Annotated in this window: 103 protein-coding genes and 3 tRNA genes (2 of these 106 only partly in view); 45 read left to right on the top strand and 61 right to left on the bottom strand. The window is 70.0% G+C overall.

Annotated features, from left to right (window positions below):
* From BLP38_RS13530 to BLP38_RS13515, 4 genes are all read left to right on the top strand, one after another.
* A protein-coding gene (locus BLP38_RS13530) for a circularly permuted type 2 ATP-grasp protein (RefSeq protein ID WP_091358859.1) crosses the window boundary here: on the top strand, positions 1–1,942 show its 3' portion. Its footprint begins 569 nt before the window's first position; 1,942 of the gene's 2,511 nt are visible here — the last part of the coding sequence; the start codon falls outside the window, past its left edge; the stop codon is at positions 1,940–1,942.
* Positions 1,939–2,820, top strand: a complete 882-nt coding sequence (locus BLP38_RS13525; RefSeq protein ID WP_091358852.1) for a transglutaminase family protein — start codon at positions 1,939–1,941, stop codon at positions 2,818–2,820. The genes BLP38_RS13530 and BLP38_RS13525 overlap by 4 nt, the downstream gene beginning before the upstream one ends.
* Before the next feature lie 9 nt (positions 2,821–2,829).
* Positions 2,830–3,129 (top strand): hypothetical protein, encoded by a 300-nt coding sequence (locus BLP38_RS13520; protein ID WP_091358848.1) that lies wholly within the window; start codon positions 2,830–2,832, stop codon positions 3,127–3,129.
* A gap of 101 nt (positions 3,130–3,230) precedes the next feature.
* Positions 3,231–3,497: a hypothetical protein gene (locus tag BLP38_RS13515; protein WP_157681116.1), complete on the top strand. Its 267-nt coding sequence runs from the start codon at positions 3,231–3,233 to the stop codon at positions 3,495–3,497.
* A gap of 77 nt (positions 3,498–3,574) precedes the next feature.
* On the opposite strand, the gene BLP38_RS13510 is transcribed toward BLP38_RS13515, so the two are convergent.
* The 6 genes from BLP38_RS13510 to BLP38_RS13485 form a co-directional block, all read right to left on the bottom strand.
* Positions 3,575–5,083, bottom strand: coding sequence for a hypothetical protein (locus BLP38_RS13510; RefSeq protein ID WP_231916519.1), 1,509 nt, complete (start codon positions 5,081–5,083; stop codon positions 3,575–3,577).
* Positions 5,084–5,223: 140 nt separating this feature from the next.
* On the bottom strand, positions 5,224–5,937 hold the full coding sequence (locus tag BLP38_RS13505; protein ID WP_091358842.1) for a FadR/GntR family transcriptional regulator: 714 nt from the start codon (positions 5,935–5,937) through the stop codon (positions 5,224–5,226).
* Positions 5,934–6,707, bottom strand: a complete 774-nt coding sequence (locus BLP38_RS13500) for a 3-oxoacyl-ACP reductase (RefSeq protein WP_091358838.1) — start codon at positions 6,705–6,707, stop codon at positions 5,934–5,936. The genes BLP38_RS13505 and BLP38_RS13500 overlap by 4 nt, the downstream gene beginning before the upstream one ends.
* 19 nt (positions 6,708–6,726) lie before the next feature.
* The gene (locus tag BLP38_RS13495; RefSeq protein ID WP_091358835.1) at positions 6,727–8,082 is read right to left on the bottom strand and encodes an aldehyde dehydrogenase family protein; all 1,356 of its coding nucleotides are present in this window, start codon (positions 8,080–8,082) and stop codon (positions 6,727–6,729) included.
* A complete protein-coding gene (locus BLP38_RS13490; protein ID WP_091358833.1) occupies positions 8,079–8,849 on the bottom strand; it encodes a gamma-glutamyl-gamma-aminobutyrate hydrolase family protein in 771 nt (256 codons plus the stop codon). The genes BLP38_RS13495 and BLP38_RS13490 overlap by 4 nt, the downstream gene beginning before the upstream one ends.
* Positions 8,830–10,185, bottom strand: coding sequence for a glutamine synthetase family protein (locus BLP38_RS13485; RefSeq protein WP_091358829.1), 1,356 nt, complete (start codon positions 10,183–10,185; stop codon positions 8,830–8,832). Before BLP38_RS13485 ends, BLP38_RS13490 begins: the two co-directional genes overlap by 20 nt.
* 161 nt (positions 10,186–10,346) lie before the next feature.
* Here BLP38_RS13485 and BLP38_RS13480 point away from each other — a divergent pair, with 161 nt between their 5' ends.
* Positions 10,347–11,891: an amino acid permease gene (locus BLP38_RS13480; RefSeq protein ID WP_091358825.1), complete on the top strand. Its 1,545-nt coding sequence runs from the start codon at positions 10,347–10,349 to the stop codon at positions 11,889–11,891.
* A gap of 172 nt (positions 11,892–12,063) precedes the next feature.
* Here the strand turns inward: BLP38_RS13480 and BLP38_RS13475 are convergent, their stop codons facing one another.
* Entirely contained in the window at positions 12,064–12,549 is a 486-nt protein-coding gene (locus BLP38_RS13475; RefSeq protein ID WP_091358822.1) for a GNAT family N-acetyltransferase, read from the bottom strand.
* Positions 12,550–12,677: 128 nt separating this feature from the next.
* Between BLP38_RS13475 and BLP38_RS13470 the strand changes: the two genes are divergently transcribed.
* Positions 12,678–13,106, top strand: coding sequence for a GNAT family N-acetyltransferase (locus BLP38_RS13470; RefSeq protein ID WP_091358819.1), 429 nt, complete (start codon positions 12,678–12,680; stop codon positions 13,104–13,106).
* A gap of 53 nt (positions 13,107–13,159) precedes the next feature.
* Here BLP38_RS13470 and BLP38_RS13465 read toward each other — a convergent pair whose 3' ends face one another.
* Complete coding sequence (locus BLP38_RS13465) at positions 13,160–15,685, bottom strand: ATP-dependent Clp protease ATP-binding subunit (protein WP_091359890.1); 2,526 nt, start codon at positions 15,683–15,685, stop codon at positions 13,160–13,162.
* Between the two features lie 171 nt (positions 15,686–15,856).
* On the opposite strand from BLP38_RS13465, the gene BLP38_RS13460 reads away from it, so the two are divergent.
* From BLP38_RS13460 to BLP38_RS13445, 4 genes are read left to right on the top strand one after another with little or no spacing between them, the layout of a single operon-like run.
* Positions 15,857–16,597: a hypothetical protein gene (locus BLP38_RS13460; RefSeq protein ID WP_231916518.1), complete on the top strand. Its 741-nt coding sequence runs from the start codon at positions 15,857–15,859 to the stop codon at positions 16,595–16,597.
* A 1-nt stretch (position 16,598) separates the two neighbouring features.
* The gene (locus BLP38_RS13455; RefSeq protein ID WP_091358812.1) at positions 16,599–17,363 is read left to right on the top strand and encodes a hypothetical protein; all 765 of its coding nucleotides are present in this window, start codon (positions 16,599–16,601) and stop codon (positions 17,361–17,363) included.
* Complete coding sequence (locus BLP38_RS13450) at positions 17,363–17,947, top strand: hypothetical protein (RefSeq protein ID WP_091358809.1); 585 nt, start codon at positions 17,363–17,365, stop codon at positions 17,945–17,947. The genes BLP38_RS13455 and BLP38_RS13450 overlap by 1 nt, the downstream gene beginning before the upstream one ends.
* Positions 17,944–18,174: a helix-turn-helix domain-containing protein gene (locus BLP38_RS13445; protein ID WP_091358806.1), complete on the top strand. Its 231-nt coding sequence runs from the start codon at positions 17,944–17,946 to the stop codon at positions 18,172–18,174. The genes BLP38_RS13450 and BLP38_RS13445 overlap by 4 nt, the downstream gene beginning before the upstream one ends.
* 147 nt (positions 18,175–18,321) lie before the next feature.
* On the opposite strand, the gene BLP38_RS13440 is transcribed toward BLP38_RS13445, so the two are convergent.
* The 4 genes from BLP38_RS13440 to BLP38_RS13425 are packed head-to-tail and all read right to left on the bottom strand — an operon-like array spanning position 18,322 to position 21,105.
* Entirely contained in the window at positions 18,322–18,600 is a 279-nt protein-coding gene (locus BLP38_RS13440; protein ID WP_091358802.1) for an endonuclease domain-containing protein, read from the bottom strand.
* 57 nt (positions 18,601–18,657) lie between these two features.
* Positions 18,658–19,377, bottom strand: a complete 720-nt coding sequence (locus BLP38_RS13435) for a hypothetical protein (RefSeq protein WP_157681115.1) — start codon at positions 19,375–19,377, stop codon at positions 18,658–18,660.
* Positions 19,378–19,407: 30 nt separating this feature from the next.
* The gene (cls, locus tag BLP38_RS13430; RefSeq protein ID WP_091358796.1) at positions 19,408–20,877 is read right to left on the bottom strand and encodes a cardiolipin synthase; all 1,470 of its coding nucleotides are present in this window, start codon (positions 20,875–20,877) and stop codon (positions 19,408–19,410) included.
* 27 nt (positions 20,878–20,904) lie between these two features.
* Positions 20,905–21,105, bottom strand: a complete 201-nt coding sequence (locus BLP38_RS13425) for a hypothetical protein (RefSeq protein WP_091358793.1) — start codon at positions 21,103–21,105, stop codon at positions 20,905–20,907.
* A gap of 145 nt (positions 21,106–21,250) precedes the next feature.
* Here BLP38_RS13425 and BLP38_RS13420 point away from each other — a divergent pair, with 145 nt between their 5' ends.
* Positions 21,251–22,345, top strand: coding sequence for a DUF4192 family protein (locus BLP38_RS13420; RefSeq protein WP_091358790.1), 1,095 nt, complete (start codon positions 21,251–21,253; stop codon positions 22,343–22,345).
* A gap of 36 nt (positions 22,346–22,381) precedes the next feature.
* On the opposite strand, the gene BLP38_RS13415 is transcribed toward BLP38_RS13420, so the two are convergent.
* The 7 genes from BLP38_RS13415 to BLP38_RS13385 all read right to left on the bottom strand — a co-directional run bounded on the left by BLP38_RS13415 (position 22,382) and on the right by BLP38_RS13385 (position 31,083).
* Positions 22,382–24,388 carry a hypothetical protein gene (locus BLP38_RS13415; RefSeq protein ID WP_091358787.1) on the bottom strand — a complete coding sequence of 669 codons (2,007 nt, stop codon included), beginning with the start codon at positions 24,386–24,388 and terminating at the stop codon, positions 22,382–22,384.
* A gap of 101 nt (positions 24,389–24,489) precedes the next feature.
* Positions 24,490–25,557: a glycoside hydrolase family 130 protein gene (locus tag BLP38_RS13410; RefSeq protein ID WP_091358784.1), complete on the bottom strand. Its 1,068-nt coding sequence runs from the start codon at positions 25,555–25,557 to the stop codon at positions 24,490–24,492.
* A 2-nt stretch (positions 25,558–25,559) separates the two neighbouring features.
* Positions 25,560–26,399, bottom strand: coding sequence for a carbohydrate ABC transporter permease (locus tag BLP38_RS13405; protein ID WP_091358780.1), 840 nt, complete (start codon positions 26,397–26,399; stop codon positions 25,560–25,562).
* Positions 26,396–27,379, bottom strand: a complete 984-nt coding sequence (locus tag BLP38_RS13400) for a carbohydrate ABC transporter permease (protein WP_091358776.1) — start codon at positions 27,377–27,379, stop codon at positions 26,396–26,398. The genes BLP38_RS13405 and BLP38_RS13400 overlap by 4 nt, the downstream gene beginning before the upstream one ends.
* Before the next feature lies 1 nt (position 27,380).
* Positions 27,381–28,667: an extracellular solute-binding protein gene (locus BLP38_RS13395; protein WP_091358773.1), complete on the bottom strand. Its 1,287-nt coding sequence runs from the start codon at positions 28,665–28,667 to the stop codon at positions 27,381–27,383.
* Positions 28,668–28,686: 19 nt separating this feature from the next.
* A complete protein-coding gene (locus BLP38_RS13390) occupies positions 28,687–29,745 on the bottom strand; it encodes a LacI family DNA-binding transcriptional regulator (protein WP_091358770.1) in 1,059 nt (352 codons plus the stop codon).
* Positions 29,746–29,841: 96 nt separating this feature from the next.
* A complete protein-coding gene (locus BLP38_RS13385) occupies positions 29,842–31,083 on the bottom strand; it encodes a sensor histidine kinase (protein ID WP_231916517.1) in 1,242 nt (413 codons plus the stop codon).
* A 155-nt stretch (positions 31,084–31,238) separates the two neighbouring features.
* On the opposite strand from BLP38_RS13385, the gene BLP38_RS13380 reads away from it, so the two are divergent.
* Positions 31,239–31,901, top strand: coding sequence for a response regulator (locus tag BLP38_RS13380; RefSeq protein ID WP_091358766.1), 663 nt, complete (start codon positions 31,239–31,241; stop codon positions 31,899–31,901).
* Positions 31,902–31,915: 14 nt separating this feature from the next.
* On the opposite strand, the gene BLP38_RS13375 is transcribed toward BLP38_RS13380, so the two are convergent.
* The gene (locus BLP38_RS13375) at positions 31,916–32,116 is read right to left on the bottom strand and encodes a hypothetical protein (protein ID WP_091358764.1); all 201 of its coding nucleotides are present in this window, start codon (positions 32,114–32,116) and stop codon (positions 31,916–31,918) included.
* 312 nt (positions 32,117–32,428) lie between these two features.
* On the opposite strand from BLP38_RS13375, the gene BLP38_RS13370 reads away from it, so the two are divergent.
* The 5 genes from BLP38_RS13370 to BLP38_RS13350 all read left to right on the top strand — a co-directional run bounded on the left by BLP38_RS13370 (position 32,429) and on the right by BLP38_RS13350 (position 36,561).
* Complete coding sequence (locus tag BLP38_RS13370; RefSeq protein WP_018185747.1) at positions 32,429–32,623, top strand: aureocin A53 family class IId bacteriocin; 195 nt, start codon at positions 32,429–32,431, stop codon at positions 32,621–32,623.
* 82 nt (positions 32,624–32,705) lie between these two features.
* Positions 32,706–33,638 (top strand): ATP-binding cassette domain-containing protein, encoded by a 933-nt coding sequence (locus BLP38_RS13365; protein ID WP_091358760.1) that lies wholly within the window; start codon positions 32,706–32,708, stop codon positions 33,636–33,638.
* Positions 33,616–34,380, top strand: a complete 765-nt coding sequence (locus tag BLP38_RS13360; protein WP_231916516.1) for an ABC transporter permease — start codon at positions 33,616–33,618, stop codon at positions 34,378–34,380. Before BLP38_RS13365 ends, BLP38_RS13360 begins: the two co-directional genes overlap by 23 nt.
* Positions 34,381–34,558: 178 nt before the next feature.
* The gene (locus BLP38_RS13355) at positions 34,559–35,077 is read left to right on the top strand and encodes a PH domain-containing protein (RefSeq protein WP_091358754.1); all 519 of its coding nucleotides are present in this window, start codon (positions 34,559–34,561) and stop codon (positions 35,075–35,077) included.
* Entirely contained in the window at positions 35,074–36,561 is a 1,488-nt protein-coding gene (locus BLP38_RS13350) for a PH domain-containing protein (protein WP_091358751.1), read from the top strand. Before BLP38_RS13355 ends, BLP38_RS13350 begins: the two co-directional genes overlap by 4 nt.
* Here the strand turns inward: BLP38_RS13350 and lysS are convergent.
* From lysS to tilS, 13 genes are all read right to left on the bottom strand, one after another.
* Positions 36,554–38,077 carry a lysine--tRNA ligase gene (lysS, locus tag BLP38_RS13345; protein ID WP_091358748.1) on the bottom strand — a complete coding sequence of 508 codons (1,524 nt, stop codon included), beginning with the start codon at positions 38,075–38,077 and terminating at the stop codon, positions 36,554–36,556. The genes BLP38_RS13350 and lysS overlap by 8 nt on opposite strands.
* Positions 38,078–38,254: 177 nt before the next feature.
* Positions 38,255–38,998 carry a formylglycine-generating enzyme family protein gene (locus BLP38_RS13340; RefSeq protein ID WP_091358744.1) on the bottom strand — a complete coding sequence of 248 codons (744 nt, stop codon included), beginning with the start codon at positions 38,996–38,998 and terminating at the stop codon, positions 38,255–38,257.
* Positions 38,995–39,699, bottom strand: a complete 705-nt coding sequence (locus tag BLP38_RS13335; protein WP_091358741.1) for a DUF2520 domain-containing protein — start codon at positions 39,697–39,699, stop codon at positions 38,995–38,997. Before BLP38_RS13335 ends, BLP38_RS13340 begins: the two co-directional genes overlap by 4 nt.
* On the bottom strand, positions 39,696–41,405 hold the full coding sequence (locus tag BLP38_RS13330) for a PH domain-containing protein (protein ID WP_231916515.1): 1,710 nt from the start codon (positions 41,403–41,405) through the stop codon (positions 39,696–39,698). The genes BLP38_RS13335 and BLP38_RS13330 overlap by 4 nt, the downstream gene beginning before the upstream one ends.
* Positions 41,402–41,974, bottom strand: a complete 573-nt coding sequence (locus BLP38_RS13325; protein WP_091358738.1) for a PH domain-containing protein — start codon at positions 41,972–41,974, stop codon at positions 41,402–41,404. The genes BLP38_RS13330 and BLP38_RS13325 overlap by 4 nt, the downstream gene beginning before the upstream one ends.
* Positions 41,919–42,410, bottom strand: a complete 492-nt coding sequence (locus BLP38_RS13320; protein WP_091358734.1) for a DUF3180 domain-containing protein — start codon at positions 42,408–42,410, stop codon at positions 41,919–41,921. Before BLP38_RS13320 ends, BLP38_RS13325 begins: the two co-directional genes overlap by 56 nt.
* Positions 42,407–42,943 carry a 2-amino-4-hydroxy-6-hydroxymethyldihydropteridine diphosphokinase gene (folK, locus tag BLP38_RS13315; protein ID WP_091358731.1) on the bottom strand — a complete coding sequence of 179 codons (537 nt, stop codon included), beginning with the start codon at positions 42,941–42,943 and terminating at the stop codon, positions 42,407–42,409. The genes BLP38_RS13320 and folK overlap by 4 nt, the downstream gene beginning before the upstream one ends.
* Complete coding sequence (gene folB, locus BLP38_RS13310) at positions 42,940–43,308, bottom strand: dihydroneopterin aldolase (RefSeq protein WP_172824707.1); 369 nt, start codon at positions 43,306–43,308, stop codon at positions 42,940–42,942. The genes folK and folB overlap by 4 nt, the downstream gene beginning before the upstream one ends.
* Positions 43,305–44,114: a dihydropteroate synthase gene (gene folP, locus BLP38_RS13305; RefSeq protein WP_091358726.1), complete on the bottom strand. Its 810-nt coding sequence runs from the start codon at positions 44,112–44,114 to the stop codon at positions 43,305–43,307. Before folP ends, folB begins: the two co-directional genes overlap by 4 nt.
* Positions 44,111–44,701 (bottom strand): GTP cyclohydrolase I, encoded by a 591-nt coding sequence (gene folE / locus BLP38_RS13300; RefSeq protein WP_091358723.1) that lies wholly within the window; start codon positions 44,699–44,701, stop codon positions 44,111–44,113. Before folE ends, folP begins: the two co-directional genes overlap by 4 nt.
* A gap of 10 nt (positions 44,702–44,711) precedes the next feature.
* Positions 44,712–46,715 (bottom strand): ATP-dependent zinc metalloprotease FtsH, encoded by a 2,004-nt coding sequence (ftsH, locus tag BLP38_RS13295; RefSeq protein ID WP_091358720.1) that lies wholly within the window; start codon positions 46,713–46,715, stop codon positions 44,712–44,714.
* Between the two features lie 69 nt (positions 46,716–46,784).
* Positions 46,785–47,336: a hypoxanthine phosphoribosyltransferase gene (hpt, locus tag BLP38_RS13290; protein WP_018185762.1), complete on the bottom strand. Its 552-nt coding sequence runs from the start codon at positions 47,334–47,336 to the stop codon at positions 46,785–46,787.
* Positions 47,337–47,345: 9 nt separating this feature from the next.
* Positions 47,346–48,341 (bottom strand): tRNA lysidine(34) synthetase TilS, encoded by a 996-nt coding sequence (gene tilS, locus BLP38_RS13285; RefSeq protein WP_091359880.1) that lies wholly within the window; start codon positions 48,339–48,341, stop codon positions 47,346–47,348.
* Positions 48,342–48,524: 183 nt separating this feature from the next.
* On the opposite strand from tilS, the gene BLP38_RS13280 reads away from it, so the two are divergent.
* Positions 48,525–49,058 (top strand): inorganic diphosphatase, encoded by a 534-nt coding sequence (locus BLP38_RS13280; RefSeq protein WP_018185764.1) that lies wholly within the window; start codon positions 48,525–48,527, stop codon positions 49,056–49,058.
* Positions 49,059–49,123: 65 nt separating this feature from the next.
* Here BLP38_RS13280 and BLP38_RS13275 read toward each other — a convergent pair whose 3' ends face one another.
* The gene (locus BLP38_RS13275) at positions 49,124–50,566 is read right to left on the bottom strand and encodes a peptidoglycan DD-metalloendopeptidase family protein (RefSeq protein WP_091358715.1); all 1,443 of its coding nucleotides are present in this window, start codon (positions 50,564–50,566) and stop codon (positions 49,124–49,126) included.
* Positions 50,567–50,777: 211 nt separating this feature from the next.
* Between BLP38_RS13275 and BLP38_RS13270 the strand changes: the two genes are divergently transcribed.
* The 3 genes from BLP38_RS13270 to BLP38_RS13260 all read left to right on the top strand — a co-directional run bounded on the left by BLP38_RS13270 (position 50,778) and on the right by BLP38_RS13260 (position 51,100).
* Positions 50,778–50,850 (top strand) — tRNA-Glu (locus BLP38_RS13270).
* A 21-nt stretch (positions 50,851–50,871) separates the two neighbouring features.
* A tRNA-Asp gene (locus BLP38_RS13265) sits at positions 50,872–50,945 on the top strand.
* An 82-nt stretch (positions 50,946–51,027) separates the two neighbouring features.
* A tRNA-Phe gene (locus BLP38_RS13260) sits at positions 51,028–51,100 on the top strand.
* A 90-nt stretch (positions 51,101–51,190) separates the two neighbouring features.
* On the opposite strand, the gene BLP38_RS14360 is transcribed toward BLP38_RS13260, so the two are convergent.
* The 4 genes from BLP38_RS14360 to BLP38_RS13245 all read right to left on the bottom strand — a co-directional run bounded on the left by BLP38_RS14360 (position 51,191) and on the right by BLP38_RS13245 (position 53,891).
* Entirely contained in the window at positions 51,191–51,337 is a 147-nt protein-coding gene (locus tag BLP38_RS14360) for a hypothetical protein (protein ID WP_172824706.1), read from the bottom strand.
* Positions 51,338–51,378: 41 nt separating this feature from the next.
* On the bottom strand, positions 51,379–52,632 hold the full coding sequence (locus tag BLP38_RS13255; RefSeq protein WP_091358712.1) for a GmrSD restriction endonuclease domain-containing protein: 1,254 nt from the start codon (positions 52,630–52,632) through the stop codon (positions 51,379–51,381).
* 227 nt (positions 52,633–52,859) lie between these two features.
* Positions 52,860–53,615: an MBL fold metallo-hydrolase gene (locus BLP38_RS13250; RefSeq protein ID WP_091358708.1), complete on the bottom strand. Its 756-nt coding sequence runs from the start codon at positions 53,613–53,615 to the stop codon at positions 52,860–52,862.
* Positions 53,616–53,627: 12 nt separating this feature from the next.
* On the bottom strand, positions 53,628–53,891 hold the full coding sequence (locus BLP38_RS13245) for a hypothetical protein (protein WP_091358704.1): 264 nt from the start codon (positions 53,889–53,891) through the stop codon (positions 53,628–53,630).
* A 47-nt stretch (positions 53,892–53,938) separates the two neighbouring features.
* On the opposite strand from BLP38_RS13245, the gene BLP38_RS13240 reads away from it, so the two are divergent.
* Positions 53,939–54,535 carry a class I SAM-dependent methyltransferase gene (locus tag BLP38_RS13240; protein WP_091358701.1) on the top strand — a complete coding sequence of 199 codons (597 nt, stop codon included), beginning with the start codon at positions 53,939–53,941 and terminating at the stop codon, positions 54,533–54,535.
* Here the strand turns inward: BLP38_RS13240 and BLP38_RS14455 are convergent, their stop codons facing one another.
* Complete coding sequence (locus tag BLP38_RS14455) at positions 54,536–54,670, bottom strand: hypothetical protein (protein ID WP_262981985.1); 135 nt, start codon at positions 54,668–54,670, stop codon at positions 54,536–54,538.
* A gap of 44 nt (positions 54,671–54,714) precedes the next feature.
* Here BLP38_RS14455 and BLP38_RS13235 point away from each other — a divergent pair, with 44 nt between their 5' ends.
* The 6 genes from BLP38_RS13235 to BLP38_RS13210 all read left to right on the top strand — a co-directional run bounded on the left by BLP38_RS13235 (position 54,715) and on the right by BLP38_RS13210 (position 60,503).
* Complete coding sequence (locus tag BLP38_RS13235; RefSeq protein WP_091358694.1) at positions 54,715–55,467, top strand: DeoR/GlpR family DNA-binding transcription regulator; 753 nt, start codon at positions 54,715–54,717, stop codon at positions 55,465–55,467.
* 61 nt (positions 55,468–55,528) lie between these two features.
* Positions 55,529–57,571: a bifunctional aldolase/short-chain dehydrogenase gene (locus BLP38_RS13230; RefSeq protein ID WP_091358690.1), complete on the top strand. Its 2,043-nt coding sequence runs from the start codon at positions 55,529–55,531 to the stop codon at positions 57,569–57,571.
* A gap of 41 nt (positions 57,572–57,612) precedes the next feature.
* Positions 57,613–58,857: an alpha-hydroxy acid oxidase gene (locus BLP38_RS13225; RefSeq protein ID WP_091358688.1), complete on the top strand. Its 1,245-nt coding sequence runs from the start codon at positions 57,613–57,615 to the stop codon at positions 58,855–58,857.
* A 22-nt stretch (positions 58,858–58,879) separates the two neighbouring features.
* Positions 58,880–59,287, top strand: coding sequence for an NAD(+)--rifampin ADP-ribosyltransferase (gene arr, locus BLP38_RS13220; RefSeq protein WP_091358684.1), 408 nt, complete (start codon positions 58,880–58,882; stop codon positions 59,285–59,287).
* Positions 59,287–59,616 (top strand): hypothetical protein, encoded by a 330-nt coding sequence (locus BLP38_RS13215; protein WP_091358681.1) that lies wholly within the window; start codon positions 59,287–59,289, stop codon positions 59,614–59,616. The genes arr and BLP38_RS13215 overlap by 1 nt, the downstream gene beginning before the upstream one ends.
* Before the next feature lie 38 nt (positions 59,617–59,654).
* The gene (locus tag BLP38_RS13210; protein WP_091358677.1) at positions 59,655–60,503 is read left to right on the top strand and encodes an NAD-dependent epimerase/dehydratase family protein; all 849 of its coding nucleotides are present in this window, start codon (positions 59,655–59,657) and stop codon (positions 60,501–60,503) included.
* Between the two features lie 16 nt (positions 60,504–60,519).
* On the opposite strand, the gene BLP38_RS13205 is transcribed toward BLP38_RS13210, so the two are convergent.
* Positions 60,520–61,071 carry an HdeD family acid-resistance protein gene (locus tag BLP38_RS13205; RefSeq protein WP_091358672.1) on the bottom strand — a complete coding sequence of 184 codons (552 nt, stop codon included), beginning with the start codon at positions 61,069–61,071 and terminating at the stop codon, positions 60,520–60,522.
* A gap of 184 nt (positions 61,072–61,255) precedes the next feature.
* On the opposite strand from BLP38_RS13205, the gene BLP38_RS13200 reads away from it, so the two are divergent.
* The 8 genes from BLP38_RS13200 (at position 61,256) to BLP38_RS13165 (ending at position 71,162) form a co-directional block, all read left to right on the top strand.
* Complete coding sequence (locus tag BLP38_RS13200; RefSeq protein WP_091358670.1) at positions 61,256–62,389, top strand: glycosyltransferase; 1,134 nt, start codon at positions 61,256–61,258, stop codon at positions 62,387–62,389.
* Positions 62,389–62,649 (top strand): glutaredoxin family protein, encoded by a 261-nt coding sequence (locus tag BLP38_RS13195; protein WP_091358667.1) that lies wholly within the window; start codon positions 62,389–62,391, stop codon positions 62,647–62,649. The genes BLP38_RS13200 and BLP38_RS13195 overlap by 1 nt, the downstream gene beginning before the upstream one ends.
* An 18-nt stretch (positions 62,650–62,667) precedes the next feature.
* Positions 62,668–64,356 (top strand): aldehyde dehydrogenase family protein, encoded by a 1,689-nt coding sequence (locus BLP38_RS13190; RefSeq protein WP_091358665.1) that lies wholly within the window; start codon positions 62,668–62,670, stop codon positions 64,354–64,356.
* A 280-nt stretch (positions 64,357–64,636) separates the two neighbouring features.
* The gene (locus tag BLP38_RS13185) at positions 64,637–66,160 is read left to right on the top strand and encodes a sugar transferase (RefSeq protein ID WP_091358662.1); all 1,524 of its coding nucleotides are present in this window, start codon (positions 64,637–64,639) and stop codon (positions 66,158–66,160) included.
* Positions 66,160–67,398 carry a DUF1972 domain-containing protein gene (locus BLP38_RS13180; RefSeq protein WP_091358659.1) on the top strand — a complete coding sequence of 413 codons (1,239 nt, stop codon included), beginning with the start codon at positions 66,160–66,162 and terminating at the stop codon, positions 67,396–67,398. Before BLP38_RS13185 ends, BLP38_RS13180 begins: the two co-directional genes overlap by 1 nt.
* Positions 67,395–68,828, top strand: coding sequence for a lipopolysaccharide biosynthesis protein (locus tag BLP38_RS13175; RefSeq protein ID WP_091358655.1), 1,434 nt, complete (start codon positions 67,395–67,397; stop codon positions 68,826–68,828). The genes BLP38_RS13180 and BLP38_RS13175 overlap by 4 nt, the downstream gene beginning before the upstream one ends.
* A gap of 1 nt (position 68,829) precedes the next feature.
* Positions 68,830–69,975, top strand: coding sequence for a polysaccharide pyruvyl transferase family protein (locus BLP38_RS13170; protein ID WP_157681113.1), 1,146 nt, complete (start codon positions 68,830–68,832; stop codon positions 69,973–69,975).
* A gap of 59 nt (positions 69,976–70,034) precedes the next feature.
* Entirely contained in the window at positions 70,035–71,162 is a 1,128-nt protein-coding gene (locus BLP38_RS13165) for a glycosyltransferase family 4 protein (RefSeq protein ID WP_231916514.1), read from the top strand.
* Here BLP38_RS13165 and BLP38_RS13160 read toward each other — a convergent pair.
* Positions 71,090–71,941, bottom strand: coding sequence for a hypothetical protein (locus BLP38_RS13160; RefSeq protein ID WP_091358647.1), 852 nt, complete (start codon positions 71,939–71,941; stop codon positions 71,090–71,092). The genes BLP38_RS13165 and BLP38_RS13160 overlap by 73 nt on opposite strands.
* A gap of 223 nt (positions 71,942–72,164) precedes the next feature.
* Between BLP38_RS13160 and BLP38_RS13155 the strand changes: the two genes are divergently transcribed.
* Positions 72,165–73,571 (top strand): polysaccharide biosynthesis tyrosine autokinase, encoded by a 1,407-nt coding sequence (locus tag BLP38_RS13155; protein WP_091358644.1) that lies wholly within the window; start codon positions 72,165–72,167, stop codon positions 73,569–73,571.
* A complete protein-coding gene (locus BLP38_RS13150) occupies positions 73,568–74,860 on the top strand; it encodes a hypothetical protein (RefSeq protein WP_091358640.1) in 1,293 nt (430 codons plus the stop codon). Before BLP38_RS13155 ends, BLP38_RS13150 begins: the two co-directional genes overlap by 4 nt.
* Here BLP38_RS13150 and BLP38_RS13145 read toward each other — a convergent pair.
* Positions 74,787–75,854, bottom strand: a complete 1,068-nt coding sequence (locus BLP38_RS13145; RefSeq protein WP_157681112.1) for an acyltransferase family protein — start codon at positions 75,852–75,854, stop codon at positions 74,787–74,789. The genes BLP38_RS13150 and BLP38_RS13145 overlap by 74 nt on opposite strands.
* Positions 75,855–76,012: 158 nt before the next feature.
* Here BLP38_RS13145 and BLP38_RS13140 point away from each other — a divergent pair, with 158 nt between their 5' ends.
* Entirely contained in the window at positions 76,013–78,442 is a 2,430-nt protein-coding gene (locus tag BLP38_RS13140; RefSeq protein ID WP_091358636.1) for a right-handed parallel beta-helix repeat-containing protein, read from the top strand.
* Between the two features lie 436 nt (positions 78,443–78,878).
* Entirely contained in the window at positions 78,879–79,523 is a 645-nt protein-coding gene (locus tag BLP38_RS14415) for a glycosyltransferase family 4 protein (RefSeq protein ID WP_231916513.1), read from the top strand.
* On the opposite strand, the gene BLP38_RS13130 is transcribed toward BLP38_RS14415, so the two are convergent.
* The 5 genes from BLP38_RS13130 to BLP38_RS13110 form a co-directional block, all read right to left on the bottom strand.
* The gene (locus BLP38_RS13130; RefSeq protein ID WP_157681111.1) at positions 79,507–80,619 is read right to left on the bottom strand and encodes a glycosyltransferase family 4 protein; all 1,113 of its coding nucleotides are present in this window, start codon (positions 80,617–80,619) and stop codon (positions 79,507–79,509) included. The two genes, BLP38_RS14415 and BLP38_RS13130, sit on opposite strands and share 17 nt — an antisense overlap.
* Positions 80,620–80,641: 22 nt before the next feature.
* Positions 80,642–86,209, bottom strand: a complete 5,568-nt coding sequence (locus tag BLP38_RS13125; protein ID WP_231916512.1) for a PKD domain-containing protein — start codon at positions 86,207–86,209, stop codon at positions 80,642–80,644.
* A 186-nt stretch (positions 86,210–86,395) separates the two neighbouring features.
* Positions 86,396–87,136, bottom strand: a complete 741-nt coding sequence (locus BLP38_RS13120; RefSeq protein WP_157681110.1) for a DUF4352 domain-containing protein — start codon at positions 87,134–87,136, stop codon at positions 86,396–86,398.
* 69 nt (positions 87,137–87,205) lie between these two features.
* Complete coding sequence (locus BLP38_RS13115) at positions 87,206–88,159, bottom strand: glycosyltransferase family 2 protein (RefSeq protein WP_091358624.1); 954 nt, start codon at positions 88,157–88,159, stop codon at positions 87,206–87,208.
* Entirely contained in the window at positions 88,149–88,886 is a 738-nt protein-coding gene (locus BLP38_RS13110) for a CDP-alcohol phosphatidyltransferase family protein (RefSeq protein ID WP_091358621.1), read from the bottom strand. Before BLP38_RS13110 ends, BLP38_RS13115 begins: the two co-directional genes overlap by 11 nt.
* A gap of 364 nt (positions 88,887–89,250) precedes the next feature.
* Here BLP38_RS13110 and BLP38_RS13105 point away from each other — a divergent pair, with 364 nt between their 5' ends.
* From BLP38_RS13105 to BLP38_RS13090, 4 genes are all read left to right on the top strand, one after another.
* Positions 89,251–90,276, top strand: a complete 1,026-nt coding sequence (locus tag BLP38_RS13105; protein ID WP_091358617.1) for a glycosyltransferase — start codon at positions 89,251–89,253, stop codon at positions 90,274–90,276.
* Positions 90,273–91,208: a glycosyltransferase family 2 protein gene (locus BLP38_RS13100; RefSeq protein WP_157681109.1), complete on the top strand. Its 936-nt coding sequence runs from the start codon at positions 90,273–90,275 to the stop codon at positions 91,206–91,208. Before BLP38_RS13105 ends, BLP38_RS13100 begins: the two co-directional genes overlap by 4 nt.
* A 92-nt stretch (positions 91,209–91,300) precedes the next feature.
* Positions 91,301–91,762 carry an adenylyltransferase/cytidyltransferase family protein gene (locus BLP38_RS13095; RefSeq protein WP_091358611.1) on the top strand — a complete coding sequence of 154 codons (462 nt, stop codon included), beginning with the start codon at positions 91,301–91,303 and terminating at the stop codon, positions 91,760–91,762.
* A complete protein-coding gene (locus BLP38_RS13090) occupies positions 91,759–92,169 on the top strand; it encodes a hypothetical protein (protein ID WP_091358609.1) in 411 nt (136 codons plus the stop codon). Before BLP38_RS13095 ends, BLP38_RS13090 begins: the two co-directional genes overlap by 4 nt.
* Before the next feature lie 106 nt (positions 92,170–92,275).
* Here BLP38_RS13090 and BLP38_RS13085 read toward each other — a convergent pair whose 3' ends face one another.
* Together BLP38_RS13085 and ypfJ are read right to left on the bottom strand one after the other, a co-directional pair.
* Positions 92,276–93,823: a DEAD/DEAH box helicase gene (locus BLP38_RS13085; RefSeq protein WP_091358606.1), complete on the bottom strand. Its 1,548-nt coding sequence runs from the start codon at positions 93,821–93,823 to the stop codon at positions 92,276–92,278.
* A gap of 192 nt (positions 93,824–94,015) precedes the next feature.
* Positions 94,016–94,891, bottom strand: coding sequence for a KPN_02809 family neutral zinc metallopeptidase (gene ypfJ / locus BLP38_RS13080; protein ID WP_091358603.1), 876 nt, complete (start codon positions 94,889–94,891; stop codon positions 94,016–94,018).
* A 166-nt stretch (positions 94,892–95,057) separates the two neighbouring features.
* Here ypfJ and BLP38_RS13075 point away from each other — a divergent pair, with 166 nt between their 5' ends.
* A complete protein-coding gene (locus tag BLP38_RS13075; protein ID WP_091358600.1) occupies positions 95,058–95,492 on the top strand; it encodes a dehydrogenase in 435 nt (144 codons plus the stop codon).
* Between the two features lie 9 nt (positions 95,493–95,501).
* Here the strand turns inward: BLP38_RS13075 and BLP38_RS13070 are convergent, their stop codons facing one another.
* From BLP38_RS13070 to BLP38_RS13015, 12 genes are all read right to left on the bottom strand, one after another.
* The gene (locus BLP38_RS13070) at positions 95,502–97,226 is read right to left on the bottom strand and encodes a serine/threonine protein kinase (RefSeq protein WP_091358595.1); all 1,725 of its coding nucleotides are present in this window, start codon (positions 97,224–97,226) and stop codon (positions 95,502–95,504) included.
* Complete coding sequence (locus tag BLP38_RS13065; protein ID WP_091358591.1) at positions 97,223–98,686, bottom strand: FHA domain-containing protein; 1,464 nt, start codon at positions 98,684–98,686, stop codon at positions 97,223–97,225. Before BLP38_RS13065 ends, BLP38_RS13070 begins: the two co-directional genes overlap by 4 nt.
* On the bottom strand, positions 98,686–99,507 hold the full coding sequence (locus BLP38_RS13060) for a PP2C family protein-serine/threonine phosphatase (RefSeq protein WP_091358588.1): 822 nt from the start codon (positions 99,505–99,507) through the stop codon (positions 98,686–98,688). Before BLP38_RS13060 ends, BLP38_RS13065 begins: the two co-directional genes overlap by 1 nt.
* Positions 99,504–100,565, bottom strand: coding sequence for an RDD family protein (locus BLP38_RS13055; RefSeq protein ID WP_157681108.1), 1,062 nt, complete (start codon positions 100,563–100,565; stop codon positions 99,504–99,506). The genes BLP38_RS13060 and BLP38_RS13055 overlap by 4 nt, the downstream gene beginning before the upstream one ends.
* Positions 100,562–102,898 carry a transglutaminase domain-containing protein gene (locus BLP38_RS13050; protein WP_091358581.1) on the bottom strand — a complete coding sequence of 779 codons (2,337 nt, stop codon included), beginning with the start codon at positions 102,896–102,898 and terminating at the stop codon, positions 100,562–100,564. The genes BLP38_RS13055 and BLP38_RS13050 overlap by 4 nt, the downstream gene beginning before the upstream one ends.
* Complete coding sequence (locus BLP38_RS13045; protein ID WP_091358579.1) at positions 102,895–104,223, bottom strand: DUF58 domain-containing protein; 1,329 nt, start codon at positions 104,221–104,223, stop codon at positions 102,895–102,897. The genes BLP38_RS13050 and BLP38_RS13045 overlap by 4 nt, the downstream gene beginning before the upstream one ends.
* Positions 104,223–105,194 carry an AAA family ATPase gene (locus BLP38_RS13040; RefSeq protein WP_091358576.1) on the bottom strand — a complete coding sequence of 324 codons (972 nt, stop codon included), beginning with the start codon at positions 105,192–105,194 and terminating at the stop codon, positions 104,223–104,225. The genes BLP38_RS13045 and BLP38_RS13040 overlap by 1 nt, the downstream gene beginning before the upstream one ends.
* Before the next feature lie 27 nt (positions 105,195–105,221).
* Positions 105,222–111,326, bottom strand: a complete 6,105-nt coding sequence (locus BLP38_RS13035) for an Ig-like domain-containing protein (RefSeq protein ID WP_091358572.1) — start codon at positions 111,324–111,326, stop codon at positions 105,222–105,224.
* A 179-nt stretch (positions 111,327–111,505) separates the two neighbouring features.
* A complete protein-coding gene (locus BLP38_RS13030) occupies positions 111,506–113,803 on the bottom strand; it encodes an ATP-binding cassette domain-containing protein (RefSeq protein ID WP_091358569.1) in 2,298 nt (765 codons plus the stop codon).
* Between the two features lie 3 nt (positions 113,804–113,806).
* The gene (locus BLP38_RS13025; RefSeq protein ID WP_091358565.1) at positions 113,807–114,247 is read right to left on the bottom strand and encodes a cupin domain-containing protein; all 441 of its coding nucleotides are present in this window, start codon (positions 114,245–114,247) and stop codon (positions 113,807–113,809) included.
* A gap of 2 nt (positions 114,248–114,249) precedes the next feature.
* Positions 114,250–114,867 carry a DNA-3-methyladenine glycosylase I gene (locus BLP38_RS13020; protein ID WP_091358561.1) on the bottom strand — a complete coding sequence of 206 codons (618 nt, stop codon included), beginning with the start codon at positions 114,865–114,867 and terminating at the stop codon, positions 114,250–114,252.
* A 35-nt stretch (positions 114,868–114,902) separates the two neighbouring features.
* On the bottom strand, positions 114,903–115,343 hold the end of the coding sequence (locus tag BLP38_RS13015) for an acyl-CoA dehydrogenase family protein (protein ID WP_091358557.1). The gene runs 1,665 nt beyond the window's last position; the window shows 441 of its 2,106 coding nt (coding positions 1,666–2,106); its start codon lies beyond the right edge, outside the window; it ends in the stop codon at positions 114,903–114,905.

The raw sequence follows: 115,343 nt of genomic DNA, 5'->3' as shown, positions 1-115,343 counted from the left end.
CCGACGCGTCATCTCGCAGGTGCTGCCCGACCTCCTCGACGAGGGCGCCCTGCACCGCATGGACCCCTACTTCGCGGCCCTCCGCGCGGCGCTCATCGCCGCCGCTCCCGACGAGACGACCAGCCCGCGGATCGTCGTCCTCTCCCCCGGGCCGCTGTCCGAGACGGCGTTCGATCAGGCGTTCATCGCCAACGCGCTCGGCTTCCCCCTCGTGCAGGGCAGCGACCTCGTCGTGCGCGACGGCGCGGTGTGGATGAAACCCGCCGGCTGGCCGCAGCGCGCGCCTCGGGATCGCGTCGACGTGATCCTCCGCCGAGTGGATGCCGAGTGGTGCGACCCCCTTGAACTCCGCTCCGGGTCGCGCCTCGGCATCGCGGGCCTCGCCGAAGCCGTCCGTCGCGGACGTGTGCGGGTCGTCAACGGACTCGGCGCGGGTGTGCTCGAGAATCCTGCCCTGCTCCCCTACCTCCCGGCCGTCTGCGAGCGCCTCCTCGGCGAGCAGCTGCGCCTCCCCTCGGTGCCCGCCTGGTGGCTGGGTGACGCCGACGCGCGCGCCGAGGTCCTTCCGCGGCTCACCGCCGGCGATCCGACGCTCGCCGTCGGTCTCGTCGACGATCCGCGCCGCCGCCTCGCTCCCGCAGACCCGGCGGTCCTCGCGCGCCTCGACCGCGAGCCGCACCGCTACGCCGCCGTCGAGCAGCTGCCCCTCTCGCAGGTTCCGGTGTGGGATGCCGGGGGCGCGGCATCCGCTCTACCGGTCACCCTGCGGGGGTTCGCGATCCGCTTCGGGTCGACCTATCGGCCGCTCGTCGGCGGTCTCGCCACCGTCCGCACCGCGCCCGACGCGGCCCCGCGCACGAAAGATGTGTGGGTGCTCAAGTCGGACGAGGCGGAGCCCGACCAGGGGATCGCGGACGTCGCATCTCTTCCGTCGACCCGCAGCGACCCGACGCTCGCACCGCGCGCACTGTCTGATCTCTACTGGACGGGCCGGTACGCCGAGCGCGCCGAGGATCTGCTGCGTCTCGTGATCGCCACGCAGGCCGCGCTCGACCAGCCCGGTGCGCACAGCGCCGCACGCGCGAGCGACAGCGTGCGGGTCCTGCTCGCGGCGCTGCACACGCTCGCCGGCACGCGGGCGAGCGACCCCGAGGCGGAGTTCCGGTCGCTGCTGCTGGATGCCGCCCGTCCCGGCTCGGCGGCGCACTCGATCGCGCGGCTGCGCGATGCGATGGAAGGTGTCCGCGACCAGCTCTCGGGCGACACGTGGCGCGTGTTCTCGAACATCGAACGCGCGGTGCGAGCGCTGCGCACCTCGTCGCACGCGCACCGGACGGCCGAGTCGGCCGGGCGCATGCTCGCCTCGATGCTGTCGTTGTACGGCGTGACGGCGAACATGATCCGCGACCCCGGCTGGCACATGATGGAGGCGGGTCGCTACCTCGAGCGCGGCCTGCAGCTGACCACTCTGTTGTCGTCTGCGCTGTCGGTCAGCCGCAGCCCGCGCACCGACCGCGAAGTGCTGGAGTCGCTGCTGCTGTCGGCTGAGAGCGTCGTGACGCACCGCCGCCGGTATCGCGGAGCGATGCGCGCGGCGGACGTTGCGGAGCTGCTGCTGCTCGACCGTGGCAACCCGCGTTCGCTCGCCTTCTCACTGCAGACGCTGCGCGAGCACCTCGGCGCGATGCCCGCCTCGACGGGTTCCTCGCGGGCCGAGCGTCTGCTCGACCAACTCGAGACCGAGCTCGGCGAGGTGGAGGTGCTCGAGATGACCGCCGTCGTCGGCGGTCGCCGCGAGCGGCTCGTCGACGGTCTCGAGGGGGTGCGCAGCCAGCTCGAGCAGCTCTCCGACGCGATCGGCGACCTGCACTTCGAGGTAGGACCTCCGCCCGTGTCGATGACCGAGCTGTCGCTGGTCGAGCTGATGGGTGCGCGCGCATGACCCGCTATCGCGTCTGGCACCGCACGGCCTACACCTACAGCGACGCCGTGCAGGACAGCATCGGGCAGTTCCACCTGCGCCCGCGCGAGCTGCCGTGGCAACGGATCGCCGACTCCGCGGTGACGGTGGAGCCGCTCCCCGGAGACGTGTCGCCCCGCACCGACTGGTTCGGCAACTCGTCGACCTACTTCCACGTGACCGACCCGCACGAGGCGCTGACGATCGAAGCCTCGAGCGAGGTGACGGTCGCGGTGCCCGACTACGACGCCGAGGCGCTCGCGCAGCCGTGGGAGTTCGCGCGGCCGCTGCGGCATCCCGAACTCGCCGGTGCCGTCGACGCCACGGAGTACGCGCTCGAGTCGGCCCGGGTCGCGCACGACGAGGCGGCCGTCGCGTACGGCGCCGAATCGCTCACGCCGGGGCGGCCGATCGGCGAGGCCGCGACGGATCTGATGCAGCGGATCTTCCGCGACTTCGACTACGACAAGACCGCGACGACGGTGACGAGCACGGTGGGCGATGCCATGTCGAAGCGGGCGGGCGTCTGCCAGGACTTCGCGCACGTCGCCCTCGCCTGCCTGCGCGGGCACGGCATCGCCGCCCGCTACGTCTCGGGATACCTCGCGACGCAGCCGCCGCCCGGCAAGGAGCGCGTCTTCGGCGCCGATGCCTCGCACGCGTGGCTCGCGGTGTGGCTGCCGGGCACCGACCAGTGGCTCGCGATCGACCCGACGAACAACCAGTGGGCGAACGATCGGTACGTGACCGTCGCGTGGGGGCGGGACTATGGCGACGTCTCACCGGTGACGGGCATCATCTTCACCGAGGCGAAGACCTCGACCCTGCGCGTGCAGGTGGACGTCGCTCCGCTCGACTAGGTTTCGGGCATGGACCACCCCGAGCTGCGAGCCGCACGGGTGGCCGCGTTCGCCGCGGCATCCGCTCTGGTCGAGGCGGTTCGCGCCGCGGATGCCGCGATCGTCGAAGCCCTCGCGAACGGCGCGACCGTGGACGAGGTCGCAGCCGAGATGGATCTGACCTACGAGGTCGCCGAGCGGGTCGCCGCTGGAGAGGTGTCATTCTCGAGCGTCCTGCTCGCCGGGCTGGCGGAGGGCTGGGTGCCCCCGTCCGTCGACGAGAGGGTGCGGCGCGCGACTGCGTTCGCGAACCGCACGCGGATGCAATAGTTCGGTCGCGACACGCCGTCGCCAGGCGAGCGGATGCCGCGTGTCGCCCGGCATCCATTGCATCCGCCGACAGTGGCCCGGTCGTGCCCTAGCCTGCAGTCATGGGGAGCGGACGCCGCCGGCTCGTGGTCTGGATCGTAGTGATGGGAGTGGCCGCGTCGGCTCTGAGCATCGCGCTCGCGGCATCGGCGGTGACCGCGACGGTTCTCGTCGACCGGGTGCCCGGAGCCGACGCGGGCATCGCGTCCTCCGCCGCGCTGGACGCCGCCTACGCCATCATGGCGTGGACCTTCCCGGCCCTCCTCGCGGTCGTGCTCATCGGCGTCGCCGTGCCCGTGATCGCACACCGCCGCACGCGGATGCAATAGTTCGGTCGCGACACGCCGTCGTGAGGCGAGCGGATGCCGCGTGTCGCCCGGCATCTATTGCATCCGCTGACGCGCGGTCAGTTCCGCGGTTCGCCCAGCGGCAGCACGCGCGAGCCGAAGTCGAGGATCGTGTAGCGGCCGCAGGCCACCCGGTCCGGGGTCTCCGCGCCGACGGGGAGCACGAACGGGACGGAGGCGGCATCCTGCACCAGGAAGGTGACCGGCCCGCGACGCTCCGCACGGTTGACGAGCCAGTCGTAGGGGCGCAGCGTGTTGTCGACCTGGATGAGCTGCGATGGGTCGGCGAGCGCCAGCTTCGGGGCGCGGACGGTCCAGAACTGCCCGGCCCCGGTCCGACCGGACTGCTCCACCCATCGGGTCACGCACGCGAGGTCGACGTCGTGCCGGCCGACCGCTGCCACCGTGACCGGCACGGCGGCGACCCCTCCGACGGCGAGCGCGCTCACCAGCGCCCCGCTCACCGCGCGCGGCACCGAGACGGCGGGCGGGGCGACGGCGAGCACGAGGATCGGCAGGAACACCCACGGCTGCAGGTACCGGTCGGCATCCGTCCCGGCGACGATCACCAAAGCCGTCGCGGCGATCGGTGCCGCCGCGGCGATCCCGCAGACCGCGGCCACGACGGCATCGCGCCGGCGCCACGCCCGCAGCCCGATCACGACGCATGCGACGACGAGTGCGAGGACGGCCGCGAACCAGAGCGCGCCGTTCCACCGCGACATCGTCGCTCCGCTCACCTCGGCGAGGTGGGCGATCGCTGCGCCGGCTCGATCCGGGCGCAGGTAGTTGCCCCCGGCTGCGACGATGGTGCCCGCGAACGGAGCGCGCAGCAGGTACCCGACGGCCGCCGCACCGGTGATCGAAAGGAGCAGGACGAACGCGAGACGCGGGTCGATCCGACGCCGCACGACCAGGATGCCGACCGCCCCGACGGCCGGCAGGACGCACCACACGACGAACAGCGGGTTCGTGAGCGTCGAGACGGCCACGACCAGTACGGTCACCGGCGCGGTCCGCACCGGCGGCGTCCCGTCGAGCGTGCGCCGGAGCAGGCCCACGACGACCAGGGTGCCCACGACGGTCGCTGAGTAGTAGGTCGTCGTCGCGGCCAGAAGCGCGAGGTGGAACCCCGGCATCCCGTCGGGCACTTCGAGGACGATCAGCGCGACGAACGCCGCGAACGCGAGGACACTCCCCGCCACAGGGCGTGCGCCGGGTCGGAAGCGCCCGGCCACCAGCCGGATGCCGCCGTACACGGCGAGGAGGTTGACGACGGCATTGAGCGTGAGTGTGCCGACCGTGCCGAGCCCGAGGAAGGACAACGCGCCGTAGACGGCGGTCTCGGGCAGGAAGAGCACGGGCGACAGTGCCCAGTCTTGCGGTTCGCCGCGCCGCAGCGAATCGGCCATGAGCGCGACGACGACCGAGTCTCCGTCGCGGTAGAGCAGCCATGAGCTCGTCGAGGCGACGACGGCCACGGCGATGAGCGCGAGAGCGAGTGCCGCACCCCACCCGGCCGCCTCGGCGCCAGCCCGCTGCATCACCGCAGGCCGCTGCATCACCATGGGCCGCATCATCACCGCTCAGCACACCAGATTCCCCGTGGCGGCACCAGTCGGAGCGTGACGCATGCACGACCGGCGGTACCGGTGTGACTCGGCGCGAACCCGCACGCGACAGCGGTCGGGCGTCCGTCGCCGCGACCTCAGCCCAGGAACCCTCGCAGCAACGCCTCCGACCCGGCGAGGTGCTCGAGCACCGCCGCCTCCGCCGCATCGGGCTTGCCTGCCAAGATCGCCGCGACGATCCGCTCGTGCTGCGCGTCGGAGTGCTCGATGTTGCGCGGCAGCAGCGGGAACGTGTCGAGCCAGGCGTTGATCCGCGCCCGGTTCTCGACGATCAGGGGCAGGAGGGACGGGATGCCGCTGGCCTCCGCGATCGCCAGGTGCAGCAGCGAGTCGAGCCGACGGTACTCCCCCTCTGCGGCTCCGACGGTCGCGCGGTGGCGTTCCTCGAGCACGGAGCGGGCGGCATCCGTCAGCGCCTGCGACGCCGCGGCGCGCGCGGCTCCCGCCTCGAGCACGCGGCGAAGGCCCAGGATGTCCTCGAGCTCGGCCGCGTCGACGGGTCCCGCGGGCACCGGCAGCGGGTCGGCGACGAACGTGCCGCCGTACCGGCCGCGGCGACGCTCGACGTACCCGGCGTCGGCGAGCTCGCCGATCGCCTGCCGGACGGTGTCGCGGCTGACGCCGTACCGCTCGGCGAGGTCGCGCTCCGAGGGGAGCGACTCCCCCGTTGCGACGACGCCGAGCCGCACGGTCTGCACGAGCCGTGCGACGGTGTCTTCGAGCGCGTTGCCGCCGCGCACCGGCCGGTAGACGGTGCGGCCGAGGTCGGGCGACGACGCGGCGCGGGTCACAGCGGCGTCACGTAGGCGTTGGTGATGCCGCCGTCGACGACGAACGCGTTGGCGGTGATGAACGAGGAGTCGTCCGAGGCGAGGAACGCGACGGCGGCCGCCATCTCCTCCGGTTCGGCGAAGCGGCCCATCGGCACGTGCACGAGGCGGCGCTGCGCACGCTCGGGGTCCTTCGCGAAGAGCTCCTGCAGCAGGGGCGTGTTCACTGGCCCCGGGCAGAGCGCGTTGACGCGGATGCCCTGGCGGGCGAACTGCACGCCGAGCTCGCGGGTCATGGCGAGCACGCCGCCCTTCGACGCGGTGTACGAGATCTGCGACGTCGCCGAGCCCAGCAGCGCGACGAACGACGCCGTGTTGATGATCGAGCCCTTCCCCGCCGGCACCATGTGACGCAGCGCCGCGCGCGAGCAGAGGTAGACACTCTTGAGGTTGACGTCCTGCACCTTGTCCCACGCGGGCAGCTCGGTCGTCTCGATCGAGTCGTCGTCGGCGGGCGAGATGCCGGCGTTGTTGAACGCGATGTCGACCGAGCCGAGGTCGGCGGCGACGCCGTCGAAGAGCGCGTCGACGGATGCCTGGTCTGCGACGTTCACCTGGCGGAAGACACCGTCCACCTCGTCGGCGGCCCTCTGGCCGGTCACGGGGTCGAGGTCGGCGATGACGACGCGGGCCCCCTCGGCGGCGAACCGGCGGGCGGTCGCGAGGCCGATGCCGCTGGCACCGCCGGTGATGATGGCGACGCGGTCGCGCAGGCGCTGGGTGAGGTCCATTCGGGGAGGTCCTTCCGGGTCAGGAGGTGGCGTAGAAGACGTTCTTTGTCTGGGTGAAGTGCTCGGCGGCGTCGGGTCCGAGTTCCCGGCCGAGGCCCGAGGCCTTCATGCCGCCGAACGGGGTCGTGTAGCGGACCGACGAGTGCGAGTTGACCGACACCACCCCGCTCTGCACGCCTCGGGAGACGCGGATGCCGCGGCCCAGGTCGCGCGTCCAGATCGAGCCCGCGAGGCCGTAGACGGTGTCGTTGGCGAGCGAGATCGCGTCGGCCTCGTCGTCGAACGGCAGCACCGCGACGACGGGTCCGAAGACCTCCTCGGTCGCGATGCGGTCGCCGCGGCCGGCGAGGACGACCGTCGGCGCGAACCAGAACCCGTCGCCGTCGGGCGCGGAGCCGCGGAACGCGACGTCGGCCCCGTCGACGTACCCGGCGACGCGATCGCGCTGACCGGCGGAGATGAGCGGGCCCATCTCGGTCGACTCGTCGTTCGGGTCGCCGACGCGCCAGGCGGAGACGGCGGGCTCGACGAGTTCGAGGAACCGGTCGAACACCGAGCGCTCGACGAGCAGCCGGCTGCGGGCGCAGCAGTCCTGCCCCGCGTTGTCGAAGACCGAGCCGGGGACGGCCGCGGCGGCCGCCTCGAGGTCGGCGTCGGCGAACACGATGTTGGCGCTCTTGCCGCCGAGTTCGAGCGTCACGGGCTTGAGCTCGCGCGCGCAGCCCGCGGCGACCTCGGTGCCGACACGCGTCGATCCGGTGAAGACGACCTTGCGCACGTCGGGATGCGTCACGAACCGCTCGCCGACGACCGGGCCGGCGCCCGGGATGACGGTGAAGACGCCGTCCGGGAGCCCCGCCTCGAGCGCGAGGTCGCCGAGGCGCATCGCGGTCAGCGGGGTCATCTCGGCGGGCTTCAGCACGACGGCGTTGCCGGCGGCGAGCGCCGGAGCGAAGCCCCACGCCGCGATCGTCATCGGGAAGTTCCACGGCACGATGATCCCGACGACCCCGTACGGCTCGTGGTAGGTCACGTCGAGTCCGCCGGCGACGGGGATCTGGCTGCCGATCAGGCGTTCCGGCGCGCCGGCGTAGTAGTTCAGCACCTGCGCGACGTGCGAGGCCTCCCACCGGGCGGACGAGATCGGATGCCCCGCCTCGAGCACCTCGAGCTGGGCGAGCTCCTCGACGCGGTCCTCAACGACGCGCGCGAAGTTCCGGAGCGCGTCGGCGCGGGCCACGGGGGCGAGCTCGGCCCACGCGCGCTGCGCGCGGACGGCGCGGGCGATCGCGGCATCCGTCTCGTCGACCGACGCGAGTGCGACGTCACGGACGGCAGCGCCGGTGGCGGGGTTCAGGACCGTGAAGGCGCTCATGCGGTGACCCCCCGGTGCGCGACGGCGTAGGCGTCGGCCGCGGCGACCAGGCCGAGGAAGAGACGCCGGTCGGCGGAGTTCTCCTCGGGGTGCCACTGCACCGCCACGAGGTAGTCGTCGCCGGGCGTCTCGAACGCCTGCACGAGGCCGTCGTCGGTGCGCGCGGTCACGACGAGCCCCTCGCCGAGGCGGTCGATGCCCTGGTGGTGGTAGCTGTGGACGCCGTACGGACCGGCACCGACCAGGCCCGCGAGCTTCGTGTCGGCATCCACCTCGACGGTGTTCTCGGCGAAGACGCCGCCGCCGATCTTGTAGCGCTCGGTGCCGAGGGCCTCGGGCAGGTGCTGGTGCAGCGTGCCGCCGTAGGCGACGTTGATCAGCTGCAGGCCACGGCAGATGCCGAAGACCGGGATGCCGCGCTCGCGCGCTCCGGCGAGCAGGGCGAGCTCCCACTCGTCACGGTCCGCGCGGGCAGGATCCGTGAGCGGATGCCGGGGCGCACCGTACAGCTCGGGCTGCACGTCGAGCCCGCCGGTCAGGATCAGCCCGTCGAGACCGTCGAGCACGACCTCGGCCGCCGCCTTCGCCGCCGGCTGCGGGGGCAGCAGCACGGCGACGCCGCCCGACGCGGTCACGGCATCGAAGTACTGCTGCGGCAGGAAGCTCGCGCGGACGTCCCACACCCCCTGCACCGCGCGCTCGAGGTAGGTGGTGAGTCCGATGACGGGGCGGCGGCCGCCCGCGGGATCAGAGACGTTCGAAGCCACGGATGCGCTCCCAGTCGGTCACGGCGGCGTCGTAGGCGAGGACCTCGACGCGCGCCTGGTGCAGGTAGTGGGCCACGACGTCGTCGCCGAACGCGGCACGCGCGATCTCGGAGGCCTCGAAGAGGTTCGCCGCTTCGCGCAGCGTCGTCGGAAGGTGGTCGACGTCGGAGTCGTAGGCGTTGCCGGTGAGCGGCGCCGGCAGCGGAAGCTCGTTCTCGATGCCGTGGAGGCCGCCGGCGATGATCGCCGAGATGGCGAGGTAGGGGTTCACGTCGCCGCCGGGCACGCGGTTCTCGACACGCAGCGACGAGCCCTTTCCCACGACGCGCAGCGCGCAGGTGCGGTTGTCGACGCCCCAGGCGATGCCCGTCGGCGCGAACGAGCCTTTCGCGAAGCGCTTGTACGAGTTGATCGTCGGCGCGTAGAGCAGCGTGAACTCCTTGAGCGTCGCGAGGATGCCGGCGATCCAGTGCTCCATCAGCGGGCTGAAGCCGTGCTCGCCGTCGCCCGCCATGACCGCCTCGCCGTCCTCGCCGCGGACGGAGAGGTGGATGTGGCAGCTGTTGCCCTCGCGCTGATCGAACTTGGCCATGAAGGTCAGCGACTTGCCGTGCGCGTCGGCGATCTCCTTCGCGCCGTTCTTGTAGATCGTGTGCTGGTCGGCGGTCTCGAGCACCTCGGCGAAGCGGAACGCGATCTCCTGCTGGCCGTCGTGGCACTCGCCCTTCACGCCCTCGCAGTAGAGCCCCGCACCTTCCATGCCGCGCCGGATGTCGCGCAGCAGGGGTTCGAGACGGGTCGTGGCGAGCAGGTTGTAGTCGACGTTGTAGTCGGTGGATGCCTGCAGTCCGACATAGCGCTTCGCCCAGGCATCCCGGAACGAGTCGTCGAAGACGATGAACTCGAGTTCCGTGCCCGAGTAGGCGACGAGGCCGCGGTCGGCGAGGCGCTGACGCTGCGCGTTCAGGATGCCGCGCGGCGACTGCACAACGGCACCGCCGGCGACGTAGTCGAGGTCGGCCATGACGAGCGCGGTCGCCGGCTGCCACGGGATACGGCGGAGCGTGGCCATGTCGGGGCGGAGGACGAGATCGCCGTAGCCCTTGTCCCAGCCCGACATCTCGTAGCCGTCGATCGTGTTCACGTCGACGTCGACCGACAGCAGGTAGTCGCACACCTCCGCGCCGTGACCGGCGACCTCGTCGAGCCAGAACCGGCCCGCGACGCGCTTGCCGACGAGGCGCCCCTGGGCGTCGGGGAAGGCGACGATCACCGTGTCGATCTCGTCCTTCGCGATCGCGTCGGCGAGCTCGTCCACCGTCAGATTTCCGGGCATCGGTCGTCCTTCCGTCGTGCGCTGGTCGGGCCTGTAACGAGAACGCTACATGCCAAAGGTAGACACGGCATACCAATAGACGCCACACTCTTCCGCAAGGCGTGAGCCAGCGCGCCGACCCGACCGGCGCGCTGGGCGCCGACCCGCAGCCAGGAGGTCTCATGACGAATCCGAGCACCACTCCCCCCGCGACCGGCGGCGTCCGCTACGCCCGAGCGGAGGAGGGCTACTTCGAGAAACGGACCCTGAAGCGCTCCGCCGGAGTCTGGGGTCTCTGGGGCCTCGCGGTCGCCGCCGTCATCTCGGGCGACTTCTCGGGGTGGAATTTCGGCATCGGGTTCGCCGGCTTCGGCGGCATGCTGATCGCCTTCGCCGTGCTCGTGCTCATGTACTACGGGCTCACTTTCTCGATCGGGGAGATGGCGGCGGCCATGCCGCACACGGGTGGCGCCTACTCGTTCTCGCGCTCGGCGATGGGGCCCTGGGGAGGGCTCGCGACAGGTCTCGCCGAGACGATCGAGTACGTCGCAACGACCGCGGTGGTGGTCTACTTCTCCGGGCAGTATGCGGATTCCGCTCTGTCGCTCCTGACCGGTGTGAGCCTGCCGCCGTGGCTGTGGTGGATCATCCTCTACGCGCTTTTCATCACCCTGAACGCTGCGGGAGCCGCTGTCTCCTTCGGCTTCGCGATCGTCGTCTCGATCATCTCGATCGGCATCATCGTCGTCTTCGGCGTGATGGCACTCGCCTCCGGAGCGTTCAGCTGGGACGCCCTGTGGGACATGGCCCCGGATCCCGACGCGTTCGCTTCGTCGACGTTCCTTCCCGAGGGCATCGGCGCGGTCCTGCTGGCTCTCCCGTTCGCGATGTGGTTCTTCCTCGGGATCGAGGAGCTTCCGCTCGCTGCCGAGGAGTCCCACAACCCCGCCCGCGACATCCCGCGTGCCGGACTCTGGGCACGCGGAACCCTCATCGTCACGGGCCTCATCGTGCTGTTCCTCAACACCGGCGTGCTCGGCGCCGAGGTCACCGGCGATTCGGTCGAGCCTCTCCTCGACGGCTTCACGGCGTTCCTTCCGGAACAGGCTGCGGCGATCCTGTCGCTGCTCGCCCTCGTCGGCCTGCTCGCCTCGCTGATGGGCATCATGTTCGCGTACGGACGCAACATGTACTCGCTGTCCCGGGCGGGGTACTACCCGCGCTGGCTGTCGCTGACCGGCAAGCGGCAGACCCCGTGGGTCGCGCTGACATTCGGCGCCGTGCTCGGATTCATCGCCCTCGTCATCCTCCAGGCCGCCGGTGGCGACACGAGCCCCGCCGGGGCGATCGTCCTGAACATCGCGGTGTGGGGCGCGGTGCTCGCGTACTTCCTGCAGATGGTGTCGTTCATCATCCTGCGCAAGAAGTTCCCCCACGCCGAGCGGCCCTACAAGAGCCCGTGGGGATTGTTCGGCGCCTACTCGGCCGCGATCATCGCCGCGATCGTCTTCGTCGGGCTGCTCTTCAACCCGGCCTACCTGCTGGCGATCGTCGCGATCATCATCGTGTACGTCGTGATCTTCATCGGGTTCGCGCTCTACGGCCGCAAGCGCCTCATCCTCTCGCCCGAGGAGGAGTACGCGCTCTCGGGCGGCCTGCACCGCGACCCGCAGCACGAGGGCTACGACGCCATGGAGAAGGAAGTCTTCGGCGACCGACGCCCCTGACAGACCCGGACGGGCCGGGCGCTGCTGAGGGCGCGCCCGGTCCGTCCGCATGTCCGCCCCTGCTCGCGGCCATTCCCTGTTCGCGGATGCAATAGTTCACACCCGACACGCCGACGATCGGACGACGGATGCCGGGTGTCGCCCGGCATCCATTGCATCCGCTGACGGCCGCTCAGAGCGGACGGCGCAGGCACACGAGCCGCTGGAGCGACTCCCACGACGGGACCTCGACGAAGCCCTGCCGCGCGTACAGGGCGAGCGCGTCCACACGCCAGTCCCAGACCGACAGCCGCAGGCCCGTCGCACCGGCGGCTCGGCCGCGGGCCGAAGCATCCGCCATCAGGGCGGATCCGGCACCTGACCGGCGCCCCGCGGGAGTGACCCAGAGGCGCTTGATCGCGACATCGGCGCCCGCGCGGTGCAGCACCGCCATGCCGATCGCCTCGCCGTCACGATCCGCGACGATGACGTCGGCACCGGCGAAGGACGCCGCGGTATCGCGCACCTCGGCCGCGTATCGCTCGGGCAGCTCGCCGGGTGCGGCGACACCGTGCGCGACCTTCTCACCCTCGGTCTGGGCGTGATAGTCCGCCAGCATCGCCGAGACCGGCCCGCGATCTGCACCGTGGAGATCGGCGGGGCGAATGGAGACGGTCACCCGACCATCCTCCCGTGTTCGCGGATGCAATACTCCGCGCCCGGCACGCCGACGATCGGACCAGGGATGCCGCGTGTCGCCCGGCATCCCTTGCATCCGTCGACGCACCCACGCGGTTGAATGGACGGATGCACTGGACGACCCGCCCCTCGACGCCCGACGACGCGTCGTGGATCGCCGAGCTCCGAGCCGTGGTCATGCGCCCAGACCTCGAGCGGCTTGGCCGGTACGACGAGCATCGCGTGCGGCAGCGGTTCCTCGACGCCTTCGATCCGGCCCTCACCCGCGTGATCGTCGTCGACGGAACGGATGCCGGTTCGATCGCCGTCCGACCCGCCGCCGACGGCACCTGGGTCGAGCACTTCTACCTCGTCGAGCAAATCCAGGGGCACGGCGTCGGCACCGAGATCCTGCGGGCGACGCTCGCGGAGCCCTACCCGACCCCGTGGCGTCTCAACGTCCTGCAGGGCAGCCCCGCCCGCCGCCTGTACGAGCGGCACGGCTTCACGCTCGACAGCGAGGACGAGGTAGACGTCTTCCTGGTGCGCCACGCCTGAACGACGAAGGGGCCGGACGCCTCTCGGCATCCGGCCCCTGTCGTTCGTGTCGTTTACGACCCGGCGATGATGTCCGGGCTCGCGGTGATCTCGCCCGCGGCGCCCACGCCGACCGCTTCGCGGCCTTCCTGGCGGGTCGTTTCGAAGACGAAGGCGTTGTTCTCGACGTCGACCGCGACGTGGTCGCCGGCGTTCAGCTCGCCCCGGAGGATCCGCTCGGAGAGCTGATCCTCGACCTCGCGCTGCATGGCGCGACGCAGGGGCCGGGCGCCGAGTGTCGGGTCGAATCCGATCTCGATGAGGCGGTCCTTGGCGGCATCCGTCAGCGCGACCGTCATGTCACGGTCGAGCAGACGCTCGCTGAGGCGCTTGGTGAACAGCGTCACGATCTGGCGCAGCTCGGCCTTGTTGAGCTGCGGGAAGACGATGACGTCGTCGACGCGGTTCAGGAACTCGGGCTTGAAGTGACGCTTCAGCTCCTCGTCGACCTTGCCCTTCATCCGCTCGTAGGTCGTCTGCGAGTTGCCCTCGACCTGGAAGCCGACCGGGCCACCGGCGATCGCCGACGAACCGAGGTTCGTCGTCATGATGATCACGGTGTTCTTGAAGTCGACCACGCGGCCCTGACCGTCGGTCAGGCGACCCTCTTCGAGGATCTGCAGCAGCGAGTTGAAGATGTCCGGGTGGGCCTTCTCGATCTCGTCGAACAGGACCACGGAGAACGGCTTGCGGCGCACCTTCTCGGTGAGCTGGCCGCCCTCTTCGAAGCCGACGAACCCGGGAGGGGCACCGAACAGTCGCGAGACCGTGTGCTTCTCGCCGAACTCCGACATGTCGAGGGAGATCAGTGCGCCCTCGTCGTCGAAGAGGAACTCGGCGAGCGCCTTGGCGAGCTCGGTCTTTCCGACACCCGTGGGGCCGGCGAAGATGAACGAGCCCGACGGGCGGTTCGGGTCCTTGAGTCCCGCACGCTGACGGCGGATCGTGCGGGAGAGGGCCGCGATGGCCTCCTCCTGACCGATGACGCGCTGGTGCAGGGCCTTCTCCATGAAGACGAGACGGCTGGTCTCCTCCTCGGTGAGCTTGAAGACCGGGATGCCGGTGGCCTGCGCCAGGACCTCGGCGATCAGCCCCTCGTCGACGACCGCGTGCGACGCGACGTCACCCGAGCGCCACTGCTTCTCGAGGCGGAGGCGCTCGGCCAGGAGCGACTTCTCCTCGTCGCGCAGGGCGGCGGCCTTCTCGAAGTCCTGCTCCTCGCTGGCGGCTTCCTTGTCCTCGCGGACCTTGGCGATCTTGTCGTCGAATTCGCGCAGCTCCGGCGGGCTCGACAGGATCGACAGGCGCAGGCGTGCGCCGGCCTCGTCGATCAGGTCGATGGCCTTGTCGGGCAGGAAGCGGTCCGAGACGTACCGGTCGGAGAGGTTCGCCGCGGCCACGATGGCGCCGTCGGTGATCTGCACCTTGTGGTGCGCCTCGTAGCGGTCGCGCAGACCCTTCAGGATGTTGATCGCGTGGGGAAGGCTCGGCTCCGCCACCTGGATCGGCTGGAAGCGGCGCTCCAGCGCGGCATCCTTCTCGAAGTGCTTGCGGTACTCGTCGAGCGTCGTCGCACCGATCGTCTGCAGCTCACCGCGGGCGAGCAGCGGCTTCAGGATGCTGGCGGCGTCGATCGCGCCTTCGGCGGCACCCGCACCCACGAGGGTGTGGATCTCGTCGATGAAGACGATGATGTCGCCGCGCGTGCGGATCTCCTTGGTGACCTTCTTCAGGCGCTCCTCGAAGTCACCGCGGTAGCGGGAACCGGCGATGAGCGAACCGAGGTCGAGCGAGTAGACCTGCTTGTCCTTGAGCGTCTCGGGCACCTCGCCCTTGACGATCGCCTGGGCGAGGCCCTCGACGACGGCGGTCTTGCCGACGCCGGGCTCACCGATGAGGACCGGGTTGTTCTTCGAGCGGCGCGACAGGATCTGCATCACGCGCTCGATCTCCTTCTCGCGCCCGATGACGGGGTCGAGCTTGTTGTCGCGCGCGGCCTGCGTCAGGTTGCGGCCGAACTGGTCGAGGACGGCCGAACCGCCCTGCGCCGTGGCCTGGGCCTGCTCGCCGGCACCAGCGGAGACGCCCGCGGGCTCCTTGCCCTGGTAGCCGCTGAGCAGCTGGATGACCTGCTGGCGGACCTTGTTCAGGTCGGCGCCGAGCTTGACGAGGACCTGCGCGGCGACACCCTCACCCTCGCGGATGAGACCGAGCAGGATGTGCTCGGTGCCGATGTAGTTGTGGCCCAGCTGCAGCGCTTCGCGCAGCGACAGCTCGAGCACCTTCTTGGCACGCGGCGTGAACGGGATGTGTCCCGTCGGCTGCTGCTGCCCCTGGCCGATGATGTCCTGGACCTGCTCGCGCACGGCGTCGAGCGAGATGCCGAGGCTCTCGAGGGCCTTGGCGGCGACGCCTTCGCCCTCGTGGATCAGGCCGAGGAGGATGTGCTCCGTGCCGATGTAATTGTGGTTCAGCATCTTCGCCTCTTCTTGGGCGAGCACCACCACACGACGTGCACGGTCTGTGAATCTCTCGAACATCGTCTCCACCTCCACTCGACGCACTGGCGGCGTCTTACGTAGAGGCTAACGACGGCGGGATGCCGGTATGCCCGTGTTCGCCGTGGGCATACGGGATGCCGGGGCTTGCGGCCGCGGCATCCGAGGGCATAACGTTTCTCGATAACAACGAATGTCGTTATGGGGGCGGGAATGGTTTCAGGGACGGATCTGCCGACCGTGCTGATGTGGGGTGGTGTGGGGCTCGCGGTGATCGCAGCGATTGTGGCTCTGATGGTCTGGGACGCGCGGCGACGGAAGTCGCCGTCGGTTCTGCTCGACGTCATCGCGGCGATGGCCCGCGTATGGGTCGCGATCGTGCTGCTCGGCGCCGGGCTCCTGATCATCCGCGGTTTCACCACCGCGCCGTACGACATCGCCGCGATGCCCATCTCACCGGCATGGCCGACGAGCCTGCCGTGTCAGACGAGCGGCTACGAGCCCACCGGCGCAACCGAGCTGTACTGCGCCAGCGCCGACACCGCCCACGCCACCGTCAGCGGGCTAGATGGCGGACTCCGCGCACTCCTCACTGCGGGCGACCTGCTCTCACTGCTCGTGCTCGGCGTTCCGGGAATCGTGATCGCGGTGCTGAGTCAGCGGGCCGTCGTCGGAGCCGCGTTCGCGGCGAGGACGTCCCGGTGGCTCCTCATCAGCGCGATCATCGTGCTCGTCGAAGGGACGCTCGGCCCGATGCTGACGGACATCGGGTCCGCTCTGGTCGCGCAGCAGGTGCTCCCTCCGGCGGACGCGAATGTCGCGGTCGCCGCGGGGCGGACGTTCAGCATCGCGCCACCCCTTTGGCCGCTGGGCGTCGCGCTGGGGCTCGCGGCGTTGAGCGTGATCTTCCGACAGGGTGCGCGACTCCAGCGCGAGACCGAGGGGTTGGTGTGACATGGCACGGTGGATGCTGATCATCGGGGCGGTGCTCGTCGTCATCCTGATCGTGGGGACGATCCTGGCGTTCGCGCTGGCGACAGCGAAGAAGCAGCGAGCCGGTCAGGACCCGACGACCCTGGTCCGCCTCACGCGGGTCATCGCGATCATCTGGGCCGGCGTGGCCGTGATCGGGGCATTGATCGCCCTCCTCACCGCACTGCTCGCTCCGGGTGTCGCCATCACGATGCCGATCCGCGAGTTCTGGCCGCAGCTGCCCGACACGGTGCAGCTTGATTCGGACACCGTGCGGCGAGTGTCCGGCGGGTTCACCGAGGTCACCCTCACGGTCGATGGTCTTGACGCGACGTCGCGCGTCCTCTGGGCGTTGAGTCAAGCGATCACCTGGGTGATCCCCGGCTTCGTCGCACTCTTCGTCGCGGTCACCTGTTCGCGCCTCCTGTCAGGCGCCGCGTTCACCCCGGTCGTCGCCAAGATGGCCGTCACCACGGGCACGATCATTGCGCTCGGCGGCGTCACGGCGCAGGTCATGGGGGACATCGCGGGAAGCATGGCGTCGACGCAGCTCTTCGGCGCGAAAGGCGGCGGATGGGAGGGCGATTTCCCGGGTATCGACAACGTCTTCGACGCCTGGCTGCCCTCCGCCAACGTCCTCATCTCGTTCCCCATGTGGCCGATCGCGGTGGGGCTCGGCTTCGCTGTGCTCGCCGCGATCCTCCGCTACGGCTCGCGTCTGCAGCGGGACGTGAAGGGGCTCGTCTGATGGCCGCCACGACACAGACCTCGGGCGCGCTCGATCTGATCGTCTACGGCGTCGCCGCCTCGGTCGCGGCCCTGGCCGTCGCGGCGTTCCGGATCGCCGAGATCCTCGGGCCCGACGGCCCCGCTGTGACAGTCGGAGGGGATGCGGCATCCACCTCGCTCGGACTCGCATCCGGCGCGGCGATCGACGCCGTGGTCGTCCGCGCGCCCGACCTCGGCGCGGGAGGCCGAGTCTGGATGATCGGCGCGGTCGTGCTCGCCACCGTCGCGGCGATCATCGTCTCCGCAGCGCTCATGCGGGTCGCCTTCGCGGTGCGCCGGGGTCGCGTGTTCACGGGCGGCGCGACGCGCGCGCTGACCGTGATCGCCGGCACCCTCACCGTCGCGGTGTTCGCATGGCCGATCGTCGACGGCATGGGGCGACAGCATGCGCTGCAATCGCTCGGCATCCGGTTCGAGACGCTGTCGATGCTCGACCTGCTGCCCCTGCTGCCACTCCTGCTCGCCGCCGTCGCGGCCGCCGTACTGGCTGGCGCCTTCGCACAGGGTGAGCGGCTGCAGCGCGACACCGAGGGGCTCGTGTGAGTCCCGCCGAAGAGGACGAGCTCACCGGCATCCACTGTCGGCTCGACGAACTGCTCGCGGCCCGCGGCATGACGCTGACCCGGCTGTCCGAGATCGTCGGCGTCTCGGTCGTGAACCTGTCGATCCTCAAGAACGACCGCGCCCGCGCGATCCGGTACTCGACCCTGTCGGCGATCTGCCGCGCCCTCGACTGCGAAGTCGGCGACCTGCTGGTCCGCGCGGACTGATGCCGCCTCGGTTCCGGGGGCGCGATGCGTCGTCTGCGCGACCCGCCTCCGGCATGTCGCGTCCCTGGAACCGACGACACCTCACTCCCGGGACGCATCGTGTCGCCTCGGGCACGCACACGCGACAGGTCGCGTCCCCGGAGCACCTCACCGCGCGAGCGCCCGACGAACCCGCGCGACGACGCCCTCTGCCTCCCTGAACAGGTGCGCTTTCGTCACCCGGATGACGACCCACCCGGCGGCGGCGAGCGCCTCGTGCCGGTCGATGTCCCGCGCCCACTGCCGCGGATCGACGGCGTGGTGACCGCCCTCGTACTCGATCGCGACCCGCTGCCGCGGATACGCGAGGTCGAGACACGCGACCACGCATCCACCGACGACGAGGTTCCAGTTGAGATCAGGCTCCGGAAGTCCTCCGTCGATCAACGCGAGACGGCACCAGGTCTCGGGGCGGGATGCCGACTCGCGTCCCCGGAGTGCGAGTCAGCGAATCGGCACCGTCTCGCTGCCGCCGGGCATGCCGAAGCTCAGGGTCGCGTCGCGGTCCACGACGGCCTCGGGATCGAGCTGGATCACCGTCAGCTGCGGCGCCATGTCCATCGTGCACACGCGATCCGCATCCGGCACCGCGAAGCCGACGACGACGGATGCCGGTGACTCCACCCTCGTGTCGGCGACGACCGGCGGGCACGACGACGACCCCCAGGTGCGGAGCGCGATCGTTCGATCACCGACCCAGGCCGCCTCCGGCGAGAACTCCTCGGCTGGGCCGCCGGCGTAGGCGGCGAGATCGACATCGGCACGCGACTCCCCGAGGGACACTCGCAGCCGAGCGCCCTCGGCCGGATCGATTCCCTGCGGCGACGCGATCTCGAGCGGCCGCGCGACGAGGTCGTCCGTGCAGGGACCGGGCTCCGGTTCGCGCAACGAGACGACGACGGTCCCGCCGTCGAGGCTCACCTCGCCGACCGCCTGAAGGCACGATGAGCTCCCCCACGTGACGAGAGCGATCGTCCGTCCGCCGTCGAGCCACCCTGCGCCGACGGGCCACGCCGGCGCAGCATCGGCGGCCGAGCCCCCGGGGTCCGCTCCACCTGGCGCGGGCGTCGCACAGCCGGCCAGCGCCAGACCGGCGAAAGCGCAGCCGGCGAGCGCGATCAGAAGACGGGCGCGCATGAGGATCTCCTTCCGAGGCGTGGACACCTTCTGAGTGTCACGCCCCGCCGGATCGTCTCACTGCAGAGCGGACGTGAGCCTCGCGAGGTTGTCGAGGAGGACCGAGCGGATGGGACGCTGCTCCCACTCCTCCAGGGTCAGTTCCCGCGACATGCCGCGGTATTGGTCTTCGACGGTGCGGAGCTGCTCGACGAACTCGGCGCCCCGGACGAGCATCGTCACTTCGAGGTTGAGACCGAAGGACCGCATGTCCATGTTGCTGGAGCCGACGACGGCGACCTCATCGTCGATCGACATCGACTTGGAGTGCAGGATGTACGGCCTCTTGTACATCCAGATCTTCACGCCCGTCGCGAGGAGCTGCTCGTAGTAGCTGCGCTGCGCGTGGTACACCATCGCCTGGTCGCCCTCTTCGGAGACGAAGAGCTCGACCTCGACGCCGCGGTGGCAGGCGGTCTGGATCGCGAGCAGCAGCCCCTCGTCGGGGACGAAGTACGGGCTGACCATGACGATCTTCTTCTTCGCGCCGAAGATGAGGCTCAGGAAGAGCTTGAGGTTGTTCTCGTATTCGAACCCGGGCCCGCTCGGGACGATCTGGCAGTCGAGGTCGCCGGTCCCGGCATCCGTCAGGAAGTCGGACTCGACGGCGAACACCTCGCCCGTCTCGCCATACCAATCCGAGACGAACACGGCGGAGAGGGATGCCACGACCGGGCCGTCGACGCGCACCATGAGATCCACCCACTGCAGCCCGCGACGCAGATTGGCCTTCAGGTTGTAGCTGCGGTCGGTGACGTTCTGCGAGCCGACGAATCCGACGGCCCCATCGATCACGACGAGCTTGCGGTGATTGCGGAGGTCGGGCCGCTGGTACTTGCCCTTCAGCGGCTGCACCGGGAGCATCAGGTGCCACTCGGCCCCCATGCGCTGCAGGCGCGAGATCGTCGCGTGGTAGTTCGGCTTCCACCGGTTCGCCCAGTGGTCGAGCAGGACGCGGACCGCCACCCCGCGCGCCGTCGCGCGTTCGAGCGCGGCGAAGAACCCGTCGGTCGCCCCGTCGGACTGCAGGATGTAGAACTCGACGTGGACGTATCGGGTGGCTCGGTCGATCTCGGCCGCCATCGTGTCGAGGCTGCCCTGGTAGTCCGAGATGATCTGCGCGCCGTTGTCGCCGGCCATCGGGAGCGCACCGAGCTTGCGGTTGAGCCCCACGAGCTGTTCGAACCACTCCGGCGCATCGGGGCGGAGGGTTCCGAAGTCGAGCCCTTCGCTCGCCTCGCGGAACGCGTCGTTGATCGACTCCTGCTCCTTGCGGCGCTTCCGCGGAAGGCGCGGGTTCCCGATGAGCAGGAACAGCAGGATGCCGATGATCGGGATGAAGTAGATCGCCAGGAGCCACGCCATCGCCGCCGTGGGGCGACGGTTCCGCGGGATGATGAACACCGCGATGATGCGCACCGAGATGTCGAACGCCAGGACGAGGACGATCCACCACGTCCACGTCCAGTCGACGCTGATGCTGATCACAGTTCCCCCAGAGAGTGTGGGGTCAGCCTATCCTTTGGCGGGTCGACCGGCGGTTTCGTCGCGGGGCGGCAGGCCGCGCTTGCGGCGCTCCTCAGCCTCGACCCGCGCGTAGAGCTTGCGTTCGGTGCGGTCCATGCGCAGGATGCTGCGGATCACGAAGGTGAAGAGCCCGGCGACGACGATCGTGGGGATCAGCCCCCAGATGACCGCTGTCCAGAACTCACCCATGCCTCCATCGTAATCGGCGCGAGACACCGCGCGGCCCGGCACGTTCTGCGCGCGGAGCGTTCTGCACCGGCGCCCCTCCGCGCCGCCTCTCCCCAGACGAACGACCTCACGCCCGAGGCGAGGACCACGCGGCGAGGGTGAGGCGATGTCCTCCATCGTCACCGCCGCGGATTCCGCGCACTTCCTCGCCCTCGTCCCCCGCCTGCTCGGATTCACGCCGACCGAGAGTCTCGTCGTGGTCCCCATGACCCGAGGGCGCAGCCTCGGAGCCCTGCGGATCGACCTTCCGCCGTCCGACGCCGCCCTCGACGCGGTCGCCTCCACCGTCATCGGCATGGTCTGCCGGGTGTCGGGAGCCGACGGTCTCGCCGGCGTCGTCTTCACCGCCGCATCCGCCCGGGCGGAGCTGCCCGGAGCGGACCTGGCGCTCGCGCTGGAACGATCCGCCCACGCGTGCGGGCTCGAGGTCGTCGACATCCTGACGGTCGCGGGGACGGGGTGGGGATCGCACTACGACGAGCGGATGCCGCCGGGCGGCCGCCCGCTCGTCGAACTCGAGCGCCATCTCCCTCGCCTCGACCGCGATCAGCACGAGGGTGCGGCGTTGCCGCCCGCCGACACTCCCCTGACGGCGGGCGTCGAAGCCGCCCTGCGATCGCTCGAATCCGCTCTCGCGGTGCTGTGCGGCATCCCGGTCGTCGACGGATCGTCAGAGCGCATCGACCCGGCGGCGCTCGAGGCGGGGTGCGCGCTCGATGACCTCCCCGGACTGTACGAGGGATGCCTGGGCTGGGACCCCGCGAACCTCGATCCGATGCGCACGGCGACCCTCGCCTGGTGCCTCGCTCGCCCGTCGCTCCGGGATGTGGCCCTGGTGCAGTGGGCGACCGATCGTCCCGGCGGCGACTCGGCGCTCGAGGCGCAGCGACGCTGGGAAGACGGGGAGGACTATCCCGCCGACCTCGCGTCGGTGATGTGGGGCGAGGGTGAGCGCCCCGACCCGCGCCGGCTCGAGACTGCGCTGGCGCTCGTGCGCCGGGTGGCGTCGAGCACGCCCGAATCCCACCGCGCGGGGAGTCTCGCCACCGCGGCCTGGCTCGCCTGGTCGCTCGGTCGATCGACGCACGCCGACCGCTACGCGGAGGCCGCGCTGCAGCTCGAGCCGGAGCACGGCCTCGCCGAGATCGTGCGATCCTTCGTCGCGCACGCGCACCTCCCCGAGTGGGCGTTCCGGCGCTGACCGGGCCGCGGCATCCACCGCGGCCCGGTCGGATCGTCACCGTTCGACGATCGCGAAGCCGCCGGCAGGCAGGGTGACCGCACCGAAGCGGTCCTTCTTCGCCCGCACCTCGCGTCCACGGTCGTCGTAGACCGCGAGGTCGCCGGCACCCACCCTGACTTTCTGCGGCGAGCGTGCCGCCGAGTGGACGAGTTCGGTACGCGCGCCGCCGTCGCCTTCGAGCACGAGGCGCGAGACGAACGGCCGGACGAGGATGCCGTCGAGCTGGAGGTCACCCCGCGTCGACTGGACTCGGAGTTCCTCGCTCGAGCGGGGCATCGCCTTCTGCAGGGTGTGCGGATGCATCGCCCCCGGCGTCGGCGAGATCCCCTGTCGCGGACCGGTCAGCTGCAGCGTCCCCAGTCGGGCGCGGTCGCCCGTCCAGGACGACGACGTGCGTTCGCCGACCTCCGACCAGACCACCGGCTCGATCCACCGATCGGAGGCCGCCGTCCCGACGTCGAAGACCGCGGTCTCGCCGCGGGACAGCGTCAGCTTGTCACCGGACCAGCTGGACTCACCCGTCCACGACTCCGGCGTCGAGATCTCGCCCGTCGTGCTCACGGCGTCCTCGGCTTCGATCCACGAGAGCCCCTCGCGGTCCGTGACCTCGGTCAGGGCGACGGCCTGCCGCTTGACGTCCGGATTCGCATCGAGCGCGAGGGCCGTGAGGAGTCCGTGGATCGTGGACTCCGCTCCGCTGTTGCGGTTGACGGTCCCGTCGGGCTGCAGGCCGTCGTACGTGACGCCCGTCGCCGGGTCGTACATCCGCTGCCCCGCATGGTTGGCGCCGAAGAACCACGCGGCCTGCATCGCGGCGAGGGCCTCGAAGCCGTCCGAACCGGTCGCCTCCGCGACGCCGAGCAGCGACTGCACCCGCGAGTCCGCGCCGTAGGCGATCTGCACCCGGTCGACGGGGCTCGGGTTCCACCCGTTGTCCGGCCCGCCGGCGGTGAGGAGGGTGGGCGTGAACGTGGACGCATCCGCGATCGCCGGGCGAGCGAGCGACCGGTCCTTCAATACGACGGATGCCGCGGCCAGCGCCGCCGGCATCTGCGAACCCCAGGCGTGCCAGATCGTCGGGGACTCCGCCCACGGCAGCACGGCATCGTACGGCCACTCCCGATCCGAGCCGTCGGACATCGCGGCGATACCCGTGGCGAGCTGACGCAGCGCCGTCGCTGCCGGTCGGTCGGAACCGGCTTCGACACGAGCCGCCAGACCGAGCACAGCCTCAGCCGAGGCATCCGCCCCGTTCGTGATGAGCCACGTCGGGACGCGTTTGCCGTCCGAGGCGGTCCACCTGCCGTACGTCGACAGGACCTGACGGTTCAGCGCATCCAGCGAGAGGTCGAAGCGGTCGTCGAGGAACGCGGCGAAAGCGGGGTCCTCGTCCTTGAAGGCGGCGTAGCCCTCGCCGAGGGCCCAGAGCGTCCGCGCGAGCCAGTAGCTCGGACCGCTGTCGGACGGATCCGGCAGCTCGACCGGCTCGGGGGACGGGTTGAAGGTGCCGTCGGGCTGCATCCACAGGACGACGTTGCCGGCATCCGGTCCGTCGGTCGTCTGGAAGTACGCGACCGACCGCAGCAGCTCGTACGCCTTGTCGCGACTGTCGTCGTCGCCGGTCTGCTCGAAGTGGCGGATGTAGACGACCGCGGCGCGCGTGATGTCGTCGGCGTTGTAGGCGCCCTGCCCCCAGTACCCGGTCTCGGGGTCGAGGGGTCCGCCGCCGACCCGTTCGAAGGTCCCGCCGTCACGGGCATCGGCGTACGTCCACGGCATGACGAGCGCCGGCTCCTCAGCCTGGCGGTAAGTGCTGTGCCCGTCGACGTCCTGCGGCGGGGTGGCCTCGTCGAGGAGGAAGTCGAGGTGCGACAGGTTGGTGACGGGTGCGGATGCCGGGGCGGCGACGGCGGTGGTGACACCCAGCGGGACGGCGAGCGCGAGCGTGGCCAGCGCGGCGAGTCCGACGGTGCGCGCACGTCGTTGTGCGGAGGTGGACATGAGGGTCGTTCCTTTCGTTGCGGTGCCGAGTGCAGGTGCAGAGCCGTTCCGGATGCCGTCAGGGCGACCGGAAGGCGGCTGAACCTGCACTCGGCACGCGATCAGTCGGTGCGTTCGAGCAGGGCGACGCCGATCTTCGAGTCGGCCATGCCGTAGAACACGAACAGGCGACCGTCGACCTCTTCGATCGCAGTCGGGAAGACGACGTTCGGAACGATTCCGCTCCGTTCGTCGTCTGTCTCCGGGGCCAGCAGGGGCTCCGGAGTGCGGGCGACGACCTTCGAGGGGTCGTCTCGGTCGAGGATGATGGCGCCTGCCGCGTAGTTCACCTTCTGCTGCTGCGCGAACGCGCTCTCGAGGACGCCGGTCACGCCGTGATGCAGGACGAGCCAGCCCTCGGGGACGCGGCGGGGCGGCGGACCGCCGCCGATCTTCAGCGCCTCGAAGGGGAACTCCGGCCCCGCGACGAAGCGGTGCTGCTCCCACAGGGTGAGCGCCGACAGGTCCTCCCGCACGGCAGCGAGCGGGATGTAGCTGATCCAGATCGATTGCCGTTCGTCTTCGACGCCGGCCGGGACGCGGATGCCCTGACCGGGCTTCGTCTCACCGAGATCCCACATGGGGCGATGGAGGACGGCGAGCGCCTCCCGCCCGTCGGGTGCGGTGACCGGCTCGGGGAAGAACACGGTGTCCTTGTTGTGGAACAGGTTCAGGTCCATGTCGAGGTCGTCCTGGTACCGGAACAGCGCCGGTCCGAGCCGTCGCCACTCGCGAAGGTCGCTCGACACCGCGATCGCCGTGCGAGGGCCGAGGGGTCCGTAGGCGACGTACGTCATGACGTGCAGTCCGAGCGTCTCGATCCAGGTCACCCGGGGGTCTTCGACGCCGGCGTTGCCGACCCCGCGCTCCCACCCACGATCGGGTTCGAGGACCACGCCCTCGCGCTCGACCGAGGTCGGCACACCGTCTTCGATCACCACGCGAGCCAGGCCCACGCGCGACACGTTCCCGTCGGCGACGAGCCGCGGCAGCAGGTAGAGCTCCCCGTCGGGGCCGCGGCCGGAGCCGGGATTCAACACCCCCTCGACCTCGTTCGGATCGCCCTGGGCGGGGGTCATCACGACCCCCACGCGGGTGAGTCGGTAGGGAACGTGGGTCTCGGTGGTCATGGTCAACCTTTCACTCCGGATCCGAGGTCGTTGGACGTGAAGTAGCGCTGGAACACGAGGAACAGCGCCACGGCGGGGGCGGCCAGCACGACGGCGCCGGCCATCATCGCCCCGAACGGGTTCGCAGTGGATGCCGCGATGTTCGAGATGAAGTTCGCGAGAGACACCGCGAGCGGCTGCATCTCGGCATCCTTCGTGATGAGGAACGGCCACAGGAACTCGTTCCACGGGCCGATGAACGTCAGCAGCACGACCGTCAGCAAGGCCGGACGGACGAGGGGCAGCGCCACGCTCCACAGCAGCCGGAACTCGTTCGAGCCGTCGATGCGAGCCGCGTCGAACAGTTCCTTCGGCAGCTGCAGGAAGTACTGCCGGAAGATGACCACCGCCGTCGAGTTGATGAAGAACGGCAGGATCATGCCGAGGTAGCTGTCGGCCAGGCCGTAGTCCCGGGCGATCATGACGTAGAGCGGGATCATGAGCAGCTGGAACGGCACGACCTGCACGAGGAGGGCCAGGGCGAACGTCGCGCCCCGCCCCCGCCAGCGGAGGATCGCCAGGGCGTATCCGGCCAGGACGCCGAAGACGACCGTGCCGAGGATCACCCCGCCGGTGAAGATGCCCGAGTTGGCGAGCCCCTGCAGCAGGTCGATGCGCCCGTTGATGGCTGCGTAGTTGTCGAGCGTCAGATTCGACGGGTTCGGGAACGCCCCCGCCGGCGACGGATCGACGTTCGTCTGCAGCGATCCGACGATCATGTAGAAGAACGGGAACAGGAACGCCAGCGCACCGATCGACAGCGCCGTGTACATCGCGATCTTCGAACCGAGTGCGCGTTTCATCGCTCCTCACCTCCCACGAGCTTGCGCTGCACGGCAGCGATGACCAGGACGAACACGATGAGCACGACGCCGATCGCCGCGGCGACATCCGGGTTCTGCTGCTCGATGCCGCGCTGGTACATGAGCAGCACCGGCGAGGTCGAGGCGCCGTTCGGTCCGCCGCCGCCGGTCAGGAGGTACGGCTCGGTGAAGAGGTTCGCGCCCGTGATCGTGGCGAGCAGGACGACGAGCAGCGTCGCCGGCCGCACGCTGGGCACGGTCACCGCGAAGAACTGCCGCAGCCGCCCGCCGCCGTCCATCGACACCGACTCGTACAGCTCGCGGGGCACGTTCTGCAGCGCCGCGAGGTAGAGCAGGATGTAGAACCCCAATCCCTTCCAGGTGACGAAGAACGCGATGGTCGGCATCGCGAGCGCCGAGTTCACGAGCCACGACGGCTCAGGGGCGAGCGGACCGAGCACGTTGTTGACGAGGCCGCCGCGGGCGAAGAGGAACAGCCACACCGCGACGACCGCGACGGATGCCGTGACGTACGGCACGTAGTAGCTCACCCGGAAGAAGGTCCGCGCCTTCGTGACGCGGTCGAGGGCCGTGGCCAGCAGGATCGACAGCACGACCGTGAGCGGCACGTTGATGATCAGGAAGATGCCGACGTTGCCGAACGAGCGCCAGACCTCGGGGTCGCTGAGCGCCGTGACGTAGTTGTCGAAGCCGACGAACGGCCGGTCGACCACGGCGCCGGGGGCGGCGAAGAAGTAGTCCTGGAACGACATCCAGACGGCGAACACCACCGGGTAGGCGAAGACCACCAGGACGAAGACGATGTACGGCGCTGAGAAGAGCAGACCGTGCGGTTGCGCGCCGAGGAGGCGGTGGAGGATGCCGCGGCGAGGCGCGGCATCCTTCCCGTCCTTCTCGGGGGTGGCACCGCGGGTCGCGCCGGGATCGGACCCGGCGCGACCCGGGACGACGGCGGTCATCTCAGCCCGCCGACGCCAGCTTGTCGACCTCTGCCGCCGTGTCGGAGAGGAACTGATCGACCGGCGTCTCGCCGAAGATGACCGACTTCGAGTAGCCGTCGCGGAAGGCCTGCCAGATCTCCACCGACCCGATGACGTTCGGGACCTCGACCGTGCGTGCGGCCTGATCGCCGAATTGCTCGTAGGCGGGGTTGTCGGCGAAGTAGTCCGGATACGTGCCCGTCAGGTCCTGACGCAACGGCATCTGGCCGGTCGCCTCGAGCCAAGCGCCGTCCTGCTCCTCGCTCGTGGCGAACTTGAGCACATCCCACGCCGTGCCCTTGCTCTTGCACGCGGTGAACATGCCGACGTTCTTGGCATCGCTGAACGTCCAGGTGTCGCCGGCCGCGGTCCCGCTCTGCGTCGGAACGGGGACGGCGCCCCAGTCGATCGAGTCGCCGTACACGCTGATCGCCCAAGGACCGACGATCGCCATGGCCGCGTACCCGTCGGCGAAGGCGTCGCCCTGGTACTGCTCATTGCCGGCCAGTTGCTCCTCGTAGAGGGTGCGCCAGAAGTCGGCGACGGCCTTACCGTTGTCGTCGTCGAATGTGGCCTTCCCGTCCTCGAGCAACTGCGTCCCGCCGGTCTGCGCCGCGTACAGCGGGTAGAAGTCGAACCAGGACTGGAAGAACTCGCTCGTGGGAGCGGGGTTGATCGCGTACTCGGACACGCCCTTCTCCTTGAGCATCCGGGCGGTCTCGAGGAACTCGTCGTAGGTGGACAGCTTCGGGTTCTCGGGATCGAGCCCGGCCTTCTCGAAGAGCGCCTTGTTGTAGAAGATCATCACGGGATTCGACTTCCACGGCAGCTGGTAGAAGTCGCCGTCGTCGGAGCGGTACTGGTCGGCGAGGTCGCCGCTCCTGGCCGTGATGTAGTCGTCGCCGTCCTCGAAGGTCGACAAGTCGACGAGGCCGCCCTGGCGCTGGAAGCCGGGCACCGCTGCCGGAGAGGTGTTGAAGACGAGACAGGGAGCGTTGCCCGCCGTGATCGCCGCGCCGATGACCTCTTCGCTCGAGGCTCCGGCGGGGATCTCCTGGGCCTTGACCTGCTCGTCGGGGTGATCCGCGTTCCACGCCTCGACCATCTTCTTGCCCCAGCCGATCTCGGCCTCGTTGTTGGAGTACCAGATGGTGATGTCGCCGCGGCTCTCGAGGTCGCCGCCGCCACCTCCGCCGCCGCCGCCGCACGCGGTGAGGGCGAGCACACCGGCTGCGCCGGCTGCCGTGATGAGGATGCGTCGTTGCATGTCCTACTCCTTCGTTCGGTTACTCGTGCTCTCTTGCTGTCGTCGGACGCGCGCCGCGCGGCCGTGGAGGTGCCGTCGAACCCCGGACGGCGAGGGTGGGATCGGGGAGGTCGATGTGCGCGGGCGGGTCTCCGGCGATCGCGGCGAGCAGGGTCCGCGCTGCCGTGACGCCCCACCCGCGGGCGTCGGTGGCGACGCTCGTGAGAGCGGGATGCACCCAGCGGCCGATCTCGGTGTCATCGAATCCGGTGATCGAGAGGTCCTCCGGCACGCGCAGCCCGCGCCGGTGGGCGACACCCATGCCGGCGACGGCCATACTGTCGTTCGCGTAGATCATCGCTGTCGGCGGGGTCGCCTCGTCCAGAAGGGATGCCGTGGCCCGCGCACCGTCGGCAGCGCTGAAGTCGGTCTCCACGACGGCGACGTCGAGGCCCGCGGCATCCGCGGCATCGAGGAACGCATCGCGGCGGTGCTGAGCGTGGAGCATTCCCGAGGGTCCCGCGACGTGGGCGACGCGGCGGTGCCCGAGCCCGGCGAGATGCTCGACGGCGAGACGGATGCCGGCACCGTCGTCCGACGAGACCGAGGCGAAGGGCGAGTCGACGTCGGGGACACCGAGGGTGACGGCGGGGATGGAGAGCCCTGCCAGGAGGGCGATGCGCGGATCTGCGACGCGGATGTCGGTGAGGATGACGCCGTCCACTCGGCGGTCTGAGGCGAGCGCCCGGTAGGTGTCGGCCTCCTGACGACCCGGGTTCGCGACGGCGAGGACGAGCGCCTGCCCCGTGACGAAGAACTCGTCCTCGAGCCCGGCGATGAAGGACGGGAAGAAGGGGTCGGCGGCGATGACGTCGGGGCTGCGGCCGATGACCAGTCCGCACGCGAATGCGCGGCCAACGCTGAGCGACCGGGCGCTCAGACTCGGCGTCCATCCGAGTTCCGCGGCGGTGTCCATGATGCGCTGCCGCGTCTCGGCGGCGACGCCGGGGCGGCCGTTGAGAGCGAACGAGACGAGTCCCTTGCTGACGCCCGCGGCCCGCGCGACGTCCGCGATCGTGGGACGGGTCTCAGGGGGCATCGGTCACTCCTTCGTGGCGAACCTGATCTACTAAACCGGTTCAGGCGCCGAAAAAGCAAGACCTTGACATTCACGCCGCCGCACGCGACGCCGGATTCAGCGCGTAGGCAACTCCACCCGGACGCGCCACCGGCCGTCATCCGGGCCCGCGGCGAACGTCCCGCTCAGCACCTCCACGCGCTCGCGAAGCCGCGCGAGTCCGAAGGCAGGGCCGGGGCGCGGGTCGGACGCGGCGCGGTGAGGATCGTTGACGACGGACAGGACGACGGTGTGCGGGGTGAGCACCAGGGACAGATCGATCACCATGGCCGGCGCACCGTGCTTCACGATGTTCGTGACGGCCTCGCGTGCGGCGCGGGTGAGCGTCGTGTCGATGATGCCGGCGAGCGCAGAGTCGCCGGTGACCTCCGTGCGCACCTCATGGCCGAGGTCGCGGAGCTTCTTGGCGAGGGAGTCGATCTCCCGACGGATGCCGGGGGCGCCGGCATCCGTGACACCGTCGCCGCCGGTACGGCCATGGATCAGTTGCAGCACGCGGCGGGTGTCGGTCAACGCCTGAGCAGACGCCGAGACGATCGCGCGCTGCGAACCCGCCCGCGTCTCGGGGTCGTCCGTGCGTTCCAGGACGCGAGCATGCATGACGGTAATGGAGATCTCGTGCGCGATGACGTCGTGGAGTTCATCGGCGATGCGGGTGCGCTCCGCCAGCAGGGCCGCGTCGAGCTGGGCCTCGTGGGCATCGACCTGGGAGGCGAGCACGACGTTGCGGCGCATGACCTTGCGCAAACCACGCCCCACTGTGGCCGACAGCAACCCGATGACGAACACGGCGACGACGCCGCCGACCTCGAGGCCGGGCGGCATGGTGGCGATCGCCGCGACCCACGCGACGGCGGAGATCCCGTACGCCGTCGACAGTGTCGCACTGCAACAGAAGAAGACCACCCCGACGCTCATCGCGACCGCGGTGAGATATTCGCCGCTCTGCCCCGCGGCGACGGCGACGAATCCGGCGAGCACGAGCACACCGGCTCCCCACGCGGGTCGCCAGGCCATCGCGATGATCGCACTGTTGGTCAGCAGGGGGGCGGCTACGGCGATCCAGGAGAAGGGACCTCCGGATGTCAGGTGCGCCCAGACCGCCTCGACCCCCGCCAGAAGGGGGAGCAGCACGATGGTGATGCGGGCGATGGTCGGGGGGAGGACGTACTCCCAGAGCTCGCGGTGCGCGGCGCGGGCTGCTCTGCCCGCGCCGCGCAGGCCGGCTATCGGCAGATGCCGAGCACCCGGCACAGATGCGTCCACAGGTACGCCGGCTGATTCGCGAACGGGATCCATCGGTACATTCTTTCTCTCCCCATCTCGATTTCGTGCGGGAACGATCTCCCGGCACGCCCTGGGCTCATCCTGACGGGTGGAGCCGCCGATTGCGCTCGTCCTCAAGACGCAATCGCGTGACCGCAAGACGCAAAACCCCCGCCTATGCTGATCGCATGGACCCCATCCGAGTTCTCATCGCCGACGATGAAGCTCTCGTTCGGCGGGCGCTCCAGGTCTTCCTGAACGCAGAACCGGGGATGACGGTCGTGGGAGAGGCGAGCGACGGTCCGAGCGCGGTCCGCCTGAGCCTCGAGCTGAAGCCCGACGTGATCCTGATGGACATCCGGATGCCGGGAGGGGACGGTATCCGCGCGATCGAGCAACTGGCCGTCGACCTCCCGTCGGCGCGGACCATCGCGATCACGACCTACGGGTCCGACGAGACCGTGGCGAGCGCTCTCCGGGTCGGCGCCGTCGGCTTCCTCGTGAAGGACTCCGAGCCGGAGCACATCACGGCCGCCATCCGCAGCGCGCACCATGGCGGGTTCGTCTTGTCGTCGGTCGCGGGACGCGACCTCGTCCGCCGGATCGGCACGCCGGCCGCGGGGCAACCCACGGTCACCCTGACTCCTGCAGAACAGGTCTCACGCCGAGAGCTCGACGTCCTCGAGCTGCTCGCGAAGGGGATGTCGAACGCCGAGATCGGACGCGACCTCTTCTTGTCCGAAGCGACCGTCAAATCCCATCTGCGCCGGATCATGACGAAGTGGGGCGTGCGCGACCGGGTGCAGGTCCTTCTCTACGCGGCGACCACCGGCGTCATCAGACTCCCCTGAACGCGGGGCAGCTCCTAGCTGCGCGAACGACTCCGACGCGACACGATCGCGTAGGCCGTCGCGGCCGCGACGATGCCGGCCACGGCGGTGATCCCCCACCGCAGGATCACCTCGACGTCGGTGAAGACCGCCAGGCAGATGTTGACCGCCAGCGCGACGATGAACAGGGCGGCGAATGCCGCACCGTCGGCGGCGGTCCGCTTCTTGTCAGCCATGGGTTTCCTTAGGTCGCGGACGAACGGGATCCGAGTCTCTGCCGCGCGTCGATGTGGGTGGGAACGCCTCGGAGCCTAGCTGCGGTCCGCGCGGCCTGATACGCCGCCCGAGCGCTTTCCGTCCGGGGACGGCACACACCGTGGATCAGTTGCGTCTAAAGGCGGATGCCGATTGCGTCCCCCGCGCCGCCCTTGGGGCCTTTCGACTCAAGAACAGTGGCACGAGGCCTGGGTAGCGTCACTCCCGGCGCTGCGATCGCGGTCACGAACGCAGCGTCACTGACAACAATCAACGGATCGAGAGGAAACATCATGGGGGCAGTTCTGAGGTTCATCGCGTGGGTCATCGCGAACATCGGCCGCTGGGGCCGTGCCGTCGCCGGCCAGGTCGGTCGCATCACCGCGTGGGCACGCAACAACTGGCGTCGCGTGCTCGAGTGGATCAACGCGGGCATCTCGTTCGCGACGATCGTCGACTACATCCTGCGAATTCTCGGCATCGGCTGAGAGATGCCCTGATGGGACGGCACCACGTGCGTGCCGTCCCATCGGGACACCGCCCCCTCCGACATCGAAGGAGAGAAGACCCGTGCCGCAGCATCCCGACACCGGCATCCGCGTGAGTGGCGTCTCGAAGGCGTACGGCGCGAAGCGTGTCCTCGACGACGTCTCCTTCGACATCCCCTCCGGGACCGTCACCGGCCTGCTGGGCCCGAACGGCTCCGGCAAGTCCACCGCGATGCGCGCCATGCTCGGATTGACGATCGCCGACGCCGGATCGACCACGTTCGACGGCATCCTCTTCCGCGACCTCGCACAGCCCGGCCGCACCGTCGGAGCGCTTCTCGACCCGGGTGCCCACCACCCCGGGCGCAGCGTCGAGGACACCCTCGCGACGGCCGCCATCCTGACCGGCTCACCGCGCGAGCGGGTCGGCGAACTCATCGCCACGCTCGGCCTGGCCTCTGCCGCACGTCGACGCTTCGGCGCGCTCTCCCTCGGGATGAAGCAGCGGGTCGCCCTCGCCGTCGCGCTCGTCGGTCGGCCTCGACATCTCATCCTCGACGAGCCCATGAACGGTCTCGACATCGAGACCGGCGACTGGCTGCGATCGACTCTGGTCCATCACGCGCATACGACGGGCGGCTGCGTCCTCGTCTCGACGCATCTCCTGCAGGAGCTGCAGACCTTCGCAGATCGCATCGTCGTCCTCAGCGAAGGCGCCATCCGCTACTCCGGCGAGGTCGGCGACCTCACCGCCGAGAAGAACGCGACGGCGATCGCCGTGGACCCCGACCTGCTCCGGCGCGCGCTCACGACCCGCGGCATCCCGTTCAGCGTGCGTCCCGAGGACGGGCGCTTCTCGGTGGGCATCGACCCCCGCTCCCTCAGCGAGATCTGCATCGCCGACAGCATCGTGCTCGACGAACTCGCCGAGGACCGGGAGTCGATCAGCGACCTCTACCGTCGACTGACGCGCGGCCAGTACCGAGTGGAAGGTGACGTCTTTGATCCTCGCTGACAATCTCCCGCAGACGTCCGGCCGCTTCGGCCGCAGCCTGCGGGCCGAACTGCGGAACGTCCGGACGACACGGGGGACGCGCTGGGCGTTGGGCCTCACCGCGGCGCTCTGGGTCGTCGTCGGCGTCGGTGTCGCCGTGATCGCGCTGCTCGTCGACGCCGAATCGGTGAGCATCTCCGGCGCTCTCCTCGGCATGGGGGCGGCCGTCACCGTGTTCGTCCCCATCCTGGCGATCTTCATCATGGCCGCCGACTGGCAGTCGCGGGACGTGCTGACGACGTTCGCCCTCGAGCCCCGCCGACACATCGTCTTTCTCGCCAAGGCGCTGACCGCGGTCGTCGTGTGCACCGTCCTCGTCGCCGTCGCCGCCGTCCTGGCCGTCGTGTTCACCGCGGGCCTGGCCTTCGCCGCCAGCGCGACCATCGTGTGGAACGCGGATGCCGAGAGCATCGCGGTCTTGCTCTGGAGCGCCGCCGTCGGCACCGTGTCGGGCGTCGCGTACGGCGCGGCGACGCAGCGCGTCGCGATCGCCATCGTGTTCTCGCTCGTGCAGGGATTCGTGATCGACCCGCTGCTCATGCTCATCCCGCACGGCATCGGATCGTGGTTCCGGCTGACGGCCATCACCGACGCCGGCAGCGGGACGGGCGGGATCGGTCCGGCGCTGACCGCCGGACTGCTGTGGCTGGTCGTCCCGCTCGCCATCGGATTCGCCCGCAATCAGCGGGCCGACGTGCAATGACCGGCGCCCCCTCCGAAAAGGGGTCTGGCTGGCGTCTCGGTCAAGACGCCAGCCAGGGGTGCTTCGAATCGGATCGAGATGAAGCGCGACTAGTTTACGCGCGCCGAGGTTTCGATCTCCCGAGAATCCACACAGGACGGATGTCCGCCGGGGCAATCGGTGCGGGAGTATCGGGACCATGACCGTGCACACGAGCACCCCACCCTCGGGATACCCGCCTGCGCACGGCACCCCCGGTGAACTGGCGCTGGCACCCCGCGCACTGACCTACCTCAACGTGCGCGAGGGTGCGACCACGGTCCTCGTCACGACGGTGCTCGCCGTCGCCGTCGCCTTCCTCCCGGACGCCGCGTGGCGCACGGCCCTCTGGGTGGTCGTCGGCTTCCTCGCCGTCGTCTCCCTGCTGATCGAACTGCCCTGGCTCAATCGCAAGCAGGTCGAGAACACGAGCTACACCGCGACGGCCGACTACGTCTACATCACGCGCGGCTGGCTCTGGCGGCGGACCACGGTCATCGCGACGGCCCAGATCCTGAATGTCGAGGTCGTGCAGGGGCCGCTGCTGCGCGCGTTCGACGCCGTGAGCGTGCGGTTCACCTGCATCTCCGAGGTCGAGGGCCTCGGCCCACTCGAGCCGCTCGCGGCCGAGCGCATCCGCGCGACCGTGCTGCGCGCGCAGGCGGAGCCGGCGCGGTGACCGTCCCGGCCGACGCGGTCCCCCGGCGTCTTCCGCTGCGCTACCTTCCGGCGTCGTACCTGGAGTCCTCTCCCAAACTCGTCGGCAGTCTCATCGCCGGCGCCGTCTATCTCTTCGGACCCGCCGTGTGGCCGGGCGCCTGGGCGTGGCTGGCGCTCGCCCCCCTGATCGCCGTGCTCGTGTGCGAACCGGTCTGGCGGTGGACCTTCACCCGGGTGGCGCTCACCCCGGAGCACCTGGTGGTGACGACCGGTGCGTTCACGCGACGCCAGCAGTCCCTCGCCTGGGCCGACATCGGAACGGTCGACAGCAGGCAGTCCTGGGCCTTCGCCCGGTGGGACCTGCGCGTCCTCACCCTGTCCCAAGCCGGCGACGAGCGGACCAAGGTCCACCTGTGGGCGGTCGACGAAGACCTCCATCGCGAGGTGACGGCGCGCGCCGGGCATACGCTCGGGACGGCCGAGGATGACGGGACCACCGAGCAGCCTGCCGCGCAGACGCTCCCGACTCCCGGCATCCTGCTCTACCGGGTGCGGCTGGCGCACCTGCTGCTCGCGAGCGTCGTCTACGGCCAGTTCGCCCTCATCGGCGGCGGCGCGGCGCTGGGGGTGTCCGAGACGTTGGAGCTGTTCGGCGCCGACGCGGCGCTCGGGCAATGGTTGCCGCTCCCCCCCGTCGTCTGGGCGGTGGCGATCACCATCGGCATCGTGACGCTCGGCCTGGCGCTGACGGTGGTGCGGTACGCCTCGTTCGAGGTGCGACGGATGCCGGGCGACCGGATCGTGATCTCGTACGGCCTGTTCTCCACCCACACCCGGAGCGTCTCGCGGGCGACGACGATCGGCGTCGTGCTGCAGCGCAACATCGTGGAGACGCTGCTCGGACGCGTCCGACTATCGCTTCTGACGACGGATTCGGCCGCGCAGCTCGGCACGAACCTGCTGCTTCCGTCTCTTCCCCGCCGGGTCGTCGAACACCTGCTGCGCGAGGCGTTCGGCGGGGACCCGTCGACGCGACTGCTCACGGGCGACCGGGGCGCGCGCGCCGCTGGCACGGGAACCGTCGTGCTCGCCGGGCTGATCGCTGCCGCCGTCCTCGCCGGCGGGGTCGCCGCGGGGCAGGGGTGGCCGCCGCTGCTCGTGCTCGCGACCGGTGCGGTCGTCGTGGCCGTCCTCTGGCCCGTCACGGTCGTCCTCTGCTCACGGCTGCGGGTCGATGCGGGTTCCGACCGGGTCGTCCTCCTCGTCAGCCATGTCGTGCAACGGCAGACGGTGCTGTCCGCCGCGGCCGTGCACATCGTGGGCACGAGTCGGCTCGCGGGGCATCCGCTCGTCGCCGACGTGTGCTTCTACGCGGGGATGCCGCGCACCTTCCGTGCGCTCCGGTTCCGCCCCGCGGAGGTCGACGCGCTGTCGGCTCGGATCGCCGCGACGGTTCCGTTGGCGAGGACGCATCGTCGTGCGCCCGCGCCCGCTCTCACTTGACGAGCGGGAAGAGGATCGTCTCGCGGATGCCGAGGCCGGTGATCGCCATGAGCAGGCGATCGATGCCCATGCCCATGCCGCCGGTGGGCGGCATGCCGTGCTCGAGTGCGCGGAGGAACTCCTCGTCGACGCGCATCGCCTCATCGTCGCCGCGCGCGGCGAGCTTCGCCTGCTCGACGAAGCGCTCTCGCTGGATGACGGGGTCGACGAGCTCGGAGTAGCCCGTCGCGAGCTCGAAGCCGCGGACGTAGAGGTCCCACTTCTCGACGACACCGGAAATGCTGCGGTGCTCGCGCACGAGCGGCGACGTGTCGAGCGGGAAGTCCATGACGAACGTCGGGCGTTCGAGTCCGCCCTTCACGAAGTGCTCCCAGAGCTCCTCGACGAGCTTGCCGTGGGTCGCGATCTTCTCGGGGACCTCGACGCCCGACTCGGCCGCGAAGGTCTGGAGCTCCTCGAACGAGGTGTCGGGCGTGATGCGGCGACCGGCGGCATCCGACAGCGACTCGTACATCGAGATGCGGTCCCACTGACCGCCGAGGTCGTACTCGGTGCCGTCGGCCCACGTGACGGTGGTGGAGCCGGCGACCGCGATCGCGGCGTTCTGGATGAGCTCCTGCGTCAGATCGGCGATGCCGTTGTAGTCGCTGTAGGACTGGTACGCCTCGAGCATCGCGAACTCGGGGCTGTGCGTGGAGTCGGCGCCCTCGTTGCGGAAGTTGCGGTTGATCTCGTAGACGCGGTCGATGCCGCCGACGACGGCGCGCTTGAGGAAGAGCTCCGGTGCGATGCGGAGGTACAGCTCGGTGTCGAACGCGTTCGAGTGCGTGATGAACGGGCGTGCCGCCGCGCCGCCGTGCTGCACCTGCAGCATCGGGGTCTCGACCTCGAGGAAGCCGTGCGCGTCGAACGTGCGCCGCAGCGACGCGTTCACCTTGGCACGGGCGACGACCGTCTCGCGCGCGGTGTCGCGGACGATCAGGTCGAGGAAGCGCGAGCGCACGCGGCTCTCCTCGCTCAGCTCCGAGTGGAGGTTCGGGAGCGGCAGCAGTGCCTTCGCGGCGATCGTCCAGTCGGTGACCATGATCGACAGCTCGCCGCGGCGGCTGGAGATGACCTGACCGGTGACCGAGACGTGGTCGCCGAGGTCGACGAGTTCCTTCCACGCCTGCAGCGACTCGTCGCCGACTTCGGCGAGCGAGACCATGGCCTGAATGCGGCTGCCGTCGCCGGACTGGAGGGCGGCGAAGCAGAGCTTGCCGGTGTTGCGGCTGAACACGATCCGACCGGCGACCGACGCGGTCTCACCGGTCTCGTCGCCCGCCCCGAGCGACGCGAACCGCTCGCGCAGTGCCGAGATCGTGTCGGTGACGGGCACGGTCACGGGGTAGGCGCCACCCGCGGCATCCGCTCGTTCGCTCAACAGCCGTTCCCGCTTCGCGAGACGGACCGCCTTCTGCTCGATGACGTCCTCTTCGGTCGTCTCAGCGGGCGTGGGCGCGGACGCGTCGGTCATGTTCGGGGGCTCCTCGGGGATTCGACCCTTCAGTCTATCGACGGGCTCCCGGGCGGTTCCCGCGAGCGGCGCGTCAGCGGATGCAAGAGATCCGCCCCGACACGCCGCCTCGCGGCACCCCACCCCGGGGTGTCGCGCACGATCCCTTGCATCCGCGAACACCCCGCGGCGCCGGGCTCAGCGGCGCGCAGTCCAGCCGGGCGGGCGGGGGTCGCCGCCCGCGGCACGCTCCGCGTCGAACGCGGCCGACCACCCCTGCGCGGCATCCTCAGCGTCGAAGCCTCCCCGCGCAACGCGGAACCCGACGTCGTCGTGCGTCATGCGCGGTCCTCCCCCGCGGCGGGTACCGGCGCGGACGCTCCAGGCGTCGTCGGCGAACCCACCGCCTCGGAACACGCGGTAGTCGTCGTAGCGCTCGGTGTCGAGGAAGTCCCAGCACCACTCCCAGACGTTGCCGAGCGTGTCGAACAGGCCGTTCAAGTTCGGGAGCTTGCCGCCGACCGGCTGCGGCGAGGTCACGCCGTCACCGGCGGTCCACGCGACCTCGGCGAGGAGGCCGTAGTGCGGGCCCGTCGAGCCCGCGCGACACGCGTACTCCCACTCCGCCTCGGTCGGCAGCCGGAAGCCGTCGCTGTCGACCTGCCACCGCACCTCCTCACCGTCGACGGCGTAGGCGGGATCGAGCCCCTCCCACTCCGACAGCGCGTTGCAGAACCGCACCGCGCGAAGCCAGCTCACCTCGACGGCGGGGCGGCGGGGGTGGGATGCCGCGACCCCGATCACCTCCGAGAGCTGCTCCTGGGTGACGGGGTAGACACCGATCTCGAAGGGCTCGAGCGCGACGGTCCAGCGCCGACGGCGACGCGCGTCGTGGAGTTCGACGCTGCCCGCGGGGACCCGGGCGAGCTCCACGTCGGTCACGGCAGCGGCGGCCCGTCGCCGAGTGCAGGTGCGGCAGCACTCAGCGCGCGGTCGATCGTCGTGTGGACGAGCGCCGACAGGTACCGGGACGGGTCCTCGACGCCGGCATCCCGCAGCAGGTCGGCTGCCTGCTGGACGATCGACGACGAGAAGGCCGTCGCCGTCGAGATCGCCTCGCCGTACGCGGCGCGATCGACGTCGGCGACCACGACCGGCTCGCATCCCATCTCTACGGCGAGCGCCTGCGCGATCGGGAGGACGGCGGCCGGTGCCGTCACTGCCGCGTACGCGTCCTTGAGGGCGCGCAGATCCGTGGAGGTGCCCGTGAAGGCGATCGCGGGATGGATGGCGATGGGGATCGCCCCCCGCGCCGCGGCCGGGGCGAGCACCTGTATGCCGTGGGCGGCATCCGTGTGCATCACGATCTGTCCCACCTGCCACGCGCCGAGTTCGGCGAGGCCGGACACCAGCCCCGCCAGCTCGTCATGCGGCACGGCGAGGACCACGAGTTCACTGCGCCGGACGACCTCCTCGGCGCTGACTCGCGGCACGTCGGGGAGGATGGCATCGACACGATCATCGTCGGAACCCGAGGTGATCCCGGTCAGGGCGTGCCCCGCACCGGCGAGCGCAGCCGCGACGACGGGACCGACCCGGCCGGCGCCGATGGCACCGACACCGAGACGCCCCTCGCGGGTCACCGCTCCTCCGCCGGCGGCGCGGGCGGAACCGCGGGCGACTCAGGCGACGCGGGCGGGGTGAGCGACGGAGCGACGGGCGCGGCATCCGGCCACTCCACCTCCACCGCGTTCCGCCCGGCCTCCTCCGTCGACGACGCACCCTCCGCGGATGCCTCGGCCACCGCAGCGGCCGTGATCGCGTTCCATTGGGCGTAGGCCTGCTCGTGATCGAGCGACTCGATCGTCCCCGCGACGGGTCCCATCACGGTGTGACCCGTGAGGGCTGCGAGGCCCAAGCGGCGCGCGAGCGGACCCTGCGAGATGCGCACCGACTGCAGCCGCGCGAGCGGCAGGATCGTGAGCTTCGGCCAGAGGCGTCCCGTGCGCATGAGCACCGCCTGCGGCAGCACGAGGATGCCGTTGCGCCGCCAGGTGAGGGGATCGATGACGCGCGCCCGAGCCGGGGAGGTGAGGTATCCGTCCCCGTCGCGCGGCCCGTGCAGTCCCGCGTCGAGCAGCGCGGCGTCGATCGGGATCGACGGCAGGAGCAGGCGGAGGACGCGCTCGACGTCGGCCTGCGTCCCGATGGGCAGCACATCGCCCATCTGCGCGGCCGACGCATCGCTCGCCGAGCGCCCCGAGAGCTTGTTGACGCGGATCCGGTACCAGCCGCCCCACCGCCACAGCAGCGGCTGCCGGACGTCCACGGCGTGGACGCGACCCGGCGGGAGGGTCTCGGTGACCGTCGTGAGGAGGCCGAACGTGATGCGCACGCCGGCCGACGACGGCGCGATCGAGTACCGGACGGTCTTGATGAACTGGCGGATCGCGTAGGTGCCGAAACCGATCGCGGCCGGGATGGACGCACCGAGTGCGGGGATGATCCAGACGGGCTGCAGCACGAGCCCGACGATCACGGCGATCACGATCGCCACGAACCAGATCGTCGACCCCGACAGCAGCCCCGCGAGGATGAGGCGCGACATCGGCACCCGCACGATCGATTCGGGTTCGGTGCCGTCGTCGTCGACGCCGTCGACGATCTCGCTGAGGCCGGCGCTCACCCGCGAGCTCAGGCGCCCGTTCGCGGCGGCGGGGCGTGCCGCGGCATCCTTCGCGCGATGTCCCGATGCGAGCCGCAGGATGTCACCGCGCACCGTCTCGGCATTGCGGGTCGACAGGTACTCGAGCTTGACGTTCGCGTCGAGGCCCGCGCCGACGACCTCGAGCTTCGCGAGCCCGACGAGGCGCGCGAGCGCCGGGCGGGTGAGGTTCACGCCCTGCACGCGGTCCAGCGGCGCCCGCCGGTGCGTGCGGAACAGCACGCCGCTGCGCACCTCGACCTCGTCGCCCGTGATGCGGAACGTGTGGAACCGCCACGCCGTCCAGAAGATCGCCAGGAGGACGACGAGCCCGACCACGACGACGACGATCGCCTGGATCGCGATGCCGTTCTCCAGGACGAAGTCCACCGGATCCTCCTCGTCCCACCGGAAGTTCTCGGGCAGGAAGAAGGCGATGATGCGGTCGCGGAGGTTCGCCACCAGGATGCCGATGATGACGATGAGCGTCAGTCCGCCGCGCAGGAGCGGCGACAGCGGATGCATCCGGTGCCACTCGCCGTCGCTCATGTCGGAGTGCACCGCGGCGGGCGGCGGCGCGGAGGCCTGCGCTGCCGACGCGGAGGCCTGCGGCGCCGGCGCGGACTGCGGGTCGAGATCGCTCACAGACCGGTCCGTCGGGTCTCAGCCACCTCGATGAGCGTGTCGCGCAGCTGCTCCGCGTCACCCTGCGGCAGCCCGGGGATCGTGACGCCGGTGGATGCCGCGGCGGTCACGAGCTTCAGCTGGGCGATCCCCAGTATCCGATCGAGCGGGCCGTGGGTGATGTCCACGAGCTGGAGGCGGCCGTACGGGACGGACACCATCCGCTGCCAGAGGATGCCGCGGCGGAAGACCAGGTCGTCCTCGCGCAGCTGGTAGCCGATCGACCGCGCCTGACGTGGCGTGACGATGAGGGCGACGAGCGCGACGGCGAACATGATGGCGCCGGGGATGAAGGGCCAGGTCGCCTCGAACATGAGCCACAGGGTGAGGACGGCCGCGGCCGCCAGCACCATCAGCACGAGGTAGCCGACGATCTGGCCGATCACGTATTTGCGTGACAGCTGGCGCCACTCTCCGTCACCCAGCGGCAGCCGCGAGGCACCCCGGGGTTCGAGGATCGAGGTGAAGGTCTCGTCAGTCGGAGTGGGAGAGCCCGTAGCCGGGTTCCTCGGGTCCGGGCTGGTCGTCATCATCGTCCTTCCGGATGGTGCACAGGTGTTCGGCGACGAGGGCGGCGCCGACGAGGAGCAGCCCGCCCCCCAGCGCGGCGACCACCGCACCCGTCGAGCCTAACGAGGGCGACACCGGTCGTGTGAGAACGAAGACGAGAAGTCCGCCGGCGAACCCGGCGACGAGGGCGCCGACGATGCTCGACGCTTTCGCCATCATGGCGATGCGGAGGGCGCGGAACGGATCCACCGGAGCCGCTGCCCCGACCGTCGCGCGACGCACGGGGACGGCGGCGATGACCACCGCCGCGCCCAGCGCGACGAGCAGGATCGGCAGCAGCGGCGACGGAGTGAAGCTCGGCTGCCCCATGCCGGTGAGGATCTGGTCGACGAAGAAGCCGGCGATACCCGCGACCACGGCGACGGCCGCGAGGAGGAGCGGCTTCGTGCGGGTCATGCGGCGCCCCCCGGGAGCTCTGCGCGCAGGTCGGCGACCTTCCCGACGCCCGGCAGCACCGCATCCGGGTCGATGCTCAGCCACGGATCCAGCACGAAGTCGCGCTCCGCGGCGCGGGGATGCGGCAGAACGAGTGCCGGATCATCGGAACGCACGTCGCCGTAGGCGATGAGATCGAGGTCGAGGGTTCGACTCCCCCACCGTTCGCGGCGCTCCCGCCCGTGACGCCCTTCGATCGCGTGCAGGTAGCCGAGCAGGAGGGTCGGGGCCAGTCTCGTGTCGATGAGGGCCACCGTGTTCAGGTAGCGGGGGGCGTCGGCATCCGGTCCCCCGAGGGTGATCGCGACGGACTCGATCGGGTCGGCGGCGGCGACGAGGGACGTCAGGGGCAACCGGCCGAGGTCCGCGATCGCCTCGTCGATGGTCGCGCCGCGGTTGCCGAGGTTCGCGCCGAGGGCGATCACCGCGCGATGGGCAGGCCCTGCCGCGCGCGGCTCCTTCGGCGGCATCCCTTCGGCCAGACGGCGGCTCATGCGCGGGACCTCCGGACCGTCACGGCGACGTCGCCGAAGGGGACGGGGATCGGCGCGGACGGCTTGTGCACCGTGACCGCGACGGCGTCGACCAGGGACCAGCCCGACAGCACGGCCGTCGCGATGCGCTCGGCGACGGTCTCGATGAGGTCGACGGGATCGCCCGCCAGGATCGCGGCGACCCGCTCGGCGACCTCGCCGTAGTGGACGGTGTCGGTCACGTCGTCGGTGGCGGCGGCACGGGCCAACGAGAGCGACAGGACCAGGTCGGCGACGAACTCCTGCCCGTCGCGGCGCTCGTGCTCGTACACGCCGTGGTACCCGGTGGCGCGGATGCCGGTGATCGCGATCTCGTCGGTCATCATCCTTCACCCTCCCACGCCGTCCGCACCGCGAGGGCGAGACGCGTCGCGCCGACCTCGTGCACGCGGACCGCCCAGACCCCCGCCTGGGCGGCGAGGACGCTCGTGACCGCCGTGGCGAGGTCGAGGTCGTCCTCGCCGGTGAGGTCGATGCCCGCGCTCGACGCGGCGACCGCCAGCATCCGTTTGCGACTCGCGCCGACGAGCACGCGGTGTCCGCCGCCGACGAGCCGGTGGAGGCCCCGAACGACCTGCCAGTTCTGTTCGGGCGTCTTGCCGAAGCCGAAGCCCGGATCGATCACGATGCGGTGATCCGGGATGCCGACGGCCCGCGCCGCGGCGACGCGCTCACCGAGCTCGCCGATCACCTCCGCGACGATGTCGTCGTAGACGGCGGTCCGGTACATGTCGGCGGAGTGGCCGCGCCAGTGCTGCAGGACGACGTCCGCGTCGGTGCCGGCCACGGCCGCGAGCATGTCGGGGTCCGCGAGGCCGCCCGAGACGTCGTTCACGACGCGCGCTCCCGCCGAGACGGCGGCGACAGCCGTGCCGGCGTTCATCGTGTCGACGCTGATCGCCGCGCCTTCGGCGGCGAGCGCTTCGATCACGGGCAGGATGCGGCTCTGCTCGTCGCTCTGCGCCACGCGCGTCGCCCCCGGCCGGGTGGACTCCCCGCCGACGTCGAGCAGGTCGGCGCCGTCGGCGACGAGCGCACGACCGTGCGCGATCGCCGCATCGTGCGACGCGTATCGTCCGCCGTCGCTGAAGGAGTCCGGCGTGACGTTCACGACCCCCATGACGAGGGTCACGTCCGGCCGCCCGTCAGCAGGGCGATCGCTTCCGCGCGCTCGGCCGGCTCGGTGAACCGGCCCCGGGCGGCGACGGTGACGGTGGATGCCGAGGGCTGCCGTCCCCCGCGCATCGTGACGCACTCGTGCACGGCGTCGAGCACGACGAGGACGCCGCGGGTGTCGATCGATCCGGCGATCGCATCGGCGATCTGCTCCCCCAGGCGCTCCTGCACCTGCGGGCGGGCCGCCAGGATGTCGATCACCTTCGGCAGGGCGCCGAGTCCGACCACCTGCTCGCCGGGGAGGTACGCGACGTGCGCGTGCCCCGCGAACGGGAGGAGGTGGTGCTCGCACACGGAGCGGAATCGGATGTCGCGCAGCATGACCGCACCCGACGGGAGCGTGTCGGGGGCCGGCCCGCGACTGACCGAGATGGTGTGCGCGAGCGGCTCCGCGGCATCCTCTCCCACACCCGCGAAGAACTCCGCGTACGCGTCGGCGACGCGCTGCGGAGTCAGCTTCAGGCCGGGACGTTCCGGATCCTCACCGATGGCGACGAGCAGTTCCCGCACCAGCTCGGAGACGCGCTCGCGGTCGACCGCCATGCGCGCCGCCTCAGGCCGTCGCGGGTCGAGCCTGCCCGGTCGCGTGGCGCGCCGGCGAGGTCTCGGGAGCCGTCTGCTCGGCCTCGGCGTTCGCCGCGACCGGGACGTCGGCGCGACGCGGCACCTCGACGGGCGGAAGCGTCGAGACGGGGCGCTCGCTGCTCGAGAGCCACTGCGGGCGGGGCGGGAGGCGCTTGATGTCGGTGAAGATCTCGGCGAGCTCGATGTGGTCGAGCGTCTCCTTCTCGAGGAGGGCCAGTGCAAGGCGGTCGAGGATCTCGCGGTTGGCGTTCAGCACCTCGTAGGCCTCGTTGTGCGCCTGCTCGATGAGTCCGCGGACCTGGGCGTCGACGCGCTCCGCGATCCGCTCGCTGAAGTCGCGGCCGTGACCCATGTCGCGACCCATGAAGACCTCACCCGACGACGAGCCGAGCTTCACGGGACCCACTTCGGTGGTCATGCCGTACTCGGTGACCATCTTGCGGGCGATACCGGTGGCCTTCTCGATGTCGTTCGAGGCGCCCGTGGTCGGGTCGTGGAAGACGATCTCCTCGGCGACGCGGCCGCCCATCGCGTAGGTCAGCTGGTCCTGCAGCTCGTTGCGGGTGACGGAGTACTTGTCGTCCAGCGGGAGCACCATCGTGTAGCCGAGCGCCTTGCCGCGGGGAAGGATCGTGACCTTCGTGACGGGGTCGGTGTGGTTCATCGCTGCGGCGGCGAGGGCGTGGCCGCCCTCGTGGTACGCCGTGATCAGCTTCTCCTTGTCCTTCATGACACGCGTGCGACGCTGCGGACCGGCGATGACGCGGTCGATCGCCTCGTCGAGGGCGCGCATGTCGATGAGCTGCGCGTTCGAGCGGGCCGTCAGGAGCGCGGCCTCGTTCAGGACGTTGGCGAGGTCGGCACCGGTGAAGCCGGGCGTCTTGCGCGCGATGACGGCGAGGTCGACCGAGGGCGAGAGCGGCTTGCCGCGGCCGTGCACCTCCAGGATGCGCTGACGGCCCTTCAGGTCGGGGGCGTCGACGCCGATCTGCCGGTCGAAGCGGCCCGGGCGCAGGAGGGCGGGGTCGAGGATGTCGGGACGGTTGGTCGCGGCGATGACGAGCACCGACACCTTCGGGTCGAAGCCGTCCATCTCGACGAGCATCTGGTTGAGCGTCTGCTCGCGCTCGTCGTGACCGCCGCCCATGCCGGCGCCGCGGTGGCGACCGACGGCGTCGATCTCGTCGATGAAGATGATGGCCGGAGCGTTCTCCTTGGCTTCCTTGAAGAGGTCGCGGACACGGCTCGCACCGACACCCACGAACATCTCGACGAAGTCCGAACCCGAGATCGAGTAGAACGGCACGCCCGCCTCGCCGGCGACGGCGCGCGCGAGCAGGGTCTTGCCTGTTCCGGGAGGGCCGTACAGCAGCACGCCCTTCGGGATGCGGGCGCCGACGGCCTGGAACTTGGCCGGGTCCTTCAGGAAGTCCTTGATCTCCTGCATCTCCTCGATGGCCTCGTCGGAGCCGGCCACGTCGGCGAAGGTGACCGTCGGGGTCTCCTTCGTCACGAGCTTCGCACGCGACTTGCCGAACTGCATGACCTTGCTGCCGCCGCCCTGGGCGCTGGAGAGCAGCCACCAGAACAGCAGACCGAGGATGAGGATCGGGAGGAGGATCGAGATGAGGCTGCCGAACCAGTTGGTCTGCGGCACGACGTCGTTGTAGCCGTCCTTCGGCGCGGCCGAGTTCACGGCCTGCACGACCGTGTCGGCACGCTCCGTGACGTAGTAGAACTGCACGTTCGTCGAACCCTCGAACGCCTCGTTCAGCGTGAGGTCGACGCGGTTGTCGCCGTCGGTGATGACGGCCTTGCTCACCGTCGACCCATCGAGGAGCGAGAGGCCCTGCTGCGTCGTGATGCTCTTCGCACCGGTGAGGTTCGAGATCAGCGTCATGCCGATGATCAAGAGCACGCCGATGAGAACCACGTAGACGAACGGGTTGCGGGAGAGCTTCTTGACGTTCATGGTGCGTTCAGGCTACCCCCGCGGCGCTATGCGGGGTCTGTGCGTTCGTTTTGGGCGTACCGCGCGGATTCAGGAGTAGACGTGGGGTGCGAGGACCGCGACGTCGCGGAGGTTCCGGTACTTCTCCGCGAAGTCCAGCCCGTAGCCGACGACGAACTCGACCGGGATGTCGAAGCCGACGTAGCGGCAGTCGATCTCGACCTTCGCGGCCTCGGGCTTGCGCAGCAGTGCGAGGACCTCGATCGAGGCCGCGCCGCGCGAGGCGAAGTTCTCGAGCAGCCAGCTCAGCGTCAGGCCGGAGTCGATGATGTCCTCGACGATCAGGACGTGCTTGCCCGAGATGTCGGTGTCGAGGTCCTTCCGGATCTGCACGACACCGCTCGACTTGGTGCCGGCGCCGTAGGACGACACGGCCATCCAGTCCATCTCCATGGGGCGCTTCAGCGAGCGGGCGAAGTCGGCCATTACCATGACCGCACCCTTCAGCACGCCGACGAGCAGCAGATCCTTGCCCTCGTAGTCCGCTTCGACGCGCCGGGCGAGCTCTTCGAGCTTGGCCTGGATCTCCTCCTCCGTGACGAGGACATCGGTGAGCTGGTCGGCGATCTCGGCTGCGCGCATTGCAGAAGTCTAAAGACCGGATCCGGCGCCCGTGAACTCGATCGTGGCGCCCGCGCGGCGGGCGCGGCATCCGGGCAGGTCGATCGGCCCCTGCCCCGCCCAGTCCGTCACCAGGCGCGCCACCTCGAGCGTCTGCGTGCGGGTGAGCGAGACGTGGAACTCGCTCGCGACGACGTGCCGGATGATCCGGTGACGGAGCGCCGGCGGGTTCGCGGCGAGCGCGGCGACCGAGACGGCGATGCCCGCCTCGGCGTGCTCGACGATGTCCTCGATGGTCTCGTCGATCATCTCGTCGAACGCCTCGGCGTCCTCGCGCAACTGAGCCGCGGTGCGGACGAGCGCCTCGGCGATGCCGGGTCCGAGTTCGGCCTCGAGCATCGGCAGCACCGTCTCGCGGACGCGGACCCGCGCGTACTTCGGGTCGAGGTTGTGCGGGTCGTCCCACGGCTCGAGTCCCTGCGCCGCGCACGCGTCCCTGGTGGTCGCGCGCCGCACCTCGAGCAGGGGACGCAGCACGGCGACGCCGCCCAGATCGGATGCCGCGGCCATCCCCTGCAGGCTCCCCGCACCGGATCCGCGGGCCAGGCCCAGGAGCACCGTCTCGGCCTGGTCGTCCAACGTGTGCCCGAGCACGACAGCCGCGGCACGCACGTCGTGCGCGGCATCCCGCAACACGCGGTACCGCGCATCGCGCGCCGCGGCTTCGGGGCCTCCCTCGGTGCCGACGTCCACCCGGACGATGAGCGGATCGAGTCCCAGCGTCGAGGCGGCGCGGCCCGCGGCCGAGGCGACCTCGGCGGAGTCCGACTGCAGGCCGTGGTCGACGGTGAGGGATGCCGCCCGCAGGCCGAGCTTCGGCGCCTCGAAGCCGACCGCGGCGGCGAGCGCGAGCGAATCGGCGCCGCCCGAGAGCCCGACGATGACGACGGCGCCCTGCGGCAGGCCCGTCAGTGCGGTGCGGACGGCACGGCGGACCTCGGCGACGGCGGGATGCAGGGACGGCACCGCTCCACCGTACCGACGACCGTCCAGGCGCTCGTCCGCCGACAGGCGTGCCGAGTGCAGGAGGAACCGCACCCGGCCCGGCCCGGACCGCCGTCTCAGAGCGTTTCGCCCTGCGTTGGGCACACGCACCCGCGCAAGTAGGCTTGTGCCCGCATCCCACCGGACTTTCAAAGGAGCACAGGCATGGGCGCGTACGACGCCGTCATCGAGATCCCGCGCGGTAGCCGCGTGAAGTACGAGGTCGACCACGGCACAGGCCGCGTCTTCCTCGACCGCGTTCTGTTCACCCCCATGGGGTACCCCGCGAACTACGGCTTCTTCGAGAACACGCTCGGCGAGGACGGCGACCCGCTCGACGTGCTGGTCCTCCTCGACCGCGAGATCTACCCCGGCGTGCTCGCTAAGGTCCGCCCCGTCGCCGTCCTCAAGATGAGCGACGAGGCCGGCGGCGACGACAAGGTCGTTGCGGTCCTGGCGAAGGACCCGCGCTGGGCGCACATCCAGGACGTCGACGACATCGACGAGTGGACCAAGGGCGAGATCGGCCACTTCTTCGAGCGCTACAAGGACCTCGAGCCCGGCAAGTGGGTCAAGGTCGACGAGTGGGCCGGCGCCGCCGAGGCCGAGCGCCTCGTGTCCGAGGCCTTCACGCGCTTCGACGAGCACGAGGGCGAGACCCGCACGCAGGGTGAGGGCGAAGCGCCCAACAGCCTCTGAGGCTCACAACGAGAAGGTCGGATGCGGCGCGGCATCCGACCTTCGTCGTTTCACGACAGTGAGCGTCAGACGCTGATGCCGCGGGCGCGCAGGAACGGCGCCGGGTCGACGCGGATGCCGCCGCGGTAGACCTCGAAGTGCAGGTGGCAGCCGGTCGATGCGCCGGTGCTGCCGATGTAGGCGATGGTCTGGCCGGCGCGGACGTAGTCGCCGTAGCCCACCGCGTAGCCGCCGTCGATGATGTGCGCATATCCCGTGACGGTGCCGTCGCTGTGACGGACCTTGACGAAGTTGCCCCAGTCGCCGCTGTAACCGGCGAAGATGACAGTGCCGGACGCCGCCGCGTAGATGGGCGACCCGCACGAGCTGGCGAAGTCGATGCCGCGGTGACCGCTGGCCGTGCACCCGCTCGGGGTGCAGATGCTGCCGCGGACGCCGTACCAGGAGCTGATGTAGCCGTGCGCGGGGCGCACCCAGCCGGAGGGCTGGACGGAGCCGCCGGTGCTGCCTCCGCCGCCACCGCCGCCGCCACCGCCACCGGACGAACCGCCGCCGCTGTTGTTCTTTGCCTCTTCCTCGCGTCGACGCTTCTCTTCGGCGAGGCGGCGCGCCTCTTCGATCTTGGCCCGACGGAGCGCCTCGGCGCGGGCTTTGCGGGCCGCTTCCTCGCGACGCTTGCGTTCCGCCTCGACGCCGGCCTTGTAGCCGGCGACGGTCTTGGCGGTCGTGTCCTGCAGCGCCTGGAGCTGAGCCTCGAGCACCTCGCGGTGCTCGTTCTGGGCGGCGAGGGCCGCCTGGGCGGCTTCGGCGGCATCCTGCGCGGCCTGCATCTTCTGCTCGGCCTCGGCCTTGCGCTTGTCGCGCTCGTCGCGGGCGACCTGCGCCTGCGCGGCGAGGTTCTTCGCGCTGTCGCGCGCACCGATGGCGGCGGCATAGACGTCGCGGTTCGCCTCGACGAGACGGTCCATCGTGCCGAGTCGGCCCAGCAGGTCGTCGGCGGTCGCGGACGAGTCGGAGAAGAAGAGGTCGAGGGTCGCGTCGCCCTTGCCGGAGCGGTACTGCTGCGCCGCGAGCACGCCGAGCTTCGACGCGGCTTCCTTCGCCCGCGCCTCTTCGGCGTCGGCCTGCGCCTGCAACGCGTCAGCACGGGCTGCGGCGTCCTCGTACGCGATGAGGGCGTCCTGATACTCGACGCCGAGTCGCTCGGCCTCGGCCTGCTTGGCGACGACGTCGTTCTCGAGCGACGAGATGAGGTTCTGGATGCGGGTGATCTCGGAGCCCTTGGCGGACTCGTTCTTGCGGGCCTTCTCGACGTCGTCCCAGCTGGGATACGAGGTCGCGGCGAACGCGGGCAGGGCGAAGCCGATGCCGGTGGATGCCGCGGCCACACCGAGCGCGCCGAGGCCCAGGACGTTGCGACGGCTGATGCGCGACGAGAACGAACGCGCCTCGTCGGCGGTGGGCGCGCAGCCGCAGTCGGCTCCAGTCGCTTCGGGCAGGTCGGTCACTGCACACACCCTTCCCTCGGCCAGACGGCGTGCTGATCCGCCCATCACAGTAGCAACACTGGTCACATTCGTCACAGAGGAGATTGCGGCGGGCACCGTCATCATCCCCCTCTTTCGCCGCACGGAACGGTCGGCTCGCCCTCGATTCGCACATTCGCCGGGGATCGCATATGCTTGACCCTCGGTAAGCGTGATCCCCCCGGGGTCGCTCGGCCCCATCGTTTAGCGGCCTAGGACGCCGCCCTTTCACGGCGGTAGCACGGGTTCGAATCCCGTTGGGGTCACTCCCACAATTTAATAAGCATGGCCCTGTAGCGCAGTTGGTTAGCGTGCCGCCCTGTCACGGCGGAGGTCGCGGGTTCAAGTCCCGTCAGGGTCGCTCCGAGCGACAGGCCCTTGTCTTCAGCTTCTGTTGAATTCACGGGCCTTTCGTCTAGGACATGGCACCTCTGATGCCATGCGGCTCTGTAGCTCAGTTGGTAGAGCGCACGACTGAAAATCGTGAGGTCACGGGATCGACGCCCGTCGGAGCCACACGGACCGTCGTTACAACGGTTCTAGGAACCCTCGCGAAGCTTCTATTCGCGGGGGTTTCGCCTTTTCCGCGCGACGAGCCCCGTCCGCTCAGCCCGCGTCGACGCGCTGGCTCTCCGCGGACTGACGCGCCTCCTGGATGCCGTGCACGACGGCCTTGCGGATAACCCAGTAGAGGACGTACGAGCCGGCGGCGAACACGGCGATGAAGAGCACGGCGCTCGTCAGGGGATCCATGCGACCAGTGTGGCCGCCGCCGGCCTGCCTGTCGACCGGCGCTACTCGCAGCCGACGCCGTCGCCGTCCCGGTCGAGGTGCTTCGCGTAGCCGGGGTCGCCGACGTGCACGGGAGCTGCTCCCGCCTCGCGGGCGGCGGTGCAGTTCTTGAAGTACACGTCCGCAGGCTTCGCAGGAGCAGGTGTCGGCGCGGGCTTCGACTCCTGCGTCGGCTGGGACTTCGGCGCCGGAGCGACGCTCGGGCTGGGCTTCGACGCGGGCTCCGCCGCGATCGCCATGGCGTCGGCGGCGTAGTCCGACGTCAGGAGCGGCTCGGCCGGGCATCCCGTCAGGATCCGCTCCATGGCGTCGCGTTCCGCCTGGGTGACCCAAAGCTCGTAGGCGACCTTCACCGACGCCTGGCGCGCGACGTAGGCGCACCGGAACCCCGTGTTCTTCGGCAGCCAGGTCGCGGCGTCGCTGTCGCTTTTCTGCGCGTTCGCGGCGCCGTCGACGGCGAGAAGGTTGAGCGGATCGTTGCCCAGGGTCTCGCGCTGGTGCGCAGTGAGCTGCTGCGCACCCTTCTGCCAGGCATCCGACAACGGCACGACGTGGTCGATCTGTACGAGCGACGACGTGTCCTCGCCACGCTCGAACGTGATGCGCTCACCCGTGAACGGATCGTCCAGGATGCCGGACGTCACGACGCAGCGACCGTCCTTCTGCACGCCGGCAAGGTCTCGGGCGAGGACGTCGTCGCGCTGTCCGCACCCGTTGCGGTCGATGTCCTTCCAGCGCTGTCCGAACTCATCGCGGTCGTAGCCGGTCTTCGGCGCGCGCCCCTTCACCTCGAGGGCCGCGAGAGCGGCGAGCGCGGTGCCCGCCTCGGCGGTCTCGGGCGTGACGGTCTCGGTCGGCGTCGGGAATGCCTGCTGATCCTCGCCGACCGCGACCGTGTCGTCGGCAGCCGGGGATGTCGGCGCGAAGGCGACGGGCGCCTCGTCCACCGTCGTGTCCGCCCGCGGCAGGACGAGGTTCGCCATACCGGCCGACAGCAGCGCGACGACGACGGAGATGATCAGAGCGCGCGTGGCGGTGGCCGGCGTCGTGAAGCGCAGGAACGTCGGGGTCTTCTTGCCGAGTGAGACTCCCGCGGTGATCGCGACGGCGACGGCGAGGGTGCAGATGATCGGCGAGATCACGATGATCGCGACGATCAGCGCCAGGACGAGGGCCGTCCACCGGAGCTTCCTGTCACGTCCCGCCTTCTCGGTCGTGGTCTGCGTGGCCGCGCGGGGCGGGGTCGACGAGGGCATGGTGGTGCTCCTTCGAGCGAGGAAAGACCGCACGAAGGGCGCGCGAGTACTGAGCGAACTGGCCACGGGTCCGTGGCATCGGCGAGAGCCGGAGCGTCGTCGGGTGGGACGGTCGACCATCGCCGGGATCAGGCTGGAACAGCCCGTCATGATCGAACGTATCCCGCGCGGGTCACCCCGGCGGGCGCGACCCGCAGGCGCGGCCGGAACCCGCGCCGGCCGGGTCGTCAGAACGTCAGCGTCTGCCCGTCCTCGGGGACGTGGACGGCCGCGGTGATCCCCTGCGCTTCCGCGACCGCGCGCACGTCGGCGCGGGTCACGGTGCAGTGGTCGAGCGCCTCCATGTGGACGGCGACGATGCGGGCGTCAGGGGCGAGACCGTGCACGCGGGCGACGTCCTCGGCCCCCATCAGGATCGGGTCGAGGCCGGGGAGGACGGCTTCGCCCGTGTTCAGGACGACGACCTCCGGACGGTGCGCCGCGAGCGCCGCCTCGACGGTCGGGTGGTAGACGGTGTCGCCGGCGACGTACAGGGTCGGCTCCGCGGAATGCGCGATGACCACACCCATGACCTCGCCGAGTCGCGGCGCCGCAGCGAGCGTCGCGTCGGAGCCGTGCTGCCCACCCGTGCGCGTGAAGGTCACGCCGGCCAGCGTCGTCGGCTCGTCGAGGACGATCACCTGCGTGAAGCCGGCGCCGGCGATCACCGCGGCGTCGTCGGCGTGCTGGACGAGGACGGGAACCTCTCGCGGCAGGAGCGCGGCGGCCGCGGCATCCCAATGGTCGGTATGCGTGTGCGTCACCACCACGATGTCCGGATCCAGCAGGTCCGCGAGCGGGACCACGAGATCGACCAGCGGGTTGCGCCGTGCGCTGGCGAAGCCGGGCTGCGAGCCCTTCGCCCCCAGCATGGGATCGACGAGGACGCGGATGCCGCCGACGTCCAGCAGCAGGGTGGCGTTACGGACCTGGGTGATCTTCACTCCGGGATCGTCTCACGCGCCCCTGCCGGTGATCCGCGTGACGAACGCCGGGCGGAGCCGGCTGTTGTCGGCGATCCGCTCGGCCGTGAGTCCGGACCGGACGAGTTCCCGGACGATCGGCGTGACGCGAGCCTCGAGCTCCGAGACGTCGCACGTCTCTCCGCGAGACGCGGGCAGTTCCGCCTCCACCTGACCCAGAAGTGCCTGCTGGTGCGCGGTCAGCCGGTCGGGCTCGGAGCCGGGGATGCGGATCGTCCAGTCCGGGCCGGTGCTCATACCGCCGTATCCTGACACAGGTCCGACGCGGTCGATAGCCTCGCAGGATGACCCGCACGACCGCCGCTTACGCACACCGGGCCGCGGAGTACGTCGACACGCTCGGGTCCGTGGGCGCGATGCACCGCGCGGATCGCCACCTCATCGAGGCGTGGGGAGCCGCGGCATCCGGTCGCCTCATCGACGCGGGCTGCGGCCCGGGCCACTGGACGCAGCACCTCGCGGAGCGGGGCGCCGAGATCCGCGGGATCGATCTCGTGCCGGAGTTCATCGACCACGCGCGTGCGACCCACCCGGGCGTCCGGTTCGATGTCGAGAGCATCGAGGCGATCGACGAGCCGGATGCCGCGATCGGAGGCATCCTCGCCTGGTTCTCGACGATCCACCACGAGCCCGAGGCGATCGCGGTTCCGCTCACCGAGTTCGCGCGCGTGCTGCGTCCCGGCGGGTCGCTGCTGCTGGGCTGCTTCGACGCGGACGAGACGGAGGCGTTCGACCACGCCGTCGTGCGTGCCTACCGCTGGAACACGCGCGACCTGCAGCGGATCCTCGAGTCCGCGGGCTTCGACGTCGTCGCCGTCCACCGCCGCGCCGAGCGCGGAGCCCGAGCTGTCGCAGCGATCATCGCCGAGCGCCGGAGCTGATCAGCGCGGCTCGGTCACTCGCACGAGGCCGCAATTGAGGCATGACCACGCGACCGTGAACCGCTCGTCGTCGAGGATCTCGAAGCGCAGCGGATCGCCGCAGGTGGGGCACATGACCGCCGGACGCTCGCTCACGAAACGAGCCTAAGGTCGCCGCGGCACCCGGTTACCCTGATCGCATGCCGCAGTTGCTCAGCGCCGAACGGCGGTCGCTCCTCCTCGAGATGCTCGCCGAGTCCGGCAGCGTCCGACTCGAGCCGGCCGCCGAGGCGCTCGGCGTCTCGGCGATGACCGTCCGCCGCGATCTCGACGATCTTGTCCGCGAGGGGCTCGCGCGGCGGGTCCGCGGCGGGGCGGTCGCCGCCATCGTGCCGCAGGACTTCACCGCCCGGATCGCCGCGCGCGGCGGCGCCAAGGCCGAGATCGCACGGAAAGCACACGACCTGCTCCCTCACGGCGGTGCCGCGGCGATGGATGCCTCGTCCACGGTCGGTGCGCTCATTTCGACCCTCGACGACAGCGACGAACTGCTCGTCGTCACGAACTCGTACGACAACCTCCGCGCAGCACAGGGGCGACCCGCCGTCGACGCGATCCTCCTCGGCGGACGCCTGGAACCCCGCACCGGCAGCTTCGTCGGTGCGCAGGCGTGCGAGAGTGCGAGCCGCTTTCACTACGACCGCTTCTTCACGAGCGCTGCCGCCCTCGATCCGTCATTCGGCACGAGCGAGACGACCCTCGAAGAAGCCGAGGTCAAGCGCGTCCTCTCGACACACGCGGACGAGACCGTCGTCCTCGCGGACTCCTCGAAGCTCGAACGCCTCGCCGTTGCGCGCGCGCTCGCCTGGACGAACGTCGACCTGCTCGTCACCGAGCTCGACCCCGCCGACGAGCGACTCGACGCCTTCCGGGGGCTGGTCGAGATCCGCTGAGCCTGTTAGATTGTGAAAGGTTTCACAAGATCTTTCACGTCTGAGCCTCGCAGGAGAGTCGATGTCCCCCACCACCACGGCCGCCGCCGAACTCATCGCGCGCAGCAACCGCCTCGGATCCGACCCGAAGGTCACCAACTACGCGGGCGGCAACACGTCCGCGAAGGGCACCGACACCGACCCCGTCACCGGTGAGCCCGTGGAGCTCCTCTGGGTCAAGGGATCCGGCGGCGACCTCGGCACGCTGAAGCCCGAGGGCCTCGCCGTCCTCCGCCTCGACCGCATGCGCGCGCTCGTCGACGTCTACCCGGGCGTCGAGCGCGAGGACGAGATGGTCGCGGCCTTCGATTACTGCCTGCACGGCAAGGGCGGCGCTGCTCCCTCGATCGACACCGCCATGCACGGGCTGGTGGATGCCGCCCACGTCGACCACCTGCACCCCGATGCCGGCATCGCCATCGCGACCGCCGCCGACGGCGAGAAGCTGACCGCCGAGATCTTCGGCGAGAAGGTGGCCTGGGTCCCGTGGCGGCGCCCCGGCTTCCAGCTCGGCCTCGACATCGCGGCGATCAAGGCGGAGAACCCCGACGCGATCGGCTGCATCCTCGGCGGACACGGCATCACCGCGTGGGGCGACACCTCTGAGGAGTCCGAGCGCAACAGCCTCTGGATCATCGAGACCGCCCAGGCCTACATCGACGCGCACGGTGCGGCCCGGCCCTTCGGCGAGATCCGCGCGGGCTTCGACGCACTGCCCGAGGCTGAGCGCCGCGCGAAGGCCGCAGCCCTTGCGCCCACGATCCGCGGCCTCGCCTCGACCGACAAGCCGATGGTCGGCCACTACACCGACAGCGACGTCGTCCTCGACTTCCTCGCCGCCGAGAAGGCTCCGGCGCTCGCGGAGCTCGGCACGAGCTGCCCCGACCACTTCCTGCGCACGAAGGTCAAGCCGCTCATCCTCGACCTGCCGGCATCCGCGTCCGTCGAGGACTCGATCGCTCGCCTCCGCGACCTGCACGAGGCCTATCGAGCCGACTACCAGGCGTACTACGACGCGCACGCGACGGCCGACTCGCCCGCGATCCGCGGCGCCGACCCGCTCATCGTCCTCGTCCCGGGCGTCGGCATGTTCAGCTACGGCGCCAACAAGCAGACCGCCCGCGTCGCCGGCGAGTTCTACGTCAACGCGATCAACGTCATGCGCGGCGCCGAGGCCCTCTCGACCTACTCCCCCATCTCCGACGCCGAGAAGTTCCGCATCGAGTACTGGGCCCTCGAAGAGGCGAAGCTGCAGCGGATGCCGAAGCCCAAGACTCATCAGGGGCGCATCGCGTTCGTCACCGGGGCTGCCTCGGGCATCGGCAAGGCCATCGCCACACGGCTCGCCGCCGAGGGCGCGTGCGTCGTCGTCGCCGACCTCGACCTCGAGAAGGCGCAGGCCGCAGCCGCAGAGCTCGGCGGCACGGACGTCGCGGTCGGCGTCGCCGCGAACGTGGCGGATGCCGAGGGGGTGCAGGCGGCGATCGATGCGACCGTCCTCGCGTTCGGCGGCATCGACCTGGTCGTGAACAACGCGGGCCTGTCACTGTCGAAGCCGCTGCTGGAGACCACCGAGAAGGACTGGGACCTGCAGCACGACGTCATGGCGAAGGGCTCGTTCCTCGTCGCGAAGGCTGCGGCGAAAACGCTCATCGAGCAGAAGATGGGCGGCGACGTCATCTACATCTCGTCGAAGAACTCCGTCTTCGCCGGCCCGAACAACATCGCGTACTCCGCGACGAAGGCGGACCAGGCCCACCAGGTGCGCCTGCTGGCCGTCGAGCTCGGCGAGCACGGCGTGCGCGTCAACGGCATCAACCCCGACGGCGTCGTCCGCGGGTCGGGCATCTTCGCCGCGGGCTGGGGCGCTAACCGCGCTGCCACCTACGGCGTCGAGGAGAAGGACCTCGGCCAATTCTACGCGAACCGCACGATCCTCAAGCGCGAGGTCGTCCCCGAGAACGTCGCCGACGCGGTCTACGTGCTGACCGGCCCCGAACTCTCGCGCACGACAGGACTCCACATCCCCGTCGACTCCGGCGTCGCCGCCGCGTTCCTGCGTTAATCCCGGCCCGCGTCGGATCACTCCAGAGGAGGATGGTTGCCATGGTGCAGCGTCAATTCCCGAAGCCGGTCGAGCTGCTCGAGCTCATGCAGTTCAAGAAGCCCGAGCTGAACGGCACGAAGCGACGGCTGGATGCCGCGTACACGATCTCCGACCTGCGGAAGATCGCGAAGCGCCGCACCCCGAAGGCCGCGTTCGACTACACCGACGGCGCTGCGGAAGGCGAGACCTCGCTCGCGCGCGCCCGTCAGGCCTTCGAGGACGTCGAATTCCACCCCGACGTGCTCCGACCCGCTGCCGACGTCGACACCTCGGTCGAGATCCTCGGCGGCCCGTCGGCGCTCCCCTTCGGCATCGCCCCGACCGGCTTCACCCGGCTCATGCAGACCGAGGGTGAGGTCGCGGGCGCGGGTGCGGCGGGGGCCGCCGGCATCCCGTTCACCCTCTCGACCCTCGGCACGACGTCGATCGAGGGCGTGAAGGCGGCCAACCCGAACGGGCGCAACTGGTTCCAGCTGTACGTCATGCGCGACCGGGAGATCTCGTACGGTCTCGCGAAGCGCGCCGCGGAGGCCGGATTCGACACCCTGCAGTTCACCGTCGACACCCCCGTCGCCGGTGCGCGCCTGCGCGACAAGCGCAACGGATTCTCGATCCCGCCGCAGCTGACCCTCGGCACGATCGTCAACGCGATCCCCCGCCCCTGGTGGTGGATCGACTTCCTCACCACCCCGAAGCTCGAGTTCGCGTCGCTCTCGGCCACCGGCGGCACCGTCGGCGACCTGCTCAACGCCGCGATGGACCCGACGATCAGCTACGAAGATCTGAAGGTCATCCGCGAGATCTGGCCCGGCAAGATCGTCATCAAGGGCGTGCAGAACGTCGAGGACTCGAAGCGCCTCATCGACCACGGCGTCGACGGCATCATCCTGTCGAACCACGGCGGGCGTCAGCTCGATCGGGCTCCGATCCCCTTCCATCTGCTGCCCACCGTGGTGCGCGAGGTCGGCAAGGACGCGACGATCATGGTCGACACCGGCATCATGAACGGCGCCGACATCGTCGCCGCGATGGCGCTCGGCGCGAAGTTCACGCTCATCGGCCGCGCGTACCTCTACGGCCTCATGGCCGGCGGGCGTGCGGGCGTCGACAAGACGATCGAGATCCTCCGCAGCGAGATCGAGCGCACGATGAAGCTGCTCGGCGTCGCCTCGATCGCCGAGCTCGAGCCGCGGCACGTCACGCAGCTCACGCGCCTCGCGCCGATGCCCCGTTCCGACGCCTGAGCCTGCGCGTTAGCCTGGCGCGGTGAGCGCAGCGGGCGAGACCGGACCCTTCTTCCACGGCACGAAGGCCGATCTGCAGATCGGCGATCTGCTGACCGCGGGACGCAACTCGAACTACCGGCCGTCGATCGTGATGAACCACATCTACTTCACGGCGCTCCGCGACCCCGCCGGCCTCGCGGCCGAACTCGCCGCCGGCGACGGCGAGCCGCGCGTGTACCGCGTCGAGCCGACCGGTCCGTTCGAGGACGACCCGAATGTGACCGACAAGAAGTTTCCCGGCAACCCCACCCGCTCGTACCGCAGCGCCGACCCGCTCCGCGTCGTCGCCGAGGAGATCGGGTGGCCGCGCCTGCCCCCCGAGGCGCTCGCGGACTGGAAGCGCCGCATCGCCGCGATCGAGGAGTCCGGCGGCGAGATCATCAACTGATGAGCGACGTCGTCCGCTTCTGCCGCAGTCGCAGCGCCGGTCGCCGCTGCACGCGCCCCCTCGACCACCCCGGTCTGCACCGCCACCGCACGATCATGTGGACGGATGCCGCTGCCGACCCGTCCCGCTGCCCCGGGTCCGGCGAGCCGGGATCTTCCGCCGCCATGCTCGCGGACGGGTGGCCGCACGGCCGTGCCCTGTGCCCCGCCTGCCATCGCTTCGTCCCACTCGAGGGCGGCCTGCTCGCCGAGCACGCGACCTCGGACGAGGACGAGACGGATGCCGAGGCATCCCGTCGTCGGGAATGGCTCAACACCCACGGGTGGTGACGGCCCTCGCTGCCTGGCACGCGTGCCATGCTGACGGGATGCGCATCGCCGTCACCGGTTCGTCCGGAAAACTCGGGTCCGTCGTCGTCCGCGAACTCACCGCCGCAGGACACGAGGTGATCGGCTTCGACCAGCACGGCACCCGCGGTCCGGGCTTCGTGCAGATCGACCTCACCGACCACGGACAGGTCGTCGACGCGCTCACGGGAGTCGGCGATCAGCACGACGGCATCGACGCCCTCGTCCACCTCGCCGCGATCCCCGCCCCCGGCATCCGCCCCGACGTCGCGACCTTCCACAACAACATCACGACCACCTTCAACGTGTTCTGGGCCGCGCTCCGCCTCGGGATCACGAAGATCGTCTACGCGTCGAGCGAGACGGTGCAGGGACTGCCGTTCGAGACACCGCCGCCCTACATCCCGGTCGACGAGGACTACCCGGCGCGTCCCGAATCGGTCTACTCCCTCGTGAAGCACCTCGAGGAGCAGATGGCGATCGAGCTGACGCGGTGGCACCCCGAGGCATCCATCACCGCCCTCCGTTTCTCGAACGTCATGTGGCCCGAGGACTACGCGGAGTTCCCCTCTTTCGACGCCGACGCGCGCCAGCGCAAGTGGAACCTGTGGAGCTACATCGACGCCCGCGACGGATCGCAGGCCATCGAACGCGCGCTCGAGGCCGCCGGCCCCGGCTTCGACCACTTCCTCATCGCGGCGGCGGACACCGTCATGAGCCGCCCGAACGACGAGCTGGTCGCGGAGGTGTTCCCCGGAGTCGAGCTCCGCGGCGACCTCGGAGTGAACGACTCGCTGTTCTCGACCGCGAAGGCGCAGCGCGTGCTCGGCTATCGGCCGCAGCACTCGTGGCGCGACTCTGTGGGCTGAGCGCCCAGCCGCCCGGTCAGCGGGTGCGCAGTCGGGCCGCGCGGACGATCTGGATCGCTCCCAGGAGGATGAGGGAGACCCCCAGCCACACCCAGAGGACCAGCGCACCCCAGACCGGCGCGAACAGGATGAGGACGCCGGCGACGATGCTCAGCACCGCGAAGGCGATGGTCCACCCGCGCGATCGCGTGCCGCCGAGGGTCGTCAGCGAAACGACCCCTTCGACGATCCACAGGATGCCGACGAGCGCGCCCACGAACGTCGCCAGCGTTCCGGCGGCGAGTCCGAGGTTCGAGAACGCGACGATGCCCGCGATCAGGAAGATCAGTCCGAGCACGATGTGCCCGACGCGCGACCAGGCGCCGGCGGACCGTGACAGGACTCCGAGGGCGATGTTCACGACGCCGGCGATCACCGCCCACGCCGCGATGATCCCGGCGACGACCATCGCGGTCTTGCCCGGCCAGACCAGGATCAGGATGCCGACCACGACGGCCAGTACGCCGCCGATCAGCAGTGCCCCGCGGATGCCGCCGACCACCGTCCGTGCCGATTGCTGCGTGCTCATCTCGCGCTCCCCTCGCCGGATGCGGCCAGGCTATCGCCGCGGCATCCCGGGCGACAAGGCACGCCGGTCAGCCGTCGTCAGCGGACCCAGAACGTTCGCCGGGGACATCCTCAGTTCGCCTCGCGCCCGCCCGGCTAGGCTGAGACGTCACCCGTGCCCGCCGCCGAGCATCGCGAGCCCCGCCATGGATCTGTCGATCATCGTTCCGACCTTCAACGAGGGTCCGAACGTCGACGAGCTGTTGCGGCGGATCGGCGACGCCCTGGAGGGACGCGTGTTCGAGGTCATCTTCGTCGACGACTCGACCGACGACACCCCCGAGATCATCGCCGCCGCCGCGCCTCACGCCGGTTTTCCGGTGCGCCTGATCCATCGCGAGGACCCCGTCGCGGGCCTCGGCGGGGCGGTCGTCGCGGGGTTCCAGGCAGCCGGCTCGCGGTGGTGCCTCGTCATGGACGGTGACCTGCAGCATCCGCCCGAGGACATCCCGCGACTGATCGAGCGCGCCGACCGCGGCGACGTGGACGTCGTCATCGCGTCGCGCTACGCGTCGGGCGGGACCTCGAAAGGCCTCGCCGACGCGACCCGTACCGCTGTCTCGCGCGCGTCGACCGCGCTGACCAAGGCGATGTTCCCGCGCAAGCTGGCCAACTGCTCCGACCCGATGACCGGCTTCTTCCTCGTCGACACCCAGGCCGTCGACGTGGAGGCACTCCGACCGCGCGGCTTCAAGATCCTGCTCGAGGTCCTCGCCCGACGCCAGCTGCGCGTCGACGAGGTGCCCTTCGACTTCGCCTCGCGTCATGCCGGGACGTCCAAGGCGACCTTCACCCAGGGCGTGCGCTTCCTGACGCAGCTCGCGATGCTGCGCTTCGGCCGGATGTCGGCGTTCGCCCTCGTCGGCGGGTTCGGCGCCATCGCCAACCTCGTCATCATGTGGGGCCTGATCCGGTTGGGGATGGACTACGTTCCCGCCGCGATCATCGCGAGCGTCATCACGATCGTCACGAACTTCCTGCTGCTGGAGTACCTGGTCTTCGCTGACATGCGCTCCGAATCCGGGCGCATGCTCACCCGGTTCGTGAAGTCGTTCACCTTCAACGGGCTCGAAGCGATCATCCGCATCCCGGTCCTGTCGATCCTCGTCGAAGGCGCCCACATCCCGGCCGTCCTCGCGGCCGCGCTCACCCTCATCGCGGCGTTCGTGCTGCGCTTCGTCTTCCACGCCCTCGTGGTCTATGCGCCGCGCCGCGCGGCCCGCCCCGCAGCGACGACGGAGGCCGCGCCGGCCCCGGCGGGCAGGCGTACCCTGGACTGATGACCGACACGTCCGCTCAGATCACGATGTTCGGCGCCGACTGGTGCCGCGACTGCCGCCGCACGAAGGCGCAGCTCGACAGCCTCGGAGTCGATTACCGGTACGTCGACCTCGAGGCCGAGCCCGACGCCGCCGACGTCGCCCGTGAGATCTCCGGACGCACCAACATCCCCGTCGTCGTCTACCCCGACGCGAGCCACCACGTGGAGCCCAGCAACGACGACGTCGCGGCGAAGCTCCGCGAGCTGTCCCTCATCTGAGCCCATCGCGCAGCGACGATGACGACGACGTCACCGGCCACGCCGCACGAGCTCTCGCCCGGGACCCGAGCCCCACTCGATGCCGCCCTCACGCGGCTCCGCGCGGGCGCGGCCGAGTGGACCGCGCTCCCGGCCGCAGACCGACGTGATCTGCTCCGCCGCGTCCGTGTCGCCGTCGCCGATGCCGCCGACGACTGGGCGCGGATCGCCTCGGCGAGCAAGGGACTGAGCGCCCGGCATCCGCTCGCCGGAGAGGAGTGGCTGGCCGGCCCCTACGCGGCGATCGTCGCGCTCGACGCCTACGCCGACACGCTCGACGCCCTCGCCCGGGGTCGCAGCCCGCTCAGCGGCATCCGCACCGGCACCGCCCCCGGCGGCCGCACCGTCGTCCACACGTCGCCCCTGCGGTTCTCGGATCGCATCCTGCTGTCGGGGTACACGACCGAGGTCTGGTTGCAGCCGGGGATCACGTCGCACGAGGCTCGGGATGCCGCGGGCCTCGGCTCGAGGCATCCGCTCCGCAGCACCGGGGTGGGGCTCGTCCTCGGCGCGGGGAACGTGACCTCGATCCCGTTCCTCGACGTCCTCTACGAGCTGCTCGCCGAGGGGCGCGTCGCGCTGCTGAAGGTGAACCCGACGCAGGACGCCCTCGTCCCGGTGTTCGAGAGGGCGTTCGCGCCGCTCATCGAGGCCGGGTTCACCGCGGTCGCGAGCGGAGGCGGCGACGTCGGCGCCTATCTGACGAGGCACCCCGAGGTCGACCACGTGCACATCACGGGGTCGGAGACGACCTTCCGCGCCATCGTCGGGTCGGGTGCGGACCGGTTGCGCGTGCCGATCACCGCCGAGCTCGGCGGGGTCTCGCCGATCATCGTGGTGCCGGGGCGATGGTCGAAGGCCGACCTGAGGTTCCAGGCCGAGCACGTCGCCACGATGCGGCTGCACAACAGCGGGCACAACTGCATCGCCGGGCAGGTCGTCCTGCTCAGCCGCGATTGGGATCAGCGCGAGGACTTCGAACGCGAGCTGCGCCGCGCCTTCGCACGGACGCCGAAGCGCCCGGTTTGGTATCCCCACGCCGCGGCGCGGCTCGAGCGCGTGCGCGAGGTCTACCCGGATGCCGAGTGGTTCGCCGACGGCACGCGGGCGATCGCGGCGGGTGACGGCGAGATCGAGACGACCGAGTACTTCGCCCCGGTCCTCGGGATCGTCGACCTGCCCGGCACCGGCGCCGCGTTCGTCGATGCCGCCGTCGCGCACGCGAACGAGCGGCTCACGGGGACCCTCGGGGCGAACGTGCTCGTCGACCCGCTCACCCAGGAGAGCCTCGGCGCGCAGTTCGACGAGGCGATGGCGCGCCTGCGTTACGGCACCGTGGCCATCAACGCGTGGACGGCGTTCGGGTTCCTCACCCCCACAGCGACGTGGGGCGCGTTCCCCGGCGGCACCGTCGACGACGCGCCGAGCGGCATCGGGATCGTCCACAACGCACTTCTGCTGGACGACGTCGAGCGGAGCGTCGTGCGCGGACCGTTCCGTCCCTTCCCCCGCTCCCTCGGCCGCGGACGCTTCTCGGCGCTGCCGAAGCCGCCGTGGTTCGTGACCTCGCGTACGGGACGCGCGGTGTCGGAGGGCTTCGCGCAGTTCCGGATCGACGGCCGCATCGGCCCGCTCGTCATGACGCTCTTCCGCGCCTTCGGCGCCTGAGCCCAGACGCTCGGCGGCGCGGCCGGGCATCGCCAGACCTGGCCGCTGATGACATGACGCGTCGGTTTACATCGAGTTAACGCCCCGCGCTCGCACGACCGTTCGTCGCGCGCTAGAGTTGCCCTCGAGTGGATCGCGCGGCCGGGGGGTCGTGCGGAGGTTCTTGGGGGACCGCGAAGCTCATTGGGGAACTATGCATCCGCCTTGGGGGCGGGTGCAGTGATCGCACATTGCTTGGGGGCATGATGCGGACACCGTCCGATGTGTGTGGGGACGCACGGTGAGCGCGGTCGAGGGCATCTCGCCCGGCCTGTCGCTGCCAGGGCTGAGCCCGCTGACGACCGTGCGCGGGTGGGCGGGCGAGGCGCCGCGGGCATCCGCCGCGCTCGTCAGCCGTCAGCAGTGGGAGCGACGCTTCCGCGTGCGACTGCGAACCAGCGACACGGCGATCGTCGCGCTGGCATGCGCGTTCGCGACGGTCCACGTCACGGCAACGGGCGCCCTCGCCCCCGCCCCGTACAGCGCGGTCGCGATCGCGATCGCGACCGGCACGCTCTGGCTCGTCGCGCTGATGCTCTTCAACACCCGCTCCGCGAGCGTCATCGGCTCGGGCTCGGTCGAGTACGCCCGGGTCGCGCACGCGACCGGGCTCGCGTTCGGGCTGCTCGCCATCATGTTCGTCGTCTTCGAATGGGGCGGCATCCGCGCGCAGCTGTTCACCGCTCTCCCCCTCGGGACGCTCGCGCTCCTGCTGTCGCGCTGGGGGTGGCGGCGGTGGCTCATCGCGCAACGCGCCGACGGCCGCTTCGCTTCGCGCACCGTCGTCGTCGGGTCGCGGGATGACGTCGAGTACGCCATCCGCACCCTCGGTCCCGCGGGCCAGCTCGGCTACCTGGTCGTCGGGGTCGCTCTCCTCGAGGGCGCCGGCGAGCGCGTGAGCGTCGACGGTGTCGACTACCCGGTGATGCACGGCGAGGACGCCGTCCTCCGTGCGGCGGAGATCTACGGAAGCGACACGATCGTCGTCGCAAGCCAGCCCGCGGGCGATCCCACGTATGTGAAGCGTCTCTCCTGGTCACTGGAGGGCACCGCTGCCGAGCTCGTCATCTCGAGCCGGCTGGCCGACGTCGCAGGACCACGGATGTCGCTTCGACCGGTCGAGGGGATGCCTCTCATCCACGTGAAAATCCCGACCTTCGAGGGTGCCTCCTTCTACGTCAAGCGAGCGCTGGACATCCTGGTGTCGGGCGCCGCACTCCTCGCCTTCGCGCCGGTGGCGGCCGTCATCGCTCTCGCCATCAAAACGAACGACGGCGGCCCGGTCTTCTTCCGCCAGGCCCGTGTCGGCCGCGACGGTCAGGAGTTCGCGATGCTGAAGTTCCGGACGATGCGAGTGGATGCCGAGTCGGAGCTCAGCGCCCTGCTCGCCCAGAACGAGGGTTCCGGCCCGCTCTTCAAACTGAAGCAGGACCCTCGGGTCACCCGCGTCGGACAGATCCTCCGGAAGTTCTCCCTCGACGAGGTGCCGCAGTTCTGGAACGTCCTCCGGGGCGACATGAGCGTCGTCGGCCCGCGTCCGCCGCTGCCGGCAGAGGTGACCGCATACGACGGCACCGTCTTCCGCCGGCTCTACATCAAGCCGGGCATCACCGGACCGTGGCAGGTGGGCGGGCGCAGCGACCTCTCCTGGGAGGAGAGCGTCCGCCTGGACCTCCGCTACGTCGAGAACTGGACCGTCATGACCGATCTCGTCCTCATGTGGCGGACGGCGAAGGTCATGATCACACCGCAGGGGGCGTACTGATGGTCATCGATTCACCGCGGAGCACCGTCACGACCGAGGGATCCCGTGCCGGATCGCACGGCCGCGCGATTCGGACGCTCCGGATCGCGATGGTCGGGACGCGGGGCGTACCCGCCTCGTACGGCGGTTTCGAGACGGCGGTCGAGGAGATCGGGCGCCGGCTCGTCGAGCGCGGCCACGAGATCACGGTCTACACGCGCGGCTCCGAGAGCCGCAAGCGCGAATACCTCGGCATGAAGATCGTCCACCTGCCCGCGGTCTCGGTGAAGCAGCTCGAAACCCTGAGCCACACCGGACTGTCGGCGGTCCATGCGGTGCTCCGTCGCCGACCCGACGCCGCCTTCGTGTTCAACGCCGCCAACTCGCCCTTCCTGCCGGTGCTGCGTGCCCGTGGCATCCCGACCGCCCTCCACATGGACGGTCTGGAGTGGAAGCGCTCGAAATGGGGCCGGCGCGGCAAGGCCTACTACCGCTGGGCGGAGGAGTTCGGCGTGCGGACCGCCGACGCGCTCATAGCCGATGCCCCCGGCATCGGGGACTATTACAACCGGGAGTTCGGCGTCCCGACCGAGCTCATCCGGTACGGCGCGCCGATCCTGGAGAGCGCCCCGGCCGACGGCATCCGTGCCCTCGACCTCGCACCCCGCGGATACCACCTGGTCGTCGCGCGATTCGAACCCGAGAACCACGTGCTCGAGATCGTCGAGGGGTACCGCGCGAGCGCGGCCGCGAAGCCGCTGGTCGTCGTCGGCTCGGCACCGTACGCCGCCGAGTACACGGAACGGATCCGAGCCGCCGCGGGCGACGACCCTCGCATCCGCTTCCTCGGTGGGGTGTACGACCAGGGCCTGCTCGACGCCCTTTACTTCCACGCGCTCTCGTACGTTCACGGACACTCCGTCGGCGGCACGAATCCCTCGCTCCTGCGGGCGATGGGCGCCGGCACGGCGACCCTCGCCTACGACGTGGGATTCAACCACGAGACCCTCGACGAGCACGGACTGTTCTTCGCGGATGCCGCCGAGCTGACGCGCGGGGTCGAGGCGCTCGACCGCGACGCGGCCTTTGCGGGCATACTCGGCCTCCGCGCCCGCGAACGCGCCGCGACGGCCTTCCGCTGGGACGACGTGGCGACCGCTTATGAGGATCTGGCCGGGCGCCTCGCTCGGCGGGAGTCCATGCACCAGCTCGGCCGACGGGCCCGGCGGCGCGCGAGCGCGGCCCGGAGCGGCGAATGACGGCACCCGGCACGATCCGGACCCCCGAGTCCCCCGCGATCGATGATGTCGCGGGGGACATCGACGCGGGCGTCGAGCGGCGGCTCGCCACCCGCCGTGGAATGCTGGCATCAGTCGGCGGCAGCGCGGTCGCCCGGCTCATGGTCATGCCGGTGAGCGCGTTCCTCGGCATCGTCGTCACCCGGCTCATCCTCGACAACTACGGTGAGGCGTCGTACGCCCAGTACACGCTGCTCGTCGGCATCGCCGCGCTCCTGCCGTTCACCGACCTCGGACTGTCGGCGGCGATCCTCAACGCGGCTTCCGCCGCTCGCGATCCCCGGACCGACCCGGGGCTCCGCGGTGTCCTGATCTCCTGCATGCGCCTCCTCGCGTGCTGCGCGATCGTCCTGCTCACCGTCGCGGTGGCGATCTACGCTCTCGGCTACTGGGACACGCTGCTCGGCGAAGGGTTGAACCTCGCATCAGGCGCTCTCGCTGCGACGCTCTGTCTCGGGATCTTCGCGCTCAACCTGCTCATTTCGTTCGGGCAGCGCATCCTGATCGCGCTCGGTCTGAACACGCTCGTGGTCCTCCTCGGCGCGCTGCAGACGCCGGTCGTGCTCGTCGTGCTCTGGCTGACGATCTCGGTCGGCGCCGGCGGCGGGTACATCGCCGTCGCGTCGTACGCAAGCACCTTCCTGATCAGCGCCATCGCCTTCGTCATCGCCGTGCGGCGCATCTCGCCCACGATCGGTGTCGCACTTCGGGAGAGCCTCAACCCTCGCGTACGCGGGGAGCGCGTCTTCAATGTCGCGTGGCCGATGCTCGTCCAGATGATCGCCCTCCCGATCGCCATGTCCTCCGACCGGCTCGTCCTGAGCCATCTGGGATCCCTCGACGACCTGACCGAGTACAGCCTCGCGATGCAGATGTTCACGCCCGCGCTCGGGGTCCTCGCCACGGCGGGCATGTCGCTGTGGCCCGTCTTCGCACGCGCGCGGGCAGCGGGCACCTCGACGCCGTTCTCCCCGCACGCCATGGCGGGCATGTTCGCGGCGCTCGCGTTCATCGGCGGCACCCTGATCTTCGTGTTCTCGGGATGGCTCGCCGACCTCGCGTCGGGCGGCCGGATCGAACTCGGCTGGCCCATCCTCGTGGCCGGTGGCGTCTTCATCATCATCCAGGCGGTCAAGCAGCCCTACGGCATGGCGCTCACCGATGCGCGCGGGCTCACCTTCCAGGCCGCATGCGCGATCGTGCTGTTGCCCGTGAACCTGGGGCTCACAATCGGCCTCACCCCGAGCCTCGGCGCTCCCGGCCCGCTCATCGGCTCGATCGTCGCCGTTGTCGCGTGCCAGCTCATCCCCAACGTCCTCTTCGTCCGGCATCGCTCACGCCGCTCTGCACTCGCCGACGAGGCCCCCGAGTCAGGAGCACACCATCAGTGACGTGGTGACAGAACGGTCGGCGCACGCGACGACCGTGAAGCTCGCCCAGGTCGGCGACTACTCCGTGGCGAACTGGGGCGATCGGTTGTATCCGGGCGTCACCAGCCATCTTCTGCGCCAGATCGGGCTCGAGGCTGATGTCACCCACTTCGCCCCTCTCCCCGGCGCCACCCTCGCCGGGGAGCCGATCCGGCCGCTCCGAGAGATCCGGCGGACGAAGGTGGCCGCTGTGCTCGTCGGCGGCGGGGACCTCGTCCGTTTCGACACGACCACGGTCGCCCTCGATCACATGGCGATCCCGGAGGCCCAGCGCCACGGTCGTCTCCTTCGCCTCCGGGCAGAGCTGTTCGCCCGGAGGCACTTCCTCAACGGGCCGGGCGTCTGGCTCCCTGAGGCGGACTGGGTGCCCGGTGCGCCGACCGTGCTGGTGTCCGTCGGAGCTCGGCGAATGGCGCACGACCCTCGGGCTCGCGCCGCGGTGAGTCGCCTGAAGGGCGTCTGGGTACGGACAACCCACGCCGCCCGTCAGTTCGAGGCCGCCGGGGTGAGCCCCGAACGCATCGTCCGCGCCCCGGACATGGTCTTCGCCCATCCGGCCCTCTCCGATCAGACCCGATCCGCAGAGCGCGGTCGTCAGGTCGTATGGAGGCGGCTCGGCGTCGACGAACCGCTCGTCGTCTTCCATGCGGCAGCATTCCACGGCTGGCCGGAGGCCCGCGTCGAGGCCGCGCTCCGCTCCTTGACGGGGTTGCCGATCGCCGTCCTGTCGCTCGGTGCTCATTCGGGCGAGGATCGCGCGCTCGCAGCCGCGGCTGAGCGGACGGGGACTCTGGCTCTCATCGGACTGAAGGCGGACGAGATCGTGTGCGTCCTCGCATCCGCAGGGGTCGTGTTCACGACGAGCATGCACGTCGCGATCGTCGCCGGATCGTTCGGTACGCCTGTGCTGACCCCGGGCGTGCCGAAGACCGCCGAAGCGTTCTCTGCCTGCCCCACCCCTCCCCAGGTCGAGGAGGTCAGCGACGAGGACCTCGCCGACACCGTTCGCGCGCGCAGAGGGAAACGCTCCGATCACGACCACGCACCGAACGCGGCTGCGGCGACGAAAGCCTTCGAGTCCGTGCTCACGATGGCCGGTGTGCTGTGATCGCGCCGAGGACGGTCCTCGCTGCACACCCGGGCGCCGAGCTGTTCGGATCTGACCGGATGTTCCGCGAATCCGTCGCCGGGCTGATCGACGGCGGCGCGCGGGTCGTCGTCGCGATCCCCACGAACGGTCCGCTCATCGACGAGATCCGTTCCCTCGGCGCGGAAGTCGTCATCGCGCCTGGTCTCGTACTGCGGAAGGCGCTGCTGCGGCCCTCGGGGTGGATGCGTCTCATCGGGGAGACGTTCCGTGGACTCGGTTCGGCCTGGCGCATCATGAGCCGGGTCCACCCGGACGCGGTGTACGTGAGCACCATCACCATTCCCCTCTGGCCCCTCATCGCGCGACTGCGACGCACCCCCGTGATCAGTCACGTGCATGAGGCGGAAGCATCGGGGAGCGCCCTGCTGAACCGACTCCTGTACAGCCCGCACCTGCTGTCGGACGAGGTCCTGGTGAACAGTCGCTTCAGTCAGGCGACCATCCGACACGTCCTCCCGAATCTCGCATCGCGGGCGGAGGTCGTGCTCAACGGAGTCGTCGGGCCCGCGAGCCCGCAACCGCTTCGAGCAGACACGGACGGCGCACTGCGCGTGCTCTACATGGGACGGCTGTCACCCCGGAAAGGCCCGGACCTGGTGCTCTCCGCCGCGGCGCTGCTGGCCCGCGACGGCCTGCCCGTCGACGTCACGCTCATCGGCGACACCTTCCCGGGATACGAATGGTTCGGCGACCAGCTGCGACTGCAGGCTGACAACGCACCGGAGCACATGTCGGTGACGTTCGCCGGATTCCAGCCGGACGTGTGGAGCTTCGTCGCGGACACGGACGTCGTGGTGGTGCCGTCACGCATCGACGAGCCGTTCGGCAACACCGCCGTCGAAGCCGTCCTCGGGCTGCGGCCCGTGGTCGTAGCCGACACCAGCGGACTCCGCGAGGCGGCCGGCAGCTACACGACCGCGCGCATGGTTCCGGTCGATGAGCCTGCGGCCATCTCGGAACAGCTGCGGGCGCTCACCGAATCATGGTCGGCCGTGCGCGCCGACGTCGAGGACAGCCGCGCAGAGGCCCTGCGGCGGCACGCACCCGAGTCGTACCGCGCAGCCGTCCGCCGTCATGTCGAGCGTGCCGTGCGCTCCGGATCGAGGCGGGCGGACGCACCTCGGCGCCGAGGCAGGACGCGGTAGGTACGCAATCCACGGCTCATCGCGACGTCGTTCGGCAGATGGTCCACTCCGCGGAGGTACTCGCGCCCCTCTTCCTGCGCTGCATCCCAGGAGTACGTGCTGGCGACCTTGCGGCTCGCATGCACGACGGCCGCCGCGTCGATGACGCCCATGCGCAGACCGGCGTGCTCCATGAGGTGCGCCCACTGGAAATCCAGGCCCCAGCCCCATCGAAGGTCGGCCGGGAAAGGCAGGAGCAGTTCCGCCGCATCCGCACGGATGAGGGTGACGGGCCCGATCTCGACGAAACGCGTCCTCCGGGCGACGCTCAGCAGCCGCCGCTTGGCGACGATCCAGTTCGCATTGCTGAACCGCGTCTGAGCCGGCTGAGCGAGGGCGAAATCGAGCCTCTCGCACACCTCGATCGCCAGGTCGAGGAAACCAGCGGGGAGGACGACGTCGTCGTCGATGATCACCAGCCAGTCCACCGCCGGAAGATCCCGCACGAGGACGTTGAGGTTCTGGAACTTCCCGGCCGTGAGGTGATCGGCTCCCGTGTCCGACGCCATGCCGGCGGGGATGTCACCCATCGCGCCCACGTTGACGGTCAGGTCGTGACGCGAGGCCCTGAGCTGATCGATGGCCGAACGGATCGGCTCGGCTTCGCGGTAGATCCCGACGACGCCGACCGACCGGCGCGGTCCGGTACGGATGGCTCGGAAGCTTCGCGCATAGACGCCGTCCAGGACTTCGGCTGCCCGACGCCCCGCCCGTCTGATCCCAAAACCGCTCGTTCGCATACGACTCCCCCAGTCTGCGTGTCCCCGTTCAGAGGATACCGGTCACCGAGCCGATTCACTCATCCCCGGCACCGAGTGCACGCGTTACGGCATAGAATGCGGGAAACAAGAGCATCCGCCAGGGCCGTTGGGGGGCACCTCGGGTGCTGTGGGGGGGATCTGTCATCGTGATCGACGACGAACGTGCAATGAACGCGGTTCCAACAGAGCCGGGGCTCCGTCGGTGAGCCTCAACGACTACTTCCTGGCCCTGCGCAAACAATGGTTCGCCATCGTCGCGCTCGTGCTTCTCGGCGCAGCGGTCGCGTACGGCTACGCGCAGACGCAACCGAAGGTGTACCGGGCCCAGGCAGCCGTCGTCGTCCTGCCGACTCGCGGTGACAGCACAGCCGAACTCGTGCAGGGCTCCAGCTACGTCCAAAGCCTCGTGAGCACCTACGCGCTGGTCGCGACATCGCCCGTGGTCCTCGAGCCGGTGATCGACCGCCTCGGACTCACGATCACGCCGCGCGCCCTCGCCGGCCAGGTCGTCGTGGAGACGCCCCTGGACTCGGCGGTGCTCAACATCTCCGTGAGCGGCGGGTCTTCGACCGGAACGGCGACCATCGCGAATGCGATCGCCGAAGAACTCTCCGAGGCAGTCGAGGGCTTGTCGCCCCAGACGAGCACATCCGGTCCTGCCGTGCGCATCGAGACCATCAGCCCGGCCACCGAGTCCCGTAATCCCGTCGCGCCGAACACACGGCTGCTGATCGTCGTGGGCGCGCTCGTCGGGCTGATCATCGGCATGGTCTACGCCTGGCTGCGACGACTGCTCGCAACGCGACTGCAGTCCCGCGAGGACATCGCCGCGCTCACCGAGACTCCGGTCCTGGGTGAAGTCACCGGCGTCGGTCATGGGGCCACCCTCCCCGACGCCGTGCGGCGGGCGGAGACCGGCCTGGCCGCCGAGTCGATCCGCGGTGTCGCCGCGGGGCTACGGTTCGCCAACGTCGACGGCGACACGAGCGTGATCCTCGTCACCTCGGCGACATCCAATGAGGGCAAGTCCTCGGTCGCCCTGTCGACCGCCCTGATCCTCGCGGAACAGGGTCAGCGGGTCCTCCTCATCGACGCCGACCTGCGACGTGGGTCGATCGCGAAGATGACCGGACTGGAGGGCGGCGTCGGCGTCACGACCATCCTCGTGGGCGACATCGGCTTCGCCGACGCGATCCAGCACTGGGGCACACGCAACCTGAGCGTCCTCCCGAGCGGGACGATCCCCCCGAACCCGGGACAGCTACTCACTTCGGACCACCTGCGAGACCTGGTCGTCGACGCGCGCAAGAGGTTCGATGTCGTCGTCATCGACAGCCCGCCGGTCTTGGCCGTCAGCGACCCGCTGTGGCTGGCTCCGGTCGTGGACGGGATCCTCGTGGTCGCGCGCTACCGGTTCACCAAGCGGCACGCGCTCCGACGGACGCTGGACGAGCTCGAGTCGACCCGGACGAGGATCCTCGGCGTCGTCCTCAACGCGGTCAAGCGCGTCGACTCTAGCCCGTACCACGACAACGATTCCTCCATGCCGCAGCCGTGGCGCTGGCGCAGGAGTGATCGGCGGGGTGGGAGATCGAAGCCGCGGACATGAGCCCGCGTACGGCCGCGGCCGGCGGCGCGGACATCCTCACCCGCAAGTGGACGGCCGAACCCGTCTTCGCGATCCTCCTCTGCGTCATCGTCGGACTCCGCATCGCGCTCCCCTTCAACGCCCCCGTGGGCGGCCTCGTCGGATTGCTGCTCGTCCCGCTCTGGCTGCCTCTGCTGCGGCGGGCTCGACTGTTCGTCGCGTTGACCGCTCTCCTGGTCGCTGCCACAGTCGCGGGCGTGCTGCTCACATGGTGGATGTCGACGGATCACCTCGCACTCCCCTCGAGCCTGGTCGAACGCAGCGCTCTCGCACTGGGTCTGCTCGGCGCCGTCGGAGCGCTCCTCTGGGCTCGGACCGTCATCGGACTGTCGGCGGTGTCGATCGCGTACGGGGTGGGCATGACCCTCGGCATCCTGGGGGAGATCGACGCCACCGCGAGCTGGCGGTTCACCTTCTCGATCCCGCTCACGATCCTCCTCATGGCCATCGCCGCGCGGGGCGACCGATTGATGCCGCAACTCGTCGTCGTCGTCCTCCTCGCAGCGGTCGGCGTGGTGAATGACGCACGCTCGAACACCGCCATGCTGCTTCTGGCGGCCGTCGTCCTCATCTGGCAACGGATCGGTCGGGTCGCGGGGTCTGCGCGTCGTCGCGCGGGCAACGTCGTCGGAGTCGTCCTCTTCGGCATCGCCATCTTCTTCGTCGCGCAGGCGGCGATCCTGGAGGGCTTCTTCGGCGAGGCGACCAAAGATCGGACCCAGGCGCAGATCAGCACGTCCGGCTCGCTCCTGCTCGGCGGCCGCCCCGAGATCGCCGCATCCGAAGCCCTCATCCGCTTGAACCCGTGGGGGATGGGATCTGGCATCGTCGCGTCGCCCACCGACGTCACGGCAGCGAAGTCCTCCATGGCGGCGATCGGGTACGACCCCCACAACAACTACGTCGACAGGTTCATGTTCGGCGGCGGCATCGAAGTCCACTCGATGGTGGGCGACCTCTGGCTGTGGTTCGGACTCCCCGGGCTCGCAGCGTGCGTGGTCGTCGCAGTCATCGCGGGCATGGGGCTCGAACGCGCGCTGCGCGAAGGTGCGTGCACCGTGCTCGCGGTCTACCTGGCCACACGCCTGGTGTGGGATCTCGCGTTCAGCCCTGCGATATCGGCGATGAAGACGCTCCCGCTGGCACTCGTCGTGTTGGCGGTGCCCGTGTCGGCCCTCATCGCGCAGCGCTCGTCGGTCCGGCAGGGTGCGCCACAAGGAGCCGCGGCGGCGGATCGAAGAGGAACCTGAGGAACGTCCGTCGCGAGATCCGGTACAGGCCCAGCGAGAGGCCGATCGCGGCGAGTGCCGCAGCCGCCGGTAGCACCGGGGCCGCCGTTCGGACCACGGTGTGGTCCGCGACCAGCGCGACAGCGGCGGCGAGCAGGATGACGATGGGCGTGTGCGCGAGGTAGACCGGCAGTGTCCGGGACCCCAGGCCCACGATCCAGGCGGACCACTGCAGGACCTGGCTGATGGCGATGCCCGCGAGCACGCCCACGCACGCCAGAGCGGGGTACACCCCGGGGATCCGACTCAGGTCGAACACCGTGACGGCCCACGCCGCCGCGGCCCACGCGACGACGACCAGGCTGCGCAGAACCCATCCGCTGCGCGCCGCGTAGGCGAACAACGCGCGCCGCCACGTCATCCCGATGAGGAAGAACACGTAGTACTTGCAGACCCCCGTCCAACTCGGCGACGGGAGCGGGAGGATGCCGGTGAACCCGATGACGGACACGAGGGCGGCTGTGGACAGCGTGACGGCCGTCGGCACGGCCCGTAGCGCCCTGTTGAGAAGGAAGAACAGGGCCAGCGCCCAGATGAACCAGAGCTCGAAACGAGGGATGAGTGGAGAGATCGCGGTGTCGAAGATCTCTCTCCGCGGATTGATCTCGATGCCGTGCGCCGCCTGACCGATCAGGTAGGGGCCGAGGCCGAGCAACTCCCAGAGGAGGAAGACCCACACGAAGAGGCGGAGCTTGGCGTTCCAGAGCTGCGCGAGCGGCACCGTCGCCCACTTGGCGGCGAACAGCCCGGCCAAGGTGAAGAACAAGGGCATCCGCATCGTGGCGAGAATGTCGTTGATCCACAACCAGCCTGAGACATCGCCCGCCACTCCAGCGAACCAGCGCGCCGAGTGGAACAGGACGACCAGCGCGATCGCCAGCCCTTTGCCGGCATCCACCCATTCGATCCGACCGTCGTGCGACGGCGGCGCTGATCGCCACAGCGAACCCCACACGATGACCCCCCATCATCAGCGCGGACCAAGCCCCGTCCGCAGAATGCCGTGCACCCCTGCACAGATGAAAAGTGTCTCATGGCACGCGGCTGAGAGCACGCCCCGTGATCTGATGAGCATTCATCCGCGCCACCCCCACCCGAAGGCGACCCGCTGATATGACACATCCTCCTGCCCTCACGCGCGCCCGATTCCGCGTCCGGGCTGCCGCCACCGCTGTGGCTCTCGCACTCATCGCGGCGGGATCTGCCGCGACCGCACCCGCGGCGACCGCCGCCACGCACGTCCAGGACACCTTCAGCCGCACCGTGGCGGAAGGGTGGGGCACGTCGACCTCCGGCGATGCGTGGACCGCCTCGTCCCCGCGATCGACGAGTGTCCGCGACGGAGCCGCCGCGATCACCCTGACGCCCGGAACGTCCGCGGAGCAGGCGATCCGCTCGACCTCGCTCACCGACGCTGTCCTGGGAGCCACCGTCTGGCCGGAGAAGCCGACGACGACGGGAAACGGTTCGACCGTCTCGCTGGCACTCCGATCCGACGGCAAGTTCTCCTACCAGGCCCGGGTCGGGTTCGGAAAAACGGGCGTCAACCTCTGGATCAGCCGGTTCGACGGCGGATCCGGCCGAGAGGCCGTGCTGCGTTCGGTGAAGCCGATCTCGAGCCTTGCGGCCGGAACGCGCGTCAACGTGGAGTTCTCCGTGACCGGTTCGTCGCCGGTCCAGCTGCGCGCTCGCATCTGGACTCAAGGATCGACCAAGCCCGCGTGGCAGGCGGTCTACGACGACACCAGCGCACAGCGCATCTCCCGCGCGGGTTACCCGGCCATCGCGTCCTACTTGTCGGGGAGCTCGCCATCCTCGACCGTCCGTCTCGACGACGTCGGAGTCTCGGACCCGGCGTCCACCTCGCCAGCGCCGACACCTACACCGCCCTCGAGCAGCGACAAGGCTGTGGGCAGCGCTCCCGTCGGCACGACGACGTACCCCGTTCCGGCACGCGCGATATTCGTCGCTCCCAAGGGAACGCAGACAGGCTCCGGCACCGCGGGCGATCCGTATGGAAGTGCCGCCTACGCAGTCTCGAAGGCACCGTCCGGATCGACGATCGTCCTCCGGGGCGGGACGTACCGCGAGTACGTCTACGTCGGCTACAACAAGGCGCTGACGATCCAGGCCTACCCCGGCGAAGCAGTGTGGTTCGACGGCAGTTCACCGGTGACCGGCTGGGTCAAGTCGGGCAACGTCTGGGTGAAGGCCGGCTGGACGCACAAATTCGACCACACCGTGTCGTTCACGGCGGGGAAGGATGAGACCCGCCGGTTCGTCGACGGAGCGAACCCGCTCGCCGGGTACCCCGATCAGGTATGGATCAACGACAAGCGCCTCACCCAGGTCAGCTCGGCGAGCGCGGTGACGGCCGGCACGTTCTACGTGGACGAAGGCGGAAAGCGACTGCTGGTCGGCTCCGACCCGACGGGCAAGCGGGTGGAGGCCAGCACACTGACGCGCGCCTTCAAGATCCAGGGCAAGCACACCACACTGCGCGGGTTCGGAGTCGAACGATACGCGACGACCCTCTCGATGATGGGTACGGTCACCGCGGAGGTCGACGACATCACCCTTGAGAACATGGTCGTCCGGGACAACGCCACGGTCGGTGTCTTCGCCTGGAACGACTTCAAGAAGTTCCACCGGGTCACACTTCAGGACAACGGCTTGCTGGGTCTCGGCGTCAACAAGGTGGCGAACCTCGCCCTGACCGACTCGATCATCAGGGGGAACAACACGCAGAGCTTCAAACCCGCGCCCGTCTCGGGCGGGGTGAAGATCACCGACTCGAACGATGTCCGTATCGACGGCAACATCGTCGACGACAACGACAGCGCCGGCGTGTGGTTCGATATCAACTCGCGGGACGTCGAGGTGACGAGCAACACTGTGGCCGACAACAAGACCGCCGGTGTTCAGCTCGAACTCAGCCAGCAGGCGATCGTCGCGGACAATGTCTTCTCGCGGAACGGTGCCGACATACATGTGATGAACAGCGGTGACGTCCGGATCTGGAACAACACCATCGACGCCGGCGGGCGAGCCATCTTGTTCTGGCAGGATGAGCGCCGTCAGACGAACACGGCTCTGAAGTCCGTCGCCCCGTGGGTTCTGGATGACGTCGTCGTGCGGAACAACGTCATCTCCTTCAGCACCGGGTCGGGCTCCTGTCCCGTGCTCGCTCAAGACACCGAGCGGCGACTCGCCGGCGCCGGCGTCGGCGCGTGGATGGAGAACAACCTCTACTACCGACGCGACTCGTCGACGCCGGCGAACCTGGCCTGCTGGGCGAACGGATCCTCGGGGACGAAGAGCCTGAAGACCCTTTCGGAGGTGGCGGCTTTCACGGGCAACGACAAGAGCTCCGCGCTGTGGACCGGTAGCCCGATCCTCACCTCGTCGCTCGGGTTGCGCAGTGATGTGCTCGCCTCCCCGCGCGCGTCGCTTGGCGGGTTGCCGTCGGACATCGCCTCGGCCCTCGGGGTCGCCGCAGGCACCAAGCGAGCCGGCGCATTCACCGCTCCACTCGATCGGTGACACCCCGCCGTAGCCACGCGTCACATGCGACGCATACGATGTGATCGTGGCTACGGGGGGCGGTGCGGGCGTCGTCGTCTTCTATCCCGCAAGTCGCGACCTGTCCGCATGGCGCGAGCGCCACGCGGCGGGTGCGGCCCCGGATCGGTGGCCGTACGGACTGAACCGACTCGAGGAGCTCCTGGCCGGCGTCACGGCACGGAACCTCCCGGACGTGTCATCAGCGGGCCGCGCGGCCCGACGCGTGAAAGCCCTCTTCCCTCCCGGGCGACGGAGCGGGGGTCCCGTGGGAGTCACATGGGATGAGAACGCGGGAGCCCTCCTGTCGACCACCGGCTCGCTGAGCGCGCGCTATTCAGGCGTCGTCTGGCTCACCGACAGTGTCGCACGACGGGGGGAATCACCGTTCCGAGGAATGCGACGCTCGATGAGGCGAATGGATGGACTGTGGGTCCTCTCGGATGCTCAGACCGCTCCCCTCACCGACTTCCTCGGCTCAGGGGCACCTCCGGTCCACTACGTCCGCTTCGGGGTGGACCATGACTTCTTCCGGCACGTGGCATATCCCACGCGCCCGCTCATCGTGAGCGTCGGCGGTGACCGCGATCGAGATCCGGAGACCTTGCTCCACGCGATGACGGTGCTGCGACGCGCCCGTCCCGACGTTGAGATCGTGGTGCAGAGCAAGACCAGCATCGACCCACCTGACGGCGTGACGGTCATCCCGTATCTCACGCACGCCGAGCTGCGCGATCTCTACGCGCGTGCATCTGTGGTCACCATCGCGACCCGTCCGAACCTTCACGTGTCGGGCATGACGGTCGGCCTGGAGGCCCTCGCCACAGGGCGCCCGCTGGTGATCACGCGCACGCCCGGGATGGACGACTATTTCGGAGGGACCTCGGCCGTGCGCATGGTCGATGTCGGCGACGCCGGCGGGCTCGCTCGCGAAACCCTGGCTCTGCTCGACGACCCGGCGTCGGCGTCCGCCGCGGGGGACGCTGCACGCGCCCACGTCGAAGCGGGATTCACCACCGCGCATCTCGCCGGGCGGATAGCCGACGTCATCCGATCCCGGTAGAGTCGTCGACCCGGTGCATCCATTCGTGCGCCGCCTGCCGCCCATCGACGCGGGGCAGATCCGAACGCACGTCGGCCGGGTCGCGAGAACTGCCGACCGCCTCGATGAGCGCCGCCCCGAGGGCGGCCGGAGCCTCCGGTTCAGGGATCACCCAGTGACCATGGCCCGAGAGCCACTCCGCGATACCGGTCTCCGTGGTCGTCACGACGAGGCACCCGGCCGCCAGTCCCTCAATGATCGGCAACCCCACCTGCTCCCGCCACAGCGGTCGACGACGCGACGGGAGGACCAGGACCTTCGCCTCGCCGAGCAACTGTGCGATGTGAGCGCGAGGGGGGTCGATGACGGTCGTGACCATCTCATCGGCTGACGCGAGAGCCGCTGCCTCCTCGGAGCCCGCGCCGCGCCCGACGATCAGCAGACGGGCTTGCGGTACCGCCGACCTCACCCGGGGCCACGCAGCGACGACGTCGAGGAACCCTTTCCGCTCCGACAAGTCGCCGAGGAACAGGATGATCGGATCACGTGCGGCATCCGTTCCCCCTGCCGGCGCAGGCAAAGCCTCGATCAGCGTGCCGACGGGTCGGCGGACTGTCTCACCGAACACCTTGCCGTACAGGGCTCGCGCTCCCGCGGTGCCGTACACGATCCGGTCCAGCGATCGCCACAAGATGGGTGTGGCGAGGTGACGCAGTCGGTGGCGGATCCTCGCCTTCGGCGGAAGATTCCGTACCAGCACGTCCTGATCGAAGTTCTCGATGGCGTAGGAGACGGCCAGGGGGCGCGGGCGGCGTCGGAGTGCGGCTCGGAACCGTGCCGCGGCGATGAACAACACACTCGGCAACGACGAATCGCCTGAGAGCGGCTCGTTCACTTCGACGATGTCGACGTCCGTGGACAGTGCATAGACGATCGACCGCCACAGCCCCCGACGCTGCGCGTTGGACGCCTCGACGAGTGATGGGTCGAAATCGTACCTGTTGCGGCGGTACAAGATGACGGGCCGCGGCTCGACGGCCGCGGCCCGCTCCAGGTGCGCGCTCCTCACCACCTCGTAGAGCTGGACGACGCGCAGGTCTCGAGCGATCGAGTTCACTCGCTCCGCACGCCTCCTACGGTCACGGCGCCGCCACGATCTCGAGGTCATCGAACGTCAGCGCAACCGGCGCGTTCACCGTCGCACTCGGCAGGTAGCCGTACAGTCCCGCCGATCCCGCCCCCTGCAGTGCGGCGGTCGCGTCGGAGCGCTCGATCTGCCACGCTGTCGGCTCGGCGTCCCCGGCCTTCCAGAACTTCGCAGCGATCGCGGTCGTCGTCGTCGTCTTGGTGTCGATCTCGAATCGGTAGGTCTGTCCTGCAGTGACCGTGAGTCCCGCCGGAGACACCGCCGCACCGACCGACGTGCTGTCACCGCGAAGGACGTTGAGCTTGACGGTGCCGTCCGCCGCGATCCGAGCCCGAACGAGCCACTGGGTGGTCCCCACTCGACGAGCGATGACACCGACGTACATGCCTTCGTTTACCTTGTCGACAGTGAAAGAACCGCTCATCGTCGTGGACGTGCTGTCGATGACAGGTGTATCGGCGAAGAGCGACGTGCCGGCCCCGACGGAGAACTTGCCCACTCCGTCGGCGACCGAGAAGCGGGTCGCAGCACCGCGGGTCGTCCATGCCGCCCCGCTGTCCGACATCCCCCAGCCAGCGGTCGTCGAGCGACCGAAGGCGTCAGCGAAGAGGACACCCGGCGCGGGCGCCGTGACCGTCACCTGCTGCGTCTTCGTATCCGTCGCACCGTCGTCGTCGGTCACGGTGAGGCTGATCGTGTAGGTCCCGGCCACACGATAGGTGTACGAGGCCGTGGCGCCTGTCGCTGTGCCCGCGTCGGCATCCCCGAACTGCCAGGCGTGCGACGCGATCGTGCCGTCGGGGTCGTTCGACGTCTTGCCGTCGACTGCGACCGTCAGCCCTGCCGGTGTCCGCGTGAACGCCGCTGTCGGCGCCACGTTGGCGGCCGGTGCGGCGACCGTCACCTCATGGGTGACGGTGGCCGTCGCGCCGTCGTCGTCGGTGACGGTCAGCCGAACGGTGTAGGTTCCCGCCGCCGCGTACGTGTGCGACGCCTTGGCTCCGGTGCCGACGCTTCCGGCCGGGTCCCCGAACTGCCACGCATACGACGCGATGGAACCGTCGGAGTCCGATGATCCCGCACCGTCGACGTCGACCTTGAGGCCGTCCTTCGTGTGCGTGAACGCCGCCGTCGGTGCGGAGTTGACCGTCGGGGGCACTCCGGCATCCGGGTCGGTGGCGACGATGCGATCGAAGGAGACTGTCACAGGGTCGTTCGTCACCGCAGCGGGAAGGAATCCGAAGACCCCGGTCCGCCCGGGCGCCTGCAACGCAGCCGTCGCGTCGGTGACTTCACGCTGCCAGGTCGGCTCAGCCCCCGTGGCGGGCCACACCTTTGCCTTGAGTGACGTCGGCGACGTTCCGGTGACGTCGAACATGGCGTGGTACTTCTGTCCGGCCTGGATCGTGAAGGGCAGCAGGAACGATGAACCGATCGCCGTCGAACCGTTGCGCAGCACATACAGGCGACCGGTCCCGTCCGCGCTGATCCTCACCCGGAGCACATAGCTGTCCGCGCCGACCTGACGTCCGGTGACGGCGACGTACGTGCCCTCGGCGAGCTTGTCGACCGAGAACGTGGCGTCGACGCGGACTCGGTCGGTGTTCACCGACGTCGCGTCGGCGTACACGGTGGTCGCCTTCGGCAGGATCAGGTTCCCGCTTCCGTTCGCCACCGAGTACCGGCTCGCGACCGAGCGCAGCGACCAGGCACCCCCGACATCGGCAGTGCCCCAGCCCGACCCCGCTGTTCGCGAGAACTCGTCGAGGAACAAGGGCTTGGCCGCGGACGGGGCTTTCACCGTCACCGTTGCGGTCTTCGAGCCGGTCGCCCCGTCGTCATCGATCACCGTGAGGGTGATCGTGTACTCGCCGGCGTTCTTGTACTCGTGCGACGCCGTCACGCCGGTGGCGGTTTCGCCGTCGCCGAATGCCCAGGAGTACGAGGCGATCGTGCCGTCGGCGTCCGTTGAGGCCGCACCGGTGACGGAGACCGAGAGATCGGACACCGTCGGGGTGAAGTCAGCCGTCGGCGCCGCGTTGACCGGTGCCGCGACGACCACATCGAGCGTGGTCTTCGCGATCGCGCCGTCGTCGTCCGTGACCGTCAGCGTGACGGTGTACGAGCCGGCCTCGGCGTACGTGTGGCTCGGTGACGGTGCCGTGTCGGTGCGTCCGTCCCCGAAGTCCCACGCGAATGCGGCGATCGATCCGTCGCTGTCCGTCGACCCGGAGGAGGAGAACGTCGCATCGAGACCGACGGCGCTCCATGCAGCCCGTGCGGTCGGAGGCTCGTTGGCGATGACCGTGATGGGCACCTGCACGGAGTTCGTGGCGCCGTCGTCGTCGGTCACCTTTAGCGTGACCGTGTAGTCCCCACCCGCACGGTAGCGGTGCGAGGGGTTGACGTCCGTCGACGTGTCGCCATCGCCGAAGTCCCACGCGTACGACGCGATCGTCCCGTCGGGATCCGATGACCCCGATCCCTGGAAGGACGCGGCGAGATGCTCGAGCGAGTAGGTGAACTGGGCCGTCGGAGGCAGGTTCGGCGTCTGACCCGTGGAGCCGACGGCGTAGTGCTGCGACACCTCGGCTGCCGTGAGTGCGCGGCCGTAGATCGCGGTCTCGTCGTAGCTGCCCGTGAGGAACGGCGACGACGAACCCCATGTCGTGTCACCACCGACGCGCCAGTAGCCGTTGTACCCCTGCGCCTGCGTCTGCGGGTTCGTCCCGACCTGGACACCGTCGACGTACATCGCCATACCGGCGGGTCCCTGCGTGGCCACCATGTGATGCCACTGACCGTTGTTGTAGGCGCTCGGCGACGTGATCGTGTTCGCCTGCCCGGTCCAGGTCCCGAACACGAGCTGTCCGTTGTCCTGCATGTAGACGTGTCGGTCGTAATTGGACGACGTGCCCGCCTGTGCGTCACCGAAGCCGATGATCTTGCCGCCCTGCGTGGAGGTCGTCTGGAACCACGTCTCGGCCGTGAACGCGCCCGGCGACCCGAACTGCGCGACCGAGTGCACGTTGGACCAACCCGAGAGCGAAATGCCCGGGTCCGATGTCCCCGAAATGGCCCCGGGTACGTCGCGCGTCACGGTACCGGCGATGGCGCCGGCGTACCCCGAAATGCTGCTGTCCGCGACACTCGTTCCCGACTTCTCGCTGTAACGCCAGTAGAGATCCGGTTCGGAGTTGTACACGACGGCGCCGTACGCGTCCGCCGGGGCCTCGGGCACATCCAGCGTCCGACCCGACTTGCGGTAGTGCGATTGCACCTCGGCCAGTGTGAGCGCCTGACGATACACGGCGACATCGTCGATGGTGCCGGTGAGGTGCGAGGAGGAGGGCTGGTTGGGCCATCCGCCGATGTTGTCGCCTCCCACGCGCCAGTACCCGTTGTAGGACTGTCCCGACGTCGTGTCCGCGCGCTGTGCGACCCGCCTGCCGTCGAGGTAGAGCTTCATTCCGTCGGCACTCAAGCTCGCCACGATGTGGTGCCACTGGCCGTCGTTGTAACCGGCACCGGAGTTGACCGTCCGCACCCCGCCGGGATGGACACCGAACCAGATACGGCCGTCGTTGTCCATGTACACGTGCCGGTCGTAGCTGTTCGAGTTCCCGCTCGAGCTGTTGCCGAAACCGATGATCTTGCCGCCGGCCGTGGAGGTGGTCTTCACCCAGCTCTCGACCGTGAACGTGCCGGGACCCTCGATGGAGTCCGTCGTGGCTCCGAAGGCCCCGTTCGAGAAGTTCTTGGCAGTGTCAGGATCGGATGCGATGGCACCCGCCGCGGACTCCACCGTGCCGGTGATGGTCAGGTCGGACGTTCCCGCCCAGTCGCTGGAGCTCGCGGAATCCGGGTCGGAGAGACGCCAGAAGTGCTCGGCGTCGTCCTTGAAGACGTCCTTGGCATAGTCACCGAGGACAGCGTCCGAGACCGTCACGGTGATCCAGCTCGACTTGGCGACGTTCCCGTACGGATCGGTGGCGACCACGCGATAGCGGTGCGAGCTGCCCGGCTGCTGGTCGGCGTCGGTGAGGGTCTGCGACTGCGGCTTCCAGAACACCGTCGAGATCGTCTTCTCCGAGATGGGCGCGGAGGCCTCGGAGTCGCGGTAGACGCGGTAGGTCAGGGTCGTGTCGTCACGATCCCAATTGGTCTGGTACCTCACGCGAACCTCGCCCGAGGAGAAGGACTTCGCAGAGAAGCTCCACGCATCGCCCGAGAACCGAGGGCCTTGCTTGTTCGGCGCGAGCGCACGCGTGCCGTATCGAACGAGACCCTGCTGTCGAGTGCCGTTCACCACCGGGAACTCGCCACCATAGATGACGTAGTCCGAATTGCCTGTGACGGTCCAGACGGCCTGCCCCGTGCCGGTGAAGTTGCCCGGCGTGGTCTGGGGGAACCAATTCAACAACTCGGGTCGCGGTGTTCCCGGGTGGTCTGGATAGCCGTAGATGTCACCCGTGTTCGTCCCGCGGGCATCGGTGGTCCATGCAGTGGAGTGGTAGAAGCTCCACGGGTCGGTCTGCGGGAAGCCGCCGCTGTTACCGCAGTAGTGCTTGTGGCTTGCGGAGTAGGCGATGTCATTGACGATCGCGATGTCGTATGTGTCACCATGGCAGTCCTCGATCCAGGCGATCGCGCCGTCTGCCCAGTTCACGGCAAAGGTGCCCTCCACGTTCCCGGTGCCGCCGAAGTGCCAACCCGCTCCGTAGAACTTCGAGCCATCAGTGGCGAGGCTCATGAAGCCCGCGGTCTCTCCCGCGTTGCGTACCTGGGTGTTTGCGGGGAGTGGGAGACCGGTACCGCTCGACGCGTCGGCCAGATACAGTCCGAAGCCGGGCTTGTCGCCGCCGCCGACGGACGTGAAGTTGCCTGAGATCGCGACCCGGTCGCCGGCCGGGTTCACGGCGATGCTCTGCACCTGACCGTTGTCGACCGGTACGGCGAAGGGCTGCACAGCAGTGCCGGCGGAATTCAGCTTCACGATGCGCTGGCGAGGCTGGCCTGCGACGGAGGTGAAGTATCCGCCGACGAAGACGCCATCGGCGGTCGCGGAGATCGCCTTGCCGATGTTATTCAGACTGACGGTTCCCGAAACGAGGTTGCCGCTGGGGATGTCGAGGACGGCGAAGCGCTGCCGGTTCTGACCATTGACCTGGCTGAAGGAGCCCGTGACGTAGAGCTTCGTGCCGTCCGGAGACGCAGCGAGCTCGTTGATCCGGTTGTTGAAGGTCGGAGCGAACGAGGTGATCAGCGCGCCCGTGGTCAGGTTGTAGGCGAGGATGTTGCCGCGCGCCGACAGATTGGTTCCCGGTGCCGCGCCCGCCGGCCGCGCGTTCGAGAACTGCCCGGCGGCGTAAACCGTGTTGCCCACGATGACCTGGGACCACACCACGCCGCCGTCGATCTGCACGGTGGGAAGCGCGTCGGCCGTCACCGTCTCAGGGAGCGGCGACGGCGCGGCGGCCGGTGGTGGATCCGCCGCGATCGCCGCTTGCGGCATCACTCCGAAAGTCAGTCCGGCCGCGACGACAGTCGCGATCATCATCGAAAAGGCCGCACGGCCTGCAGAAATCGTCCCCACGATTTACATCCCCTATATACGCGTCAGCATGCACACGCAGAGCGCGTGATGCTGACGGGTCCCCAGAAATCCCCCCAAAGGATTTCTCGCACAACATACGCCATAACGTGCGCTGAGCGCGAACTGTTTTCAGAATCGGCCCTCAGCCGGTCAGTCGATGTCGCCCTCGAAGGCGATCAGCGGGTCCGAAACAGACAGATCGACCTCGATGCGAACGTCCGCGCGCTGCCCCTCGGGCAGTTCGAAGACGAAGGCGCCTTCGGCCGTCTTCCCCGGCGCGACCTCGGACGGGAAGGCCTTGCCGGCCGGCTTCGTGACCGGACTGGCTTGCAGATCCGAGGAACCGGCGAACAAGGTGACAGCTGCGGTGGTCAGATCGATGGCCTTCGTGGAGCCGTTCTTCACCTCGACGGTGACGCGGACGGCCGGGCCGCTCACCTCACCGGGCAGGACGGCTTCTCCCGTCACGCTCTCGATGCGACGCACCGCCACCGTCGGACCTCCCTCCACGGCGACGGGGGCCGCGAGATCGACCGGCGGAAGCGTCTCACGGGCATCGGTCCCCGGCGCGGAAGGATCATCCGACTGGTCCGAGCCGGTTCCGGGCGTCGCCGTCGACCCGTCGGGTGCCTCCCCCGTCGCCGTCCCGCTCGGCGCGGGACTCGAGGAGGGCTGGCCGGTCACGGGCGAGGCGCTCGAACCGACACCGCCCGGCGCCGCGGACACCCCACCGCCGCTCAGACCGACCGCGAGCGCGATGCCGCCCCCGATCACCACCGCTGCGGCGACCGCCACCGCGATCATCGCCTTGCGTGACGGGCGGCGCGGCTCGTCACCGAGCAGCCGCTCGAATTCATCGCGATCACGCGCGAACGCTTCGTCGTCCTTCATCCTGATGTCGTCCTCCCCCATGACCGTGCCGTCCTCCCCAATGGACGCGCCGCACGATTCGCACAGATCCTAGCCCCTGACGGCGGCCCCGACACCGCTGCCGCCGAGTCTCAAGCCTTCATCCGCGATCCGGCGGGCGTCGCGAACCCCGCGCAGGTAGGCCCGCCATGGCGCTGACGACCGGAGCAGCTGTGCGCGCCCGCCCCGGAGGATCACTTCACGAGCGGATGCGGTGACGCCGGCGCGCCAGCGACGGATCCCTTCTTCGTCGAGGAAGCGAATGGCGAAGAGCATGCGATTCCGGATGTTGAAGTAGTAGTACGTCTCGGACTTGCTGCGGCTCGTCTGTCGATGCGATCGGTGCGTCGCCCCCTCGTCATGGACGGCGACGGAGTCGGTCACCACGCGCAGGGTCCCGCCCGCGGCCACGGCCCTGCGGGAGAAGTCCACGTCCTCCCAGTACAGGAAGTACTCCTCGTCGAAGCCACCTGTGGCATGCCAGAGCGCCGCCGTGAACCACAGGCACGCGCCGGTCAGCCACTCCCAGGTCTCCTCGCCGGGGTACTGGGCGCGCTTGGCATGACTGCGGGTGCGACCGTCGACGAGGGAGACGTCCGAACCCGCGAACCAGACCGAGCCTCCGGGCGTCATGATTCGCGGCGCGCACAGGGCGAGCGGAGAGCCCGCGGTCGCGCTCCGGAGCGTGCGGACGGCGTCCCCGCCCATCCGGGCGTCCGGGTTGAGCAACAGCAGCCCGGTCGCTCCCGCTTCGAGGGCTGCGGCCACGCCGAGGTTGACGCCGCCGCCGAAACCGGTGTTGACGTCGGGCTCGATGAGGGTCCAGCGTTCCCGTCTGGCGAGGTCGCGCATGCGCTTCCGCTCGCCGCCGGTCGTCGGATTGTCTACAACGACGACGATGTCGGGCTCCGCCTCCGCGACCGTGGCAGCGAGATTGGCCTCGAGGAGCGCGCTCGAGCCGTAGTTCACGACGACGACGGCCCACCTCGCGTCGTCAGCCGACACGGCGCATCTCGCGGAACCACTTCACGGTCGCTGCGCCCAGGAAGAGCGCGTTGACGGCGAACAGTGCGCCGTAGACCGCCAGGAACAGCGGCGACACCCCCCACAGGAGGAAGGCGAGGCAGAGCACGCCGAAGTCGGTCGGCAGAAGGATCATCGACCGCCCGAACGTACCGCCGGCACGCGCGTGGGTCGATGCCACACCGCGTGCGCCTTTCAGGAGGTCGTTCAGGATCATCCCGAAGAACGTCACGGTCGCGACGACGGAGTAGCCGATCGGGATGAGAAGGGCGAACTCGCCGAGGTCCCCGAACCGGTAGAGCCCGACCAGGACGGCAAGGTGCAGACTCGCGATCTTCAGGGCATCCACGAAGTGGTCCAGCCATTCACCCGCGACCGAGCCGCCGCCGCGGAGCCGGGCGACCTGGCCGTCGGCGGAATCCCACGCGTAGCCCGCTACGAGCAGCACCGCGGTGAGAATGCCGGACCACCAGGACGGCGGCACCGTCGCGATGAGGGCGACGCCGACGAAGGTGTGGGCGGCGCTCACGAGGGTGACCCGGTTGGGCGTGAGACCGAGTCGGTACGCGACGGCGGCGAACAACCGTCCGATACGACGGTTGACGTACACCGAGTACGCGGGCGCACCACGGGCGTGGCCCTTTTGAGCTCCGCGCAGTCTCGCCATCGTCTCGGCGAGATTCGGTGAGATGGGATCTGTGGTCGTCATCGGGTTGCTCCTCGCAAGCGTCGTGCGCGTGGGCTACGGACGGGCACCGCGACACGGTCCGGATCGGCGATCCCCGAGGGCGGACGGACGGTGCGGGACACCCTACCGGGCACCGTCGCGATCCCAGCGGTGACGCGCAACCACGCGGCCGTCGTGCTCACGTCCCCTATGAGCGAAGTCATTCGCGCCACCCCCAGTAGCTCGACATTCGCGGGCGCCGGAAGCGCCCATCCCCACGGCCAGTATGCCGCGCAAACCCGATGTTGTCTCGCGCGCCGGCCGACTCCGCCCCGCCCGGACCCCGTGGCTGAAGGGGTGAGCATGCGGAGCGGAAGGCGTCCGCCGACCTGCCAGACTGTCCGCTATGCCGACCGGTGACCGCCTGCGCGTGATGCAATCCTTCGGGGCGCCGCGACCCACGTCCAATCCTTACGTCCACATGCTGGATGCCGCGCTGAACTCCGAACCCGGACACGAGCACCTGCGCTTCGACCGCCGGAGCGCGTTGCTCGGCCGGTACGACGTCCTGCATTTCCACTGGCCGGAGACGCTTTTCGGTGGAGCGACCCCGGCCAAGCGCGTCGCCCGTCGGCTGTTCGCCACCGTGCTCGTCGCGCGACTGCGACTCACCCGCGTCGCGATCGTCCGGACGCTCCACAACGTCGAGCTCCCCGACGTGGACTCGCGGTGGGAACGGTTCCTGTTGCGGTGGATCGACCGCCACGCCGACTTTCACATCCGCCTGAACGATTCCACGCCGGTGCGCCCCGGCATCCCGTCGGCCGTCATCCCGCACGGCCACTACCGCGACTGGTTCGCCCGCGTCGAGACCGTTCCGGCGGCACCGCGCTCTCTCGGCTTCGTCGGTCTCGTGCGCCGCTACAAGGGCGTCGAAGCGCTCATCGAGCGTTTCCGGGAGACCGCCTCCCGTCTCGGGGACTGGACGCTCCGGGTCTCGGGAAATCCCTCGACGCCGCAGCTCGCCGCGGAGCTCCGGGAGCTCGCCTCACCTGACGACCGCATTTCCGTCGATCTCCGATACCTGTCGGAGGAGGACTTCGCCCGCGCCGTCATGTCCGCATCGGGGATCGTGCTGCCGTATCGGTTCATGCACAACTCCGGCACGGCGCTCGCGGCGCTCTCGCTCGATCGCCCCGTCCTCGTGCCCCGCAACGAGGTGAACGAGGCGCTGGCCCTCGAGGTCGGCGACGGGTGGGTGACGATGTTCGACGGCGACCTCACGGCCGACGCCCTGTCGGCGTTCGCCGAAGCGACGAACGCCATTCCTGCGACGGTCCCGGATCTGGACGACCGCGGATGGTCGCTCGTCGGCGCCCGCCACCGCGAGGCGTACGTCGGGGCGATCCGGTCGCGGCGGGGCGAAGCGTGAGTGCGTCGAAGCGGATCCTGATCGCGGTGCCGTCGTACCGCCGGCCCGACCGCCTCGCCCGGCTGCTGATCACCCTCGCCGACCAGCGCGAGGACGTCGCGCCCCTGAGCGCGGACGTCATCGTGATCGACAACGATCCGGGAGGAAGCGCCGCAGGACCGGCTCAGGCAGCATCGGTGCACTACCGGCTCGAGCCGCGTCCCGGTCTCGCCGCGGTGCGGAACACCGCGCTCGACGAAGCCATCTCCAGAGGCGTCGACGCCCTCGTCTTCATCGACGACGACGAGGTCCCCGCCCCCGGATGGCTGCAGGCCCTGATATCGCCCTGGGCTGCGGGGACGGCGGATCTGGTCTCGGGCCGCGTCGAGTCGGAGTTCGACGTCCCGCCCGACGAGTGGATCGTGGCGGGCGGGTTCTTCCGTCGTGTCCGATTCGCGGACGGAGAGCGGATGCCGGCGGCCCCGACCAACAATCTCCTGATCGACGTGTCCACGCTCCGCACCACGGGCATCCGCTTCGACGAGGACTTCGGACGCTCCGGTGGCGAGGACATCCACTTCACGTCCGCCCTCACCCGAGCCGGTGTGCGGATCGCGGCCGCGCCGCGTGCCGTGGTGACCGATCACGTACCGGCGGACCGGGCGACCCCGTCCTGGGTCCTCCGGCGCGCGTTCCGCGTCGGCACGACGACCGCCCGCAGCGACATCGGGCTCACCTACGGCGCCGTACGCACTCTCCGACGCCGCGCCCGCTGGCTGGCCGTCGGGCTGGCGCGCGCGCTGGCCGGTACCGGCCGGTGGTTCCTGGGCGTCGCGACGCGTTCGACGGTGCACCGGGCCCGCGGCGCGCGACTCGCGGCCCGTGGGATCGGTATGGCTGCCGGCGGCGCCGGGTTCCGCTACCTCGAGTACCGACCCCGCACCGGATCGTGACGCCCGGGCGCGTCGTGGTGTAGTGTCCAGGAATCGGGCTTTGGGGGCCCGATTCGAGTTGGGGCTCGATCTAGCTGGCTGGGGAGCTTGCTATGACTGTGCGTATCGGTTACGCCGCGGGGGCGTTCGACCTGTTCCACGTGGGACATCTGAACATCCTTCGCCACGCGAGGGAGCACTGCGACATGCTCGTCGCCGGTGTGGTCAGCGACGAGATGCTGCACGAGGTGAAGGGCGTCGACCCGTTCATCCCGACGGCGGAGCGAGCCGACATCGTGCGCGGCATCCGCTTCGTGGATCACGTCCACATCGAACGCGTGCCCGACAAGCTGGCAGTGTGGCGCGAGGTCGGTTTCACGCACTTCTTCAAGGGCGACGACTGGCGCGGCACCGAGAAGGGCAACCGCCTCGAACGCGAGTTCGCCGAGGTCGGGGTCGAGGTCGTGTACTTCCCATACACAGCGCACACCTCCAGCACCCAGTTGCGTCGTGCGCTCGAGGTCGCCTCGGCCGAGACGCTGTTCGACCGCGAGCTGCGTTCCGAGTCGGCGTGACCGCGGCGCGCGACGACGGCGCGCGATCCGAGGGTGCCGACGACGTCATCGAGCTCTTCGTCGGCCAGGTCCTCGCCCTCTATCCCCTGCGGGTCATGGGCGGACCGACCAACGGACTCGATCCTCCCCCGCTGCGGAGCATCTTCCCCCGCTCCCGCGATCCGAGAGCGTCCGTCGCGACCGAGCAGGACGGGGCGCGCGCCCGGGCGCGGACCTATGTCGTCCTCGCCGATGCGCCGGGCCACGGCATCCTCTCCATCGGCGACTACCGGGTGGAGGTCGTCATCCTCCCCCTCGATGCCTCGACCCCGCCGCAGGCAACCGTCTTCCGCATCGCCTCGATCACCGGGCGGATGGTCACCGTCACCGGGTCCGTCATCGACCCGCTGATGGATGCCGCCGACTGAGCCCTGACTTTTCGAGACCTGTCCCGCCCACCGTCGTGCGGGACAGACGGCGAGAGCCGCACCCCTGTGGACGGGGTGCGGCTCTCGACCTGGATGTTGTTGCGGGTCAGCGACCGCTGCGGCGGCCGGCACCGTTCTGGCGGACGACCGAGCCGACGGTGAGCGAACCGCCACCGCTGGCGCGGCGGCCGGTGCGCCGGGCGCCGCCGGCCGGAGCGGCCTTCGGAGCGCCGTGCGAGGCGGCCTGGCCGGCCGCGCGAGCGGGCTGACCGTCGCGACGCGGGGCGTCTGCGGTACGGCGCGTGGCGTCGGAGGTGCGGCCCTGACCGCGACCGCGCCCGCCGCCCTCGCCGCGTCCGCCGCCCTGGCCGCGTCCGCCGCCCTGACCCTCGCGGGCGGCGCGCTTGCGCTGCGCATTCGCGCCCTGGCTCTGGCCCCCGCCGCGGGTGTGCGGCTGCTCGGGCGCCGGGGTGACGTGCGGGGCGATCTGGCCGACGAGCTCGACGACCGAGGCGGATGCCGCGGTCACGGTCTCGGGCGTGACGGAGATCGACGCCTTGCGCAGCAGCGAGTCGACGTCGCGACGCTGCTCCGGGAGCACGACGGTGACGACGGCTCCCTCGGCGCCGGCGCGGGCGGTGCGGCCCGAGCGGTGCAGGTACGCCTTGTGCTCCATGGGCGGGTCGACGTGGACGACGAGTTCGACGTTGTCGACGTGCACACCGCGGGCGGCGACGTCGGTCGCGACGAGCACCCGGGCGGTACCGTCCGAGAACGCGGCGAGGTTGCGGTCACGCTGCGGCTGCGAGAGGTTGCCGTGCAGGTCGACCGACGGGATGCCCTGCGAGGTCAGCTGCTTCGCGAGCTTCTTCGCGGCGTGCTTGGTGCGCAGGAACAGGATCCGGCGACCGGTGCCCGAGGCGAGGAAGCGCACGAGCTCCTTCTTCTCGTCGGAGCCGGGAACGTGGAAGACGTGGTGCGTCATCGCGGCGACGGGAGAGTGCGCCTCGTCGACCGAGTGCAGCACCTCGTTCTGCAGGAAGCGGCTCACGAGCTTGTCGACGCCGTTGTCCAGCGTCGCGCTGAACAGCATGCGCTGCGCGCCCTGCGGGGTCGCGTTCAGGATGCGGGTGACACCGGGCAGGAAGCCGAGGTCGGCCATGTGGTCGGCCTCATCGATGACGGTGATCTCGACGGCGTCGAGGCTCACGAGCTTCTGCTGCATGAGGTCCTCGAGGCGGCCGGGGCAGGCCACGACGATGTCGGCACCGCCGCGGATCGCCTCGACCTGACGGTTCTGGTTCACGCCGCCGAAGACCGTCGCGGTCTTCATCCCGTACGCGGCGGCTAGCGGTGCGAGGGTGCGGTCGATCTGGGTCGCGAGTTCGCGGGTCGGTGCGAGGACGAGGCCCAGGATGCGGCCGCGACGGCGGGTGCCGCCGGCCAGGCCCTGTCCGAGGCGGGCGACCATGGGGATCGAGAAGGCGAGGGTCTTGCCCGAGCCGGTGCGGCCGCGGCCGAGCACGTCGCGACCGGCGAGCGTGTCGGGGAGCGTGTCGATCTGGATCGGGAACGGGGTGGTCTTGCCGTCCGCGGCGAGCGCGGTGACGAGGGGAGCGGGCACGCCGAGCGTGCCGAACGTGGGTTCAGTCATGAGAGAACTAACTCGGGCGTGTTCGCCCGGATCGGTGTCCCGAGTGCGGATGCGCAGACGGGTTCGCCGTGAGAAGGAGTCGCCAGCGACGATCGGTGGATCGGCAGCGGATGATGCGTTCTACGACGCGAGGGGCACCAGAGAAGGCACCGCAACCCGTTCAGCCTATCAGTCGCCTCCTGGGCGAGGCTCTCAGAGCTCCGCACCCGACACGGCGAACGTGTCGCACGCCGCGTGGCCGCCCTCGTAGCCGGCCATGAACCAGCGCTGTCGCTGCTCGCTCGAGCCGTGGGTCCAGCTCTCGGGGTTCACGCGTCCCGACTGCTCCTGGATGTGGTCGTCCCCGACGGCCGCCGCGGCGGAGAGCGCATCGTCGATCTGCGCCCGCGTCGGCTCGAGCAGGTAGGGCTGCCCGGCGGCATCCGTCTGCTTCGGAGCCTCTGCGGCCCAGGCTCCGGCGAAGCAGTCGGCCTGCAGTTCGGTCCGGACGGCGTTGCTGTCCTCACCCGTCCCGTCGCGCGGGTGGTCCTCGAAGACACCCGTCAGGTGCTGCACGTGGTGGCCGTACTCGTGCGCGAGCACGTACAGCTGCGCGAAGTCGCCGCCCTCGGCGCCCAACTGACCGCGCAGGATCGACCAGAACGTGGGGTCGATGTACACGGTCTCGTCGGTCGGGCAGTAGAACGGACCCGTCTGATTGGATGCCGTTCCGCACGGCGTCTGCGCCTGCTGATCGACGATCACGAGGCTCGGAGCCCGGTAGTCGCCGCCGAACTCGCCCTCCCAGTAGGAGTTGATGACCTCTTCGCCGGCGTCGAGCCGGCACGCGTCGTCGTTGTTCGCATCGCTGCCGGTCTGGCAGTTCGTCAACGCCGTCCCCGGCTCGGAACCGCCGCCGCCCGGCGCGCCCCCGAGAAGCCCGCTGAGGTCCTGCCCGGTGAAGAGCGAGAAGAGCAGCACGGCGATGCCGATCACCCCGACTCCGGCGCCACCGGCGATCATCGGGCCGCGGCCACCGCGGCGGGTCGCGCTCTTGCCCCGCACATCCGCGTTCGGGTTGAAGGTCATGCCCGGACGCTACTCCCGCCGCCGCCTCGGACGACACGGGTTGCGTCCACGCCCGGAACCCTACTCGCGCCCCCCCGCGCGCCCGCGCGATCGGACACAATGGGGCCATCGGGCACAATGGAGTGCGGCGGCGCTGACCGCGTCGTCGCTCGCGGAGGAGATCATAGTGGACGCACGCGCGGACGAACCGGCACCCGGGGACTACGCGGAATCGCGCCTCATCGCGATCCCCGACGATCCGACGACGGATGCCCCCGGCTTCGCCGCGCTGCACCCCAGCCCGGAGTGGTGGCTCGCCCTCCCGGCCGGCTCGCGGCTCGTGGGTCTCGTCGTCTCGCGACCCGACATGCCGAGCGTCGTCGCGCAGCGCGAGGCGCTCGCGCAGTTCGGCGTGCCGATCGAGGGGTTCCGGCATCCCGCCCCCGACATCGGGGAGACGTGGGAGGAACGGCTCACGCGCCTGTTCGGCCGCCTGGGAGCCGGGGACGTGCTCGTCGTCACCGACGTCAAGGCGCTCGGCCGCGACGCGCACGAGGAGACCCGGACGGTCGCGGAGCTGCGCCGTCGGTCGGTCATCGTAAAGGTGCTCGACCGGAGCTGAGCCGATCGCTCAGGACGTCGCGCAGATGCGGAGCGGGTCGCTCGTCGAGCCGTTCTCACGGCGCACGCTGACGTCGATGCAGAGCTGGGTGTCCGAGCCGAGGGAGACCGTGACGTTCGTCTCCCGCACGTTCGCCGCCGTCGCCTCGCCGCCGTCGAGACGGACCTGCTGCCACAGGTAGGTGTCCCCCTCCTGCGGATCGGGGTTGATCCAGCGGAACGTCGCCTTGTCGCCCGACACGGAACTCTCGCCCTCGGTCGGCGGCGCGATGAACTCCGACACGGGATCCTGCGGGATCGGCGCCGCCGAGGGCGAGGTCTCGGGAGCTGCCTCGTCGACCGGGGGCGTCAGGAGGGACGCGACGACGACAGCTCCCACCACGACGATGGCGACGACAGCGGCGGCGATCAGCCCGATCCACAGACCTCTGCGGGACGTGGCCGGAGCATCCGTCGGCGGTGCCGTGTCCTGCGGAGATGCGGCCTGCGGAGATGCGGCCCGCGGCGCACCGGTCGTCGCAGACGGCGGAAGAGGCGACGTCGGCGCCGTGGCAGCGGGGATGCGCTGGGGCCCCCGCACGATCGTGCCCTCGTCCGCCGCGGTGGTGACCGGGGCAGACGGCGGGATGGCCGTCGGCGGGCGCAGCATGGTCGCGTCGGAGCCGGTGTTCGTGCCCGTGTCGACGGGTGCCCAGCCCGAGGTGTCCCGGCGAGCCGTGGCATCCACCCCTGTGCCGAGCCCGCCGGCGAGAGCGGAACGCTCCCACGTGGGCCCCGCGGCGGGCGACGTGTGCGGATCGATGCTGACGATGCCGCGGACGCGGGTGAGTTCGCCGTCCTCCTCCTCGTCCTCGATGGGCGGAGCGTCGTCGAGGATGTCGATCGGGGTGACGGAGTGAGCCAGCTCGATCTGCACCTTCTGCAGAGCACGCGCGAAGGCGACGGCGGATTCGTACCTGTCGCCCGGCCGCTTCGACATGGAGCGTTCGAGCACCTGGAACAGGGACGCCGGCACGTCCGCGCGCTCGAGGCGCGCGAGCGGCTCCGACTCGATGCGGCGGATCAGATCCGCGCCGCCGTTGCGCCCTCCGGGCACCTCGAACGGCGACCGACCCGCCAGCAGGTTGTAGACCGTCGCGCCCAGAGCCCAGACATCGGACTGCACGGTGAAGTCGGGGCTGTCGGCGAACGACTCCGGCGGCGACCACGGGATCGACATCCCGGCCGACGGATCGGTGCCCTCCGCCGTCGTCGCGATGCCGAAGTCGGTGAGCGCGGGGCGGTTGTACTCCGTGACGAGGATGTTCGCCGGCTTGATGTCGCGGTGGAGGATGCCGGCACGGTGCGCCGTCTCGACGGCTGCGGCGACCTGGATGCCGACGCGAAGCGACTCCGCGACCGAGATGGGCGCCGACCGGGCACGCACCTGCAGATTCGGCTTGGAGCAGTACTCCATCACCAGATACGAGCGGCCGTCGTCCGACACACCGGCCTGGTAGATCGTGACGATGGCGGGATGCGTCGACAGCATCGCCATGACATTGGCCTCGGCCTGGAACTGCTCGGCGACGCCGCTGGTCATCTTGTCGGCGAGGAGGACCTTGACCGCGACCCGACGCCGCGGCAGCGCCTGCTCGTACAGGTAGACGTCGGCGAAGCCCCCGGACCCGAGGACCTGGACGTACGAGAAGCCGGGCAGTTGGGGCGGCGGCGCAGGGGCGCGCTTGGAGCTCACGGAAGGTCCTCGAAGGTGAGGGTGACGCCGTCGCCGAGATCGAGTACGTCGGCGTCGATCACCATGGTCGGCTCGTTCGGGTGGAGTCGCACGGGGTCGTGGCCGCCGCGGAGGAGGACGGTGCCGTTGGTGCTCGCGAGATCGACGGCGAGCACGTGCTCGCCCTCGGCGCGGATCTCGACGTGGTTGCGCGAGATGTCGTGCTGCGGCCCGTCGACGGCGACCAGCGTGGGCAGGTCGTTCTCGGCCGGGCGGGTGGAGCGGGGACGGCGCCCGATGATGACGGTGCGCTCCAGCTCGACGACCCGCCCGTCGGCGAGGCGGATGCGTCCGCGGGAGGGGCTGCGCGGCGGGACGTCCTCGATCGAGTCGTAGGACGTGGATGCCGCGCGCATCGCGCGGGCCTCGGCGACCGACACGGTGGCGCCGTCGTGGTCACCCAATTGCGCGGCGCCTGCCACGTCCGGCGGCAGCGGCGGCACAGGCGGCACGAAGGGCGGGAGAGCGGGCACCGCCGTCGTTCCCTTGGCCGCCGTGCGCGGGCTCGCGACCGTCGCGCCGAGCTCGGGGTCGTCGTCGATGCCGGAGACGGTCTCGGAGGGGGTCGCCGCACTGTGGGGCGCGGATCCGCCCGGGGTGGACACCGGCGATCCGCCGAGGGTGTGCAGGGGCGGCACGCCGGTGACGAGGCCGGGGGTCGCGGGCTCCGGCGCGAGCTCAGAGGCGGGTTCCTTCGCCCGGGTGCGGGGTGAGGCGATGGTCTCGCCGAGATCGGCCGGGGATTCCACCTCCGGCGAGGAGGCGGCCTCCGCCGCGGGCTCCGGCTCCGCCGCGGGCGCAGGCTTGACGGCCGGCTCAGGCTCCGGCTCGAGAACGGGCTCCGGCTCCGCCACGGGCTCCGGCTCCGGCACGGGCTCGAGCGCGGGTTCGGGCTCGAGCGCGCGTTCGGGCTCGGCGGCGGGGGCAGACACCGCCGGTGCGGCGGCGGCGACGGGCGTCGGAGTATCGCCGCCCGCCAGGTCGAAGACGACCTCGGCCGCAGGGACGACTCCCGATTCGATCGGCAGCATGTCGGCATCCGTGCCCGTCCCGAGGTCGACGCTCACGCGCACGACCCCGGCGAGGAACCGTTCGGTCCAGGTGGCGACGCCGTCGCCCGAGATCGCGTCGACGCCGTCCGCGGTCTCGACGACGAGCGTGACCGGACCTCGGACGGCGACCCGGACGCCGTCGCCCTCGGCGACGGCGAGACCGAAGGGCGGGATCGCCGCGAGCGACGTCCCGAACGCGCCGGTCAGGGACTCGAGGACGGCACCGATGCCCCCGCCGTCCAGGCGACGCCAGACGCCCTCGACCGCGTGCGGGGTGACCGCCGGCGGCAGCACAGCGAGCGCGGATCCGGTCACGGCAGCACGCCACGCCTCGGCGTTGCCGTCAGGCCGGTATCGCACAGAGCGCATCAGGCGTCTCCTCCTGCCGCTGCACGCGGCCGTGTGTCCTCGTCGGCGTGCGACACGCGGCCCGCGGGCGACGTGTCGTACGCATCATCATCCTGCCCTGACACGCGGACGGCATCGACCACGACAGCCGTGATGTTGTCGCGACCGCCGTGGAGCATCGCCTCGTGAACGAGGCGGGTCGCCGCTTCGCCGGGGTCGCTCACATCTCGCAGGATGCCGCTGATGCGCTCTTCGGGAACCTCGCCCGACAGCCCGTCCGAGCAGATGAGCATGCGGTCCCCCGGTTCGGCCGCGACGAGCCAGAAGTCGGCCTCACCGCCGCTGCCGGCGCCGATCGCGCGGGTGATCTCGTTGCGCCGCGAATCGCGGCCTGCCGCTTCGCCGGTCAGCTCGCCCGCGTCGATGAGTTCCTGGACGACGGAATGATCGACGCTGATCTGCTCGAGCTCACCTTCCGCGTACCGGTAGGTGCGCGAATCGCCCACGTTGATCGTGAGCCAGTAGCCGTGCCCGCCGACCTCGGTGACCGCGACGCCGGTGAGGGTCGTGCCGGCCGCACGCCCCTCATGGCTGATCCGGAGTACGGCGGCACGTGCCCGGGCGAGGGCGCCCCGCATCTCCTCGATGCCGACGGAGTCGCGGCCGACGAGGGTGCGGAACTCGGTGACGACGGCGGAGCTCGCTGCGGCTCCCGCGTCGTGACCGCCCATGCCGTCGGCGACGAGGAACAGCGGGTACTCCGCCAGATGCGAATCCTCGTTGACGCGTCGCCGCAGGCCCGGATGCGTCGCCGCTCCGATCTCCACGTCGATCGCGATCATCGGGCGCTCTCCACCGTCAAGCTCCGGTCGCCGACCTCGAGGACGTCGCCCGACCAGATGCGCGCGGGTTCTCCGGGCGCGAGCCGTTGCGGCTGGCCGCCGCGGACGATCACGACGCCGTTGAGGGAGTGCCGATCGACGATCCAGGTTCCCGTGGCGTCGACGCCCACCTCGAAGTGGGTCTTGGACATCGAGAGCGTCTCATCGCGCACGGCGACGCTGCGACGTCCCTCCTGATGTCCGGGGCCGCGGCCGAACAGGCTCGGCTCGTAGACGTTGTGACGGGTGCCGTCATCCCAGCGGAGGATCGCGATGACCGGCGGAGCCGCGTGCTCCACCGCATCGGGCTTTCCGTCGCGGTGGGGAACCCCGGGAACGGTCGAGATGACGTCGACCGGCAGCGTCCGAGGGATGCGCCGGTTCGCCGGAGGGGATGCCGGGGCCCACGCGGGTGCCGGCAGGGCGGCACCCTGCAGCGCGGGCGCCGCGGGCGCGGGCGCGGGAGCGACGACCGGGGCGGGCGCCGCCGCGAGCACAGGCTCCGGCGACAGTGCCAGGGCAGGGGCAGGGGCGAGGTCGGCGGCCGGAGGGGAGGCCGGCGCCGCCTGCACCCGGTCGGGCCGTTCGACGCGGCTGACGTCGACCACGACGGCACCGGATGCGATGTCGTGCCACCCGCGTCGCCACCGCGAGGGGTCGAACAGGGGCGAGAACAGCCCGACGAGGACGCTGCCGGTCAGTCCCCAGATCAGGTTGCGCCCGAGTGCACGTCCGAAACCGAGGCCGGCGTCGTCCGCAGAGTGCGCGAGCGCGAGACCCATGAACCTCATGCCGAGCGATCCGCGTCGACCCTGGAGCGCCGTGTGGATCAGGAACCAGACGATCGCGGCGACGATGACCGCAGGGACCAGGACGAGAACCGGCACGGCGCTACCGGTGAGGACCGACGCGGTCACGACCACACCCGAGACGAGCGCGACGACGACTCCCGCGATCACGGAGTCGATGACGACGGCGAGGATGCGGTGGAGCATCGTCGCCGGGTGACGCTCGGTCATCGTCGTCGCGTCCGGACCATCGTCGAAAGACTCGCCCACAGATTCGTCCGGTCGCGTCGCAGCGACCGAAGACTCAGCCGCGCTCGCAGGCGCTGCCAGAACGTCGCTCCGCCGGCCATGCCTGCAACGATCTCGTCGACCTCGCGCCAGAACGCGTCGACGTCCTCGGGGCTGGGGTCGCCGGGACCGTAGACGTCGGCGTCGGCCTGCTGCGCGAGGGTCGCAACGCGGGCACCGTCGAACGACTCGCCGACGACGACCGCGCTCTCGGCTCGCGTGGACCCCGGCGGGACGCTGATGCGGTAGTCGACGGCGCGGTCGACGAGTTCGTCCCACCCGCCCGACACGCGATCCGCGGTGCGCTCCGCGTGCAGGCGGCGCGTACGCCGCGCGGCTTTGATCCCACCGATCACGAGGAAGGGCGACAGGAGCAGGAGGATGCCGCCCAGACCGACCGCCGTCCACAGCAGCACGGGCCCCAGCCACCCGAGACCGGAGTCGGGCTGCTCGTCCTGATCGCGCTCCTCGGCCAGTGCCGGCGGAAGCTCCGCGGGCTCCTGAGCGGGCGGCGGCGGCTGCAGCACCTGCGGCTTGGGGTTCGCTCGCGGCTTGGTGTTCTGCTGGCTCGGCTCGTTGTCCTCGTCGGGGGTCGGGTCGAACGGCACCCAGCCGACACCCTCGAACGCGATCTCCACCCACGCGTGGACGTTCTCGCCCGTCGCAGTGAAGACGCCACCGGCATCCTTCTCGTCCTGGTCGGGGTGCCAGCCCATGACGACGCGCGCCGGCATGCCGAGCTGCGTCGCCATGAGGGCCATGGCGACGGCGTACTGCTCGTCGTCGCCGATCATCTGCTCGTTCGAGACGAGCATCGAGATGCGCGCCGCACCGTGACCGGAGGGCGAGTAGACGTCGCTCGCAAGACCGTGGCTGAAGTAGCCGTCCGTCTGGAGATAGGTCTCGAGCGCCCGCGCCCGGTCGATCGGCGTCTCGGCATCCTCCGTGGCGTCCGAGGCGATCTCGCTGAGCGCCTGCGGGATGCCCGCCTGCTTGGGCATCTTCAGCGACGCAAAGGGGGTCTCCGAGAGCTGCTCATCCTTCACGACCGGGGGAACGATCGTGTCGATCGTGTACGCGTCACCCGATCGGACACCCGAGGTGGTCACGGCCGTCCCCGTGCCGTCGTTGAAGTGCGCACCACGACGGAGGTCGGTCGCGCGCGTCCCGGCGAAATCGAACTCGCGAGCGGAACCGACCGTCGGCAGCCAGACACCGGAGAGGTTCTCGATGTCGACGCGCACCTTCGTCTCGGTCCCCTCCGCCTGCGGCGACATGTTGGAGCGGATGGAAGTGAACGCACTCGACGAACCCGCACCGTCCTCGGCGACGTTGTAGACGATGCCGTCGTAGGAATCCATCGTCGCGAGGCGCACGCGGCCGTCCTCCGGGAGGCCGGTGACGGTGAACAGCGGATCGGTCGTGTAATCGCGGACGTACTTGCGCCAGGCCTGCAGCGGGCTCGCATAGTCGTGGATGTCGAAGGGCGGGACGACGAAGTCCCGCAGGATGTAACGCTGCGTGGGGGGTGCGGCGGTCGCCGCCACCGCGGCGCCTGCACCCGTCGCGAGAGCGAGGACGACGCCGCCCGAGATGAGGCGACGCAGTCGTGCGGCGCGCGAGGCATCCGCTCCCGGCGTCGCCGCTTCGACGGCGGTGCGCTCCGGGCTCCACATCGTCCGCAGCGCGAGCCAGACGACGGCGACGACGGCGAAGAGGACGCCCTGCACGATCGGGGCGACGGTCTGAGCGGTGCCGAGGAGGATCTCGCCCGCGATGTAGAGGGAGGCGGGGATCAGCGCCCACGCCGCACGCCGCAGCCGGAGCGCGAGCGATGCGGTGAGCACCGACGCGACGAGCGTCAGGAGGAACGGCACGATCAAGTGTCCGTCGCCGGGGTCCACCGGCGGCACCGTGGTGAGCAGGTCCTTCCACGAGGTCACGACGCCGACCGCGAGCTGACGCCAGGTCTCGAGCGTCGGAATGACTCCGAGGAAGGTCGTGTGCGGCAGGGCGAGCGCGCCGCCGAAGAGGAAGTACACCGCGACTGTCGCGCCCGTGAGGGTGAGGACCCCCCAGCGCCAGCGCGCCCCGACCCACGCGAGCACGAGACCCAGCAGGAGCGCACCGATCGCCGCGACCAGGTAAGACGTGCCGTCGAAGGTGGCGGCGAAGCCGATGATCGCGACCGTCAGGAGGAGGACCACGGCACCGACGTCCGCGACGACACGGCGCCAGGTCATGCCGGGCAGCAGCAGGAAGGCGAGACGGTTCACGAGAGTACCTTGCGGAGGGCGTTCGGGAGCTGGTCGAGGTGCCCGAGGGCGACGACGTCGGCGTCGCCCACGCGGCGCAGCGCGGGGGATTCGAGGCGGCTGTCCGCGATGACCGCGATGGTGCGCACTCCGAACGGCACGCGGGAGCACGCCAACCGGATCTGGCCCGCGTCGACCGTGGACCCGCAGATGAGGACGGCGACGGCGGCATCCGGGGAATGGGCGGCCAGGATGCCGGCGAGGGCGACGATCCCGCCATCGCGGGGCTTCGTCGTCTCGAGGGCGGAGAGCGAGTCGAGGAAGCGGCGACCCGTCTCGGCTCGGATCTTGCCCTCGGACGTGCGGACGTCGAGGGAGCGCGAATCGCGGAGCGCCCGGAGGCCCACCGACCCGGTGACCGAGATCGCCGTCTCGAACTCGTCGGCATCCCGGTACTCTCCGGGATGGGTCGACAGCGCGACGACGAAGTGCGACCGGCGGGTCTGCTCGTACTCGCGGACCATGAGGGTGCCGGTGCGGGCCGTGGACTTCCAGTGGACGTGCCGCAGGTCATCGCCCGGCTGATAGTCGCGGAGCGCGTGGAACGACACGTCGTCGCGGGCCAGGTGCTGGTCGGGCAGCCCCTCGAGGTCGCGCATCAGACCGAGCGAGAGCCCCTCGAGCGGGAGCGTGCGCGGGTGCACGAACAGGTCGACGGCCTGGCGCCGGTCGTGGGTGCGCTCGAACAGGCCCAGCGGGTCGCCGCGGAGCACGCTGACGGGCCCGACGGAGAGGACCGCCCGGTGGGTCGTGGGGATCGCGAACAGCTCCTCGTGCTCCTCGCCCGCCTGCAGGCGCGGCACCTGGAACACCCCCCGCCCGGACCCGACCGGCAGGACGATCTCGGAGGGAAGCAGGGCGCGGGAGGTGCGGTTCGCCAGCTTCAGCGCGCCGACGGCCCGCTCCCCCACCACGACGCGGGTGCGCGTGAGATCGAGGTCCACGTCGTACGCCGTCCGACCGAACAGGAAGCCCACGCACAGGAGCGCGAGGACGGTCGCCACGATGGCCGCGACGAACGCCTCCTGCCACCCGAGCGTAAGCGCCGCGATCCACAGGACGATCGCCACGGCGATGACCACCCAGCCGGTGACCTGGATGACGGCGGCGACGACGGAGATCCGCGCACCGGCGCGGCGCGCCCAGACCGCGGCATCCTCTCGGAACTTCTCGCCCCGCGTCGCCTGACGCGCGGCGAAGGCGGGAGCGTCCTCGACGGTGTCCGCGGGCGCGCCGGAGGGGCCGGGCGCGTCCGGCGCGGCGACCGTCTCCGGCGTCATCGTCATCAGGCCGACGCCCTCGCGAGAGGCGCCTCGACCTGCGTGAGAGCGCGCTCGATGACGGACTCCGACGTCGTGCCCGAGAACTCGGCCTCGGGGTCGAGGACGAGGCGGTGGGTCCATACCGGCGCGGCGAGCGCCTTGACGTCATCGGGGATGACGTAGTGACGGCCCTGCGATGCCGCGACGACGCGCGCGATGCGCATCATCGAGATCGCACCGCGGACCGAGACGCCGAGCTTCGTAGCATCCGACTCGCGGGTGGCCTCAACCAGCTGCGCCGCGTAGCGGGCAACGGCGGGGTCGACGTGGACGGTCGCCGCGAGGTCGGCCATGTCGGCGACGGCCTTCGTCGTGATGACGGGACTCAGCTTGCCGGACGGGTTGCGGTCGACATCGCCGGCGAGGATGCGCTCGGCGACGGCGAGCGAGGGGTAGCCGATCGACGTCTTGATCATGAAGCGGTCGAGCTGGGCCTCGGGCAGCTTGTAGGTACCCGCCTGCTCGATCGGGTTCTGCGTCGCGATGACGAGGAACGGGCGGCCCACCTCGTGCGGCACGCCGTCGACGGTGACCCGCGACTCCTCCATGACCTCGAGGAGGGCCGACTGCGTCTTCGGCGAGGCGCGGTTGATCTCGTCGGCGAGGACGATCGACGAGAAGACGGGTCCCTTGTGGAATTCGAACTTGTGGTTCTGCTGGTCGTAGATCGTGACACCGGTCACGTCGGAAGGCAGCAGGTCGGGCGTGAACTGAATGCGGGTGGACGTGCCCTGCACGCTCGCGGCGAGCGCCTTCGCGAGGCTCGTCTTTCCCGTACCGGGAGCGTCCTCGAGGAGGACGTGGCCCTCGGCGAGCATCGCGGCCAGCACGAGGCCGACCACCTCGCGCTTGCCCATCAGGGCCTGGTCGACGTTGTCGACGAGGCGCGTGAACGTGTCGCGGAACCAGGCCGCCTGTTCAGGGGTCATGCTCATTCGTTCAGTCCTTGCTCTCGAAGGTGTTCACGGCCGTGGCCAGAAGGTTTTCTCGGTGTCGACGCCATCGCCCCATCCTTCGATGTCGACCCAAACGTTCTGACCGTCTCGACCAACGTGGCAGGTCAGTTCCTGGCTGCCTGCGCCGTTGAAGTTGATCCGTCCGTAGCTGGAGAAAGCTCCATCGTTGTCACTCACGCACGTGACGGTCCGGGTTCCGATGTTGAGGTTCTCCCAGTGGACGTTGTAGCGGCGGCATCCGTTGACGCAGTTCCCGTCGGCCGATCCCTGCGTGACCCACACCCGCGGCTGCGGCGGCGGCGGCGCATCGACCGTCGTCGCACTCGCCTGCGCCGTCGTCGTGGTGCTGCCCGCGGCGCTGGTGCGCACCTCGATGGTCCGCGTCACGCTGTAACCGAGCGCGTAGTCCTCGGTGCCGGACGCGGCGACCGTTCGCCAGCCTCGTCCATCTCCCGTGCGGATCTCGGTCGTGACCGGCCGCCCGTTGGGTCCAGGCGAGGACCAGCTCATGCGGATCGTCTGGCCGTCCCCGACGCGGTTGGCACTCGCCGACGGGTTCCCGATTTGCCCATAAGGACGGACCTGGTTGGATGCCGCTGACGCCGCACCCTCGTAGGTCGTGCCGTCGGCGGTGGCCACGGCGCGGATCTGCACCGTGTAGGCGCCGTTGTTGTTCACCGCGCCGTTGCCGATCGTGCCAGAGGTACCCGAGCCGCCACCCTGAACCCAGTCCGCTCGCCAACCGCCGCCGACGTTGTACTGGTACTGGATCTCACTCGAGCTGGCTCCGTTGGACGCACCCGGCTGCCACCGCACGGTGACCCGGTTGTCCCCTTCACCCGCGGTCACACCGGTCGGCGCTCCCGGCGGCGTGAAGGCGCGGCGCGGCGCGGACGGCGCACTCCACTCCGCCCAGCCCGCCTTGTTGCGGGCGCGGATGCTGTAGGTGTAATTCGTCTCCGACGTGTCGACGACGACGGCCTGGCTCGTCTGTCCCGCCGAGACCGACAGAGTGTCGACCACGCTGCCGCCGCGGATGACGCGGAGCTCGTACCCCGAGATGGCGTCGCCGTTCTCGGCCGGCTGGTTCCACGAGACGCGCATCTGCGCGCGGTTGCCGACGGGCTCCATCCGCGCCACCGTGGGCGCGCCGGCCGTCGCCGGCGGGGCCGCGGGGATCTCCCCGGCGGACCACTGCGAGAAGTCAGACGGCTCGGGCGCACGGTTGTGCGCGCGGACGCGGACCTGGTACTCGACGCCGTTCTGCAGACCATCCCACGTGACGCGGGTCGTCGTGACGCCGGTCCGCTGCGCGACCCCGGACGGCGGCGCGGGCGAGATCTCGAGCGTGTAGCTCTCGACCGGCGAGCCCTCGGTGCGCGGCGCCGTCCAGCTGACGTCGAGGCTGCGGTCGCCGAAGGTCAAGGCCGGCGGAGCGGGCTGGTCGGGCCGCACGTCGGGTCGGGCGGTCTCAGACGGCACCGACGGCTCGGACTCGCCGACGCTGTTGGTCGCCGTCACCACGAAGTTGTACTCGACGTTGTTCGTGAGCCCGTCCAGGGTGCACGTCGTCGACGGGCAGTCGCGGGTGTACCCACCGGCCGTCGAGGTCACGGTGTACTTCTCGATCCGGCGGCCGTTGTCGACCGGGGGCGTCCAGCTGAGAACCACCGTGCGGCTCTCGACCGTCGTGACGGTGGGCTTGCCGGGCGCATCGGGGCGCCCCTGGACCGTGATGCGGATGCGGCCGTCGACACGTCGATCGGCGTCGCCCGTCGCGTCCTGCACGGTGTACCGGACGACCACGTTCCCGACGAAGTCCTTGTCCGTGGTCACGCTGACGGAGCCGCCCGACACGTCGACGGAGGTCACCGCGCCCGTCTCGATCTGCGTGCTGACGATCTCGAGAGGCTTCTCGGGGAACGGGTTGACGTCGTTCTTCAGCACGTCGATCGACACGGTTTCGCCCTGATCCGCCTGTGCCACGACGTCGTCGTTCACGGAGGGGAGCTCGCGCGTGGAGGCGGTGACCGTCACCTGGATGTTCGCATCGACGGGTTCCGTCTGACCGTCGGTGGCGCGCACCGTGAGCGAGAACCGGGTGCCCTTCTTGACGTCCGCTTGAGCGGACACCCGCAGGGTCTGCCCGTCGATCGAGGCGTCGATGCCGCCGGGGGCGTCGGACGCGAGCGAGAACTGGAGCTTGTCCATGTCGCCCGGGTCGGGATCGGAGGCCAGCTCCCGCAGACCGAGGGTCGTCGGTTCCTCACCCGGCGCCACCGAGATCGACGCGCCGGTCATGGTCGGCGGGACGTTGTCGGGCGGGAGCACCGTGATCGGGATGGAGAGGGTGGACTTGCGGCCCTCCGCGTCGTCGGGACCGTTCCCGTCGGTGACCTCGAAGGTCAGGGCATCCGAACCGAAGTAGCGCTCCGCCGAGGTGTAGGTCAGCGTCGACTCGTCCTTGACGAGGTTCGCACCGTTGCTGTGCGCAGCGGCCACCTTCTCCGCCTCGGTGATCACGACATTCCCGCCACCGGACGCACGGACGTATTCGGACAGCGGAAGCTCGATCGTCTCACCGCTTTTGACCGTGACGGGCTCGGTCGAGATCAGGGTCGGGGGCAGGTCCTGGAACGACGGGACGTGGATGAAGGCCGCGGCGACCTGATCATCCTCGTCGGTGACGAAGTAGGTGATGAGCTGACGCTCGTCGGTGATGTCCAGACTGACCTGACCGCCGGATCCGACGCGGGCCGCCTCACCGCCGGTGCCGAGCGACACCTTCAGCGCGGAACGCGTGCCGTCGGGGTCGTCGTCGTTCGCGAGCACGTCGACCACCGCGCTGCCGTCCTCCTGCACCTGCTCCGGCAGGACGCGGTCGTCCCGCGCGATGGGGCGGGCGAGGGGAACGTCGGGATCGACCGTGACCTGCACGGACGTCGTCGCGCTGAGGCCGCGCTCGTCGGCGATCGTGTAGAGCACGCTCGTCTGCATCGGCTCGTCGGGGGCCGTGATCAGGAGCTGCTGTCCCGACACCTTCGCGCTCAGACCCGGGACGTCCGCAGCCTCGACGGCGTTCTCGGCGAAGCCGAACTTATCGCCGTCGGGGTCCGAGTCGTTCTTCAGCACGTCGACGGCCACCGTCCGTCCCGGACGCATGGTGATCGAGTCGCGCACCGCATACGGGGCCTGGTTGGTGGTGGGAGACGGGGCGACGCCGACCTCGACGGTCGCGGTCGCCTCCTTGCCGAGGGCGTCACGCACCCGGTACTGGAATCGATCGACGCCGACGGAGTCCTCGAACGCCGTGTAGGTGAAGGAGTCCGCCTCGATCGCCGAGACCTGCCCCTTCTGCGGCGCCGACGCGAGCCCGACGAGTTCGACCGAGTCGCCGTCCGCGTCGATCCCGTTGAGGTCGATGGGCACCGTCACGGCCGAGTTGCTGAGGGTCCGGACGGTCACGTCGCGGGGACGCGGAGCGGCGTTCGCCTTGTCGTCGCGGGGCAGGATGCGGATGGTGACGTAGCCGGCATCCCGTTGACCGGTCTCGTCGACGACCTCGTAGGTCGCGTTGACCGTCTTCGCTTCGGGCCCGGCGCGGAAGCGCAACGTGTCCTCCGAGACGAACAGGTCGCCGTCGGCTTCGTCGATGAGCGGGGGGACGAGGTCCGGCGAGACGTGGATCTCGCTGTTGTTCGGGCTGTAGTCGTTGTCCATCACCGGGATGGTCACGACGTCGCCGGCGCGCACGACGACCTCGTCGTCGACGGCGATCGGCGGCCGGAGCTTCTCGGGTGCGGGCACCGGGATGACGATGATCTCGCCCTGCGCGGACTGCTCCCCGTTGGAGATCGTGTAGGTCAAGCGGACCTGCTTGTCGAGCGACGCCTGGTCGCTGACGCGCACGGTCTCGTGACCGAGGACGGCGGCGGCGACACCGGCATCCTCGTCGACCGAGACCGACTGGACGACCAGGATGCCGCCCTGCGGATCGGTGTCGTTGCCGAGCACATTGACGAGCACGTCTCCGCCGGCGGGCAGGAGTGCGACGTCGCGCACCGCGATGGGGGCGACGTCGGCATCCTCTTCGGGAAGGACGTCGATGCGAACGATGCCCGGAGCGGAGTTGGGGCCCGCGGATGCGAGGTAGGTCGCGTAGTACGTGCCGACCTTCGACGACCGGAACGTGAACGACTTGTCGGGGTAGTCGCGGCCGACCGTCCCCCCTTCGACGTCGTCCACGCGGGTCAGGCGCAGCTGCTCGCTGCCCGTGCTCGTGTCGTTCGTCAACGGACGCACCGTGACGGGACGATCGGGACGCGTCACGACGTGATCGGCGTTCGTGACCGGCAACGTCGTGCCGAGAGGACGGATGTCGAACCGCGCCACTCCGGCAGTGCTTTCGCTCCCGTCCGAGACGGAGATCGGGACGTCCTTGCGGCCCTGAGTACCGCCGATCGCCCGGTACGTGATCTGACCGTCCGGAGTGAACTCGGCCTCGTCGCCGCCGTCGGGGCTGACCGACTGGAGGAAGATGTCGTCGCCGTCCGGGTCGACCCAGTCGCTGAGGACGTTGTACGAGACGACACCGTTCGTCTCGACGGTGATGGCCGTCTTGCGCTTCTGCACCGGGGGGGAGTTCTCGGAGAGCGGCTTCACCGTCAGCGAGACCCGGGCGCTGTCCTTGCCCCCGCGGCCGTCCGAGACCTCGTAGGTGAAGTTCGTCGTCCCGGTCGCGTCCTCGGGCATCGCGATCTGGAGGGCGGTGCCGTTGTAGATGGGGATGACCTCGCCGGTCGACGGCGGTGTGACGACCTTGGCGACGAGCACGTCGCCGTCTGCGTCGAGGTCGTTCTCGAGGACCGGGAGCACCGTGGTGCGGCCCGGACGAACGCCATAGCGGTCGTCCTCGGCCACGGGCGGCGTGTTCTGCTCGCTCCGCTCGGGGAGAGTCGTCTGGATCGTCTCCTCGGTCGTCTCCTCCTCCTCTTCGCCCTCGCCCTCGGGAGGAGTGATGTCCTCCCAGTTGTCCACCTGCTGCAGCGCGTCGCTGGCCATCCACGCGCCGCCGCCGAAGACGTCGTTCAGCACGACCACGTCGCGGTTCACACGGAAGCGGAGATCGCTCTTGCCGTCGACGCCCTTGATCGTCTTGGCGAGGTCGTTCTCCTCGCCGTCGCAGTCACGGATGAATGCGCCGGTTCCGGACCACGCGCCGTAGGCGCAGCCGGCGACGTGGACCGGCTGCGCCGGGTTGCCTCCGCCGCCTTCGGCATCCTTCACGACGGCATCCCCGCCGCCGAGCGGGACACGCACCAGCTGCGTCGGGGTGGCGAGGGTGACGGAGTCGGTCACGTTGGACGGCTGCTGGAGCACCGCGTCTTTCGGAACCTCCGTCTGCAGGCCGTCGCTCGAATAGAGCACCGACGTGGTCCGGTCGAGGACGACACTCACGCCGCCGACCGCGCTGATCGCGAGCTCGTCGCCCTTGTCGATCCCCTCGAGATCGCGCTCCGCCGTCTGCACGAAGCTGCCGTCCGCGCCGGGCGCGTAGGCGAAGAGCTTGCCCGTCTCGGGAGAGACGGCGTACACGATGCCCGCGGTGCTGACGGTGACGACAGCCCCCTTGCCGAGCTTGGCGATCGGGTCGCCCGATTCCTTGCCGACGGCGGCGATGGACGTGAAGGGTGCCGCGCGGAGCCCGCCGTCACCGTCGACCGTCGCGACCGTCGGTCCGCCGAGGACGGTCTTCGCACCGGATGCGAGGTCGGCGCTGTCGGACAGGACGACCCGCGCGGGGTCGATCGCCGTCGCCGTGTTCTCGGTCTGGTCCGTGACGAGGACGCGGTTACCGGCCTGCTGGATGTCGTAGTCGGCCGACAGCGTGCGGAGACCGCCGTCGAGGATGCGCGACTCATTGTTGAAGTGCCCGACGAGCAGGCTCGTCTGCTTGGTCAGCCACACGCCGCCGTCGTTGAGGTCGACCTCGGTCGTCGGCTCACCCTCGTAGGTGAGAGCGAGGACGCTGACAGCCACGACGGCCGCGGTCACCGCACTGATCGACGCGAACGTCTTGGGGCGGGATCGCAACCAGCCGAATGACATCATGAGCGCTCTGACTCCCCCAGGCAGACATGCGTGCAGTGCCGACGGCACTCGGCAGGACAGGCCGGGTGCGTCGAGGTGTGGACGCCATTAAGGATAAATGAGTGACGAATCGAGGGCGAGCGCGTGACGTGGGGACTTCTCCCCATCTATGCTTCTTCGTCCGACGGGGCTGAGCCGCGTCAGACGGCCCCGACGTACCGGGCCAGGTGTTCGCCCGTCAGCGTCGACCGCCCCTCCGCCAGCGCCGCCGGCGTCCCCTCGAAGACGATGCGCCCGCCGTCTCGTCCCGCGCCGGGCCCGAGGTCGATGAGGTGGTCCGCGTGGGCCATGACCGCCTGATGGTGCTCGATGACGATGACGGAGTTGCCGGCATCCACCAATCGGTCGAGCAGGGCGAGCAGGTTGTCGACGTCGGCGAGGTGCAGACCCGTGGTCGGCTCGTCGAGGACGTAGATCGCACCCTTCTTCGCCATGGCGATCGCGAGCTTCAGGCGCTGTCGCTCGCCACCCGACAGGGTGTTCAGCGCCTGCCCGAGGGTGATGTACCCGAGACCCACGTCGATCATCCTGGCGAGAGTCGTCTTCGCCGGTCCGGTCGTGAACCCGTGGGCTTCCTCCGCTGACATCGCGAGGACCTCGGCGATGTTCTTGCCGTCGAGCGTGTACTCCAGGACGGCGTCGCTGAACCCCGACCCGTCGCACACCTCGCAGCGCGTCTCGACGCTCTGCGTGTAGCCGAGGTTCGTGATGATGACGCCGAGCCCCTTGCAGGCGGGACACGCCCCCTCGGAGTTCGCGCTGAACAGCGACGGTTTGACGCCGTTGGCCTTGGCGAACGCAGAGCGGATGCCGTCGAGCACCCCCGTGTAGGTGGCGGGGCTCGAGCGGCGCGATCCCTTGATCGGCGACTGGTCCACGACCACGACATCGTCGAAGGCGGGGACGTTCCCGTGGATGAGCGACGACTTGCCCGAACCCGCGACGCCCGTGACGACCGTGAGCACCCCGAGCGGGATGTCGACGTCGACGCCGGTGAGGTTGTGCTGCGTTGCACCCCGGACAGACAGGGATCCGGTCGCGGTGCGCGTGCTCGCCTTCAGGGCGGCGCGGTGGTCGAGGTGCCGCCCCGTCAGGGTGTCGGAGGCGCGGAGACCCGCGACATCCCCCTCGTACATGATCCGACCGCCGCGAGAACCCGCCTGCGGTCCCAGATCGACGACGTGGTCGGCGATCGCGATGACCTCGGGCTTGTGCTCGACGACGAGGACGGTGTTGCCCTTGTCGCGCAGCAACAGGAGCAGCTCGTTCATGCGCTGGATGTCGTGGGGATGGAGTCCCGCCGTCGGCTCGTCGAAGACGTAGGTGACGTCCGTCAGCGCCGAGCCGAGGTGTCGGATCATCTTCGTGCGCTGCGCCTCGCCGCCCGAGAGGGTGCCGGATGAGCGATCGAGTGAGAGGTAGCCGAGGCCGATGTCGATGAACGAGGCGATGACCCGCTTGAGCGACGAGAGCAGCGGACCGATGGAGGTCGGGTCGACGGTGTCGAGCCAGGCCGAGAGATCGGTGATCTGCATCGCCGAGACCTGTGCGATATCGACGCCGCCGATCTTCGAGGAGCGCGCGCCCTCGTTCAGACGGCTGCCACCGCAGTCCGGGCACGGCAGGAACTTCACGGCACGGTCGACGAACGCGCGGATGTGCGGCTGCAGCGCTTCACGGTCCTTCTGAAGGAACGACTTCGTGATCTTCGGAACGAGACCCTCGTAGGTCATGTTCATGTTCTGGAGCTTCACCTTCGTGGGCTCCTTGTAGAGGAAGTCCGCGCGCTCATCCGCCGAATAGGCGGCGATCGGCTTCGCGGCATCCAGGAACCCGGACTCGGTGAAGATCCGCACCATCCACCCGTCCACGTTGTAGCCGGGAACGGTGATCGCTCCGTCGGAGAGGGACTTCGAACTGTCGAACAGCTCGTCGAGGTCGACGTCGCTCACCTCGCCGAGCCCCTCGCAGCGCGGACACATGCCGCCGGTGACGGTGTCGGCACCCGGAGCGGACGGGATGTTGAACGAGAACGCCTGCGGTGATCCGATGTGCGGCTGGCCGAGCCTGCTGAAGAGCAGGCGCAGCATCGCATACGCGTCGGTCACGGTACCGACCGTCGACCGCGCGTTGGCTCCCATCCGCTCCTGGTCGACGATGATCGCGGGACTGATGTTCTCGAGTCCGTCGACGTCGGGACGGCTCAGCTGAGCCATGAACTGCTGGACGAACGTCGGGTACGTCTCGTTGATGAGACGCTGCGATTCGACGGCGATCGTCCCGAACACGAGCGACGACTTGCCCGACCCGCTCACGCCGGTGAACACCGTCAGGCGTCGTTTGGGGATCTCGACGTCGACGTCCTTGAGGTTGTTCTCCCGCGCGCCGAGGACGCGGATGACGTCGTGCGCGTCAGCGACGTGACTGTCGGATGCCACGACTCACCCCTCCGGCGTCGACCACGGCATCGGCCGCTCGTCGCGCGTCGAATCAGACGGCACCCCGGGGAGCTCCTCGCCGCCGGCGCGGATGCACAGCCAGCGGAGCTGACCGGGGCTGTCGGGGTGGGCGCGCCACGTCCGCCACACTCCCTGTCCCACGCGGACGACCGAGCCGGGCCCCACGTCGACCAGGTCGTCGTCCAGCCCCATCTGGCCGCGCCCCTCGAGGAAGACGTAGAGCTCCTCGACCTGCGAGTGGGAGTGCCAGTAGCCGGCCTCCTCACCCGGTTCGAGCGCGTTGGCGGTCAGCCCGATGTACTGCATCGCGAGTTCGTGGTCGACGACGCGCCGACCGTCGCGCGAGCGTGCCGGGACGAATCCGCCGAAGTGGTCGCGCCACCGGTCGAGCCCGCCGATCTCGGTGATCTCGTACCCTGCCATGTTCACCCTTCCGCCGCCGTCTCCACATGTTCCCGGGAACCGGACCCCTCGGACAAGGGCGACCCCGCGCGATGGCATCCGACGACGTGATCGTCGACCATCCCCGACGACTGCATGAGCGCATACATCGTCGTGGAGCCGACGAATCGGAATCCCCGCTTGCGCAGGGCCTTCGACATCGCGTCGGACTCCGTCGTCGTGGCCGGCACCTCCGCGAACGAGGCCGGCCGACGATGGGATGCCGGGGCGAAGGACCACATGAAGGCGTCGAGCTCGCCCGGGGCCATGTCGGTGACGAGTCTCGCGTTGCCGATGGTGGCGAGGATCTTCGCCCGGTTGCGGATGATGCCGGCATCCCCCATGAGGCGCTCGACGTCGGACTCGTCGAAGGCGGCCACGGTCTCGGGATCGAAGCCGGCGAACACCTCGCGGAAGCGGGGTCGTTTGCGGAGGATCGTGATCCACGAGAGCCCCGCCTGGAACCCCTCGAGGCTCATCTTCTCGAAGAGGGCCCGATCGCCGTGCAGGGGGCGACCCCACTCCTCGTCGTGATACCGACGGTACTCGGCGTCGTCGCCGACCCAGCCGCAACGAAGGAGGCCGTCGGGCCCGAGACGCATATCCACGCGCTCAGGCTATCGACGGCCCCCGACGCTCACTTCGCCGTGAGCGACTTCTCCGGCACAGGTGCCTCGCCGCGCGCCGCGAGGTCGGCGTAGTGGGCGCGCGCCTCGTCCTGTCGCTGCCGCTCGATGCCCGACGCGATGGGTGCACGCACGTGCTCGGGAGCGAAGCCGAACGCGTCGACGAGGTCCTGCGCATGGGGGCGCAGACGCGCGCACAGGCGGTCGATGTACTTCGACACCGCCGCACCGCGCTGGGTCGACAGTCGTCCGTTGATGAGGTGCCACGCGAGGTGCTTCTCGATGAGGTGCAGCCCGAAGAGGTCGCGCAGCCACGTGAGGACCTGACGTGTGCTCTCGTCGGCGGTCCCCTTCACCGCATCCGAGAACGCCTCCCACTGCAGCAGCTCACCGTGCGCCCGTGCCGCCTCGATGAGCTCGGCCTGGTGCTGGTTGAACAGCGCAGCGGCCTG

Source organism: Microbacterium sp. LKL04 (assembly GCF_900102005.1).
Lineage (GTDB): Bacteria > Actinomycetota > Actinomycetes > Actinomycetales > Microbacteriaceae > Microbacterium.
Note: the sequence above shows the minus strand (reverse complement) of the source record. Positions and strands in the feature narration are given on the sequence as shown.

Bases quoted from the DNA above. Each gene is read 5' to 3' on its own strand.
- BLP38_RS13495 (WP_091358835.1), bottom strand. From the start codon at position 8,082: ATGAGCGCCTTCACGGTCCTGAACCCCGCCACCGGCGCTGCCGTCCGT.
- BLP38_RS13515 (WP_157681116.1), top strand. From the start codon at position 3,231: ATGGGGAGCGGACGCCGCCGGCTCGTGGTCTGGATCGTAGTGATGGGA.
- BLP38_RS13180 (WP_091358659.1), top strand. From the start codon at position 66,160: ATGGTCATCGATTCACCGCGGAGCACCGTCACGACCGAGGGATCCCGT.
- BLP38_RS13205 (WP_091358672.1), bottom strand. From the start codon at position 61,071: ATGAGCACGCAGCAATCGGCACGGACGGTGGTCGGCGGCATCCGCGGG.
- BLP38_RS13500 (WP_091358838.1), bottom strand. From the start codon at position 6,707: ATGGACCTCACCCAGCGCCTGCGCGACCGCGTCGCCATCATCACCGGC.
- BLP38_RS13395 (WP_091358773.1), bottom strand. From the start codon at position 28,667: ATGCAACGACGCATCCTCATCACGGCAGCCGGCGCAGCCGGTGTGCTC.
- BLP38_RS13465 (WP_091359890.1), bottom strand. From the start codon at position 15,685: ATGTTCGAGAGATTCACAGACCGTGCACGTCGTGTGGTGGTGCTCGCC.
- BLP38_RS13175 (WP_091358655.1), top strand. From the start codon at position 67,395: ATGACGGCACCCGGCACGATCCGGACCCCCGAGTCCCCCGCGATCGAT.
- BLP38_RS13240 (WP_091358701.1), top strand. From the start codon at position 53,939: ATGACCCGCACGACCGCCGCTTACGCACACCGGGCCGCGGAGTACGTC.
- BLP38_RS13280 (WP_018185764.1), top strand. From the start codon at position 48,525: ATGGGCGCGTACGACGCCGTCATCGAGATCCCGCGCGGTAGCCGCGTG.
- folE (WP_091358723.1), bottom strand. From the start codon at position 44,701: ATGGCGGTCGACCGCGAGCGCGTCTCCGAGCTGGTGCGGGAACTGCTC.
- BLP38_RS13385 (WP_231916517.1), bottom strand. From the start codon at position 31,083: ATGGATCCCGTTCGCGAATCAGCCGGCGTACCTGTGGACGCATCTGTG.
- BLP38_RS13060 (WP_091358588.1), bottom strand. From the start codon at position 99,507: ATGATCGCGATCGACGTGGAGATCGGAGCGGCGACGCATCCGGGCCTG.
- BLP38_RS13355 (WP_091358754.1), top strand. From the start codon at position 34,559: ATGACCGTGCACACGAGCACCCCACCCTCGGGATACCCGCCTGCGCAC.
- BLP38_RS13225 (WP_091358688.1), top strand. From the start codon at position 57,613: ATGGTGCAGCGTCAATTCCCGAAGCCGGTCGAGCTGCTCGAGCTCATG.
- BLP38_RS13255 (WP_091358712.1), bottom strand. From the start codon at position 52,632: ATGCCCTCGTCGACCCCGCCCCGCGCGGCCACGCAGACCACGACCGAG.
- BLP38_RS13200 (WP_091358670.1), top strand. From the start codon at position 61,256: ATGGATCTGTCGATCATCGTTCCGACCTTCAACGAGGGTCCGAACGTC.
- BLP38_RS13390 (WP_091358770.1), bottom strand. From the start codon at position 29,745: ATGCCCCCTGAGACCCGTCCCACGATCGCGGACGTCGCGCGGGCCGCG.
- BLP38_RS13410 (WP_091358784.1), bottom strand. From the start codon at position 25,557: ATGACCACCGAGACCCACGTTCCCTACCGACTCACCCGCGTGGGGGTC.
- BLP38_RS13320 (WP_091358734.1), bottom strand. From the start codon at position 42,410: ATGACCCGCACGAAGCCGCTCCTCCTCGCGGCCGTCGCCGTGGTCGCG.
- BLP38_RS13400 (WP_091358776.1), bottom strand. From the start codon at position 27,379: ATGACCGCCGTCGTCCCGGGTCGCGCCGGGTCCGATCCCGGCGCGACC.
- folB (WP_172824707.1), bottom strand. From the start codon at position 43,308: ATGATGACCGACGAGATCGCGATCACCGGCATCCGCGCCACCGGGTAC.
- BLP38_RS13370 (WP_018185747.1), top strand. From the start codon at position 32,429: ATGGGGGCAGTTCTGAGGTTCATCGCGTGGGTCATCGCGAACATCGGC.
- BLP38_RS13230 (WP_091358690.1), top strand. From the start codon at position 55,529: ATGTCCCCCACCACCACGGCCGCCGCCGAACTCATCGCGCGCAGCAAC.
- BLP38_RS13125 (WP_231916512.1), bottom strand. From the start codon at position 86,209: ATGATGATCGCGACTGTCGTCGCGGCCGGACTGACTTTCGGAGTGATG.
- BLP38_RS13150 (WP_091358640.1), top strand. From the start codon at position 73,568: ATGAGCCCGCGTACGGCCGCGGCCGGCGGCGCGGACATCCTCACCCGC.
- BLP38_RS13195 (WP_091358667.1), top strand. From the start codon at position 62,389: ATGACCGACACGTCCGCTCAGATCACGATGTTCGGCGCCGACTGGTGC.
- BLP38_RS13035 (WP_091358572.1), bottom strand. From the start codon at position 111,326: ATGATGTCATTCGGCTGGTTGCGATCCCGCCCCAAGACGTTCGCGTCG.
- BLP38_RS13120 (WP_157681110.1), bottom strand. From the start codon at position 87,136: ATGAAGGACGACGAAGCGTTCGCGCGTGATCGCGATGAATTCGAGCGG.
- BLP38_RS13140 (WP_091358636.1), top strand. From the start codon at position 76,013: ATGACACATCCTCCTGCCCTCACGCGCGCCCGATTCCGCGTCCGGGCT.
- BLP38_RS13425 (WP_091358793.1), bottom strand. From the start codon at position 21,105: ATGGGTGAGTTCTGGACAGCGGTCATCTGGGGGCTGATCCCCACGATC.
- BLP38_RS13055 (WP_157681108.1), bottom strand. From the start codon at position 100,565: ATGACCGAGCGTCACCCGGCGACGATGCTCCACCGCATCCTCGCCGTC.
- BLP38_RS13160 (WP_091358647.1), bottom strand. From the start codon at position 71,941: ATGCGAACGAGCGGTTTTGGGATCAGACGGGCGGGGCGTCGGGCAGCC.
- BLP38_RS13245 (WP_091358704.1), bottom strand. From the start codon at position 53,891: ATGAGCACCGGCCCGGACTGGACGATCCGCATCCCCGGCTCCGAGCCC.
- BLP38_RS13040 (WP_091358576.1), bottom strand. From the start codon at position 105,194: ATGAGCATGACCCCTGAACAGGCGGCCTGGTTCCGCGACACGTTCACG.
- hpt (WP_018185762.1), bottom strand. From the start codon at position 47,336: ATGCGCGCAGCCGAGATCGCCGACCAGCTCACCGATGTCCTCGTCACG.
- BLP38_RS13020 (WP_091358561.1), bottom strand. From the start codon at position 114,867: ATGCGTCTCGGGCCCGACGGCCTCCTTCGTTGCGGCTGGGTCGGCGAC.
- BLP38_RS13485 (WP_091358829.1), bottom strand. From the start codon at position 10,185: ATGCCCGGAAATCTGACGGTGGACGAGCTCGCCGACGCGATCGCGAAG.
- BLP38_RS13460 (WP_231916518.1), top strand. From the start codon at position 15,857: ATGGTTTCAGGGACGGATCTGCCGACCGTGCTGATGTGGGGTGGTGTG.
- ypfJ (WP_091358603.1), bottom strand. From the start codon at position 94,891: ATGACCTTCAACCCGAACGCGGATGTGCGGGGCAAGAGCGCGACCCGC.
- BLP38_RS13525 (WP_091358852.1), top strand. From the start codon at position 1,939: ATGACCCGCTATCGCGTCTGGCACCGCACGGCCTACACCTACAGCGAC.
- BLP38_RS13325 (WP_091358738.1), bottom strand. From the start codon at position 41,974: ATGACGACCAGCCCGGACCCGAGGAACCCGGCTACGGGCTCTCCCACT.
- BLP38_RS13110 (WP_091358621.1), bottom strand. From the start codon at position 88,886: ATGACGACCACAGATCCCATCTCACCGAATCTCGCCGAGACGATGGCG.
- BLP38_RS13450 (WP_091358809.1), top strand. From the start codon at position 17,363: ATGGCCGCCACGACACAGACCTCGGGCGCGCTCGATCTGATCGTCTAC.
- BLP38_RS13405 (WP_091358780.1), bottom strand. From the start codon at position 26,399: ATGAAACGCGCACTCGGTTCGAAGATCGCGATGTACACGGCGCTGTCG.
- BLP38_RS13085 (WP_091358606.1), bottom strand. From the start codon at position 93,823: ATGACTGAACCCACGTTCGGCACGCTCGGCGTGCCCGCTCCCCTCGTC.
- ftsH (WP_091358720.1), bottom strand. From the start codon at position 46,715: ATGAACGTCAAGAAGCTCTCCCGCAACCCGTTCGTCTACGTGGTTCTC.
- BLP38_RS13380 (WP_091358766.1), top strand. From the start codon at position 31,239: ATGGACCCCATCCGAGTTCTCATCGCCGACGATGAAGCTCTCGTTCGG.
- BLP38_RS13210 (WP_091358677.1), top strand. From the start codon at position 59,655: ATGCGCATCGCCGTCACCGGTTCGTCCGGAAAACTCGGGTCCGTCGTC.
- BLP38_RS13520 (WP_091358848.1), top strand. From the start codon at position 2,830: ATGGACCACCCCGAGCTGCGAGCCGCACGGGTGGCCGCGTTCGCCGCG.
- BLP38_RS13510 (WP_231916519.1), bottom strand. From the start codon at position 5,083: ATGGTGATGCAGCGGCCTGCGGTGATGCAGCGGGCTGGCGCCGAGGCG.
- BLP38_RS13165 (WP_231916514.1), top strand. From the start codon at position 70,035: ATGTTCCGCGAATCCGTCGCCGGGCTGATCGACGGCGGCGCGCGGGTC.
- BLP38_RS13190 (WP_091358665.1), top strand. From the start codon at position 62,668: ATGACGACGACGTCACCGGCCACGCCGCACGAGCTCTCGCCCGGGACC.
- BLP38_RS13235 (WP_091358694.1), top strand. From the start codon at position 54,715: ATGCCGCAGTTGCTCAGCGCCGAACGGCGGTCGCTCCTCCTCGAGATG.
- BLP38_RS13470 (WP_091358819.1), top strand. From the start codon at position 12,678: ATGCACTGGACGACCCGCCCCTCGACGCCCGACGACGCGTCGTGGATC.
- BLP38_RS14415 (WP_231916513.1), top strand. From the start codon at position 78,879: ATGGATGGACTGTGGGTCCTCTCGGATGCTCAGACCGCTCCCCTCACC.
- BLP38_RS13095 (WP_091358611.1), top strand. From the start codon at position 91,301: ATGACTGTGCGTATCGGTTACGCCGCGGGGGCGTTCGACCTGTTCCAC.
- folK (WP_091358731.1), bottom strand. From the start codon at position 42,943: ATGAGCCGCCGTCTGGCCGAAGGGATGCCGCCGAAGGAGCCGCGCGCG.
- BLP38_RS13105 (WP_091358617.1), top strand. From the start codon at position 89,251: ATGCCGACCGGTGACCGCCTGCGCGTGATGCAATCCTTCGGGGCGCCG.
- BLP38_RS14360 (WP_172824706.1), bottom strand. From the start codon at position 51,337: ATGGATCCCCTGACGAGCGCCGTGCTCTTCATCGCCGTGTTCGCCGCC.
- BLP38_RS13415 (WP_091358787.1), bottom strand. From the start codon at position 24,388: ATGTCCACCTCCGCACAACGACGTGCGCGCACCGTCGGACTCGCCGCG.
- BLP38_RS13375 (WP_091358764.1), bottom strand. From the start codon at position 32,116: ATGGCTGACAAGAAGCGGACCGCCGCCGACGGTGCGGCATTCGCCGCC.
- BLP38_RS13420 (WP_091358790.1), top strand. From the start codon at position 21,251: ATGTCCTCCATCGTCACCGCCGCGGATTCCGCGCACTTCCTCGCCCTC.
- BLP38_RS13455 (WP_091358812.1), top strand. From the start codon at position 16,599: ATGGCACGGTGGATGCTGATCATCGGGGCGGTGCTCGTCGTCATCCTG.
- BLP38_RS13045 (WP_091358579.1), bottom strand. From the start codon at position 104,223: ATGACGATGACGCCGGAGACGGTCGCCGCGCCGGACGCGCCCGGCCCC.
- lysS (WP_091358748.1), bottom strand. From the start codon at position 38,077: ATGACCGACGCGTCCGCGCCCACGCCCGCTGAGACGACCGAAGAGGAC.
- BLP38_RS13480 (WP_091358825.1), top strand. From the start codon at position 10,347: ATGACGAATCCGAGCACCACTCCCCCCGCGACCGGCGGCGTCCGCTAC.
- BLP38_RS13025 (WP_091358565.1), bottom strand. From the start codon at position 114,247: ATGGCAGGGTACGAGATCACCGAGATCGGCGGGCTCGACCGGTGGCGC.
- BLP38_RS13065 (WP_091358591.1), bottom strand. From the start codon at position 98,686: ATGCGCTCTGTGCGATACCGGCCTGACGGCAACGCCGAGGCGTGGCGT.
- BLP38_RS13215 (WP_091358681.1), top strand. From the start codon at position 59,287: ATGAGCGACGTCGTCCGCTTCTGCCGCAGTCGCAGCGCCGGTCGCCGC.